At 67.5% G+C, this 83,855-nt stretch carries 57 protein-coding genes and 3 pseudogenes; 30 read left to right on the top strand and 30 right to left on the bottom strand.

Translation table 11 applies throughout. The features are described 5' to 3' along the window. The first annotated feature begins 86 nt into the window (after window positions 1-86). The 4 genes and pseudogenes from OXU32_08395 (at window position 87) to OXU32_08380 (ending at window position 2,143) form a co-directional block, all read left to right on the top strand. Complete coding sequence (locus OXU32_08395) at window positions 87-1,187, top strand: tyrosine-type recombinase/integrase (protein ID MDE0073984.1); 1,101 nt, start codon at window positions 87-89, stop codon at window positions 1,185-1,187. A 72-nt stretch (window positions 1,188-1,259) separates the two neighbouring features. Beyond that, a pseudogene (locus tag OXU32_08390) lies at window positions 1,260-1,754 on the top strand (DUF222 domain-containing protein). Beyond that, window positions 1,730-1,822: pseudogene (locus OXU32_08385) on the top strand (hypothetical protein). The pseudogenes OXU32_08390 and OXU32_08385 overlap by 25 nt, the downstream one beginning before the upstream one ends. Window positions 1,823-1,948: 126 nt before the next feature. Continuing rightward, window positions 1,949-2,143: a hypothetical protein gene (locus OXU32_08380; GenBank protein ID MDE0073983.1), complete on the top strand. Its 195-nt coding sequence runs from the start codon at window positions 1,949-1,951 to the stop codon at window positions 2,141-2,143. Window positions 2,144-2,217: 74 nt separating this feature from the next. On the opposite strand, the gene OXU32_08375 is transcribed toward OXU32_08380, so the two are convergent. Then, window positions 2,218-4,251, bottom strand: coding sequence for a S9 family peptidase (locus OXU32_08375; protein ID MDE0073982.1), 2,034 nt, complete (start codon window positions 4,249-4,251; stop codon window positions 2,218-2,220). Between the two features lie 115 nt (window positions 4,252-4,366). After that, window positions 4,367-5,353 carry an FAD-dependent thymidylate synthase gene (thyX, locus tag OXU32_08370; protein MDE0073981.1) on the bottom strand — a complete coding sequence of 329 codons (987 nt, stop codon included), beginning with the start codon at window positions 5,351-5,353 and terminating at the stop codon, window positions 4,367-4,369. 65 nt (window positions 5,354-5,418) lie between these two features. Between thyX and OXU32_08365 the strand changes: the two genes are divergently transcribed. The 7 genes from OXU32_08365 (at window position 5,419) to OXU32_08335 (ending at window position 14,479) form a co-directional block, all read left to right on the top strand. After that, window positions 5,419-6,786, top strand: a complete 1,368-nt coding sequence (locus OXU32_08365) for an NAD-dependent succinate-semialdehyde dehydrogenase (GenBank protein ID MDE0073980.1) — start codon at window positions 5,419-5,421, stop codon at window positions 6,784-6,786. A gap of 102 nt (window positions 6,787-6,888) precedes the next feature. Further along, window positions 6,889-7,530, top strand: a complete 642-nt coding sequence (locus tag OXU32_08360; GenBank protein ID MDE0073979.1) for a (2Fe-2S)-binding protein — start codon at window positions 6,889-6,891, stop codon at window positions 7,528-7,530. A 28-nt stretch (window positions 7,531-7,558) separates the two neighbouring features. After that, window positions 7,559-9,976: a xanthine dehydrogenase family protein molybdopterin-binding subunit gene (locus OXU32_08355; GenBank protein ID MDE0073978.1), complete on the top strand. Its 2,418-nt coding sequence runs from the start codon at window positions 7,559-7,561 to the stop codon at window positions 9,974-9,976. A 15-nt stretch (window positions 9,977-9,991) separates the two neighbouring features. Further along, window positions 9,992-10,990, top strand: a complete 999-nt coding sequence (locus tag OXU32_08350) for a xanthine dehydrogenase family protein subunit M (protein ID MDE0073977.1) — start codon at window positions 9,992-9,994, stop codon at window positions 10,988-10,990. 2 nt (window positions 10,991-10,992) lie between these two features. Continuing rightward, entirely contained in the window at window positions 10,993-11,829 is an 837-nt protein-coding gene (locus OXU32_08345) for a cytochrome b/b6 domain-containing protein (protein ID MDE0073976.1), read from the top strand. Then, complete coding sequence (locus OXU32_08340; GenBank protein MDE0073975.1) at window positions 11,826-12,245, top strand: hypothetical protein; 420 nt, start codon at window positions 11,826-11,828, stop codon at window positions 12,243-12,245. The genes OXU32_08345 and OXU32_08340 overlap by 4 nt, the downstream gene beginning before the upstream one ends. After that, on the top strand, window positions 12,242-14,479 hold the full coding sequence (locus tag OXU32_08335; GenBank protein ID MDE0073974.1) for a S46 family peptidase: 2,238 nt from the start codon (window positions 12,242-12,244) through the stop codon (window positions 14,477-14,479). Before OXU32_08340 ends, OXU32_08335 begins: the two co-directional genes overlap by 4 nt. 4 nt (window positions 14,480-14,483) lie before the next feature. Here the strand turns inward: OXU32_08335 and OXU32_08330 are convergent, their stop codons facing one another. The 5 genes from OXU32_08330 to OXU32_08310 form a co-directional block, all read right to left on the bottom strand. Further along, complete coding sequence (locus OXU32_08330; protein ID MDE0073973.1) at window positions 14,484-14,870, bottom strand: type II toxin-antitoxin system VapC family toxin; 387 nt, start codon at window positions 14,868-14,870, stop codon at window positions 14,484-14,486. Continuing rightward, the gene (locus OXU32_08325) at window positions 14,871-15,095 is read right to left on the bottom strand and encodes a type II toxin-antitoxin system prevent-host-death family antitoxin (GenBank protein ID MDE0073972.1); all 225 of its coding nucleotides are present in this window, start codon (window positions 15,093-15,095) and stop codon (window positions 14,871-14,873) included. A 90-nt stretch (window positions 15,096-15,185) separates the two neighbouring features. After that, window positions 15,186-16,478 (bottom strand): aminotransferase class V-fold PLP-dependent enzyme, encoded by a 1,293-nt coding sequence (locus OXU32_08320; protein ID MDE0073971.1) that lies wholly within the window; start codon window positions 16,476-16,478, stop codon window positions 15,186-15,188. 154 nt (window positions 16,479-16,632) lie between these two features. Then, the gene (locus OXU32_08315; protein MDE0073970.1) at window positions 16,633-19,401 is read right to left on the bottom strand and encodes a pitrilysin family protein; all 2,769 of its coding nucleotides are present in this window, start codon (window positions 19,399-19,401) and stop codon (window positions 16,633-16,635) included. Window positions 19,402-19,529: 128 nt separating this feature from the next. After that, complete coding sequence (locus OXU32_08310) at window positions 19,530-21,479, bottom strand: von Willebrand factor type A domain-containing protein (protein MDE0073969.1); 1,950 nt, start codon at window positions 21,477-21,479, stop codon at window positions 19,530-19,532. A 142-nt stretch (window positions 21,480-21,621) separates the two neighbouring features. Between OXU32_08310 and OXU32_08305 the strand changes: the two genes are divergently transcribed. The 7 genes from OXU32_08305 (at window position 21,622) to OXU32_08275 (ending at window position 31,286) form a co-directional block, all read left to right on the top strand. Next, entirely contained in the window at window positions 21,622-22,248 is a 627-nt protein-coding gene (locus OXU32_08305) for a DNA-3-methyladenine glycosylase 2 family protein (protein ID MDE0073968.1), read from the top strand. Window positions 22,249-22,339: 91 nt separating this feature from the next. Beyond that, window positions 22,340-23,146 carry a sterol desaturase family protein gene (locus OXU32_08300; GenBank protein MDE0073967.1) on the top strand — a complete coding sequence of 269 codons (807 nt, stop codon included), beginning with the start codon at window positions 22,340-22,342 and terminating at the stop codon, window positions 23,144-23,146. A 26-nt stretch (window positions 23,147-23,172) separates the two neighbouring features. Continuing rightward, window positions 23,173-26,496, top strand: coding sequence for a PD-(D/E)XK nuclease family protein (locus tag OXU32_08295; GenBank protein ID MDE0073966.1), 3,324 nt, complete (start codon window positions 23,173-23,175; stop codon window positions 26,494-26,496). Beyond that, complete coding sequence (locus OXU32_08290) at window positions 26,493-29,936, top strand: UvrD-helicase domain-containing protein (GenBank protein ID MDE0073965.1); 3,444 nt, start codon at window positions 26,493-26,495, stop codon at window positions 29,934-29,936. The genes OXU32_08295 and OXU32_08290 overlap by 4 nt, the downstream gene beginning before the upstream one ends. Next, window positions 29,930-30,688 carry an MBL fold metallo-hydrolase gene (locus OXU32_08285; GenBank protein ID MDE0073964.1) on the top strand — a complete coding sequence of 253 codons (759 nt, stop codon included), beginning with the start codon at window positions 29,930-29,932 and terminating at the stop codon, window positions 30,686-30,688. Before OXU32_08290 ends, OXU32_08285 begins: the two co-directional genes overlap by 7 nt. A gap of 160 nt (window positions 30,689-30,848) precedes the next feature. Further along, window positions 30,849-31,064 carry a hypothetical protein gene (locus OXU32_08280; GenBank protein MDE0073963.1) on the top strand — a complete coding sequence of 72 codons (216 nt, stop codon included), beginning with the start codon at window positions 30,849-30,851 and terminating at the stop codon, window positions 31,062-31,064. 24 nt (window positions 31,065-31,088) lie between these two features. Continuing rightward, complete coding sequence (locus OXU32_08275) at window positions 31,089-31,286, top strand: AbrB family transcriptional regulator (protein MDE0073962.1); 198 nt, start codon at window positions 31,089-31,091, stop codon at window positions 31,284-31,286. Here OXU32_08275 and OXU32_08270 read toward each other — a convergent pair. Further along, window positions 31,283-32,560, bottom strand: a complete 1,278-nt coding sequence (locus tag OXU32_08270) for a cbb3-type cytochrome c oxidase subunit I (GenBank protein MDE0073961.1) — start codon at window positions 32,558-32,560, stop codon at window positions 31,283-31,285. The genes OXU32_08275 and OXU32_08270 overlap by 4 nt on opposite strands. A gap of 524 nt (window positions 32,561-33,084) precedes the next feature. Here OXU32_08270 and OXU32_08265 point away from each other — a divergent pair. Then, entirely contained in the window at window positions 33,085-33,840 is a 756-nt protein-coding gene (locus OXU32_08265) for a DUF222 domain-containing protein (GenBank protein ID MDE0073960.1), read from the top strand. Between the two features lie 18 nt (window positions 33,841-33,858). On the opposite strand, the gene OXU32_08260 is transcribed toward OXU32_08265, so the two are convergent. From OXU32_08260 to OXU32_08250, 3 genes are all read right to left on the bottom strand, one after another. After that, complete coding sequence (locus OXU32_08260) at window positions 33,859-35,022, bottom strand: site-specific integrase (GenBank protein MDE0073959.1); 1,164 nt, start codon at window positions 35,020-35,022, stop codon at window positions 33,859-33,861. A 151-nt stretch (window positions 35,023-35,173) separates the two neighbouring features. Further along, window positions 35,174-35,434, bottom strand: a complete 261-nt coding sequence (locus OXU32_08255) for a hypothetical protein (GenBank protein ID MDE0073958.1) — start codon at window positions 35,432-35,434, stop codon at window positions 35,174-35,176. A 9-nt stretch (window positions 35,435-35,443) separates the two neighbouring features. Next, window positions 35,444-35,944, bottom strand: coding sequence for a hypothetical protein (locus OXU32_08250; GenBank protein ID MDE0073957.1), 501 nt, complete (start codon window positions 35,942-35,944; stop codon window positions 35,444-35,446). A gap of 58 nt (window positions 35,945-36,002) precedes the next feature. On the opposite strand from OXU32_08250, the gene OXU32_08245 reads away from it, so the two are divergent. Further along, window positions 36,003-36,128: a hypothetical protein gene (locus tag OXU32_08245; GenBank protein ID MDE0073956.1), complete on the top strand. Its 126-nt coding sequence runs from the start codon at window positions 36,003-36,005 to the stop codon at window positions 36,126-36,128. A gap of 538 nt (window positions 36,129-36,666) precedes the next feature. Here OXU32_08245 and OXU32_08240 read toward each other — a convergent pair. The 7 genes from OXU32_08240 to OXU32_08210 form a co-directional block, all read right to left on the bottom strand. Further along, a complete protein-coding gene (locus tag OXU32_08240; protein MDE0073955.1) occupies window positions 36,667-37,005 on the bottom strand; it encodes a MobC family plasmid mobilization relaxosome protein in 339 nt (112 codons plus the stop codon). A 1,006-nt stretch (window positions 37,006-38,011) separates the two neighbouring features. Further along, on the bottom strand, window positions 38,012-39,997 hold the full coding sequence (locus OXU32_08235; GenBank protein MDE0073954.1) for a hypothetical protein: 1,986 nt from the start codon (window positions 39,995-39,997) through the stop codon (window positions 38,012-38,014). Next, on the bottom strand, window positions 39,994-40,491 hold the full coding sequence (locus OXU32_08230) for a TerB family tellurite resistance protein (protein ID MDE0073953.1): 498 nt from the start codon (window positions 40,489-40,491) through the stop codon (window positions 39,994-39,996). The genes OXU32_08235 and OXU32_08230 overlap by 4 nt, the downstream gene beginning before the upstream one ends. A 17-nt stretch (window positions 40,492-40,508) precedes the next feature. Next, complete coding sequence (locus OXU32_08225) at window positions 40,509-42,170, bottom strand: AAA family ATPase (protein MDE0073952.1); 1,662 nt, start codon at window positions 42,168-42,170, stop codon at window positions 40,509-40,511. A gap of 122 nt (window positions 42,171-42,292) precedes the next feature. Further along, window positions 42,293-44,839, bottom strand: a complete 2,547-nt coding sequence (locus tag OXU32_08220; GenBank protein ID MDE0073951.1) for an Hsp70 family protein — start codon at window positions 44,837-44,839, stop codon at window positions 42,293-42,295. Between the two features lie 12 nt (window positions 44,840-44,851). Continuing rightward, window positions 44,852-46,042: a hypothetical protein gene (locus OXU32_08215; protein MDE0073950.1), complete on the bottom strand. Its 1,191-nt coding sequence runs from the start codon at window positions 46,040-46,042 to the stop codon at window positions 44,852-44,854. 1,151 nt (window positions 46,043-47,193) lie between these two features. Continuing rightward, window positions 47,194-47,373 carry a hypothetical protein gene (locus tag OXU32_08210; GenBank protein ID MDE0073949.1) on the bottom strand — a complete coding sequence of 60 codons (180 nt, stop codon included), beginning with the start codon at window positions 47,371-47,373 and terminating at the stop codon, window positions 47,194-47,196. A gap of 187 nt (window positions 47,374-47,560) precedes the next feature. Between OXU32_08210 and OXU32_08205 the strand changes: the two genes are divergently transcribed. Beyond that, window positions 47,561-47,740 (top strand): hypothetical protein, encoded by a 180-nt coding sequence (locus OXU32_08205; protein MDE0073948.1) that lies wholly within the window; start codon window positions 47,561-47,563, stop codon window positions 47,738-47,740. Between the two features lie 1,099 nt (window positions 47,741-48,839). Here OXU32_08205 and OXU32_08200 read toward each other — a convergent pair. Together OXU32_08200 and OXU32_08195 are read right to left on the bottom strand one after the other, a co-directional pair. Further along, window positions 48,840-49,016 (bottom strand): annotated as a pseudogene (locus OXU32_08200) (DnaJ domain-containing protein). A gap of 144 nt (window positions 49,017-49,160) precedes the next feature. Beyond that, a complete protein-coding gene (locus tag OXU32_08195; protein MDE0073947.1) occupies window positions 49,161-51,587 on the bottom strand; it encodes a hypothetical protein in 2,427 nt (808 codons plus the stop codon). Between the two features lie 807 nt (window positions 51,588-52,394). Between OXU32_08195 and OXU32_08190 the strand changes: the two genes are divergently transcribed. Then, on the top strand, window positions 52,395-53,231 hold the full coding sequence (locus tag OXU32_08190; GenBank protein ID MDE0073946.1) for a DUF222 domain-containing protein: 837 nt from the start codon (window positions 52,395-52,397) through the stop codon (window positions 53,229-53,231). Between the two features lie 16 nt (window positions 53,232-53,247). On the opposite strand, the gene OXU32_08185 is transcribed toward OXU32_08190, so the two are convergent. Continuing rightward, a complete protein-coding gene (locus tag OXU32_08185) occupies window positions 53,248-56,319 on the bottom strand; it encodes a TonB-dependent receptor (protein MDE0073945.1) in 3,072 nt (1,023 codons plus the stop codon). A 221-nt stretch (window positions 56,320-56,540) separates the two neighbouring features. Between OXU32_08185 and OXU32_08180 the strand changes: the two genes are divergently transcribed. After that, window positions 56,541-57,809 (top strand): hypothetical protein, encoded by a 1,269-nt coding sequence (locus tag OXU32_08180; GenBank protein ID MDE0073944.1) that lies wholly within the window; start codon window positions 56,541-56,543, stop codon window positions 57,807-57,809. A gap of 63 nt (window positions 57,810-57,872) precedes the next feature. Further along, window positions 57,873-59,030, top strand: a complete 1,158-nt coding sequence (locus OXU32_08175) for a hypothetical protein (GenBank protein ID MDE0073943.1) — start codon at window positions 57,873-57,875, stop codon at window positions 59,028-59,030. Here the strand turns inward: OXU32_08175 and OXU32_08170 are convergent. Together OXU32_08170 and OXU32_08165 are read right to left on the bottom strand one after the other, a co-directional pair. Beyond that, a complete protein-coding gene (locus OXU32_08170; GenBank protein ID MDE0073942.1) occupies window positions 58,957-60,261 on the bottom strand; it encodes an MFS transporter in 1,305 nt (434 codons plus the stop codon). The two genes, OXU32_08175 and OXU32_08170, sit on opposite strands and share 74 nt — an antisense overlap. Beyond that, a complete protein-coding gene (locus tag OXU32_08165) occupies window positions 60,258-63,647 on the bottom strand; it encodes a PDZ domain-containing protein (GenBank protein MDE0073941.1) in 3,390 nt (1,129 codons plus the stop codon). Before OXU32_08165 ends, OXU32_08170 begins: the two co-directional genes overlap by 4 nt. A 212-nt stretch (window positions 63,648-63,859) precedes the next feature. On the opposite strand from OXU32_08165, the gene soxC reads away from it, so the two are divergent. Both soxC and OXU32_08155 read left to right on the top strand, forming a co-directional pair. After that, on the top strand, window positions 63,860-65,125 hold the full coding sequence (gene soxC, locus OXU32_08160; GenBank protein ID MDE0073940.1) for a sulfite dehydrogenase: 1,266 nt from the start codon (window positions 63,860-63,862) through the stop codon (window positions 65,123-65,125). Beyond that, entirely contained in the window at window positions 65,122-65,691 is a 570-nt protein-coding gene (locus tag OXU32_08155) for a cytochrome c (GenBank protein ID MDE0073939.1), read from the top strand. The genes soxC and OXU32_08155 overlap by 4 nt, the downstream gene beginning before the upstream one ends. A 39-nt stretch (window positions 65,692-65,730) precedes the next feature. Here the strand turns inward: OXU32_08155 and OXU32_08150 are convergent, their stop codons facing one another. The 7 genes from OXU32_08150 to OXU32_08120 form a co-directional block, all read right to left on the bottom strand. Continuing rightward, entirely contained in the window at window positions 65,731-66,132 is a 402-nt protein-coding gene (locus tag OXU32_08150; protein ID MDE0073938.1) for a hypothetical protein, read from the bottom strand. Between the two features lie 5 nt (window positions 66,133-66,137). Continuing rightward, complete coding sequence (locus OXU32_08145) at window positions 66,138-66,419, bottom strand: hypothetical protein (GenBank protein MDE0073937.1); 282 nt, start codon at window positions 66,417-66,419, stop codon at window positions 66,138-66,140. Between the two features lie 173 nt (window positions 66,420-66,592). Further along, window positions 66,593-71,050, bottom strand: coding sequence for a hypothetical protein (locus OXU32_08140; GenBank protein ID MDE0073936.1), 4,458 nt, complete (start codon window positions 71,048-71,050; stop codon window positions 66,593-66,595). A gap of 46 nt (window positions 71,051-71,096) precedes the next feature. Continuing rightward, complete coding sequence (locus tag OXU32_08135; protein ID MDE0073935.1) at window positions 71,097-71,366, bottom strand: hypothetical protein; 270 nt, start codon at window positions 71,364-71,366, stop codon at window positions 71,097-71,099. An 18-nt stretch (window positions 71,367-71,384) separates the two neighbouring features. After that, entirely contained in the window at window positions 71,385-72,707 is a 1,323-nt protein-coding gene (locus OXU32_08130; GenBank protein ID MDE0073934.1) for a YncE family protein, read from the bottom strand. A 4-nt stretch (window positions 72,708-72,711) separates the two neighbouring features. Beyond that, the gene (locus tag OXU32_08125; protein MDE0073933.1) at window positions 72,712-72,999 is read right to left on the bottom strand and encodes a hypothetical protein; all 288 of its coding nucleotides are present in this window, start codon (window positions 72,997-72,999) and stop codon (window positions 72,712-72,714) included. Window positions 73,000-73,084: 85 nt separating this feature from the next. Next, window positions 73,085-75,319 carry an Ig-like domain-containing protein gene (locus OXU32_08120; GenBank protein MDE0073932.1) on the bottom strand — a complete coding sequence of 745 codons (2,235 nt, stop codon included), beginning with the start codon at window positions 75,317-75,319 and terminating at the stop codon, window positions 73,085-73,087. 242 nt (window positions 75,320-75,561) lie between these two features. Between OXU32_08120 and OXU32_08115 the strand changes: the two genes are divergently transcribed. The 4 genes from OXU32_08115 (at window position 75,562) to OXU32_08100 (ending at window position 83,831) form a co-directional block, all read left to right on the top strand. Next, on the top strand, window positions 75,562-76,713 hold the full coding sequence (locus OXU32_08115) for a tyrosine-type recombinase/integrase (GenBank protein ID MDE0073931.1): 1,152 nt from the start codon (window positions 75,562-75,564) through the stop codon (window positions 76,711-76,713). A gap of 126 nt (window positions 76,714-76,839) precedes the next feature. After that, complete coding sequence (locus OXU32_08110) at window positions 76,840-82,149, top strand: carboxypeptidase regulatory-like domain-containing protein (GenBank protein MDE0073930.1); 5,310 nt, start codon at window positions 76,840-76,842, stop codon at window positions 82,147-82,149. A 429-nt stretch (window positions 82,150-82,578) separates the two neighbouring features. Beyond that, window positions 82,579-82,746 (top strand): hypothetical protein, encoded by a 168-nt coding sequence (locus tag OXU32_08105; GenBank protein MDE0073929.1) that lies wholly within the window; start codon window positions 82,579-82,581, stop codon window positions 82,744-82,746. Between the two features lie 440 nt (window positions 82,747-83,186). Continuing rightward, window positions 83,187-83,831, top strand: coding sequence for an Ig-like domain-containing protein (locus OXU32_08100; protein MDE0073928.1), 645 nt, complete (start codon window positions 83,187-83,189; stop codon window positions 83,829-83,831). Window positions 83,832-83,855 lie beyond the last annotated feature (24 nt).

Genomic DNA, 83,855 nt, shown 5'->3' with positions numbered 1-83,855 from the left:
CAGCACCGGACATTACTGGACGTTACGGCACTCTTGAATGATGTAGTCGGCGCTCCTACGGCGCCGGAGAATGGGGCCGGAACCGGGTGAGGGTCTTCCCGGACCCGAAGACCGGCCTCTACCAGATGGAGTGGCGCGAGAACGGGCGAAGGCTCACCCGGTCGCTGAGACACCGCGACTGGATGAGGGCGAAGAGAGAGGCGGACGAGTTCGCCGCGGACTTCGTCGGCCCGGACCTGAACGGCAAGGCGGACGCCGAACCCGAGCCGCTCACGCTGGGAACGCTGTTTGACATTTACGGTGAAGAGGTGACGCCCGCGAAGGCGGAGCGGGTCCAGCGTCGGGACAGGGTCGCGACGGGGATGTTCCTCGACTTCCTCGGGCGGGACCGAAGGCCCGAGACCCTGTCCCAGCGAGACTGGGACCGATTCATCCGGGAGCGCCGAACGGGCCGCGTCGGACCGAGCGGCAAGCCGGTGGGCAACCGAACCGTCGAATGGGACTTGACGTTCCTGATGGCGGTGCTGAACTGGGCGGCGAGGTCGAAGGACGAGCAGGGCCGCCCGCTGCTCGACAGGAACCCGCTGAAGGGCCTCAAGAAGCCCAAGGAGAAGAACCCCACCCGGGTCGTTCTCACGGAAGAGGAGTACCAGGCGCTTCTCGGCGTCTCGCGGCAGGTCGGCTGGCGATTCCACGTCGCCCTCGTGCTCGCGCACGAGACCGGGCACCGGATCGGCGCGATTCGCAAGCTGCGGTGGTCTGATATCGACCTCGAAGGCGGGATGGTGAGGTGGCGAGCGCAGCACGAGAAGACGGGCTACGAACACGCCACGCCGCTGACCGACGATGCAATTGCGGTGTTGGAAGATGCGTGGAGGATGAGCGGCGGAAGCGGAAACGGTCTGGTGCTGCCCGCGCCGGGTCACTCCTCGCTGTGCCCCGGTCGCGACCTCGCGCTGAGATGGTGGCATAGAGCCGTGACCCTCGCGAGGCTCGAACCGAAGCGTGGCCGGGGCTGGCACTCGCTGCGGCGCAAGTTTGCCAGCGACCTGATGGACCAGCCGCTCAAGGTGCTCTGCGAACTTGGCGGGTGGAAGAATCCGCAGACGGTCCTGATCTGCTACCAGCACGCGAACACGGGACAACTCAGGAAGGCTCTGGACGCCCGCCGGAGGGTTCGCACCTGAGATCCCAATTGGCGGGAATCAATTAGCGGGAATCGAACCGGCGAGACTCCCAAGTCACACGCACACAACAGGATGCGTCTTCAACAGCGCATGTGGAAGAAGCTGTCGCGCGATGAGGAGTTGACCGCCGAGCAGGCCCGGCACCGCAGTCGTGCGTTCTCGGTGTTTGTGGATGGCGACGGGATGTACGTGGTGAAGGGACGGCTCGAGCCGGAGGTCGGTGCGGTGCTGATGCGGGCGATCGAGGCGGCGTCGGATGCGCTGTTCCGGGGCGAGGGTGATGCTCGAGACGGCGCGGGAAGTGGAAGGAGTGCCAGACGCGAGGCCAGCGACGCGCGCCCGGAGCCGAAGCAACGTCGAGCGGATGCCGTGGGGCTGCTGGCGGAGCGGGCGCTGGCGGCGGGGTTCGGGGATAGCGAGCCCGGCGACGATCCGCCGACTCAATCCCGCGAGGAACAGCGCGCTCAATTGGACATCGAGACGCCTGCCTCACCCCGCGTCGAGTCCGGCACCCGCGCCGAGCGCTACCAGGTCATGGTCCATTGCGATGCGGCAACGCTTGCGGCCGAAGGCGAGACGGGACGCTCGGGTGCAGGTTCACGGAGGCGCATCATGTTAAGCATTGGGCCGACGGGGGCGAGACGAGTCTCCGGAATACGCTGCTGCTCTGTCGGCGTCACCATCGCGCCGTTCACGAGGGCCGGATCAAGGTATCCGTAAACGGTGACGGGACGGTACTGTTCTTCACGCCGAAGGGAAGAATGCTGGTGGACGCGCCGAAGCGGGTTGAGCGCGCCGATCCGCTGAAGCGGCGCGGGTGTGCGGATACGCGGAAGCAGCGCGGCGCCCCGTCGACGCGTGAACATACCATGCTGTCAAACGGGGCTGCCCTCTATCGCGACTCCGACATCCCCTGGGAGATCGAAGCCGCAGCGCGGGAAGCCGTGGAGGGGTGATCCGCGGCCGTCGTAGCCCGCGCCTCTTCCTCGTCCCCCGGCGCCTCTTCCCATTCGTACTCGCGGTCGTGCACCTAGCGCTCGAACCACTCGAGGTGCACGTTGGCCTTGAAGAGCTGGTGCCGGAGTTCGGTCCAGCCGTGCCCCGCGCGCGGCGCTACGTATAGATGTGTCGGAACGCCGTTGTGCTTCAGCCCGCGGTACATCTCCACCGACTGCGGCATGGGCACGCGGGCGTCCTCTTCGCCCACGAGGAAGATCGTCGGCGTGCTCACCCGCCACACCTCGCGCAGCGGCGAGTCCTGCCAGTACTGGTCGACGGGCGCGTCCTCCTCCCAGGGGGTGCCGCCGAACCACGGGGTCCGGTATACGCGGATGTCGCTCTGGGCGTACATCGACACCCAGTTGGCGGCGCCCGCTCCGGAGGCGGCGGCTTTGAAGCGGTCGGTGTGGGTGATGATCTTGTTGGTCATGTGCCCGCCCGCGCTCCATCCCATCTTGGCCATGCGCGCGCCGTCCACGAGGCCTAGATCGATCAGGTGGTCCACCCCGGTCATCACGTCCAGGTGGGCCTGGTCGAAATAGTTGCCTACCATGTTGCGCAGGAAGTCGTCGCCGGACCCGGTGCTGCCCCGGTAGTTGGGCTTGAAGACGAAGTAGCCCATCCCGTTCAGGACCTGGACAAAGTTGCCCGCGGTCGAAAACTGGAACTTGTCGGACGCGGCGGGGCCGCCGTGGGTCTGCACCACCAGCGGATAGCGGGTGCCCTCCTCATAGTCCAGCGGATAGAAGAGCAGTCCCTCGACCTCGACGCCGTCCTCACCCTGCCAGCGGATGGCCTCCTGGCGCGGCTGCACGAAGTCCGCGGTGAGGTAGTCGAAGACGCGGGTCACGCGCTCGGGCGAGCCGTCGCCGGACATCACCCAAAGGTCGCCCCGGTTGTCCGCCCGGTTGAGCCCGAAGACGTGCGTGTCGAGCGCGGGCGCGTACTGCCAGTTGATGACCTGATGATCGCCCTGGGTCAACTGCGTCAGGCGCTCGCCTTCGATGTCCACGCGCATCAGCTCTTCGCGCACGCCCGTGTTGGCGCGGAAGAAGATGGCCTCGCCATCGCCCGACCAGGCGATGGCGTCCACCCCATGCGGCATGTCCGGGAGCAGCACGCGCGCCTCCCCGTCTCCGGATGCCGGGACGAGGAAGAGATTGTCGTTGTAATAGAAATCGAAGTCCTCGTTCGAGTCCGCGTGGAAGGCCACCCACTGGTTGTCCGGCGAGAGGCGCGCATTGTATTCCGGCACCGAGTTGCGGGTCAGCTGGCGGGCGTCGCTGCCATCGGAGCGCATCACCCAGACCTCGCGCCGGTCCACGCCCTCGAAGAGCGGCGATTCTCCGCGATGGAAGGCGATGTGGGTGCCGTCGCGCGAGAGCGAGTACCCGGTAACCGAATAGTCGCCTTCCGTGACCCGGCTCACCTCGCCGTCGTCCACGCTCGCGCGCCAGATGTGGAGTTGCTGATAGTTTTCGTCGAAGGCGAAGACGTCGTCCCCGGCGGCCCGCGCGGCCTGCTCCTCGTCCGACAGCTCGTCCGAGGCGACGAAGTAGATGCCGCTCCCGTCGGGGGCCCAGGTGATGCTCGAGACCGCCGTGGGGTGGTCGGTGAGGGCGTTCGCCTCTCCCCCCATGGCGTTCAGCAGGTAGATCCGGGTGTGCTCATCCTCGCCGCGCCGGGCCAGGAAGGCGATGCGGCTTCCGTCGGGCGACCAGCGCGGGCTCGTCTCCCCGTTCTCGCCGTTGGTGACCTGGATCAGGTTGCCGCCGTCCGCGTCCACCCTCCAGATGTGGGCGACGCTCCCGTTCTCCTCCCAGTCGGCGTCACGGCGCACGAAAAGCAGCCGGGTTCCGTCAGGGGAGATGCGCGGGTCGCCGAGCGTCGGCACTTCGATGAGGTCGACGATGGTCATCGGGCGCGGCACGGCGTCCGCATCCTGCGCCGAGAGGCCTGCCACCGGCCCCGTCAGGGCCAGAACCAGGGCCAGCGCCGCAAACGCGGGCCAGCGAGGAACGCGGCCCGGTGCCGGCCTTGTCCGGGAGTTGTCGTGCTCGTGCATTGGTCCTCCTGCGTCGCTCATACTCGTCTTCAAGACACTCATCCCCTCAACGGCTACAGTGCGCGGGATCCGAAGGGTTATGACCGGAATCCGGCTCGAGCCGTCCACTGCTTCCCTACTCGAAGTTCCCGGGCACCGCCTCGTGCATCTCCGCGGCCACGTCCTCGGCACTCCGGAAGCGCGCAAGATCCAGATCGAAATCCGGAGCGGTCCGGCGCCGGATCTTGCCGACCAGCTCGCGGACTTCCCGCGGCGCCATCCCCATTCCGCGCAGTTCCTCGAAGCTGAGCGATCCGCCACCTTGCCTTACCTCCAGCCCGCCATCCTCTCCCGGCGCGAGCAGCGTCGCCAGCGCCTCCAGCTCCATTCGGCTCAGCTTGTCGCCGCACACCTGGTAGTCGATCCAGGCCTCGAAGCTCATCGGGGCCACGCGCTTGAGCATCCCCGCCATCACCCGCCCGAACTCCTGGATCTCCCACTGGGCGTGATCGTCCACGCGAAGCGTGAGGAAGTGCAGCAGGTTGTGCAGGTCGATCTTCCAGTACCACTGCGTGTATGTCGACAGCGGCAAGTCGATTCGGGCCAGCTCGCGCGCGATATCCTGCTCGACCATCCACCCGTACGCCTGGGAAGCGGACTTGCGCACATCCTCCCATTGCCGGATCGCATCCCGATAGAGGCCCTTCGGAGCGGCATCCTCCTCCCTCCCCTGATTGTTGGAGGTGCTCTGGAGCGAGAAGTTCTCTCTATCGGGGCTGTAGAAGAGGAGCGGCATCAGGCTGTAGCGACCCGAATACTCGTTAATTGAGGCCGTCCGGTGCCGCACCCACTGGCGGGCCACGAACATCGGCATGGCGCAGTGGAACTTGAGCTCGACCATCTCGCTGGGCGTGGTGTGCAGATGCCGGCGCAGGTAGCGGATGAGCCCGCGGGTGGCGCTGCGCCTGCGGGTGCCGTAGCCGTAGCTGACCCGCGCGGCGTGCTCGATGCTCTCGTCGCTGCCCATGTAGTCGACCAGCGAGACGAAGCCGTGGTCGAGCACGGGATAGTAGAGTCCGAGGATCTCCTCGGCCTCGGGAGTGGTGGGACGCCTTGTTTCCATGCGCGTTCCGGCTAGGCTTTCTGAGGATGGACGATGACGGACAACTCCTCTGGAGGTTAAACCCGATGCCGTTCACTGCGATAGATCCCGCGACCGGCCAGCGCATCAGGGACTACCCGGAGATGTCGTCCGGCGACTACGCCCGCGCCGTTGCCGGCTGCCAGAACGCCTTCCTGGCCTGGCGCGACACCCCCATGGAGGAGCGGTCACGGCTGGTGGATAGCCTGGCGGCAATCCTGAGAGAGCGGCGCGAAGAGTTCGCCGAACTCATGACCCGCGAAATGGGGAAGCCCGTGCGCGAGGCGAGCGCGGAGATCGAAAAGTGCGCCATGGTGTGCGAGTTCTACGCCGAACAGGCCCCCGGCTACCTGGCTCCGCAACCGGTCGAAACTGAAGCCCGCCAGAGCTTCGTCACCTTCCAGCCGATCGGCATCGTCTTCGCCATCATGCCGTGGAACTACCCCTTCTGGCAGGTCTTCCGCTTCGCCGCGCCCAACCTGATGGCGGGGAACGGGACGCTCCTCAAGCACGCGCCCAACGTGCCGGGGTGCGGGCTGGCCATCGAGGGCATCTTCCGTGAGGCCGGCTTCCCCGACGACCTCTTCCGCGCGCTGCTCATCGACCACGACCGCGCCGCCGAGCTCATCGCCGACCCACGCGTGCGCGCGGTGACCCTAACGGGGAGTACGGTCGCCGGGAAGACGGTGGCCGCGACCGCTGCCGCCCACGTCAAGAAGTCCGTGCTGGAGCTGGGCGGCAACGACCCCTGCATCGTGCTCGAGGACGCCGATCTGGAGCTCGCCACGCGCCTGTGCGTGACCAGCCGCCTGATCAACGCCGGGCAGAGCTGCATCGCCGCCAAGCGCTGCATCGTGGTCGAGCCCGTGCTCGCCGAGCTGCGCGAGCGGGTCGTGGAGGCGATGGGCGCGGCGGCCTTCGGCGATCCCTTCGACGAGGCCAACCGCATCGGCCCGCTCGCGCGAGAGGATCTGCGCGACCGCCTGCACGACCAGGTGCGGGGAAGCGTCGAGGCGGGCGCGTCCCTGCTGGTGGGCGGTGAGGTGCCCGACCGGCCGGGCTGGTTCTATCCGCCCACGGTGCTGGCCGACGTGGGCCCGGGCATGCCCGCCTACGAGGAGGAGCTGTTCGGCCCGGTCGTATCCATCGTGCCGGTGGCGGACGAGCGCGAGGCCATCGCGGTGGCCAACGACACCCGCTACGGGCTGGGCGCCTCGGTCTTCACCCGCGACCTGGAGCGCGGGCGGCGCATCGCGGCCGAGGAGATCGACGCCGGCAACTGCTTCGTGAACGCCTTCGTGCGCTCCGACCCCCAGCTCCCCTTCGGCGGGGTCAAGGAAAGCGGCTACGGACGCGAACTCTCCCTCTTCGGCATCCACGAGTTCGTGAACGTGAAGTCGGTGTGGGTGGGTTGAGATAGCCCCTCAAAGACTCGCATATCCGGGACCGGCTCCGTATCTTGGCAAGTTGTGAAAGCGTGCCGGGCACTCCCGGCCAGCGACACCACGAAGGAGGTGATGACCGTGACCGAAGTCGAGATCATCCGCGACCGCGGTCCCCGCAACTACTCACGCCGCAAGTTCATCAAGGGCGTGATCGCGGCGGGCGCGACCGTCTCCGCGTCCAGCTACCTGTTCCGGGGTCCGGGCGTGTTGACCGCCGGCCAGGCCCGGGGCGGGGTGGAACGCCTCATGACGCTCACCGTCAACGGCCAGCAGCGGCGCGTCGACGTGCTCCCCTACGAGACGCTGGCGATGACGCTGCGTTACAAGCTCGGGCTGACCGGGACCAAGCTGGGGTGCGACCGCGCCGAGTGCGGGGCCTGCACCGTCCACATCGACGGAGTCACGCATTACTCCTGCTCGATGCTCACCCACCAGGTGCGCGGCCGTGAGATTCGCACCATCGAGGGGCTCGAGAGCCCCGACGGCGAGCTCCATCCCGTGCAGCAGGCGGTCATGGACGAGGGCGGGTTCCAGTGCGCCTTCTGCGCCCCCGGCTTCATCATGAGCATGGCGGCATTCGTCGAAGACAACCCGGGCGCCAGCCGCGCTCAATGTGCGCAGGCGCTCTCCGGCAACCTCTGCCGTTGCGGCGACTACAACAAGATCCTCGATTCGGCGGAGCGAGCCGTCGAGTTGATGGGCCAACGCGCCTGACGAACGGCCTTTTACGGAGGAGGATGAAATGGCCGAGAAGGCTATTGGACGAGACATCGCGCCCCCGGATCTGCGAGCCAAGATCACCGGCAGGGCCAGGTACGCCGAGGACTTCCGCGCGGAGGGCATGCTCTTCGCCAAGCTGCTGCTCTCCCCCATGCCCCACTGCCGCGTGCGCCGCATCGACGCGAGTGCGGCGCTGGCGATGGAGGGGGTGGTCGACATCCTGACCGCCGACGATCCGATGATGCCCGAGATCACCGGGGTCGGGGCCGAGGCCGCCCTGACCAACGAGCCGCTCTACGAGGGCGAGCCCGTGCTGGCGGTGGCTGCGGTTGACGAAACCACGGCGGCGGACGCCATCGAGGCGATCCGGGTCGACTTCGAGCCCCTGCCCTTCGTGGTGGACCCGCTCGACAGCCTGCGCCCGGGCGGCCCCAACGCGCGCCTGGACGGCAACATCCAGTGGCGCGAGGGCCAGACCCGCGAGATCCGCGAGTTCAAGTGGACCGACGACGACTACGACGCCGCGGGCCCCGACCGGCTGCCGATGGGCGAGCCGCAGGTGGAATGGAACGTCGGTGAAGTCGAGGACGGCTTCGCGGACGCGGATCTGGTGCTCGAGGAGACGCTGCTGCACCAGTCGCTGTCCCATCATCCGATGGAGCCGCGCAGCGTCATGGCGTACTGGCAGAACGGCAAGCTCTATCTGCACACCTCCACCCAGAGCACGGCGCGCACCCACGCAGGGCTGGCGAACCGCCTGGGTATGGAGCAGTCCGATGTCGTGCTCGTGACGGAGTACTGCGGGGGCGGATTCGGCAGCAAGATCTCCGGGGCGCCCATCAACGACGTGGCCGCGATCATGTCGCGCAAGACCGGGCGTCCGGTGATGCTGCGGATCAACCGCTACGAGGAGACGTACATCGGCCGGGCGCGCCCCGGGTTCCAGTCCTTCGCGAAGATGGGCTTCAGGAACGACGGGCGGGTCACCGCCATCGACCTCTACATCGTTCAGGACGCCGGTTCCTACGGCAGCTCCGGCGACTTCAACACCGCCGGGACGGTGGCGTCGCTCTGCTACCAGCCCGAGCACATGCGCTTCCGCGCGGTATCGGTGTACACCAACACCCCGCCCCGCTCGGCGCAGCGGGCTCCGGGCGGCGCCCAGATCGTGGCCATGCTCGAGCCCATCATCGACAAGGCAGCACGCGAACTCGGCATCGACCGGCTCGACATCCGACGGGTGAACGCCCCCGGACACGACGGCTGGCTCGGTCCCGCCCAGGGTTCGCTCTCGAGTTGCTTCGCGCGCGAGGCGCTGGATCTGGGAGCGGAGGTGTTCGGCTGGGAGGAAAGGACGCAGCTCAGCGCCACCCGCCGCGGCACCAAGTCCATCGGGGTCGGCATCGGCATCAGCCCCTTCGTGGGCGGGAGCCGAGGGATGGATGGCCTGCTGGTGATCCGTCCGGACGGAAGGCTCTACATCCACCAGGGCATCGGCAACCTGGGCACACACTCCATCGCCGACACCGCACGCGCCGCGTGCGACGTGCTGGGGATGGACTGGAACGACTGCGAGGTGGTGTGGGGCGACACCTCGCGCAACTTGCCGTGGAGTTCCAGCCAGTCGGGCAGTCAGACCACGCACGCTCATACCCGCTCCAACCACGCCGCGGCGCTGGACGCCAAGGCGAAGCTGCAGGAGATCGCGGCCGGGGCGCTGGGCGGGTCTCCCGATTCCTACGACTGCGCGGACGGGCGCGTCTTCCAGACCGCCAATCCCGGCCGCGGCATGACCTTCGCCGAGGCCGCCCGGCGCGCGATCGACATGGGCGGCAGGTACAGCGGACACGAACTGCCCGACGACCTCAACCCCATGACGGTGGCGTCCGCGACCAACCTCGCCGGCGAGGGCCTGATGGGCGTGGCCCGCGACAACTACGGCGGCGACGGCAGCATCTGGTCGTGGGTGATGGGCTTCGCCCAGGTGGAGGTCGACGTCGAGACCGGCCAGATCGACCTGACCGAGTACACCGGCGTCACCGACTGCGGCACCGTGCTGCACCCGCGCAGCCTGGCAGCGCAGATCCACGGGGGCGCCGTGCAGGGCTTCGGCCAGGCGCGCAGCCAGAAGTGGGTCTTCGACCCGCAGTGGGGCGTGGCCTTCGCCAAGCGCCTCTACACGGCCCGCCCGCCCGGCATTCTCGACGTTCCGCTGAGGATGAGGTGGGCCGCCGTCGACGAACCCGACCCGCAGACGCCGGTTGGCGCGAAGGGGATCGGGGAACCACCCATCGGGGCCGGGGCGGCAGCGATTGCTTCGGCGGTCGCGGACGCTCTCGGCGGCCAGTGCCTGTGCCGGACGCCGCTCACCACCGACGTGGTGCTCGCGGCGCTCACGGGCACCGAGCAGCCGTATCGTCCTCTCGAAACCCACGTGTAATCGGAGGCTCCGACCATGGCCGTCATTCGCGACATGATCCCGCCGTGCGAGCTCTTCCAGCCGGCGAGCATCGGCGACGCACTCAACCTGCTCGACCAGTACGGGGAAAACTCCTGGGTACTGGCGGGCGGACTCGACAGCTTCGACTGGTTCAAGGACCGCATCAAGCGCCCCGAAGCCATCGTGGACCTCGGGGGCATTGAAGAACTGAGCGGCATCCGCGCCGATGGTGACGGGCTCGTCATCGGGCCGATGACCTCCCTCACCGAGGTGGCAACCCATCCCGACATCGTCGGACGCTTCGGGTTGCTCGCCCAGGCCGCCGAGCACGTGGCCACGCCCCAGATCCGCAACCAGGGCACCCTCGGCGGCAACCTCGCCCAGGACACCCGCTGCTGGTACTACCGCGGCGGATGGCCCTGCTACCGCGCGGGCGGAAACATCTGTTACGCCTCCGCCCCCAAGGCCATGAACGCCGAGCACTGCGTCTTCGGCGCCAGCCGCTGCGTGGCGATCAATCCCTCGGACACCGCGCCCGCCACGATCGCGCTGGACGCGCAGATGGTGGTAACCAATTCGTCCGGCGAGACCGTGTACGACGCCGAGGATTTCTTCATCGGCCCCGGCATCGACATCGAGCGCATGACCGTCATGGAGCCCGGCGACCTGCTCACCGCGATCCGCATTCCGGGTACCTGGGCCGGCGCTGACTTCTACTTCGAGAAGATCCGCGACCGCCAGTCGTGGGACTTCTCGCTGGTCACCGTCGCATCGGCGATGCGCACCTCGGGCGGCACGATCCAGGACGCGCGCATCTCGGTCAACGGGGTCGCGCCCTACCCCATGCGGCTCGACGAGGCCGAGCGCGCGGTCATCGGCCAGGCGCCGACCGACGACATCGGCGTCGCAGCCGGTGACATCGCCATTCGCCGTGCCCAGCCGCTGCGCCACAACGCGTACAAGCTCCCGCTCATGAAGAATCTGGTGCGGCGAGCCGTGCGCGCGGAGGTGTAGAGGTGGAGCTCTGGCGCAGGGCCGCCAATCCATGGAATCAGGAGGTCCTGATCGGGATCTCCTTCGACCTGATGTGGGCCGCGCTGATCGCGGGCATCGTCTTCGTGACCGGGCACGCCCTGTGGGTGCGCAGCCTGGCCACCGCCAACGGTCACGGCGATGACGCGCCGGCCCCCCCGGGCCTGCCCGCGCGCATCCTGCGCCACACCTTTTCCGCGCGGGCGTTCCACTGGCTGATGGCCATCTCCATGTTCGCCCTGCTGGTCACCGCCTTCTTCCCGTGGGCGGGGATCCAGTTTCCGTGGGTGACCATTCACTGGCTGGCCGGCGTGCTGCTGATCCTGACGGTCGTCTACCACATCATCCACTCCACCTTCTGGCAGGACTTCTGGTCCATGTGGGTGGGCAGGGACGATGTGGAGACCGCCAAGCGCGAGGTGAAGCGCTTCTTCGGCAAGGAGCAGCCGGAGGGCCCGAAGGCGGCCAAGTATCCGCTCGACCACAAGATGTACCACCACGCCATCGTGGTCGTTACCTTCGCCGCCGTGGCCACGGGCGTGCTCATGATGTTCCGGGTCGACACCTGGTTCTGGGCGCGCAACCCCTACATCCTCTCGGATGCGATGTGGGGCGTGGTCTACGTGGTGCACGGGCTGAGCGGCGTGGCGCTGATCTCGCTGGTGATCGCGCACATCTACTTCGCGATTCGGCCCGACAAGTGGTGGATCACGATGTCGATGTTCAACGGCTTCGTGAACCGGAAGGACTACCTCGAGCACCACGACCCCGAGCGCTGGGCAGGAGACGGCCCGCAGGGGCAGCTGCCGGAACAGACTTGACCCGGAGCGAGTTGCGCGCCCGCATCGAGGCGATCGAGGAAAGCTACGAGTTCTTCCTGGCCTACGCGGCCCAGGGAGCTGCGGGTACAGGCCCTGGTGCTTCCAGCGGTCAGGTGCGGCAGTTCCTCGCCAGGACCGAAGAAGCCCTCGATGGACTGGGCGAAGGGGTTGCGGCCCTGGCGGAAGCGGCGGGGCTGACGCCGGCTGCGGCGTATCGCGGGATGGCCGAGGTGCTGGGCCGGGATGCGGAAAGCACCCTGGCGGCCGTGCAACTGGTCTCCGCCCAGAAGTGGGTCAGCTCCCAGCTCATCGACAACCTGAACGCCTCCATCCACTTCCGGGCCTTGCTCACCGACCTCTTTCTGATCGACGAGATCCTCGATATCCAGGATGCCGCCCGGGGGACCAACCCGTGAGAACTCGACATACCTATGCCCTTGCGGGCCTGATCGCGCTGGCGTGCGGCGGCGGTGCCGCCCCGATGCCCCAGATGGCCACCGACCCGCCCGCGCCCGAGCGGGCCGACCCTGTAATGGAGGCCGACACCCCCGCGCCGCCGGCCCCTCCCGCTGTCGCTGTTGCCCCGCCCCAGGTCGCCGGCCTCGACACCGTGCGCGCCGGCCGCTTCGACAACGGGCGCATGTGGACCTTCGAGAACCCTCCCGCCGACTACCTGCGCGACGCGTACGGCATCGACGCTGACTCGGTCTGGTTCCGCCGGGCCCGATTGGGGGCGCTGCGCATCCCCGGCTGCTCGGCGTCCTTCGTGTCGGGCGACGGGCTGGTGCTCACCAACCACCATTGCGCGCGCGAGCACATATCCGCGGTGTCCCGGGAGGGAGAGAGCCTGCTGGACGACGGGTTCTACGCGGAGAGCATGGAGGAAGAACGGGCGATCGAGGAATTCGAGGCCGACCGGCTCATCGCGATCCGCGACGTGACGGCGGAGATGGACGCCGCTCTCGAGGGCATCAACGAACCCCAGGCCCGCTCGCAGGCGCGCGCATCGGCCGAGGAGGAGATCGCGGCACGCATCTCGGAGGAATACGGGGGCGAGGACGCCGGCTTCGAGGTGGAGATGGTCTCGCTCTACAACGGCGGACGCACCTCGGCCTACGTCTTCCGGCGCTACACCGACGTGCGCATGGTGATGGCGCCCGAGTTGTCCGTCGGCTACTTCGGCGGGGACCCTGACAATTTCACCTACCCGCGCTACGCCCTCGATTTCACCTTCCTGCGCGTCTACGAGGACGGCGATCCGCTCGACACCAGCGACAACTTCTTCCGCTGGAGCGAGACCGGGGTGGAGAGCGGCGATGCCGTGTTCATGGTCGGCAATCCCGGCTCGACCAGCCGCATCCAGACCGTGGCCGAGCTCGAATTCCGGCGCGATGTCTCCGACAAGGGGCTGCTCGCCTTCGTCAACAACCGCATCGACGCGCTCGAGGCCTTCTACGACATGGACCCGGAGGCCGGCGAGGCGATGGATCTGCGCAACACCATCTTCTCGCTGATCAACACGCAGGAGGCCTATGGGGGGATCCTGCGCGGGCTGCACGACCCGGTGATCCTGGCGAAGCGCCGCGACCAGGAACGGGCGTTCCAGGAAGCGCTCGAGGCCGATCCCGAGCTCGCGGAGGAATACGGCGGGCTGATCGCACAGATCGCGGAGCTGCAGGAGCGGAAGGCCCTGGTGGCCGGCGGTTTCGGGTCGTTCCTGGCCTTCGCCAGCCCGGACTACGAGAGTGCGGTGCTGTCACGCGCGCTCTTCGCCTTCCAGTACGCCAACGGGTCGCGCGCCGGAGCGCCCGCCGAGGCGCTCGAGGGGGTGATGACCTCGCTGAGCGAAGTGCCGGGGCAGCCGGCGGCGCTGCAGGAGCTGCTGCTGGCCGCCCGCCTGCGCGACATCTCGGCGAGTTACGGCCCCGATTCCCCGCTCGCCACCAGCGTCCTCGGCGGGCGGAGCCCGGAGGATGTCGCCGCCTCCATCGTGGCCGAGAGCGTGCTCGCGGACTCGGCGGGCGCGGTCGACGCCGTCCGCAGCGGCACAGCGGGCATGGGCGACCCGGCGATGCTGCTCCTGGGCGCCCTCATCTCGGGCATCGGCCCCTTCCAGCAGGCGCTCGGGCCCATCTCCGCCGAAGAGGAGCAGATCGCGGCGGCGCTGGGGCGGGCGCGTTTCGAGGTCTACGGGACCGATGTCCCTCCCGACGCCACCTTCTCGCTCCGCATCGCCGACGGCGTGGTGTCGGAGTACGAGTACAACGGCACCTTCGCCCCGGTGGTGACCACCTTCTACGGCCTCTACGACCGCCACTACTCCCATATGGCGGGAGGGACCGGGGACGGCGAGTGGGATCTGCCCGGGCGCTGGCTCGATCCGCCCGGCGACCCCGACCTGTCCACGCCGATCAACTTCGTGTCCACCAACGACATCATCGGCGGGAACTCGGGCTCGCCCCTCGTCAACGCGGAGCTGGAGCTGGTGGGGCTGGCCTTCGACAGCAACACCGAGGGGCTCTCCGGCGAGTACATATTCCTGACCGACCGCGCGCGCGCCGTGTCGGTGGACGTGCGCGGCATCCTCGAGGCACTCGAGGAGGTCTACCTGGCAGACCGCATCGTGGAGGAGCTGCGCAGCGGGGGGTGACCGACTACCAGATCACCCGCACGCCGTAGTCGGCCATCAGGCGGTCGCGGGTCACGAGCGCCAGGTCTTCCGAGATCGCTTGCGCGACCAGCATCCGGTCGAACGGATCCCGATGCCACCAGGGCAGCGTGGCCACAATGCCGCAATGGGCGGGCTTGATGGTAAGCCAGCGACCGTGCATGTGTGCCAGCCCGGACTCGATGATCTCGCGCCAGTCGGGGTCCAGATCGAGGCGGTCCAGACTGACCTTGATCGCGATTTCCCAGAGGCTGACGGTGCTCACGAAGATTCGCTGGCCGGGAGCCTTCAGGACCTCCCGCGCTTTCCGACCCAGTTTCTCCGGCGAATCAATCGCCCAGAGCAGCGCGTGCGTGTCGACGAGCAACCGCACTCACCGGTACTCCGCGAAGTCGGTCAGCGGCTCATCGAAATCGTCGCCAATGCGCCGGACCAACCCCCTGCCTGTGCCCAGCGTGGGCCTGTCCCCCACACCGGGGAGGACGACCAGCCGCACCAACGGCTTGCGCCGCTTCGCGATGATGACCTCTTCACCCTCCAGCGCCAGCTTGATGAGCCTGGAAAGTTGGGTCTTGGCCTCGTGGATGTTGAATTGCATGGCGACCCCTCCGTAACTTGGTCATGTAACCTAGTCATGTTGGGCGAAGGGCGCCAGTTTGACTACCGGTGCCGAGCAAGATCCACGGGGCTACAGCCCCGTCCGCAGATAGCCCCGGACAGCCGACACCGCGCGCTCCACGTCCGTGTGCGAGTTGTAGAAGTGGGGCGAGAGGCGCACGCCGGTGCGGTCGCTCCCGCCGCGCGACGCAGCCACGACGCCGTCGTTCTCCAGCGCGCCCACTACATCGCCCGGTGAGAGTTCGCCCGGGCGGAAGGTGACCACGGCCGCGCGCCGCGAGGGCTCCTGCGAGGTCCACATGTGCACGCCGTCGAGAGCGGAAAGCTCCTCGACCAGCGCGGTCGCGAGCTCGCGGCTGCGGGCCTCCACCTCGGCCATCGTGATCTCCTGCAGGAACTCGATCTGGGCACCGAAGGCGCGGATGGCGGGCTCGTCGCGCTGGCCCAGGCCCTCGTGCGTGCGCGCGAGACCCCGTGACCCGGTGTAGGCGCTGTACATGGTGGGCCAGAAGCGGTCGTGGACGCGGGCGTTCACGTACAGCACCCCGGTCTCCTTGGGGCCGCAGGGCCACTTGTGCGCGCTTCCGGTATAGAAGTCGGGCTGCACTTCGGAGAGGTCGATGTCGAAGAGGCCGAAGGACTGGGCGCCGTCGACGACCGAGAACACGCCGTGCTCGCGCGCCAGTGCGCACAGTTCGCGCGCCGGGAAGAGGTCCCCCGCGGTGTTGGTCAGGTGAGTGAACGAGATCACCCGGGTACTCGGCGTGATCGCTTCACGGAACGCCTGCACGTAATAGTCGGCCCCGGGATGCGGGCTCGCCGGCTCGATTTCACGCACGGTGTAGCCGAAGCGCTGTCCCTTGGCCTTCCAGGCGAGGTTGTTGCTGGGGTGGTTGTCGCGCATGATCACGACCTCGTCGCCCAGCCCCAGTTGCAGGCCGGTCGAGACCCAGTTGTTCGCCTCGCTGGTGTTGCGCGTGATGAGGATCTCCTCGGGGGTGACGCCCAGGAATTCGGCCAGACGGTCGCGGGTGGGTTCCTTCACCCGGGCCATCTCGCGGCGGAAGCTCGGCACCGGCTCGCGGTCCATGCGCTCAGTGTAGTCGTGCACCGCCTGCAGCGTGCTCGCCGGCGACGGGCACAGGTTGGCCGCGTTCATCACCGACAGCTCGGGCGGCATCAGGAAGCGGGCGCGCACCTCGTCCCAGTCCACTGCACGGCCGGCGCCGGCGCGGCGGGCGAGCGGCGAGGACGGGGTCCGCCGCGCGAGACCTTCGAGCGCGGGATGGCCGAGGAGGGCGGCAGATCCGCCAGCGGCGAAGAGACGGGCGAAATCGCGGCGATTCATGGATGAAGCAGGCATGCGGCCCTCGCGGTTCCGGGGTTCAGCGGCATCTGAACTGAATAGTACGCCCGGCCCGGCGCGCGCGCGATTCGTCCGCCTGGTCGGTACGCAAACGAACGGGCCGGGGCCTCGAGGCCCCGGCCCGTCGGCGCGCTGTCCCCGCTGATGTCCCCTACGGAATCAGCTTGTTGGCGAAGTCTCCCGCGCGGAAGATGGAGATGTCGTCCAGCGAAACGTAGTCGCGGAGCGCAGAGTTGACCTCCTGCAGCGTCAGCGCTTCGATGGCCGCTTCCCGGGCGGCGGTGAACTCCATCGTCCGGTTGGTGAACAGGTTGTTGCTGAGCTGGCCGGCGAGGGTGCGGTCGTTCGAGCGTCCGTTCTGCTGCGCGTCCAGGAACCCGCGTTTCGCCGCATCCAGTTCCTCCTGGGTGAACCCTTCCTCCAGAGCCTTGCGCAACTCGTCGCGGAACGCGTCCACCACCCTGTCGCCGTTTTCAGGGGCGAAGATGGCGTAGGTAAGGAACAGCCCGCCATCGTCGACCGGGGGCACCGCCAACTGCGAACCCACGCCGTAGGAGAGCCCCTCCTCCTGGCGGATGCGGGTCGGCAGACGCGAATTCAGGAACCCGCCCCCCAGCATGAAGTCGGCCATGCGCAGCGCCGGATAGCGGGGATCGTCGTCGCGCATGCGGAACGTGGTGACGGCCACCATCCACGCGTTCGCCTTGTCGGGGGTCTCGATGTCCATGCTGACGGTTTCGACCTCCAGGTACGGATCCGCGACGCGCTCGTAGGGCTCGGGCGCCTCCCAGCCGCCGAACACCTCCTCCAGCACCCCAAGCGTCTCATCGGGATCGAAGTCTCCGACTACGGCAATGGTGCCGCCCTCGGCTCCGTAGAATTCGGACCAGAACGCCCTGGCCTCATCGACCGTCGCGGCGTTCAGGCGCTCGATGTCCTCCTCGAAGGTGGTCGAGTAGCGCGGATGTTCCTCGGGAAACCGGTTCAGGTGCCGGTTGAAGGCCTGGAAGACCAGCGCCTGGGGCTCCGACTGCTGCTGCTCGATCGCCGCCAGCCGCTCCTCGCGCAGCAGGTCGAACTCGTCGGGATCGAAGGCGGGCTGGCGAAGCACCTCGCCGGCCAGACGGAGGACGGCGGCAAGGTTCTCGCGGACCGTGGTGAACGTTCCGCTGGCGGACAGCGCAGACCCGCCAACGCCGCCCTGCGCTCTCAGGCGATCCAGCTCGTCGCTGATCTCCTGGCGCGAGCGCTGGGTCGTGCCGCGCATCAACATGGATCCCGCCAGCGATCCGGCCGTGGCCCGTCCCATGAGCGCGGCTTCGGTGCCGTGGCGGAAGGAGAACTGCACGTTCACGGCGTCGCCGCGGTTCTCCTTGGGCATTAGCGCGACCTCCACGCCGTTGGACAGCGTCGTGGTCACCGTGCGTTCGTCGATGTTGGCAGGCGTCGGGTCGAACGCCTCGCCCTCGGCCACGGCCTCGCGTCCGGTGTAGTTGGCGACCAGCGCAGCCACGTCGGGCGGCTCCGGGATCTCGGCCCGGGCCGGCGTCCCCTCCGTCGGGTAGAAGTAGCCGATGGTACGGTTGGAGGGTTTCAGGTAGGCCTGCGCCACCTGGTGAACGGCGGTGGGCGTGACCTGCTCCAGCCGGTCGCGGTGCAGGAAGAAGAGGCGCCAGTCGCCCATCGAGGCCCATTCGCTCAGCTGCAGCGCGATCCCCTGCGGGTTGTTGAAGGCCAGCTCAATGCTCGACAGGTAGTCGGTCCGGGCCCGTTCCACCTCCTCGTCGGTGGGCGGCGCCTCGACCATCTCGTCGAGGGTGGTGAGCATTGCGGCCGCGGCGTCCTCCAGCGAGTCCTCCTGGCGCACCTGGGCGGCGGCCATCAGCACGCCCGGCTCGTTGAGCTGGTAGCCGAAGGCGAACGCGTTCGCCGCGAGCCCGGGCTCCACCAGGTTCTGGTAGAGGCGCCCGGCAGGCCGGGTCGCGAGGACGTGGGTGAGCACGTCCACCGCAGCGTACTGCTCGTGGGATCCGGGCGGAACGTGGTAGGCGGCCATGACCAGTTGCACGTCGCCCACGCGCCGCAGGGTCACCGTGCGCTCGCCGTCCTGGGCGGGCTCCGCCGTGTAGGTGTGGAACAGTTCGTTCGCCCCGGTGCGATCCGGACGCGGGATGGCGCCGAATTCCTCGGCCACCAGTTGAATGGCGTACTCCGGTTCGAAGCGTCCTGCGATCACCACCAGCGCGTTGTCGGGCTGATAGTACTTGCGGTAGAAGGCCTGCAGGCGCTCGATCGGCACGTTCTCCAGGTCGGCGCGTGCGCCGATGGTGGAGTTGCCGTAGTTGTGCCAGTCGTAGGCCGCCGACATGACGCGCTTCTGCAGCACCGCCATGGGCTGGTTCTCGCCCGACTCCCACTCGTTGCGCACCACGGTCATCTCGGACTCGAGATCCTCCTGCGCGATGAACGAGTTGACCATTCGGTCCGCCTCCAGGTCGATCGCCCAGGCCAGGTTATCCTCCGAAGCCGGGAAGGTCTCGAAGTAGTTGGTGCGGTCGAACCAGGTGGTGCCGTTGGGGAACGCGCCACGCTCGGTCAGCTCGTCGGGGATGTTGGGATGGTCGGGCGTCCCCTTGAAGACGAGGTGCTCGAGCAGGTGCGCCATCCCGGTCTCGCCGTACCCCTCGTGCCGCGACCCGACCATGTAGGTCACGTTGACCGTGATCTGCTGCTTGCTCTGGTCGGGGAACAGGAGGAAGCGCAGGCCGTTGGCCAGGCGGTACTCGGTGATGCCCTCGACGGACGCCACCTCCGTGACGCCCTCCGGCAGCTGCTGCGCCGCCGCGGCCTGGGCCGTCGCGGCCAGGAATGCGGCGACGGCGGCGGTCCAATGGGGAACATGCCTCACGTTCAGCTTCATCAGTCTCTTCTCCAGAAAAATGCGCCGGGGTGATTTCTCGGACTTGGAAACAGACTTGATACTACGCAGGAGACGGGATGTTCGTTTTCCCGGCGGCGCGCAGGGTGTCGGGCGGCGGACCCTGGCGATCAGCGCTCCAGCAACCCTTGCGCGCGGGTTTCGCGCACCAGCCGGACGAACTCGCGCCTGTAGCCTTCCTCGTCGTTGCCGAGGGCTCGCCGCGCCAGCTCGAGAACGTCGCCGAGCGCAAGGTCTCCGACATGCTCCGACGTTCGCAGCAGCATGCCGAAGGCAGCCACCGACGCGGCGAAGCGCATGTCGCCGGAGCCGTCGCCGCCCCTGTCGAGGAACGCCTGCTGCACGAGAACGCTCCTCGAATCGTCGGGCCGCTTGTAGCGAAGCTGGACGAATCCGAGTTCGCCAGATGCCGCCCGCCCGGTGATGTCCGCGCGGCCGCGATAGCGCAGCGGGGGCGTATCCGCCACATCAGGGCCGTCGATGCCGGACGGTACGATCTCGTAGAGTGCGGTGACGGTATGACCCGCCCCGAGTTCCCCGGCATCCTTGCGATCATCCGCAAAATCCTCCGCGCGCAACGCACGGTTCTCGTAGCCGATGAGCCGGTACGCCTGCACCTCGCGGGGATTGAACTCGACCTGCACCTTCACGTCCTTCGCGATGGTGAAGAGGGTGCCGGCGAACTCGCTCACCAGGACCTTGGCCGCCTCGCGCTCGCCGTCGATGTAGGCGTAGCTGCCGTTCCCGTGGTTGGCCAGCTGCTCCATCTTCGAGTCCTGCAGGTTTCCGGTGCCGAAGCCCAGCACGGAGAGGAAGACGCCTGATTCGCGCTCCTTTTCGATGAGGCGAATCATCTCCGCGTCGCTGGACGGTCCCACGTTGAAGTCGCCGTCGCTGGCGAGGATCACCCGGTTGTTCCCTTCCCCGTTGAAGTTCTCGCGCGCCACCTCGTAGGCGAGCCGCAGTCCGGCGCCACCGGCAGTGGAGCCGCCCGCCTCCAGCCTGTCGATCGCGAACAGAATCTCGCTCCTGTTCTCCCCGGAGGTGGGAGGCAGGGCGAGCCCGGCCTGGCCGGCGTACACCACGATCGCGACCCGGTCGCCGGGCCTCATCTGCGCGACCAGCAGGCGCAGGGACGACTTGAGCAGGGGGAGCTTCGCGGGCGGCTGCATCGACCCGGACACGTCGATCAGGAAGACGAGGTTGCTCGCAGGCAGATCTTCACTGGCGATGTCCCGGCCCTGGATTCCAATGCGCAGCAGCCTGTGCGCCGGCTGCCACGGCGCCGTGCCGACTTCGGTGGTGAGCGAGAAGGGGTGGGCGCCCCTGGGCGACGGGTAGTCGTAGGTGAAGTAGTTGACCAGTTCTTCGATGCGGATGGCGTCGATGGGGGGACGCATTCCCCTCTCGATGAAGCGCCGCATGTTGGCGTACGACGCCCGGTCGACATCGATCGCGAAGGTGGACAGGGGATTGTCTTCAACGCCCAGGAAGTCCGCTTCCTCGATGTGGGTGTAGGATTCGGTGTTGAAGGGCGGCCGGGGAGGCCGGACGGGACCCGCGTCCGCCGCGACGGGTGCGAATCCCGCGCCGGAGACCCGTCTCGCGGCGTCGACGCCAACCGCTTCCCGTACCGCCGGCTGGCCCGAGGGCGGCGGTGGAGCAGGTTGTCCGGACGGTGCGATCCGCATTTCATGCACGAACGTCATGTCGGCGCCCGGAGTCATCGCCAGATCGACGCGGGTGGCCGGGCCCGAGATGCGAACGGTGCGCTCCAGGCTCTGATACCCCGGCATCTCGGCGCGCACCTCCACCTCGCGTCCGTCCCAGCCATCGCCCGGAAGGATGAAGCTGTACTCGCCCCCGTCGCCGGAGAGGACGGAGGTCGTCTGGCCCGAGATGAACACGCGGGCGCCGGTCAGGGACTCGCCGGTGCCGGCATCGGTGATCCGGCCCGACACGGTCGCGCGCGCGAAACTCAGGGGGGCGAGTTCGGTCTCTGCCGGCGCGAAGAACCAAAGGCTTGGGGCGAGAACCCAGGCGAGAGCTGGAACGGGCATGGCATCTCCGAGTCCGGAACGGCTGGCTGCGGGTTCGTTTCCTACTCTGGACGGGCCGATAGTGGTCCCCCGCCGGGCATCCCGCCGCGGCGGCGTTACCTTGGAGCACGCCAGGCCGCTACCTCTTCCCCGACCGCCACCCATGCAACCCACTTCAGAGCAGTTGGCCCGCCTTGCCGAGGCCGATCCTCGCCTGGGGGCCGCGATGGCCCGGATGCCCGAGTTTCCGGACTTCTCCAGGACCGCCCGCCGCTTCTCCGGCTTTCACTACCTGTGCCGGTCGATCATCTACCAGCAGCTCGCGGGAGCCGCCGCGAAGACCATCTACGGACGCGTGCACGCCCTCACGCCCGGACCCAACTTTCCCACTCCCGGGGAGTTGCTGGCCCTGCCGGAAGAGGAGCTCAGGGGCGCGGGGCTGTCGCGCAACAAGATGCTCGCGCTCACCGATCTGGCGCGCCGGGTGGAGTCCCGGTCGCTCCGCCTGCGCGGCGTCTGGCGGCTTTCGGACGACGACATCGTCGAGCGGCTGACCGAGGTGCGCGGCATCGGCGTCTGGACCGCGCAGATGTTCCTCCTCTTCAAGCTGGGACGGCTGGACGTGATGCCGGCGACCGACCTCGGGGTGCGGGAGGGCCTGCGCCGGCTGGACGAGCTCGACGAACGGCCCGCACCGAAGGCCGTTCTGGAGCGCTCGGAGGTGTGGAAACCGCTCCGGTCGGTGGCGAGCTGGGTGCTCTGGCGCCTGACCGACACGCCGGCGCCCTGACCGAGTGATGGGCGCGAGCCTGTTGCCGTGCCGCCGGGTCTTGCCGGAATATGTGTCGTACATCCCCATCATTCCCTGAGGACGGAACCCCATGCCCGTCTACCTTCAGTACTACTTCTGGCTGATCGCCGTCTCGCTGTTCTGCTTCCTGCTCGAGCGGCTCTGGCCCTGGCGCAGGGAACAGCGCGCGCTGCGGCGGGGCATCTGGCAGGACCTGTTCTGGCTCGTGTTCAACGGGCACTACCTCGGGGTGCTGCTGGCGATGGTGACGGGCCGGCTGGTGCAGGCCTTCAACGGAATGCTGTTCGAGATGGGCCTGCCGGTGCCCGAGTCGCTGGCGCTGGTGACGTCGCAGCCGCTCTGGCTCCAGTTCGTGGTGTTCTTCGTGGTGAAGGATTTCGTGGAGTGGAATATCCACCGGCTGCTGCACCTGACGCCGTGGCTGTGGGAGTTCCACAAGCTGCATCACAGCATCGAGGAGCTGGACTGGATCGGGAACTTCCGCTTCCACTGGGGCGAGGTGGTGGTCTACAAGACGCTCTCGTACCTGCCGCTGGTGGTGCTGGGCGTGGATGGGACCGTGATCCTGCTGATGGCCATCGTGAGCACGCTGATGCAGGACCTCAACCACTCCAACCTGCGCATCGACTGGGGGCCGCTCCGGTACCTGTTCAACTCGGCGAAGATGCACGTGTGGCATCACGACGTGGTGCAGCACGGAAGGGGCGGTCAGAACTTCGGCATCGTGCTGAGCGTTTGGGACTGGATCTTCCGCACCGCCTACTGGCCGGCCGACCAGGAGCAGCCCGAGCGGCTCGGCTTCGAGGGAATGGAGGAGACGTATCCGCGCTCGCTGGCGGCGCGGCTGGTGTATCCGTTCGTGAAGTGGCGTCGCTGATGCCCGACGGACGGTAGCGCCCGCCGATGACCACAGCCGGGAAGGAAGGACAGTTCTCGTTCGATCTGGAAGGGGAACTGGCGCGGGCGCCGATCCGCGACGAGGCCGATCTCTCCCCCGGCGGCCGCCCCGGCCTCGACGGCGCCGCCACCCTGGTGCGCTCGCTCGCCCGCATCTCCGCCCGACACCCCCTTGACCGCAAGGTGATCGTGTGTCGGACCGGCGGTGAGGGCCGCGAACTCCTGCGCCAGCTCGCCCTCCGCGCCGGCTCGTGGGTGGGGTTCGAGGCCACCACCACCCGCATGCTCGCGATCACCGTGGCCGGCCCCGCACTGGCCGCGCGCGCAATCCGGCTCACGGACGCATTCGACGAGGAGGGGCTGCTCGACGAAGCCATCGACGAAGTGCTGCTCGGAGGCGAGGAGGACGCACACGCCCGACTGGCCCGGGGGGCGGGGATGCGGCGGGCGCTCGCGCGCGCGGTGACGACCCTGCGACTGGCCGGAGTGCGGGCTCGGAAGCTCGCCGGCGCGCCGCTGGCCGATCCCGCCAAGGCGCGCATCCTGTCCCGCGTCCTGGCCGCGTACGAGGGGCGGTTGCGGCAGCGCAACCTCACGGATACGGCAGGCGTCTACCGGGCGGCGGCATGGGTGCTGCGGTCGGGCGAGGAGGCCGACCGGACTGGCGCTGAAGCCGACCGGGCGGGCGCGCTCGCGGGCGAGCGTGTCTACCTGGTGCCCGGAATCGAACGCCGCGGGCTGGCCGGCCGCTTCCTGTCCAGGCTCCAGCGGCGGGGCGCGGAGGTGCTGGAGGCGGATCCGGTGCAGGGGCTGGCGGTCCCCGGTTCCATGGTGTGGCGCGCGGCCCGGGAGGGAGCCGGTCACCTGTCTCACCTGCACGACGTGGAGGGAGCCCCGGCCACCATCGAAGGGGACGCGCCCCCCGACTCGCCAGACCCGGGCGCCACCCTGGACATCTTCGTGGCCAACAGCGTCGAGGCCGAGCTGCGCGAGGTGATGCGGCGGGCGCGCGAGCGGGGCCTGGGGTGGGACGAGCTCGAGATCGTGGCCACGGATCCGGGCGTGTACGGCTCCGCGCTGCACGCGCTCGCGGAGCGGATGGGCGTCCCGGTGACCTTCGCCGCGGGACTGCCGGTGGAGCGGACCCGCCCGGGCCGGGTCGCGGCGGCGTACTTCCGCTGGATCGAGGGCGGCTTCGATGCCGGGGTGGTGCGCACCCTGCTCTACGCGAGCGACCTCACCGCGCCCCGGCCCAACGAATGGATTCGCGGAGCCACGCTCGCCCGCCGGCTGCGTTCGCTGCGCATCGGGTGGGGACGCGACCGCTACCTCCCGGCCATCGAGCGGGCCCTGGCGGAGGTCGACGGCTACCGGGCCGGAAAGTACGAATCGGACGAGCAGCTGGAACGCCGCAAGCAGCGCACCCGCCGCGAGCTCCGGGGATTGCGCGGCCTGCTGGCTCCCGCGCTCGCCGCCACGCCCCCGGTCTCCATGGACTCCGGGGCGGGAGGCGCCCCGGTGTCGCCGTCGCAGGTGGCCCGCGGACTCCGCCGTTTCCTGGCCCGCACATCCCCGGGGACCTCCGTTGACGACACCGCGCTCGAGCGCATGACCCACACCCTCGAGCGCATCGAGACGGCCCTCGTCCGCCAGACCGACTACCGCGCCGCCGCCGCCATCGTGCGCCGCCACATCGCGTTCCCCGTGCCCGCCCCGCGCGCGGAGGGGAGCGCGCCGTGGAGTTCGGCGGGTGGGGCGCTCTACCTGACCGACATCGGCAACGGTGGCCGGACGGGCCGGCGCGCCACCTTCGTGGTCGGCCTCGACGCCCACCGCCTGGGCGGCTCGGCCACCCAGGACCCCTACCTGCTCGACCGCGACCGCATGCAACTGGCCGCCTCCGACCTGCCGCTCTCCACCGACCGCGTCCGCGAGCGGCGCTTCCGGCTGGCGGCGCTTCTCGCCCGCCTGCGTGGTTCCGTCTGCCTGAGCTACGCCGCCTGGGATCCGGCGGAGGCGCGCGCGGTGTCGCCGTCCGCGGAACTCCTGCAGGCCCTCCGGCTCATGCGGGACGATCCCGCGGCCACGTTCGAGGACCTGGAAGCGCACGTGCGCGAGCGCGCCGGTCTCGTCCCCCGGCGCCCGGTGCGCCTCGACGCCACCGATGTCTGGCTGGGATCGCTCGAAAGGAATGGCCGCCTTCTGGACGGCGAGGCGATGGTTCGGGAGGCTTTCCCTCTCCTCGGGGCCGGATTGCGGGCGCGCGACGCGCTGGCCGGCGACGTGGTCACCGCCTTCCACGGCCAGACCACCCCGCGCCCGGAACTCGACCCGCGCAGGAATCCCGAACTCGCGGTATCCGCCAGCGCGCTGGCCGCGCTGGGAGCCTGCGCGAAGCGCTACTTCTACGGCTACGTGGCGCGCGTCTGGCCTCCGGACGATCCCGCCTACGACCCCGAGGGCTGGCTCGACGCCCTGGGGCGCGGGAGCATCCTGCACCGCGTGTATGAGCGGGCGCTGACCGAGGCCCGCAACGAGGACATCGGCTACCACGAACCGGCGTTCGAGAGCCTGGTCGCGGCGATCCTGGACCAGGAGGTTGGCCTCGCGGTACGCGAGGTGCCGGCTCCAAGCGATGCCGTGCGCGCGCGCGAACTGGAGGCACTGGCGGGCGACGCGGAATCGTTCATCGACATGATCCGGCAGAGTCCGCCCGCCTGGATCGCCACCGAGCGCGCCTTCGGGCTCAGGGGCGAGGACCCGCTTCCCTTCCCGACGCCCTCCGGCGACGTGCTGGTGCGCGGCGCCATCGACCGCATCGACAGGCTGGCGCGCGGGCTGCGGGTGGTGGACTACAAGACCGGCGGCACCTTCAGCTTCGCCAGCAAGAGGGGCATCTGGGACGGCGGGAGGCGGCTGCAGCATGTCATCTACTCGGCGGTCGCGAGCCGGTTGCACGACGCACGGACCCTGGCCATGGAATACCACTTCCCCACGCGCAAGGGCGAGAACCAGACCCGCGCCTACTCCGCCGACGACCTGATCGCCGGGCCCGAACTCGTCGCCCGCCTCCTCGACCTGGTCGCAGGCGGCCATTTCCTCCCCACCGACGACGCCGGCGACTGCCGGTTCTGCAACTACCAGGCGATCTGCCGTGTGCGCGAAACCGACTTCGGCGCTAACTCCCCGCTGGCGGAGTGGGTGAAGGAGCGCATCGGCGACGCCCCCGAACTCGCCGGACTGCGCGCGATCCGCAACTGGGACCACGAGGGGGCCGGGTTCCTGCACGCGCTCGAAGCCCGGGCCAAGCCCGGAAACGCGTCATCGTGAACGCGCCGGAAGCCTCCCGCGCGGACCTGGACCAGCGACCTGCGCCGGTCGACGAAGACCAGCGCCAGCGCGTTCGCGCCGAACTCCGCACCAGCTTCCTGGTCGAAGCCGGCGCCGGCTCCGGCAAGACCACGCTCCTCGTCGACCGGATGGTGGCGCTGGTCGAGAGCGGTGAAGCGGAAGTGGCCCGGATCGCGGCCGTCACCTTCACGCGCAAGGCGGCAGCGGAGCTGCGGGAACGATTCCAGGTGGCGCTTGAGCGTCGCTACCGCGAGGCCCGCCCCGATCCGGCCGAAGGCGAGCGGGCGGCCCGGCTCCGCGACGCAATCGACGGCATCGACCGCGCGTTTCTGGGCACCATCCACGCCTTCTGCGCGCGTCTGCTGCGCGAGCGCCCCATCGAAGCCGGCCTCGACCCGGAGTTCCAGGAAGCGCAGGAGGCCGAGACCCAGCTCCTGCAGGAACGCTTCTGGACGAGCTTCGTCGAGCGCATCATCTCCGACTCGGATCCCCTGGTCGAGGAACTGGCGCGTGTGGGGCTCCGGGTGGACCAGTTGCGCAAGGCCTTCGACCAGATGGTCGAGAACCTCGATCTCGAGTATCCCGCCGACCCTGTTGCCGCGCCGGGACCCGAGGAGGCGCGCGGAGTGCGCCGCGTGCTGGAGAAGCTGCTCGACCGGGCCCTCGCCCTGATTCCGGATGATGAGCCTGAACGCGGATGGGATGCGACCCAGCAGATGGTGCGCTCTCTCCGCTACACGCGCCGTTTCCGCGGATGGGACGACCTCGCGGCGCTCTTCGATGCCGCCGAGAAGATGTCCTCGGGAAAGGGCTTCACGCTCAACCGCTGGCCACAGCCGACCCCGGAAGGCTCGGCCGAGGTCAAGCGGCTGAGGGACGAACTCGCTGTCCTGGGAAGCGAAGACGGCCCGATCCGCAAGCATCTCGACCGCTGGCTGGCGCATCGCTATTCGATGGCGATCAGGCTGGTGCGGCGGGCGGCCCTCGAGTTCGCAGAGGAGCGTCTGCGCATCGGGCTGCTCAGCTTCCACGACCTCCTGATGCTGACGGCGCAGCTGCTTCGCGAGCATCCCGAGGTGCGCCGGGATCTGGGGGAACGCTACCGGTACGTCCTCATCGACGAGTTCCAGGACACCGATCCCATACAGGCGGAGCTGCTTTTCCTGCTCGCATCCGAGCCCGAGCCGCAGGCGGGGGATGCCGGACGCCGGCCGGCGGACTGGCACACCGTGGTTCCGCGCCCCGGCGCGCTCTTCGTCGTCGGGGATCCGAAGCAGAGCATCTATCGCTTCAGGCGCGCCGACATCGCCGTCTACAACCAGGTGCGCACGCGCTTCAGGGAGTTCGGCGCGGTCCTCCGGCTCATCACCAACTTCCGCTCGCGCCAGACCGTTGCCGACCTGGTCAACGACATCTTCGACGATCCCGCCCGCTTCCCCCGGGAGGAAACCGACCGCCAGGCGTGCTTCGCGCCCATGGTGCCCTACCCGAGAGCGCCCAACGGGCCGGAGGGGGTGTTCCACTACCACGTGCCCAAGGCACGGCGCAATGCGGACGCGGCACGGCTCGAAGCGGCGATGCTTGCGAGCTGGATCCGGGCGCGGCTCGACAGCGGCGAACGCACGGCGGGCGACTTCCTGGTGCTGACCCGGAAGAAGGCCCACCTGGACGCGTACGCCCGCGCGCTCGAGGAACGCAACGTGACCATCGAGGTCTCAGGGGCGCAAGCGGGACCGGAGGAGGAGTTGCGCGAGCTCGTCCTCCTGCTCGAGACCCTCATCGACCCGGGAAACCCCGTGAACGTCGTGGCGGTGCTCACCGGGCTCTTCTTCGGCCTCGACCACGAGCAGCTCGCGCAACATGCCCTGGCCGGAGGCAGATTCGACTTCACCTCCAGGTCCCGGGATCGGGATGGGGATGTTTCTCCCCGGGACGAGGACATTTCTCCTCGAGACGCGTCCGCGACGGAGGTGGTGGAGGCGATCGCGACGCTGCACGAATGGTGGAAGGAGAGCCGCCGGGAGCCCGCCGACATCGTCATCGGTCGCCTGGTGGACCGGCTGGGGCTGATGCCCTTCGTCGCGAGCAGCACCCTCGGCACGCTGCGGGCCGGGATCATGGCCTACGCGCTGGATTCGGTGCGGGCGGAGGCCCTGCGGGGCAACGCGTCGCTCGCCGGGGCCGTCGAGGCGCTGCAGGCGGCGCTGGAGTGGGAGGACGCGGAAGCGCCCTTCGATCCTGGCCACGGCGATGCCGTGCGGGTCATGAACCTGCACAAGGCCAAGGGCCTCCAGGCCACCGTCGTCGTGCTCGCCAACCCCGCGCAGACGGTCTCCCACACGCGCCGTCTGCATGCCCACACCCGCCGCGGCGCGAGAGGCGGGGCGGAAGCGTTCGCGGCCGTCACCGCGCCCGCGGGCCCCTTCAGTTCATGGACGCTCGCGCAGCCGCTCGAATGGGCCGCGCTCGCGCAGGAGGAGGTGCGGTTCCTGGAGGCCGAGGAACAGCGCATCCTTTACGTGGCGTGCACACGCGCGCGCGAAGAACTGGTCGTCGCGCGCAAGCACGGGAAGTCCTGCTGGGGCATCTTCGACGGATGGCTGGACCGGCACGCCAAGGTGCTGCAACTGGCGGCGGACGTGCCGCAGTCGCGGGAGCGCATGGCCCGAAGCGCCGAGGACCTGCTGGCCGAGACGGAGGCGGCCGAGACCGGAATGGCCGAGGGGGCCCGGCCGTCTTACGAGTTCGCGTCGATCACCGAGCTGGCGAAGGGCGGCGAAGGGGAAGTGGGCGAAGCCGCGGTGCCGGACACAGCCGAGGCTCGTGGCGAGGACGCCGCCGCGCAGCCGGGGCGGACGGATGGCCCGGGCACTCCGGACGACCCGGCAACTCCGCCCGCCCCGGATCGCACGACCCTCCGCGGCTACGCGTGGGGCAGCGCCGTGCACGGCACCCTGGCGGCCGCAGCCCAGGGAGTCGAAGGCGAGGCGCTCGAGTTCGTGGCACGGGCGCTTCTGGTGGAGCACGAGCGTCCGCTGGACGAACGCGGCGCGCCCGCCGAGTTGGATGAACTCATGTCGCTGGTGGGGCGCGTGCGCGCATCCGAACTCTGGCGCCGTGCCGAGCGCACCGACATGCGCCAGCCCGAAGTGCCCTTCGCGGTGGAGCGACCGGCGGAGAACGGCGGCATCCCCCGACTCGTGGAAGGCGTGATCGACCTGGCCTTCCGCGAGGCCGACGGCTGGGTGATCGTGGACTACAAGACCGACGTGGGCGACGATCCCGACTTCCCCCGCCGCCGCCGCGCCTATCGCCGCCAGGTGGACCTGTACGCGGAGTGCTGGGAGAGGGTCACAGGCGAACCGGTCAAGGAGAAGGCACTCCTGTTCACGACCATGGAGGAGGAGGAACGGTGGTAGCTCCCATTCGCATCCGCTTCATCGGCTGCGGCGACGCCTTCGGCAGCGGCGGACGGCTGCAGACCTGCCTCTGCGTCGAGTCCGACACCGATCGCTTTCTGGTCGACTGCGGCGCTTCGGCGCTGGTGGGGCTCAGAAAGTTCGGCGTGGATCCGAACGCCATCGACACCGTGCTCGTCACCCACATGCACGGCGACCACTACGCCGGCATCCCCTGGCTGGCGCTCCAGCGGGCGGCCGCCGGGGTGAAGCGACCCCTTGGAGTCCTCGGCCCCGAGGGCACCGCCGGACGCCTGCCACGGCTGGCCAGCCACCTCTTCCCGAGCGCGTCGCCTCGCCCGGACCGCTTCAACCTCGTAGTTCGCGAATACGCATCCTTCCGTCCCACGACCCTGCCACTCGCCTGGCCCAGCGGGCTGACCGTGACCGGCTATCCCATGACCCACGTCCCCGCGACCAACCCGCACGCACTCCGCATCGAGGTGGAGGGCAAAGTCATCGTCTTCTCGGGCGACACGGCGTGGGATGACAACCTCATCGATGCTGCCGCCGGGGCCGATATCTTCATTTGCGAGGCCTGGAGCCTGCGGCCGCGCGCCCCTGTCCACCTGGACATCGAGACGCTGCGGGCCCAGCGCTCGGACATCGACTGCGAACGCATCATCCTCACGCACATGGGCGACGACGTGCTCGCCGCGCTGCCCATCGAGGGCTTCGAGGCTGCGGAAGACGGGATGGTGGTCGAGGTTTGAGGGGGGCGGCGCCGTTAGACCGAATCGGCGCAAATCCACTACGGAATCGGCGCAAAACACCATTTGAATCACCTCGGGAGCACTCTATGTTTGATGTTGAAGCGCCTCACCACGCCGCAACGAGGCTCGCCTGCCCATCCCGATCAAGTGAGCACCGACGATGAGTCTTGATTCCATTCTCGGGGTTGCCACGATCATCCTCGCCATCATCACGGCCGCCGTCGCGCTGGCTGCCGCTCTCGTACCGGGCCTGCGCGCGATGCGGCAGGAAATGGGCAAACTCGGCGAGCGCATGACTCGGCTGGAAGAGGGAATGGCCCGACTCGAAGGCTGGTTCGGGGGATTCCTGCAGGGGAAACGGGAAGCGGACGTCTAGCCGTCTTGCGCTCTCCCCAACGACGTGCGCGAGCATCTCGATCTCGAACCGGGCCAGAAGCTTCAGGCCATCGGCTACAAGGGGCGGATCGAACTGATCCCCGTCGAGCCCATCGAAGCGTCGCGCGGGTTTCTGCGCGGGATCGACACGTCCGTGCCGCGCGAATCGGACCGGCTGTGGAGTTCAGGAAGCGGGGCGGAACCGGCTCCGCGGATTGACTAGAACGGCTGGAACCCCGGCGAGCCGAAGCGCTCCATCGACAGGTGCTCGGCGATGGGCCATGCGTAGGCCGCGGCGACGAGGATGGCGGCGACGATGAACCACAGGCCGAAGCGGTCGAGGATGGGGGCCTTGCCGTTTTCGCCCTGGAGCGGTTCGGCGAACTCGATGGGCTCGGGGTCGATTCTTCTTCCCGCCAAGCCCGTGCCGAGCATCACGGCTACGTAGCAGGCGGCGCTGATGAACAGCAGGATGCCGCCCACCGCCGAGATGCCCGTGCCCGCAACCCACTGCTGCGCGATCTCGCTGCCTCCGTAGCTGGCGTCGTAGACGCGCCGCGGCATGCCGGCGAGCCCCGTCAGATGGTTGGCGATGGAGAAGAGCAGCATCCCGCCGAACCACAGATAGGGCTGGATGCGCGCCAGCAGCGACAGCTCGAGCTCGCGGCCCGTCAGCCGGGGCAGGAGGTAGTACGATGTCCCCATGAACGTCAGCGCGACCGCGGTCCCCACCGTCAGGTGGAAGTGCCCCTGGATCCACGCGGTGTTGTGCACCATGGCGTTCATGCCGTAGGCCGCGTTGATGGCCCCGCCGAATCCGCCGACGGCGAACATGAGCATGGCCAGCGCGACGCTCGAAAACGCCGGATCGCCCCAGGGCAGCTCCTCGAGCCAGTTCAGCAGGCCCCTGGCGCCCTTCATGCGGCCCGCGACCTCGAACGACGCGATGACGGTGAAGGCGGTGACGAAGCTGGGGAAGAGGATCAGCTGCGTGTTGAATGTGTGGAAGAGCTTCCAGCCGGCCGACACACCGGGGTCGACGAGCTGATGGTGGAAGCCCACCGGCGTGGACAGCAGGATGAACAGCACGAACGCCAGCCGGGCCAGCGGATCGCTGAACAGCTTCCCGCCCGCGATCCTCGGCGTGATGGTGTACCAGATGACGTAGGCCGGCAGCAGCCAGAAGTAGACCAGCGGGTGGCCGAACCACCAGAAGAGGATGCGCGCCAGCAGGGGGTCGATGGTGTCGACGATGCCCAGCGACCACGGAATCAGCAGGATCAGCACTTCGGCCGCCACGCCGATGGTGGCCAGCACCCAGACGATGATCGTCGCGAGCATGCCGTGCACGGGGAGCGGCGTGCGCACCCCCGGATTCTCCCTCTTCCAGATCATCCAGGTGCGCGCCATCACCCAGCACCAGCCCCACGAGCCCACGACCACGAGCGCGGCCCCGATGTAGAACAGGGGATGGGCCATCAGCGGAGGATAGCCCATTGGGCCGTCGTCGGGTCAATGGATCGGGGACGTCCGCGCGCCGCGTCCCGAATTCACATGCGCGTGTCCCGTTCTGCCATTGACGGGCGGTCGCACGCCATTGGCGGTGTTGTTCGCCAGGGGTCGGAGGCCGGCCCGCGCCGTGTCCCGAATTGGGCGTCAAGGGTCGGCGATGCCCGCCCGCGCCGCGTCCCGAAATCACATGCGCGTGTCTCGTTCTGCCATTGACACGCCCGGATATCGCAACTCCCCGCTGGCCGAAGCCAGGAAGGCCCGAAGTCACATTCAGCTGTCCCGTTTTGCCATTGACGAATCTGGGTTCCGCGATGTGGCGAACTCCGAGACGCCATCCGCCTTGGCCCGCCAGAGGCGCTGCAGGACTCGCTGACGGCATTCGCAGGCGGCTTCCTCCTTCGAAGGTCTCCCAACCCCGCTTCGGCCACTACAGGGCATCCTGAAAGGCCGATTTCGGCAGCGTTATATTTGTACGTAAGTCACTGTCCAATTTCACGTTGGGAGGACCGATGATCGCATCGGCGAACTCCTTCTGCGACGCTCGCCGAAGGTCTTTTCCGGGGCCCGCGATGGTGCGGGAACCGACGGGTGTCCGGCTCGACGCCAACCCTGCGCCGTCCGGTCCCGAGCCCTCGGGAGACGACGACGAACTCCGCAAGCTGGGCGAGCGCATCGCCGAATTGGCGGCCCGCATCAACTCCGCCGAGGCGCGCATGATGACCCTCATCGCCGAGTTCGACCGGCGGGGCGGGTGGAAGGACGGCGGCTACTCCTCCTGCGCCGAATGGCTGGCCTGGAGGACCGGCACGAAGATCGGGACGGCCCGCGAACGGGTGCGGACCGCCCGCGCGCTCGAGCGCCTGCCTCAAACCGCGGACGCTCTGAAACACGGCACCATCTCGTACGCCAAGGTGCGGGCGCTCACCCGGGTTGCGACCCCCGAGCGCGAGGCGGAGCTGCTCGAGTTCGCGCGCGCGGGCTCGGCGGCGAAGCTGGAGCGGACGGTGCGCATGTGGAAGAAGTTGTCGCGCGATGCCGAGCTGACGGCCGAGCAGGCCCGGCGCCGCGGTCGCACCTTTTCGGTCTTCGTGGACGGCGACGGGATGTACGTGGTGAAGGGCCGGCTCGAGCCGGAGGTCGGGGCGATGCTGATGCGGGCGGTGGAGGCGGCGTCGGATGCGCTGTTCCGGCGGGTGCAGGCAGGTTGGGATCTTGTTGTAACAGTTGAACTTGGAAGTTCGGTCGACCGGATTCCCGCTGTTTGACTCCCGCTAGAGGGATTCTCAGGCCTGAACCCTCCGGCGGCTTTCCAAAGCCTCCCTGAGTTGTCCCTCGTCGGCCTGCTGATAGCAGCGCAGAACCGTGCTCGCGTTCTTCCAGCCGCCAAGCTGGCACAGGACCTTGAGGGGGAGGTCCATGAGGTCGGACGCGAACTTGCGGCGCAGCGAGTGCCAGCCTCTGCCCCGCTTGAACTCCAGACCGGCGAGCCTCTCGGCCTGCTGCCATCTGTAGCCGAGCATCCAGCGCGTGACGAACACCGAGGGATCCTGCGTTGAGGGCAGCACCGGAGCGTTGCCTCTGGCGGAGTTCCGCTCCCGCGCCTCCTCGATGACGGCGATCGCCTCGTCGGTCAGCGGCGTGGTGTGCTCGTACCCGGTCTTCTCGTGCTCCGCACGCCACCGGATGGTTCTGCCCCCGACGTCGATGTCTGACCACCTCAGCTTGCGGATCGCGCCGATCCTGTGTCCGGTCTCGTGCGCGACCACGAGCGCGACGTGGAACCGCCAGTCCACCTCGCGGGACACCTCCAGAAGCGCCCGGTACTCCTCGTCGGAAAGCACGACCCGGAGCGGGTTCTTCTCGACGGGCGTCTTCAGGCCCCTCAGCGGGTTCGACTCAAGAAGCAGGCGGCCCCGCTCGTCCCGGGATCTGGCAGCCCAGTTGAGGACCGCGATCAGAAACCTCAGGTCGCATTCGATCATCCGGTTCGACACGGGCTTCCCGCTCGGGCCGACCCTGCCCGCTCGCCGTTCGCGGATGAAGCGGTCCCAGTCGCGCCGGGAGAGTGTCTCAGGCCTTCGCTGCGATCCAAAGAAGTCGAGGAACATCCGCGTGGCGACCCTGTCGTGCTCCCGCGTCCGCTTCGCCTTGGTGGGCGTCACCTCCTCACCGTAGATTTCAAAAAGCGCTCCCAGCGTGAGCGGCTCGGGCTCGGCGTCCTTCCGACCATTCAGCCCCAGCCCCGCAAGGCCAGCGGCGGCCTCGTCGGCCTGGCGCTTGGCCCGCGCCCAGTCACGGTGCTTGAGGGACCGGGTGAGCCTGCGCCCGTTCTCTCGCCACTCTATCTGGAAGAAGCCGGTCTTCGGGTCAGGGAAGACCCTCACCCGGTTCCGGCCCCATTCGCCGGCGCTGTATGCGCGCCGGTCACGTTTCGTGCGTGCCATCATTCGATTCCTCTCGCGATGGACTGCACGATCTGCGCGTCCGAAACCTCGCGGAGCGGCATCGGCCGCGCCAGATCCAGCCCTGCGGGTAGCCATCAGCGGCTCGGACCAAGATCGCGGTCCCGAGCGCGCCGACTCAGCGCCGCCACCATCCTCACAAGGTCGCGGCGAGCGTTCGATAGCACTCGGCCAAGCGTTCCACTTGCCCGTCCAGCCACTCGATCCGCGTCCGCAAGGCTTCGCTCTCCCCGCTCTGCCGCTCGGCGTGCTGCCTCAAGGCTTCGACGTATTCTCGCAAGACTTCGGCGTACTCGTGCAAGGCTTCGATCTGCCCGGAGTGCCGCCGCTGTTCCCGCTCGTACTGCTCGGACAACCTCTTCAAGGCCTCCGTCAACTGCCGTTCCAACTCGCTCATAAAGCTCCTTTACCTGTTCGACAGCTTCACGGCCGGACGGTCGCGCACCTCCCAGCCCGGGTCCGCCCGTGTCCCGAATGGCAGCACCACGTATCGTTCCCCCTCGATCTCCCGGAGCGCGATCCCCCAGGTGTCCGCCTCCAGTTCCGCCAGTGTCTCGTGCGCCTCCTCGATTCGCGCGTTCGCCGTCGCCAACGTCTCGATCCGGTTCTGGATGCTCCCCGCCAACCAGCGCATCGTCGCCCAGCTTCCGCCGAAGAAACCGAGCCAAAGGCTCAGGCCGACGATCACGGGCCGAAGCCACGCCTTGACCAGCGATTCGCGCATCCTCCCGGTCGCCTCCTCCGTATCGCGCTCGATTGTACGCAGCGCGTTCCTCGCGGCGCGCCGCGAGTTCTCGCCGAGCCGCTTCAGCTCGCTCGCGGTCAGCTCCTCGATCTCCCTGCGTTCGTTCTCCAGCCTCCTCCGCAGCCGGTCGGTCAAATCGTTCGCGGTCGAAGTTCTCTCCATACAGTCCTCCTTTCAGCCGCCAACGGTCCCCGGTCTCGGGATCGAGCGCGGTGAGGTAGTGTTCGCCCTGGCGCGGCACTTCGAGACCCGCCTCCCGCAGCGCGGAGACGACATCGGCACGATTGCGCACGACGCCGTGCTCGACGCGCTGGAGCAGGTAGTCCCGGATCAGGTCGCGCGGTGAGGCTTCGAGCCGGAGCCCGGCCCGCAGCCGCGCCGCCTCGATGTAGGCGCGGTGGCCGGGTTGCTCCACCCTGGCCCGCGCCGGGTCGTCCGGACGAGCCCAGCCGTGTTCGTGGTTGAAGGCATCCCGGAGCGGGCCGAAGGTCTTCTCCCAGCCCGGCGGCGCAATGTTGAGGCTGCGGCCGGTCTCCAGGTCGCACCGCGCGGCGAGCACATGGACGTGAGCGCCTCTGCCCTTCTCGCGGTGCAGCACGGCCGCCCAAGCGTAGCGGTCGGGTTCGAGCCCGGCCCAGGCCGTGTGCTCGAAAGCGTCCAGCACCGCGCCGATCTGCTCGTCGGTGGGTTGGTCCTCCGGCGCCCACGCAATCAGGCCGGAGGTGTACCTGTGCTCGAACTCCAGCGTGTCGGCCAAGGCGGCCACTTCGTTCGGATCTCCCCTCAGAACCTCGACGCCTTCGCGCGGCTTCCCAGCCGCGTCCCGCTCCCCGAGGAGGTAGTTGGCCGCGCCCCGCGCCGATCCGGTCCCGTGGGCGAGGAACCTAACCAGCATCCGCGTCCGTGCGCTCCGTGAGAGTCAGCGACGCGACCTCCCGCTTGATGGCGATGAGGTGGCCGATCACCTCGACGGCCTCGACCGCCCCCTTATGGGTGTTCGCCCAGCGGGCGATCTGGTTGAGGTTGTTCCCGATGCGGGAGACCTGCCGCGTGCGCTCGCGCTCGACCTCGGCGGCGGGGACCGTCCAAGTCCGCGTGCGCGCCATCGCCCGGCGTATCAGCGCCGAGAGCGGCACGCCGGCGGCCTTCGCCTTGGCCCGCCAGTCGGCGGACTCGTCCGGCGTGAGGCGGACGGCGACGAGGACCGGGCGGCGCCTAGCCATCGGGCTGCGCCGTCACGGGGGGAAGGGGGGCGACGCCCCCGCCCGCGCAATCCACCGGAGCGCGGGTCTGTTGGGGATCGAAGGGGCGGAGTCCCTCGCCAGCCCCCGGGTTATACCCGGGGTATGCTGGCTTCCCGGCCTTAGCCGCGCCAAACACCCCCGTGGGCGCCGGGTCTGGAACCCGGTGACCGCGGTCGCCGACGCGGTGCCGGAGCACCTCCGCGAGGGCTTCGGGAAACCCGTTCAGACGCACCTCGCGAGGCGCGGCTGGCGGTCGGACGAAGGCCGACGGTGCCGAGCCGTCCATGCACTCCGGAATCCGGAGCGGCGAACGATCTCGCCAGCGCCCATGGCGCTGGGCACCGGCACCGGTTCCGCCTTGGGGTGGATCAACCTGACTACTTGCGACTCCTCCGGTTCTTCGCCTCGATGCTTGGTCGTGCCGCCCTTCACCCTCCAGTGACCCGAAGGGCGGCATCTTACGAGTCTCATCCGCCGTGGGTTTCAATCCAGCCCCGGAGCCGAAGGCAGCGGAGGCCGATCCTTGCCCATGTCGAGAGCCTCCGGGGGCCGAACCGTCCACACGGTTCGGATCGGGAGCTTCACCGCGAATGCCGTGGAAGACGGTGCGGAGGTGTCCCCGCGTGTCGAACTGGTGCTTCGGCGTCTCCATGCCCGAACGCTGGAGAACCGCTCGCCAGCAAGTCAACCCGCCGGAAATTACCTACTGTTCCAGAACGTTCCAGGTTGTGCCAAGAGGTCTCAACCCCTGCGGACACCGCCGCCAGCGGCACGGAAAAACACCCCCGCAAGTTCTCGGGAATCCGCCTCGCTAGTCATTCCGTCACTCCGAATGCGAGCCGGAATGCCGTGTCTGTCAGTCCACGGTCCTCAGCGGCTGCGCACATCGACTTCACCGAACAGCCCGTGGAACTCCTCGATGATTGCCGACGGCCAATCGTTCTCGATCAGAGGGAGAGGTCCCCTTCGTACCATCACATCGGTTCTACCGGCTACCGGCTCCGACTTCCCGTCTCGCCCGTTCCAGGTCCCCCGGGCGATAGCGAAAGTTGCTACAGCGCGAATTGTAGTTGTCCACGCGGCTGTTGAAACGGTCGACATCCGCCTGAGAGGTCGCGGGCACGAGACGCTCGCGCTCGATTCGCCGATCCTCCCGTACGCACCACCGTAGTTCGGGCATGGAAAGCACGCGTCCTTCCGCGACCGGTGGGACCCGGAAGTCCAAAGGACTGGTCCCGGCCGCAGCACCTGGGCTACTAGCTGAGGGTCCGCTGCCCGCATCGACGGCCAGAGAAAGGACAACCAAGGTGACTATCCCGCCGAGCGCTGTCAGGGCACACCCGCGTCCCGATCCGCTCGCAGTACTCGCAGTGGAGGTGGCAATGGCAGTCGTCCTGCTGAGTTGGACGTTTTCCATCAGGCGCCGGAAGCACTCGTCACTTACGAGGAACTGGGATGGGTGGACGGCACCATCACTGTCGGCAACGTAGTGGCGGACACGGGCATTGGCTGATCGGTTCGAGGGTCCGGAAACGGCTTGGAAGTGTGTCGGGAGGCCCTGAAGGATCCGTGCTGCGCTGATTCTCTCCGATTGCTGGGAAGAGTCGTTGTGGGCTGATATCACACAACCCATCAGGACCTGACAAACCAGCGAACCTAGACCGACCATCTCTTCGCTTCGTGGGAAGCTCGGTCCAAACGCCTTGATGCCCTGAAGCCGCACCGCCTCCATCAAGTCGAGCGCGGACGTTGGCACTCCAGCGGATCTCTTGAGGGCAATTTCCGCAAATGCTATTCGGTGGCGGGGGATGGGCTTCTTCCGCGCCATCTCGTTGGCACGCTCAAGCCACCTTCCCATCCCTTCTCGGACGCCCGACATCGCCTCCACCTGCTCGCGCTCAGTGACGAAGCGCCTAGTAGTTTCGACGTTTTCCCGCGCCCGTTGTCGAAGCGCAGCTCCGCAGGCGATTTCGGCGGCGTACTCAGCCAATAGCAGCGACGCCTTGAGCGCATCCTGCGACATTTCCCCAGTCTTGGAGCGCCAGTTGAAGTAAGTGACATCCGCGTCCAGAATCGCCGCCGCAGTCTGGTCGGCGATCGACGTATACCTGATGTCGGTCTTGGAAACCAGCGCAGCGAACTCCGGGAGCTTATCGTGAGTCACGGCCATCAGTTGCTCAGCGGCTGCCGCAGCCTGTGACGGGTCGTGTTCGTACGCCGTGGCACAGGTATTGATCGCACGTTGGACGGCCTCCCGGCCTTCCAACACCAGCTTTTCCGTCAACTCGGCCGTTCGAGGACCACCGGACTCCAGGATCTGAACGATCGCCGCCGCGCCAACCTCAATCCCATACTTCTCGGCCTCGGCAATCGTCTCGAAAAAGGACCGCCCGAAAGCCGTGACAATCGCTTGCGAGTCACGGACTACAAGGCCGTCGCTGAAGGTGCGGCAGAAATCCGCCAACTCCGGTTCGCCGAGCATTCCAACCAGGCGCGCCTTTAGCCGCATCCCGCGTTCAAGATACGCGACACGTTCCTTCGAGGCGTGCGGCCAGCGCTCGCCGGACCCAGGTCCGCTCAGGGCCATCAGGAGGTACAGTGTCCCGAGGTTGTTCAGGCAGGAAGCGTAATTGCGGGTCGGGAGACGGTCTTCAATGCGTTGCCATGCGGCGAGCGCGCCTTGCAGATTGCCCTGCCTGAGTTTCGGCAATGCATGGCCGTCGAGGACACCGCCTTCGGTAAACCAAAACAGACCGTACCCGATGCGGTCTCGCGCATCATTCAACTGCGACAGCGCCCGCTCGACGGTGGCCTGATTACGTCGGCAACCCTGAAAATAGAGGTCGTCCTGAAAGACTAGCGGCTGCCCAATCGTCAGATACGCCTTGGTCCGGGCTTCCCGCCGTGCCTTCTCGCGGGCGCCACAGTCGGCCAACAGGCCGAGGACGTGAAACGGGTTGTCGAGGATCACTTGGACGGCTTCTCCAAAGTGATCTCGGGCAATTCGCCGAAGTCATCGGCCAGGGCCTTTGCCCAGCTCGGATCGGGGCCGGGGCGAAGTACTTCGGCGAGATAGGGACGCCACTCAGGATGCTCCTGACGGAGCTTCGCCAGGTCGAGCGCGAGCGCGTGTACCAAGTCGCGGACGAACTGGGTCTCGTTGGGACGAATCTCTCCGTCGGCTTCGACCAACTGGACCAGCATGTCGAGAAGCAGGAGGGCGTCGCCGTGCTGCAGCCCTGTGGCCTGGAGTCGGTTCCACGCCTGTTCCACCATGCCACGAGGGTCTTTGGAGAACTCCTCGCGGATAGATGCGAGCGTCGCGTCCACTTCGGCGACAGGTTGGCCCATTTGAACCGCGATGGAACGCAGGCAGGAGACCTCGGACGGATCGATGTCGCCGTCGCAGGCCATGCAGCCGTAGGCGACTCGCAGGTAGTAGGCAAGCAAGGGGTGGGCGCTCATCGCTGTAGAACCTCCAGTCAAAACCCGATTCGTTTTGGCTTCTCCCCCGCTCGCCCCCTCTCGAACTTGCGGTGCATCCGCTCGTACCGAGCCAAGTCTTCCTCCCCGACAGATGGCCCGTTTCGCCGAATCGCGCTCCGGAGGTGCTCCATGTGGATCTCGTCGTCTCCGGTCCTCAACACTTCGCGAGCGGCCTCGTCCGCCAGGAACTTGATGTCGCTCCCGACCCGCCCTTTGGTGAGACGGGCGAGTTCGTCGTAATCGACGGCCGGGTCCAAGGGACGTCCATTCAGGTGGATCGCGAAGATCGCCGCGCGCGCGTCTTGGTCCGGGGGGCCGACATAGGCAATCTTGTCGAACCGTCCAGAGCGCCGGATGGCGGCGTCAATGCGGTCGGGCTGGTTGCTGGCCGCGAGTACGAAAACCCCGGTTCTGCCGCACTCGTCCATCTGCGCCAACCACTCGTTGACCTCGCTAGCGTATCCATGGTGGATCGATTGCTCACGAGACGGGATCATCGCGTCGACCTCGTCAAGGAAAAGTACGCAGGGCGCGTCCTTCCGGGCCCGGTCGAACAGACTGGCGATCCTCTCCTGCGTGCCATGGATGTAGATGCTTGCCACGTCGGCGGGCGTGACCTTGCGGAACGCGTACCCGAGTTCCTCTCCGAATCGCTCCGCAAGGAATGTCTTGCCGCACCCGGGGGGGCCATAGAGCAGGAGTCCGTTAGGGATGCCAAGGCCGAGCTTGGTGTACCGAGCAGGGTCGCGGAGCGGGCCGATGACTTCTTCCGTCAGTGTGCGCTTCATCTCGGCCATTCCGCCGACCGCAGCGAAACCGAGGTGTAGCGGAGCGACAGGTCTCAGGGGTTCCAGCTGAAGGGAGCGGGCTGGACCAGTGGTATCTGTTCGACCGGTGGGTTGACCACCAACGGCGGGGCGATCTGACGCCGACTCGCGGGTAAGCTCGGCGAGGAATGCCCCCGCATCGCGGAACCGGTCTTCGGGGCGAAGACTCAACGCCTTCTTGATTGCGGCCAAGGTGTGGGGGTCGATCTCGCCGCCGAGTGTGCGCGCTGGAACCGCCAAGGGCTTCGACCGTGCATTCTGGAGTGCTTCGCGAAGGTCGCCTCGGACGGGTTCGGTCGTGCGCAGGTCCCAAGGAGGCATCCCGAAGAGGGTGCGGAAGTAGATGGCCCCGAGGGCGAAGACATCGCTCGCGGGTGTGGATACGCCACCCTCATAGCACTCGTTGGGGAGGTAATACGGATCGATGGCCGACGGGTGCGGAGGATTGCCGTCGCTAATCCGTCTGGCGTGACCGAAGTCGATGACGAAGGGTCGTTCGTCGCGGCCGTCCAGTACAACGTTCGAGGGGACTAACTCGTTGTGGACTACTGGATCGTCAAGTCCGTGCAGGTAGGCGACAACGCGCAGTAGGGCCTCCAGGAGAAGTTTGGCTGGAGCCGTGCGGAGTGCGAATTCGCGCTGGAGTCGATGGTCCAAAGTCTCGCCCGGAATGAGTTCGGTCAGCAGATACGGGCGCTTGTCCCCTTCCAGCACGCCCGACTCGATGACCGACGGTACGCGGGCGTGGTGCAGAGATTCCAAGATCATGACTTCGAGGAGCTTGCCTCCAGTGCCGATACGGTGTTCCGGGATGCGATCCGGATGGAACACCTTCAGGAAGGCTCGGTTGCCCCGGTCGTCCGCAACCCGGTAGGTGTCGGCATTTGCCGCCTGCTTGACGGAACCGACGACGCGCCATCCGGGGATGGGATGAGTCCGTGTTCGGATGGTCATCAGAGGCTCAAGACCGGGGGTTGCGGGCCTTGCGGCGAGCTGCCATCGCCCGGTCCTCGTTCCTGTAGGTCCAGAATGCGCCTCCCAGATTCGAGCAGTTCGTGGCAGGGCTCCCCACCCATAATCGCACGAAGGCCCCCGTCTAGAGCCATCCGCGCCGACGCAGTGTCTTTCCACTGGATTTGGTGAAAGTTCACGCGCGCCCAGCTTATGATCTGCTTGGACCACTCGCAGCGCATCAGGTAGACGAAAGCGTGTTCCATGTCTTGGGCAAGCTGGCGAGCGAGGGACACATCGTGCGCCTGCTTCACCTGACGGAGCTTCTGTTCCAGCTCGCTCATCTGCGCATCGGAAAGGACGGACCCGCACTTGGGGCATCCGCCCGCCGACTTGGCCCCTGTGAGGTTCGTCCACGCCTCGTCCAAATGGGCATCTGCCTCCGACCATTCGTCGACGAGACCGTACAGCCCGCGAAGGGCCTCCTTGAGCAGCGCGACCGCCTGATCCCGATCACCTCGGTCGCTACCTGCCTGACGAACACCGGCCGCGGCATCGACAATCTTCGCTTCAAGCGAGTCGATTGTCTCTTCGTCCACCTCGCCGCGCACCCGCATCCGTCCGATTCGCTTCTGCGCCTCAGCAAGCTCGATGTCGATCCAGCCGGTCTGTTCAGCCGAACCCTTGCTGGGAATGACGAGTCCGTATTCCTCGTCATCGAGTCCCGGGAACAGGACGCGCACTGTCTCCGGTACGTTGCTGGTTGCTCCAGTGACAACCGTCAAGTCGAACGTGCTTCCCTTCGGGATTACCCGGTTCACCTGATCTCCCGTGAGTTCGAAGTCCTCCACATGATGACAGAGCGCAACCGGTACTCCCACCGCATCAACACCACCCTCGTAGACCAGAATCAGCAAGCCATCTGATGAAACGCCGGGCCTGATCTGTTCCTTGGTCGCCAGCCCTGTTCGCTTTCCGGTGACCGGTAGCGGCATGCCCTTTTCCGCACCCTTCATGGGGTGGAAGAACAGATACTCCTCACCCTCCACCGCGACGCCCAAGCTGTTGGTCAGCGGCGAGCCGCCCACCTTCGTACCCTGCAAGATGGTGATTTCACTCGGGTGGGTCTCAACGCGATCCCCGCGAGGCGTGGTCACGACGATATCGAAGACGTTTGGCCGCCCCTCCTCTAGCTTGACTTCGAATAGAGCACCATCCTCGCCGAGTGCCCGCCTGCCGCTGCTCCACCCGGTCTCCTTTCTCTCGAATTCGACTTCGAGCTGCCCGAATCGACGGAGGTCGGCCAGATCCCGGCACTTGACAGTGACGAATTCGTCGTGTGAGACGGTGGTGGCTTCATAGCCCAGGTCGAGACGGACGGCCACCGAAGGCTTGTCGGCTCCGTGGTCCTTGATCGGGCGGGTGCTCGCAAAGAGTGCAGCTCCGCGCGCTACAACCGTCATGGGGTCCACCGACGTATTCGGTGCGCGGATCTGATGGGCGAGCATTTCGCGGAGGATCGGCGAATAGGTTGGTCCGCCCACGAGGATCAGTTCGTCAAGATCGGGACCTTGAAGCCCATGACGATTCAGGAGCGTCTTCGCCTTGTCGATGGCGCGCTGGAACAGAGGCTCGACCACCGGGCGAAGGCGTTCCTGCGTGAGTTCGAACCAGAGTTCGATTTGGTCTCCGTTCGCCAGGGTGATGTCATTGAGATCGGACTCTACCCAATGCGACTCTTGAGAGCTGAGGGCGTTCTTGGCTTGCTCGGCCCACGTCATGAGTGCGTCCCGGAGCAACTCCTTGCGAGCCGGGACCTCCGCGATGTAGCTGTGGATGTCGTGCTCTTGGGCCACCTCTTCCAGAAGGATCCGTTCGACGATCGCCCGGTCCAGATCTTTGCCTCCGAGGTAGTTGTCCCCTTCAGTGTCGCTTACGGTGATCACGCCATCCTCGACGAGGACCAGCGCTGCGTCGAACGTGCCGCCGCCGAAGTCGAAGACGAGCCATTTCTCGTCCGCCTCGCCCGTCTGCAACCCAAACGCCATCGCAGCCGCAACGGGTTCCTGGAGAAGATGGCATTGGCGGAGACCCGCAAGCTCGGCCGCCCGCTGCGTGGCCTGCTGCTGTCGCACCGTGAATGCTGCCGGAATGGTCACAACGGCCGCATCAACCGATGCGTCCACAACGGAACGCCTGAGTTCCTTGAGAATCTCGGCGGAATGCTCTTCAGAGGTGAAGGGGATCGATGGGTCCACGCTCGGGGAGTCCACGTGGTCGGTGCCCATCGTTCTCTTGAACTCGATGAAGACGTTCCGGAAGTCCGGGTCGTCTTGTTTCAGCGCGTGAAGACGGTCCCTGTTCAACTGGGTGTACGCCAACTTTCCCACGCGGATTCTCCCCCTGCGTCCAAAGGCCACCGCGCTGGGAGTCGTGTCGCTGGCGTACCGGTTGCTCCTGACAACGGTAGGCTCACCGCGCACCATTCGCGCGATGACCGAGTTCGTGGTGCCGAGGTCGATGCCGTAGTCGATTCGATCCGATGCCATTTGTCCTTGGGGTTAGAATCCTACCGAGACCTTTACCGATGCGTTCTGAATGATCTTGTCCGCGTAGCGCACCTCCGGCCTATTGATGCGCGTTATCACCTGACGGCCCGGTGTCAGGTCCTCGTCTTCCACGAAGTCCGCCTCGACGTGCATCCCGCCGTCGTAGTCCCTGCCAAGCAGTTCCGTGATGTCGTAGCGGTGGACCCGCAGGTTCTCCTTCACTCGCCGGACGCAACCGGAAAGCTGCCGGTGGCCCCTCACGGACGCGTCCATCGCTGCCAGATTCTTCTCGATTCGGTTCACTTCGTTGCAGACGCCCAGAGCCAAGTCGTGATCCGGTGCGGCACCCCCGCTCGCGTCGCTGATCTTCGCCAACATTCGGCTGATTCCTTCCAACGGCTTCAACTGCTCTTCCAGAAGCCGCTGACCTTCGCGCCCGACCTCCACCCCCAACTCTCGCCGGACCTCCTCAATTCGCTCATCCACCGTTGTGGGGCTCGCCACCCGTTGTTGGACCGCAGCAATCCGCCTCCGCCCACTCCACCACACCACCGCAATCCCGACCACCAGGAGTCCGGTCGCAATCGCCAGAAGGAACCGACTCCGGCCGTCCGCAGCTTGCCTCTCTTGCCGCTCCAACTGGATCCTGCCCGCCGTTGCAGTCAGGCTGTCTCGCACCTCGGGCTCCCACGAGCCGAGCCGCGCTTCGAGCGCGTCCAGCGACCGCTCAGTTCCCTCGACTTGGGCCATCAGCGCTTCGCGTCCGCGCACATACTCGGAACGAATAGAGCGAAGCCCGTTTGCCAATTCGACCCGAACCGCGTCCGCGGTGTATGCCGCCACCGAATCCATCAGCGGGATCAGGCTCTGCCGCAACGCCGCCAGCTCCTCGACGAAGAGACGGCGTTCTTGCGTGAGAGTGCTGTCCAGCGCCGCGTAGCGGACCTGCGCAGAGTCACTGGCGGCGCGCAAGGCGTCGACTTCGGTCTCAAGCGACCGAACCCGCTCCAGCAGAACATCGAGCGTGTCACGTGGTTGGGCTGGCATCGGTACCGAGTGCGACGCCACGTCGGACCGAGCCAGAGGACCTACTACCGGCTGACCGACCAGCCCGAACGGATCCATCGCAAACGTGCACACCACTAGGAGCGTAGCCGCGAGCAGCCATCGGAATGGCGCCGCTCGCCGACCTGAATCACTCATCTGGTGTCTCCACAAATCGAATCTCCCAAGTACCGGTTCTGGAACGGTCCGTCCACCTCCGGCCGGATGATCGGATGATCGGTACGCCCAATAGAGCATTCCACACTGGGTGGCTTGACCATCGCTGTCAACGCCGTCGTGGCCGTGCCGGGCGACGAGGCCGTGTCGGACGGGTCCTACGGTCGGAGGAAACGCTCGTCGGGGCGTCCACCAGTTCGAACTCCCGCCTACGTAGCCCACGCAGTTCCGGCAGCACCAGCCGGAACTGCGCGTCGATTTGCTCGTACAGGACTTCCAGTTCACGCTCCTTCGCCCTACGGCTCCGGAAGATGACCGTGCGAATGTCGTCCCCCTGACGCCGAAGTTCGGCAGCCTCCCGTCGTACGCGTCCGGCTACGGTGCGAGCACGGCACACGGCGGGAACGCGCCGATTGCGGTTGGAGGCAGAGCACGCGCCCGACCGCGCATATCCCTCGGCCCAATCGGAGATGGCGTAGAACTCGTTTCCGAACCGGGTATAGGTCCGGGGCCTCGGAGGTTGCAGGCTGTAGATTCCCGTAAGAAGCCGGGCAGTCTTGGGAAAGGGCTTCGGCCCGTTCACCCGCTCGTTCCACATTGCTTCGTCCAGCGCGACAACCGCCGCGTTGCCGAGGTGCCCGGTCCAACCCCGCACGATGGTTTGGACATGCAGCGGGGAGACGTTGAGCGCCGCACCCACGCCGCCATACGGCAGGGGAGTGGACCGGTCGAAGTACCGGCGTTCCGCTGGCCAGTTGGCCATGTAGGGGGAATGATCTCGTCGCCGAAGGAGTTGCGGTTGGTCCGGATCTCGAAGATCGGCTGGGCGACGGCCGGGATCCAGCCGACGGCGAGGTTCCCGTGGACCAGCGACCAGACGAACTTCAGCCCCGCCAACGTTCCCTTCCGGCGACGAGGTCCAACGCGACCGCGGGGAGCTTGATGAACGCGGCCCCGATCTGAAACGGGACGGAGATCCGAAGGTCCGCGTCTCCAGCGACATCGTAGAGCGTAACCCCAGACGCCCTCTCGTAGTCAGTCTCCCCTCGATAAGCCAGTTCGCGCGCGCGAGTGGAGTCCGTTGAACGTCCAGGTGACGCACGGCAGGGCGGCCAGGTACGCCCCCGACCAACTCACCTTGCGGATGTGGGCACGCTGCTCGGCGGTATCGCCGGGTCGCTTCGCCGCGGCCTGCGGAAGATCTGATAGAGCGGGTCGAGCCCCTGGATCGCCGCGTTCGGGAACGGAACGGTGCGGACGTACATCCGCCAGCCCCGCGACGAACCGATGTTCGCGAAATCGGAGGAGACCATTCGCGCCGCCTAGGGTCACCATTCTGGTGCTCGGGGTGCCCGTCCTGCTGTTCTGGGATCGCATCGAACGGCGGCGGATGGACCGGGGCGGGTAGACCCTTGTCCCTGCCCCTTGCGCGAGGTAGGGAAACGTTACGATGTTCGTGTGTAGTGTACGGTAAACACCCCCTGCGCTTGGGGCCGTGGCATGAGCAACGAACAGGTGGATCGGTTGGCGGAGGCCATCACGAAGCGGCTTATGAACGGGCCGTTGCGGGAGATTCAGGATTCCCTCGGCTCGCTTCATCGCAAGTTCGACGGGCTGAACGACAAGGTCGACCTCCACTATCAGGAATTCAGAGACTTCCGCGAGCACTTGGATCCCTGAGCGAGCGCAAGCGACCGAGCCCGAAGCCGGAGTTGTACCCGCAGATCGAACCACCTCAGGAATCGTTCGGCGAATCGCTCAACCCTGCCGACCAATCTTCAGGGTCGCTCCAAAACTCTTACCACCTGCGACCTTCAGCACAAGAGTTCCGACTGCTTCTGGGCTTTCGGGTAGGCGCTCGGGTCGATGTCTCGGGCCAAGAGCTTGCGGGCAACGTCCCGTCGCTGACGGGCTACCGTCCCCCTACTTCGCGCCTTGCGCGCTCCAGATCCCCTTGCCGGTATCGGAAACTGCCGCAGCGATTATTGTAGCGGTCCAGTACTCGGTTGAAGGCATCATGATCCCATTCGCTCGATACGTTGGGACGGTAGCTCTCGATCATTCGATCCTCGCGTAGGCACCACCTCAGTTGCGGAAGGGACAGGATCAGGTCGGTGCCGGGCGGAGGCATTTCGAAGTGGAGTTCCTCCGTGGCTGGCTGGGACGCAAGCTCCTCACCATACGCGCGTCCGTACACTCCCCCTGCGGGGGTTTGGCCGAACTCTCCGCTCACAGGCTCCGCGGCCCGGGGCCAAGGGGTCGCGTCCGTCACCTGATCGCGTGCACGCGCGCGATCGCCGCGTTGGATCCCCTCCTCGATCTCGACGGGGGAGAAACCCCGCGCTTCCATGAAGCGGCGGATTCGCGCTGTGTCGAGCGGCTCATCGCGTTGGGTGCTTTGCCTTGGCGCAGCGGAAGAACCACGGTCGTGCACAACAGCAGGCTCGGCGTTGTTCGTTCCATCGCGGAATCCTTCTCTTGCTGCCAATACCGTTGCGGCCACAACCAATCCAGCCGGAATTGCTAAGAACCATTCTCTATGTCGCCGGCCAGCGGCCCGCCCGTTACCTCCGATGCCGCTGTGGGAAGTCCTCGGTGAGCGCTGTGAGTCTTGCTGGTCGCGCGAAGTTCGCGCCCGCTCTTTGTCCCGCTGCTCACGCGCTCGGCGATCATGTTCCGCGCGTTGTTGCGGCTCGCGTTGTTGTTGTCGGGGGCCTTGCGGTCCTCGATGCTTGTGATCTTCCCGCCGCCGGGATCGCGTCCCTTCGATGGACCTAAGAAGGCGCTCGTAAGCTTCGCCGACCTGTTTGAAGATCCACTCAGAGGCCTTGTCTCCTGGATTCTTGTCGGGGTGGTGCTTCTTGGCCAGGCGTCGATATGCCGTCCGGACCTCTTCCCAGGTTGCCCCTTCTTCGAGGCCGAGGACTTCGTACGGATCCAAGTCGCGACTTCTCATTTCCCGTCTCCGCAGGCGGTCTTTCGTCCTTCGATCACTGGCGGGCGAAACGCCTTCGGCCCGACCGCTCCCGGATCATGAGGGCGTGTGCGAGCATCTTAGGGATCGAGAACCATGCCGGGCAAGCCTTCGGTTTTCCTGAACCTATCGCGCGGACTCCCAAGCTCGTTGCATCGTCGGAAGCGCTTCGCGCAGGACCGCATCGATGCGGGTGTACAGGTCTTGAATCCGCCGCTCCTTTTGCCCGGCCGTAAGGCTTCTGTCGATGCGGGCCTCATCCCCTCGACGGCGAAGGCGTGACGCTTGCCGCTGGGCTCGCTCGCTCCGATTGTCCGCACGGCGGATGGCTACCGGGATTCGAGCACGATTCCGGGACGCCCCGGCGATCTGTCGGTCCAGCCAATCGGCCAGTTCGTAGAATTCGTTGCTGGTGCGCGTGAACGTCCTCGGTCTTGTTGGTTGCAGGCTGTGGACTCCGGTCAGGAGACGCGCGGTCTTCGGAAAAGGCTTGGGGCCGTTGCGCCTCGTATCCCACATCACCTCCTCGTCGAATACCGCCACCACCGCGTTGCCAAGATGGCCCGTCCATCCTCGCACGAAAGTCTGGACGTGCAACGGCGACACGCCCAGCCCTGATCCGATGGCCCGGTACGGCAGCGGAGTGCTGCGGTGGAAATACCGTTCCTCGGCGGGCCAGTACATCATGTAGGCGGGGATGATCTCCTCCCCGAAGAAGTTGCGGTTGGTGCGGACCTCGACGAAGGGCTGCGCGACGGCCGGAATCCAACCCACCGCAAGGTTGCCGTGAATCAACGACCAGACGAACTTCGGTCCCGCTTGCGTGCCGCTTCCGAACGCGAGGTCCAACGCGACCTCGGGCAGCTTGACGAACACGGCACCGATCTGAAAGGGAACCGGAATTCGGAGGTCCGTGTCGCCCCACGCATCGTATAGCGTCACCCAGGACGCCTTCTCGTAATCGGTCTGATTCTGGTATTCGGCGCGCCGCGCGTTCCAGAGATCGTTGTGCGACCAGCCCGCTGCGGCCAGCAGCGACAGGCAGAGTCCCGATGCGAACGTCTTGACGACATGGCGTCTCCGTTCATGTCCCCACCGCGGGGCGCTCTTCGCGGCACGCTGGCGAAACCGGACGATCTGGTAGAGCTGATCGAAGCCCTGGATCGCGGCGTTCAGGAATGGGACGGTGTGGACGTACATTCGCCATCCCCGGGACGACCCGATGTTGGCGAAGTCGGCGGAGACCATGCGTGCGGCCCGGGCGGCCATGTAGTTCGTGGCGCCCGCCCTCCGAGCTCTCTCGAACTGATCGACCCGGGTGCCCGCTTCAGCGATCCACGCGGGCCGTGTCAACACATAGACGAAACGGGTCCATCGTCGCCGAGCCGCCCCACCTTGGATCGTGTCCCGGTTCTCGCCCCGCACGTCCCCCAGATGGACTTCCGATTCGACCAAGCCCGAGTAGAAGCCCCCTTGCAGCAGGTACTCGCGCAGGCGGCGCGATCTCGCAGTGGCCAGGTCGTGCATTGCATGCAGGCCGCCAAGAAGCGTTCCGAGGAAGGGAAGCTGCCAGTACCGGCCCGCCACGAAGCCTGCAAGGGTATCGCGGAAGAAGTTCTTGACGATGAACACTGGCATCGCGGTGATCATCGTCGAGACAGCCGTTTTGAAGGCGGCCAAGAATCGGATGAGTCCCGGCATCGGCGCTTCGGAGATGCTGCTCAGCATGGAGGCCAGCGCGTCGTCGCGGACCACGAAGCGTCTTCGTCTGCCCCGTACCACTGCCACCGTGGGGCCGACGCCATGTGTCTGGGTAGGATCGAGCGTCTCCGACGCGATACGGTTCCCATCGGGATGGCGTGTGACGGTGTCGAACAGTTCGCTCCGGGCGCGACACGCGAGTGCATTGTAGATGTTCCGGGCAAAGACGTTCCTGAGCGCGATGACCAGATCCCCATCGAGCGCTTCCAACGCCTCGCCATGTTCCGGCCGGTCCCTTCGCGAGCCGTCAGCGTTGCCGAAGGGTGCCAACACCGGGATGCCTTCCCTCCTGTAGCGCTCGGCCTCAGCCGCCGTCAGGTAGCGCATTTGGGTGTAGTAGAGGAGCATCGCACGGTGAAGTCCGACGAGCCGGACCGCGAACTCAGCTACATCGGGGTTCTCCGAGGCGTACCGGAGCAGACGGTGTTGCGAGGGCGAGAGCGGCCGCGCAGTGGCACGGTGGTGATCGCCTCCGAACAATGCGGCGCAGCGGACGGCCTTCTCGAAATGGCTGTGGCCATTCTTGGCGACCGGTCTAAGGATACTCCTCAGGCTATGCGTGTCCTCGACAGGCACTCGCCCAGTGCCATCCGGCGACTCAGCGAACGCTCCGTAGCGCCAGATGTACTCCGTGAGAGAACGTGCGTGGTTGATGTCCTCGAAGCGGTAGCCCACGTCGTCGTTCCCGAACCACTCGCCAATCGTCTGTGCCGCGTGCCAGCGATGAACGAAACGCGTGCGGATGGCGCGGAGGCGGCTGTCCGCAAGTTGCCCGATGCGCCGTGTACTCATGCCGTCCCGTGCGTCAAGTGACCGTCACCCATCAGCCAAGGACCGGTTGATCCATGGGTCATGCACCCAGAAGGGAAACTCGACTTCCGGTTCAACCACCGCAGCAGCTCGAACATCTTCGGGGATAAGCTCGCTCCGATGCGAGAAACCGAGGCTCCGACTTGGCTGATGACCCCTCGCCATCATGGTAGTCGGGAAGGGTTCTTATGTCGAGATTGAACAGATGAAGGACGAATCGGATGAGGGGGTTGCTCGTTGCCGGTTGCACGCTCGCCGAGCGGCAGTGGTTGAAGGTTGAGCCGACCATCACGCGTACGAGGAACCCCAGAACTCGGCGAGGATAGGGAAAGGTGAGGTTTGGGACTCAAGACGCCCCAAGGGAACCGGGACGGAGGCACACATTTGTTGGACAGGCTGATTGAGAGGAACCTCGGACATCCCGTGGATTCGCCCACAAAGGGCAATCCGCACTGCTTTGGGTCCCGCCATTCGTATCCGGTTTTCCCGCTTTCGCGGCACGGTCCAGCAGGGTCCAGTCCAACGGCAGGAAACGCAGATCGTGCAGCCCCGTAAGACTTTACACGACTTCCTGCCGGGGTTCTGGCTACCTCCAGTCCGCTGTTCCGGCGCGAGGGCGATGCCCGAGAAGGGGCGCGAAGTGGAAGGGGTGCCAGTGGCGAGGCCGCCGATGCGCGCCCGGAGCCCAAGCAGCGCCGGGCGGATGCGGTGGGGCTGCTGGCGGACCGAGCGCTGGCCGCCGGGTTCGGAGGTGGCGAGCGCCGTGAATCGGATGGCGATGGGAATACGATGGGTCGCGACCTCGATGAACTCGATGGTGCTCAGACCACCGAGTCCAATGCAGCCCTGCGGGGAGCGCCCGTGGGAACGCCGGGACCCAAAGCGGAGAATGCGGCGAACACGTCAGCCCGCGTCGGGTCCGGCACTCGGGTCGAGCGCTACCAGGTCATGGTTCATTGCGACGCCGCGACGCTCGCGGCCGAAGGCGAGCCGGGGCGCTCGGACCTGGACGGGATTCGCGTTTCCGCGGAGACGTCGCGGCGCATGGCGTGCGATGCCGCGGTGGTCGCGATGGTCCACGCGAAGGACGGGTCGATGCTGAGCGTGGGGCGTCGCACGCGCACCATTCCGCCGCACATTCGGCGGGCGCTGGACGAGCGCGACCGGGGATGCCGATTCCCCGGGTGTGCTTGCCAGTTCACCGAGGCCCATCACGTGAAGCACTGGGCCGACGGGGGCGAGACGAGCCTCCGGAACACGCTGCTGCTCTGCCGGCGGCATCATCGAGCCGTTCACGAGGGGCGGGTCAAGGTCTCCGTGAACGGTGACGGGACGGTGCTGTTCTTCACGCCCAAGGGGAGGATGCTGGTGGACGCGCCGAGCAGACCCAAAGCGGCTCGGGATGGCGAGAGACCGGGCTTGCCGCCGGTCCCAGCGGTTCATCCCGGCGCCCCGGCCGAGACTTCGCTCGCGAGCGTGCCGGTCCCAACGGCTCATCCCCAAGCCCCGGCGAAAGGCAAGGATCCCATCCTGTCGAACGGGGCTGCCCTCTATCGCGACTCAGCTATCCCATGGGAGATCGAGGCCGCGGCGCGGGAGGCCATGGAGGAGTCCTCGGAGCACTGATCCAACCTCGCACTGATCAGAACCTCATCCGCATCCCCACCTGCGCTATCCTCGTATCCCCCAGGCCGCTCCTGATGGAGCCGTCGAAGTTGAAGAGGAGGGAGCCCTGGGCTGCATCGAGGAAGTTGTCCTGGTTGGTGGCGTTGAAGACCTCGAACACGGGCTCGAGCACCATTCCGTTGCTCAGGGCGAATTCGCGGGAGACGCGGAAGTCCCAGGTGAAGAACTCGTTGTCGCGGCGCAGGGTGTTGCGCTGGAGGACGGAGCCGTCGGGGCAGATGCGGTCGGCGGGCTCGGCGGCGCGCTCGCTCGGGCTGGCGCACTTCGCGGACACCGGGGACGCGCTCAGCAGGCGGAACATGTGCGACGCGCGGACGCCGCCCGGAAGCGAGAAAACGAAGTAGCCGTTGAGCTGATGGCGCCGGTCGCGGTCGGACCAGCCGTACTCGGCGTCCAGATGGCGCGGGTCCGCGTAGCGGTAGGTGAAGGGGTCGCGCTCGTTGTCGTCGTCGGAGCGGTCGAAGCCCAGGGTGTAGTTGACGTCGTAGGCGAAGCCGCTGGCGCCGTCCTGGCCGCGCAGCCCCAGCGTCAGCCCGTGGTAGCGAGAGCGGGCGCTCGATTCGCCTACCGTCAGGGCGTTGATGCCGCCGCCAGAGGGATGCGTGCCGATCCCGAAGGGCGAGCCCAGCGCCGCGGCGTTTCGATCCACGAAGCGGAAGAGGCCGTCGGCGCGCGCGTGCTGCCACGAGACGCTCGCGGTCACGACGGAGCTCAGCGCGCGGGTGGCCTCCGCCCCGAACGACCAGGTGCGCGGCAATTCCAGGTTCCGGTCGGCGACCTGGATGTCGGGCAGGAAGGGCGTGGCCGCGGACCCGTCGATCTGCTCGTCGATGGCGGGCACGGGCCCCAGCACCGCCGCGTCGGCGCTGCTCCGGAAGAGGATCTGCTGGAAGGCGCCGTTGGTGGTGCGGTACTGGGCGAAGACCAGCCCGGGGATGCGCGCGTTGTACGCCCCGGCGTTGAGCCGCACCACGGTTCGCCCGCCGTCCACGTCCCACGCGAGCCCGAAACGGGGCTGGACGTTGTCGAGGTCGTCCGGAATGGTGCCGTCCGACGGGAACCCGGGGTCGCTCAGGTACGGCGCGAAGAAGGCCTCCCCGGGCCGGATGAAGACGTCCGGATGCCACGCCCCCTCCCAGCGCACGCCCAGATTGAGCGTCAGGCGGTCGGTCGGCTTCCAGGTGTCCTGGAGGAAGAAGGCCAGCTCGTGGGTGGTCATGGACTGGAGGCCGAGCTGGTCGGCGGGCACGCCGGGAACGGTCGCCGACTGGAGGTACAGGAGCACCGGGCCCGTGACCGAGCTCCCGCCCGGGCACGCGCCGCTCATGCTCGCCGAGCCGTCCGAGCAGGTCACGTAGCTGCTGCCGTGGGTCGCGAAGCCGATGAAGCCGTCTACGGAATCGAAGATGTAGCGGCTGTTGGCGAAGCCGATGAACTGCTGTTCCACCGTGGTGCGGTTGTATTCGACGCCGCCCTTGAACAGGTGGGCGCCCGACAGCCAGGAGACGTTGTCGACCAGCTGCAGCCGCGCGTCGTATCCCGGATCGATGGGCAGGAAGAAGGGCAGGCCGATGCGGAAGCCATCGGCGAAGTCCATGCCGATGTCGGGGAAGGGACGCCCGCCCAGCCGCGCGAACTGGGGCGGCCCGGGCAGCCGCGCCCCGGGGATGAGCGGTCCCCCGTACCATCGCGGCCGATCCTCGCCGGCCCACTGGAAGCGAAACTCGTTGGATACCGTGTTGCCCAGCAGCGACCGCAGGCTCGCGTTGACCGCATGCGAGTAGTCGCCCTCGATGCCGTTCGACGAGAGCCCCCACGAATCTACATCGAAAGTGCCGTTCACCTGTTCCGACCAGGTGTAGTTGTACTTGAAGGATGCCTGATGGCGCTCGCTCGCGCTGATATCCAGCTTGGCGATGAGCGCGCGGGCGTCGTCGGTGCGCTCGATAGGGCCGAATTCTTCATCGAAGAGCCCGGGCCAGCGCGACTTCAGGAAGCTGTCCAGCTTGCGCAGATTGGCCTCGCTGGCGACCACGCGCCGCTGCTGCTTGGTCTCCGTGGCGTCCTGCTGATCGTAGGCGACGAAAAAGAACGCCCGGTCGCGCACGATGGGTCCGCCCAAAGTGAACCCGAACTGCCCCCGGCCGAACTCCGGCTTGCCGCCCCCGCGGGCCTCCGGATACGCGGCCGAGATCGCGTCCCACTGGCCGTAGTAGTGGGCCGTCCCGGTGAAGTCGTTGGTGCCCGAGCGGGTGACGACGTTCACGAATCCGCCCGCCGAGCGCCCGAACTCGGCGGTGGCGCCCTGGTTCACCACCACCATCTCCTCGATGGCATCCTGGTTGAAGGTGAAGGCGGGACGCTGGCCGCCCCTCTGCTCGCCGAAGAAGGCGTTGTTGAAGTCGGCCCCGTCTACGATGAAGTTGTTGAAGATGCCGCGCTGGCCGCTGACGTTGAGCTCGTCGCCGTCGGGCCCCTGGGAGATGGACACGCCCGGCGTAAGCAGGGTGAAGTCGAGGTAGTTGCGGCCGTTCGAGGGCAGGCCGTCCACGACCTCCTCCGAGAAGCGTTGCGAGCTGGTGACGTCTTCGGTGTCGAGGAGGATGTCGCGCTCGCGGGTCACGGTGATGCCCTCGAGCTCCACCGGCGCGAACCCCAGCGAGAGCAGGAGCGTCTCGCCGACCCGAAGGACCAGCCCCTCCCGGCGGTCGGTCCCGAACCCGTCGGGCGCGGTCGCGATCACGTCGTAGGTGCCGAGCGGGAGCAGGGTGCGGGCGAACGTGCCCTCGCCGGTCGTTTCCACCGTGGTGCGAAACCCGGTCTCCCGGTGTTCGATGACGACCACGGCCCCCGCGACAGGGGCGCCGCCGGGATCGCGGACCGTGCCGCGCACGACTCCCGTGGTGGCCTCGGCCTGGGCGGAGGCGGCAGCGGGGTAGAGGGCGACCGCGAGCGGGAGCGAGGCGGCGGCGAGGACGAGCGGGGTGGCGAGGACGAGCGTGGCGAGAAACGTGACCGGGGCTGTCATGAGCGCGGACGCACCAGGGGCGGCGCGGGGGAGCGAGCAGTTGCGCATGGGCTTGGGAGGCCTCGGCTGGTTCCGGGTTTCGCGGGATGCGCGGGAGATTGTGCGCCTGATGGCCGCAAGATACAAGCTCGCGGGGTAGGGCAGAGGCTCGCTAGCTTCGTTGTTCGCGGCTGTCGAGCCTGATTGGGCGCCAGCCGGCATCGACCTCGACCGGAGACAGCGTGCGTCCATCGATTCTTGCGACTGCCCTGTTCCTCTGCACGCCGGGGGCACTCCACGCGCAGACCGCCTGCCCCACGCCATGGCAGTTGGAAGAAGTCCTGCGCATCGGATCCGTGGAAAGCGAGGACCTTGTCACCGGCGTTCTGGATCTTGCGATCGGGCCCGACAGCGCGCTATATGTCGCTCAGGCCCTGGTTCCCGCAATTACGGTCTTCTCTCTCGATGGCCAGGTCCTTCGCCGGATCGGTCGCGCGGGCCAGGGGCCCGGTGATTTCGAGCTTGCGGCCACAAATGTGGGCTGGCTCGGCGACACTCTCTGGATAGCCGACGCCTACCGGCTCCAACTCTTTACCACGGACGAGGTCGTACCCGAGGAGGTCATCCGGTTCAACCTGACCGTGCCGGAGGAAGGAGCGTTCCTGACCCCGCGTCGTGTGCTTGCGGACGGTACTCTGATCGGCAGCCGCATCTGGACTGCCGGCTGGGGACCCTGGCTGGCCCGGGGAGCCGACCCCGGGCTCGCGCTCCGCAGGCTGTCGCGGTCCGGAGAGGTCCTCGACACGATCGCCACCATCCATTGGCCGGACAACGCAGTCGAGTTCGAGGATGGCCGTGGCCGGCGGAGGTTTCAGATTCACCCGCTCAGGGACCTCCCGTCGCCCGGACTCGGCGAATACCTCACAGCGCTCACGCCCGACGGCTCGGCAGTCTTAAAGATCGGCAACGTTCGAGAAGACGATAGTCCGCCGACCTTCGACATTCTCGTCATCTCGATCCACGGGGACACGCTTCTGCATCGAGCGGTCGAGTACGAACCGCGTGAGGTAACGTCTGCGATGGAACGCCGCCTCGCGGACGAACTGGCCGGATGGGAAGCCGGGGACTACAACCCGACCGGGCCCGGGTGGCTTGTGCTCAGTGAAGCAACGCTTGAACGGAGGCGCCGCGCCGTTCGCAGTGCGTTCCGGGTTCCGGAGCATCATCCCCCGGTCAGGCAGGTGGTGGCCGGGACGGACGGGACAATCTGGCTGCTTCGGGAGCTACGTGAGGACCGCGTCGATGTCTGGGAGATACGCGATGCGGATGGCAGGCTCGATGGCACGGTCGAGATCGGGCACGGTCGCGGCTCCTTCAAACCCTGGAGCCCTCGTCTCGCGATCGTCCTCGCGAGCCGCGACGAGATATGGGGCACCACGTACGATGAGTATGACGTGCCGTATATTCACCGATACCGCGTCGACCGGACGTGCGAACGCCAGGAGATGTAGTCCATCGGGTTCTGACCCCGGAAGGTCGGGCCAAGAGATGATCTGGCCAGGAGGGAGCATTAAATGAAGACATTCAACATCCAACTGGTGATCGCTCTGTTCGTGTTCCCGGCCCTCGGCTGGACGTCCGGGGCACAGGCCCAGGTCGCCGAACTGACCCCGGTCGCGTCCGCCCGAGCCCCCTTGTCGCTCGGTGGAGATATCGCGCTGCCGACCGAGGGCACCGTGTGCGTGATCGAGAGCTACGACAATCGTGTTCATTGCATTGCGCGGGACGGCGGACGAACCGCGGTTTTCGGCCGGCGCGGCCAGGGCCCGGGGGAATTCCCGAGCGAACCATCGAGCATTGTGCGAGGACCCGACGGGACGATCGGCGTGGTAGCGATCGTGAGGCGTCACATGTTGGTGTTCGAACCGTCGGGGGACTGGATATTCGATGTTCGCCTGCCGAGCCGTCTCCAGCCATCCGGGCCGTTCGACTCCGTGCTGCCGAGCGAAGACTTCAACTGGACAGGGGAAACATGGGAGAACCGGCACCTGGACGTCGATGTGCAGACCGGAGACATCGTCTGGGAGAGGATATTCCCCAATGACATGGCCGCAGGGACCGGATGCCGGATGCCGGAGGTCGCGGAGGGCTTCGCCTATCCGGAGGGGCTGGAAGGCGCGGTCAGACTGTCGTCCGGCGGCATGTATTTCCGCCTGTGCGATGGGCAGATGTTCTATCTGGCCGACCGGGACGACGACTTTGGCACTGTGATGCGGTCCTCCTTGTACACGATCGAATATCCCTCGGAGAGCGATATCGAACGCTACCTGGAGAACTGCGGACCGCCGTCGAGCCTGGTCGTCCGGGGACCGTGCCGACTGGAGGAGTATCGCAGCACGCCCAAGCGCTACTCCGAACACCACTGGGTCGACGACCAGGACCGTCTCTGGGTGCTGACCAACCGCGACCGTGAGGAGTTCTCGCACTTCGACGTCTTCGTCGGCACCGAGTTCGCGGGTTCCGTGCGCGTGCGGCATCGCGCCGTCGGCTTCGATGTGCTCGGGTCGACGCTGGCCGTGCTCGTGGACCGGCCGGTCGGTCCGGGTGACGCGGACGGCTATCCGGACCGCGGCATCGACTGGTACGACATCGGCGGGCTCAGCTTTGGCCCGCCACCCGGGAATCCGGCACCCGCTGCAGCAGTAGAAGCCCGGTCAGCATCAGGGCGGTAAGCACGAGGAAGCCGGGGCGCTGGTTGCCTGCCGCGAGGAAGGTGGCCCAGCCGAAGAGCACGGGTCCCAGCACCGACGAGGTCCGCCCGCAGAAGGCGTAGAAGCCGAATATCTCCGCCTCCCTGCCCCTCGGAATCATGAGGGAAAGATAGGCGCGGCTCGCCGACTGCACCGAACCCAGGCCGAGTCCGGCCACGATGGCCAGCCCATAGAAGACCGCGGTCGATTGAACGAAATAAGCGGCGATCCCGGCTATCACCCACATGACCAGGACTCCGGTGAGGACCTTCTTCGGGCCAAGCCGGTCAGTGGGCTTCGCGAGCGTCAGCGCTCCCGCCATCGCGGAGAACTGTACGACGAGGAAGAGGATGATGGTGTCGGTCTGGTCGAACCCGAAGGTTGCGGTGGCAATGACCCCGGCCATGACGATGACCGTCAGGATCCCGTCAATGTAGAAGAAATACGAGGTGAGAAAGCGACGAATGTCGCGCAGGGCCCAGACCTCGCGCACGGTCACCAGGAAGCGTCGCGTTCCCCAGACCGCCGCCTCGCGTACTCGCATGTCGCCGCCCTGGTCTAACGGCAGATTCCGGAAGGCGGGGATGGAGAAAAGAAGGAAGAAGCCCGCAACCAGGAACCAGACGGCTTCGATGCGGCCCGGGAAGAGGACCTGAATAAAGATCAGGGCCAGAATCAGCCCCAGCGCGGACCCCAGGTATCCCCAGCCGAAGCCGTAGCCGGACACGGAACCGCGCTCCTCGGGCGGGGTGATGTCCGGAAGGTAGGCGTTGTAGAAGACGAGCCCCCCTTCGAAACCGATGTTGGCGATCACGAACAGAATGAAGCCCGCGAGCACCATCCCCGGACCGACTGTGGCAAGCAGGGACACGCTGACGAGACAGACCGCCACATAGACGGCGAGGAAGCGCTTGCGAAGCCCGCAGCGGTCTGCGATCCCCCCGAGGAGCGGGGCCGAGAAGGCTACGACCAGCGCGGAAAGCGAGACCGCCGAACCCCACCACAGCTCTCCCTCACCGCCTTCACCCCCCACCACAGTGCCGACATAAAAGATCGGGAAGACGGCCGTGGTCATGACCGCCGGGTAGATGGAGTTGGCGAAATCGAACAGCACCCACGAGCGGACCTGGCGGCGGCGCGTCGACTCTGCCTCATCCCGCTCGGCGCGGCTGATCGCGGAGGGCTGGGATCCTGAGCCTCCTCGCCGGCTCACTGGCCGCCCCCCGGTCGCCGATAGCGCACCGGGGGCGGGGGCTCGTCCGCGAAGGTGACCTTTCCGGTCTCGAGCAGGCGGAGGGCTTCATGCACGGCGGCCTCAAGCTGCGGGTCGCCGCCGGCGATCACGGGCGCGGGGTCGTTGCGCACCTCGATGTCGGGCGCCACGCCTTCCGCCTCCACGGCCCACTCGCCGTTCACGTCGAAGAAGCCGCCCCGGGGGGCCACGAAACCGCCTCCGTCGATGAGGGGCGGGGTGTCCCAGGTTCCCACAAGGCCGCCCCACGTCTTGGTGCCAACCAGGGGGCCGACGTCCTTGAAACGGAACAGGTAGGGCAACAGGTCGCCGCCGGAGCCGGCGCGCTCGTTGATCACCATGACCTTGGGGCCGAACAGCCCGGCCATCGGCTGCGTCCACGGCTTGCGGTCGCCCGCGCGCGAGTTGAAGTAACCGGTCAGCTCGCGGTCCAGCATGTCCACGATGTAGTCGGCCGCCGAGCCGCCGCCGTTGTTGCGCTCGTCGATGACCGCCCCTTCGCGATCCTGCTGGGCGTAGTACATGCGATTGAAATACTGGTATCCGCCCTGTCCGGTGTTGGGGAGCCATACGTACGCCAGCCGGCCGCCGCTCATCTCGTCGACTCGGGCCTGGTTCGCCTCCACCCAGGTCCAGCGGCGCAGGATGCCCTCGTTGCCGATGGGCTCCACGATGATGTCGCGGGTCTCATCCATGGCAGGCGAGGGTCCAACCGTCAGGGTGATGGTGCGTCCGGCGGTGCCCTCAAGCAGCGCGTAGGGGTTGGTGGGCGCGCGCAGCTCCGCCCCGTCCACCGCAAGCAGGTAGTCGCCCTCCGACACGTCCATGCCAGGGATGGAGAGCGGCCCGGCGGTTCCGGGGGTCCAGTCACCGCCGTCGTATATGCGGGTGATGCGGTAGAAGCCGCCGTCCTCCTCCAGGTCCGCGCCCAAGAGGCCGGTGCGGGGGTTGTCGAGATCGGGATAGTCGCCCCCGCGCACATACGAGTGCCCCACGGCGATCTCGCCCGAGAGCATGTCCAACAACTGGTTGAAGTCCGAACGGTGGCGTACGTCCGGGAGCCACGCCGAATACCAGTCCCAAACATCATCCCACGGCGCCCCGTGCTGGTTGTCGACGTAGAGGAAATCGCGCATGAAGCGCCAGCCGTCGCGAAGCATCTGCGCGTACTCGGCGGTGGGCTCGACGCGCACCCGCATTCCGTCGAAGTCGAGGCGGCCGTCGTTTCCGCCGGGAGCGCGGGCAGTCCCCACCACCCGCCAACCAGGGCCGGACCGGAAGAGGAGGTGCTCGCGGTCGTGGGAGACCGTGACCGCAGTCGCCTGCTCGACGAAGTCCTCGGCCTCGCGGTCCTCGACAGAGTACTTGAGCAGCTCCCCGCCTCCGAAGCCTCCGCCTTGCATTACGAACACGGTGCCCTCGGGCCCGGGCGCGAGTCCCGCGTAGTCCTCCAGGGGCAGTCCGGGCGCGTCGATGATGCGGCGGGCGATGCCGTCGAAGTCGATCGAGACGGCCGCGGGCGCGTCCTGGCCGGAACGGGACGCACCGCCCCCGGAGCCACTTCCGCCGTCACCCGACCCCTGGCCGCCGGCCCCCGAACCGCCCTCTTCGCCCTCCTCGTCATCCTCCGCCTCCTCGTCGCTCCGGGGCAGGAAGGGCGAGGGCTCGTCCTCGTCCAGGAGCGCCAGGTAGAGAGCGCGCGTGACCGGCCGGTCGTAGGAGGTCATGTCGAGCCAGCCGGTGTTCAGGCCGTAGTCGGTGGAGGCCAGGAAGTAGAGGTACTTCCCGGACTCATCCCACACCGGGGTGATGGCGTCGGACATGCCGTCGGTGAGCTGGTGCGTCTCGCCCGACTCGGAGTCGTGCACGAAGATCGCGCGCAACTGGTTGTCGAGCCGGCGCGCGTAGGCGATCCACCGCGAATCGGGCGACCACACCGGGTTCATGGTGCGCTGCGGGTGGGCGAAGCGGTCGGTGTCGACGTGGTCCACCTCGCCCGACTCCACATCCAGCACCAGCACGCGGTAGTGGGTGTCGGTGAAGGCCAGCTTGCTCCCGTCGGGCGACCACTCGGGCCGGAAGTAGAAGGAGGGCTCGGCGATCCGGATGCGGCGCGGGTTCGCCCCGTCCTGCTCGGCGACCACGAGCGCGTACTCGTCGGCCGCGTCGTTGAACCAGGCGATGCGCGACCCGTCGGGAGACCACACCGGATGGCGGTCGGCCACTCCGGGGGTGCGGGTGAGGTTGCGCCACGAGCCCTCCTCCACGGGCACGCTGAAGATCTCGCCCCGCCACTCGAAAAGCGCCCGCTTGCCGGTCGGGGAAAGGCGGGCGTCGCGCATCTGGGCGGATGGAACCGACTCCCAGCGCGCCCGTGACCAGTTCATGTCGCCGGCCACGTGAATTTCGAGCGCGCGCGTGCGCCCGGACGCGGGATCCAGCTCGTGCAGATACCCCGCCTGTTCGTAGACCACCACGCCTTCGCCGGCCCCGAGCGACTTCACGTCGAAGTCGGCGTGCCGTGTCAGTTGGCGCTCCGTCCCCGTGCGCGGATCGTACGACCACACGTTGCTGGCCCAGTCCCGCTCGGACATGTAGTACACCACGCCGTCCATCCACACCGGATCCATGTGCCGCTCGCCTTCCCACGAGGGCGTGGCGCGCTCCCAGTCGGCGGTCGAGACGATGCCGATCGGCTGCGCCTGCCCGCCCCGGTAGTTGCGCCATTCCGGGTCCCAGTAACCGATCTCCTGGTAGGCGATGTACTCCCCGTCCGCCGACATTCCGCCCAGGTAGGCCTGCGGAAGCGCGAGCGGCGCCGGCAGCCCGCCCGCCGGCGGCACCGTGTAGAACTTCCAAAGCTTTGTGGGAACCGCGTCCCGGCCCGACTGGAAGAGGATCTCGCCATCCGGTGTCCACCCCTGCACCAAGTCCTCCGCGGGATGCCAGGTGAGCCTCCGCGGCTGGCCGCCCGTGGCGGGCATCAGGTAGACGTCAGTGTTGCCCCCGTACTGTCCCGAAAAGGCGATCCACTGCCCGTCGGCGCTGAAGGCCGGGTCGGTCTCCGCGCCCTCGGAGCTGGTGAGCCGCATCGCATCGCCCCCGTCGCGGCCCGTCAGCCACAGGTCGTTGGCGTGCACAAAGACGATGTGCGTCGCGCTCACGTCCGGCTGGCGCAGGAAGCGGGTGCCCTGGGCGGCGGCATGCTGCGGCGGGACGGCGGCGACCGCAGCTCCCAGCAGGGCGCAGGACATCAGGATGCGAAAACGGGAAGAAAGCGCGCGCGGGCTAACGCGCGCGGCGTTCCGCGTCGTGGGATCGGCGGTGACGGCAGGGGTACGAAACATGGAACCGGCTCCGGGTGCGCGATGAATCAGGGCGACACCTGGCAAGCTCGCACGTGGCGGGCGGGGCGCAAGGTGGGAGCGGCGAGCGGGCGCCACCGTCGCCTACCCCCGCGGAGCTACCCCCCCGGTTCCTTGCCTGCCCGTCCGTCCCGCCGTAGGCTGGCTTACGAGGTTCTGTCGCATCGCAAACCACCGTTCGGAGGGAACCTGAGATGGCATCGAACAGCCGCTCCCCCATCTCTCGCCGCACCTGGATCGCCGCCACTTCCGGGGCCGTGGCCGCGGGCCTGATCAAGACGAAGGCCGACGCCGTCAAGCTGGTGGCGCAGGAGGCCCCGACACCGCCCGACGACCCCACCAAGGTCCCGGGCCGCTTCACTTCCGAGGTGGGCGTGCGCGCGCCCGAGGAGCGGCCTCGGCGTCTCACCCGCTCGCAGACGCTCTCCAGTTCGTCGCGCAGCCCGCTGCAGGAGCTGCAGGGCACCATCACGCCGGCGGACCTGCACTTCGAGCGCCATCACGCCGGCATCCCCGACATCCGCGCGGGCCGTCACGAGCTGCTGGTGCACGGGATGGTCGAGCGCCCGATGGTCTTCTCGATGGCCGACCTGAAGCGCTACCCATCGGTGGCGCGCACCTACTTCCTCGAGTGCTCCGGGAACGGGGGCGGGGCCTACAATCGCGAGCGCATGCCGGTCGAGATCACCCCCCAGGCCCTCGACGGGCTGCTCAGCACCAGCGAGTGGGTGGGCGTTCCGGTCAAGACCATCCTGAACGAGGTGGGCGCCGACCCGGCCGCGACCTGGATCCTGGCCGAGGGCGCCGACGCCGCGGTCATGTCGCGCAGCGTGCCCATGGAGAAGATCATGGACGACGCCCTTCTCGCCTACGGGCAGAACGGCGAGGCCATCCGACCCGAGCAGGGCTACCCGCTGCGTCTGCTCCTGCCCGGATGGGAGGGCAACGCCAGCGTCAAGTGGCTGCGGCGCATCGAGGTAACCGACCGCCCGACCATGACCCGGGACGAGACCTCCCGCTACACCGACCCGCTCAAGGGCGGACTTTCCCGCCAGTTCAGCTTCTTCATGGACGCCAAGTCCACCATCACCTTCCCCGCGTATCCCTACACGCTGCCCGAGCCGGGATGGTGGGAGATCCAGGGGCTCGCGTGGACGGGACGCGGGCGCATCACACGCGTCGACATCAGCACCGACGGCGGCGAAAGCTGGACCGAGGCCGAGCTTCAGGAGCCCATCCTGCCCAAGTCGACGGTCCGATTCCGCCATCTCTGGAACTGGGACGGCAGCGAGAGCCTGCTGATTAGCCGCGCGGTCGACGAGACCGGCTACGTGCAGCCCACGGTGCAGCAGCTCTGGGAGGCGCGCGGCGAGCGCACGTCGTACCACCACAATCACCAGAGGGTTTGGAAGGTCGGGTCCAACGGCACCGTCACCTTCGGCCTGGGAGACCTGGTATGAGGCGGCTCGCGCTGGCGACCATGGTTCTGGCCGTCGGCTGCGCGCCCGCCGGGTCTTCGTCGGCCGGGGCTTCCGCTGACGGCGCCGAGCCCCCGGAGCGTTTCGGCTTCGGCAGCCCGGCGTCGGCCGAGCGCGTCGCCATGTGGGACATCGACGTGAAGCCCGACGGGGAGGGGCTGCCGCCCGGAAGCGGCACAGTCGCCGAGGGCGAACAGATCTACCTCATGCAGTGCATCGCCTGCCACGGCCCCACCGGCACCGAGGGGCCCAACGATGTGCTGGTGACGCAGGAGCCGTGGGAGGAGTGGCCCGCCGGCCGCACCGTCGGCGGCTACTGGCCCTACGCCACCACTCTCTACGACTACACCGTAAAGGCGATGCCCCAGCTCACCCCCGGCACCATGACCGCGGACGAGACCTACGCCGTGATCGCGTACATCCTCTACCTGAACGACCTCGTGCCCGAGGACGCGGTGATGAACGCCGAGACGCTGCCGGCGGTGGAGATGCCGTATCGGGACCGCTTCGTGCCCGATGATCGGACGGGGGGCACCGTCATCCGCTAGCGGGAACGCTCGCCGGGCAGCGGGGCGCAGGAGGCGCCATCACCCGCCCGTCGCGGGCACCAGCAGCGCGTCGCGCAGTTGGCGGACGTCCCCGCGGATCTCCTGGATGTCGATCCTGAGGGCGTCGATGTCGTGGCGGACGTCCTCGCGCAGGATGTTGATTTCGCCGCGCAGGCGCGTTTCCATCCTCGCCATGTCTCCGCGCAGGCGCGTTTCCATCCTCGCCATGTCTCCGCGCAGGCCCGCCTCCATCCTCGCCATGTCTCCGCGCAGGCCCGCCTCCATCCTCACCATGTCTCCGCGCAGGCCCGCCTCCATCGTCCCCATCTCGCCGCGCAATTCACCCATCTCGCCGCGCAGGCTGACGAACTGGGTCACCTGCAAGCCCGTCAGCGTCACGCCGACGGCGAGGATGGCGATCAGCTCCTGGCTCAGCTTCATGCGCTTCATACGCCCCCCGCGGGCACCAGCAGCTTGTCGCGCAACTGGCGGACGTCCTCGCGGATGTCCTGGATGTCGATCCTGAGGGCGTCGATGTCGTGGCGGACGTCCTCGCGGAGGACGTTCATCTCGCCGCGCATCTCGTCGCGCAAGTCGTTCATCTCCCCGCGCAGGCGGGTCTCCATGCTCGCCATGTCACCGCGCAGGCTGACGAACAGGATGAACTGCAAGCCCATCAGGGCAGCGCCGACGGCGAGAATGGCGATCAGTTCCTGGCTCAGCTTCATGCGTCCTCCCGTTCAAGGTTCAAGTGACGGATGGAGTCACGCAGGTGCTAGAGCCTTGATCGCCGATCGAGAGAGCCAACTCGATCCAATGCCTTGTGTGCGGCACCTCGCAGTCCAAGGTGACACCGGGGCGCGGGCGGCGCCATGGGAGCATGGGATGATCGGGGCGGGTCTCAGGGCGAGATGAGGGCGGAATAGCCCGCAAGGTCCTTGAGGGCATAGTCTTCTCCCGCTATTTGCAACAGTTGTACGCGGTACTGGGCGACGAGGGGACGGTGGGGCACCCAGAACTCGAGAACCGGACCCGAGGAGAGGGGCCCGGCGATGATGACCTGGGTCGGAGCGGTGGCGCGGGAGCGGTACAGTTCATAGTCCGCGGCGCGTACGGAGTCGATGGCCGGGCCTTCGATGCCGGGGATGTCGATGGGCGCTTCGATGCTGAGATGGGCGCCGATGTCGCGAGCGTTCGGTGGCAGGGTCAGTGCGACTTCGAGAAAACCGGGGTCGAGTTCCACGGAGTAGTCCTGCGCGGCGACGAAGCCGCCGACGTCGACCTCGATGCGGACCTGTCCCGGCCCGACGGTGCGCACCCATCCGTCGGGGTCGATGGTCGCGACCGCGGGGTCGCTGGTGGTCCAGGCGATGCGGGCCGGGGCGACGCGATGTCCGTTCGGGTCGTTCGCCACCGGGAGGGTCGCTTGCACCGACTCGCCGAGGAGGAGGCGGGGGCCACCCCAGTCGACCTCGACCACCGCGCCGCGCTGCGCGACGACGACGGAGGCGGATGCCATGGCGTTCCCGCTTGCGGCGGCGATCTGGGCGCGCCCGTTGCCGACCGAGACGGCCGTGCCGGCAGCGTCCACCGTGACGACCGACGGGTCGCTGGTCGACCAGGTGACTGGGGCGCCCGGCATGACCTGTCCGTTCTGGTCGTGGATGGTCGTCTGGAAGCCGGCCCGTTCCTGCAGCGCGACCAGGTTCACCGCGGCGGGGACCACCACGGCGCTGGTCGCGACGGGCGGCTCCACCACGTCGTCCCCGCCACACCCCAGGGCGATGGCGGCGGCGAGCAGGAGCGTAAGACGGTATTGGGTTCGATACCGAAAACGTAAGTGTTTTGGTGATCGATATAGTTGTTGTAAACGTTTTGGTGATCGATACAGTTGTTGTAAGCGATTTGCTGATCGATACCTGTTTCGTCTCGCGTCCGTCGACCGGCGATGCATGTGCGAGAGCGGAAAACGGTGGCTCGGCGGCAGCGTCGTGGGCGGGGCGGCGGCCGTCCCCCCCACCCCACACCCCGCCCCGCCGCGGCCGCAGCGGGCGACCCAGGAGAGCGCATCACCCAGGTCGTAGGTTCGGTCACGGTTTCCGAGGCGGTCGAGCGCTCGGGCCTGCACCTCGTCCAGGTCGTGTTCGCCGAACACGGCCGTTATGGCCGCCTCGACCGTGAGGTCCTCCCCGACCAGCAGGCTGTCGACCACCACGACCGACCGGGCGGTGGTGCCACCTTCCACCCGGATGCGGATCGTGTCGACGTATGTGCCCGGGCCGAGGTCGCCGGGGGTGCGGCGCACCACCACCCCGCCCCCCGCCACCCCGCGCGCCACGACCAGCTCGAGCCACGGCGACCCTCCGTGCACGGCCGTCCAGGTGGCGGTGCGCGACCCGTACCCCCCCACCTCCACGACCAGAGTGTCCACCAGGGGCTGGGCGACCCCCGCCAGCGTGGCCGCCGCCCCGCCCCGCCCCGCGACCGTCACGGTGGTCGCGGCCGCCACCCGGAGCGAGTCCACGAGGGTGGCGGGAGTCACGTACGGACCGTCTCCCGCGACCCGGATGGTGTCCAGGTACAGGCCGGCCGCGAGGCCCTCCACCCGCCGTGTCCACCGGACGCGACCCGGGCCCGTGCCGGCCGAGTCGATCAGCTCAAGCCACGCGGACGCCCCATGGGTCGCGCGCCACGCCACCTGCGCGGGCGCGGGCCCGGCGACCGCCACCTCGGCGGAATCGGCCACCTCCCCGGTCGCGCCCACCGGAACCTCGGTGTAGCGCCCCGCCGAAGAGAACGCGAGCGTGTTCACCGCCCGCACGACCAGCCGAACCGGCAGCACGGCCGCCCCCGCAGCCCCACCGGCTCGAGCCCCTGCGCCACCTGCGCCATCGCCCCGGAACTCCACTGCCGCCGCCGCCCCCGCCCCGGCCACCACCACCGTCACCGTATCGACGTACTCCCCGGGTGGGAGGTCGCCGGGGTCGATGCGCCATCCGACCGAGTCGAGCGCGCCGCCCTGCGCCCGCGTCAGCTCGAGCCACCCGCCGTCCGCGGCGCGCGCTTCCCAGCGGGCCGCCGGCCACCCGGTGCCGTAGATGCGCACCGGCGCGCCGCCTTCCACCGGGTCGCCGCCCCGGGCGACCACGATGCGCCGCTCGCCCCGGGTCTCCGCCACCAGCGGCGCGGCCACCGGCAGGGCGAACGCGCCCCGGCCGTGGGTCGCGGCCACCATGACGCCCGCGGCCGGCTCCACCGCCAGGTCGAACACCGCGACCATCGGCAATCCCTCGCCCAGGCGGACCCAGCCCCCGCCGCCCATCGAAGAAAACACGCCCAGGTCCGTCCCGATGTAGATCCGGGACAGCTCCGCGGGATCGAGCAGCACCGCGTTGACGGGATGATCGGGCAGGTCGCCGGTGATATCGGCCCAGGACGCGCCGTAGTCGCGGGTGACGAAGACGTGGCCCGTGCCGAAGCCCGAGAACACCGCGTAGGCGGTCGCGGGGTCGTGCGGGTGCACCGCGATGTCGCTCACGTAGCGCATGGGCAGCGACGCCGAGACCGGCCGCCACGTCGCGCCCCCGTCCCGGGTCACCACGATGTCCGATTCGGACGTCCCGAAATACAGCACGCGCGCATCGGAGCGGCTGGGCGCGATGGCCGAGATGTTCCCCGCGGGGGCTTCCGCGATCGGTTCCCATAGTCCGCCGCCGTCGACCGTCCGGTACAGCAGCTCGGTCCCGAAGTAGAGGAGGTCCGGGTCGAAGGGATCCATGACCAGCGGAGGGATGAAGAGCGCATCGTCGCCGAGATCGATGCCGCGGCCGCGGTAGCGGAAGGAGCCGCCGTTGTCGGAGCGCCTCGGCCCTCCGGTCCCGCCCCGCCACTGGGTCTCGGCCCACCTGCGGTCGAAGCGCGGGTCGAGCGCGGTGAAGCCGCCGTCGCCGCCCATCACCTGCGGCCAGGAGAGGTCGCCGTCGCCCTCGATGGTCCCGTTGTCCTGCGTGCCCCCGAGTACCGAGACCGCCTCCGCGCGCGGATGAATGGAGACCCCGGCGTAGAACTGGGTCAGGGAGAGGTTGGTGTTGAGGCTCTCCCAGGTGTCGCCCCGGTCCAGGCTCCGGTAGACGCCGCCGTCGTTGCCCACCAGCAGCATGTCGGGCGCGCGCGCATCGACGGTGAGGACGTGCTGATCGACGTGGATGTCCGTGCGGCCGAGGGTCGAGAAGGTCGCGCCGCCGCTGTCCGATCGGTACAGCATCACGCCCCCGAAGTACACCACGTCGGGGTCGGTGGGATGCACCTCCAGCGACTGGTTGTACCAGCACTGCCCGCAGCGCAGGCCCACGGCCGGCATCCGGCTCCAGGATTCGCCGCCATCGGTGCTGCGCGCGATGATCGCGGCCTCGCTCTCCCCGGCCGACAGGTAGACGACGTCCGGATTCGAGCGCGACTGCGCCAACTGCGCCCGCCAGGGCAGCATGCCGAGCCCCGGATCGACCTCGCGCCACGTCCAACCGGCGTCGTCGGACCAGTGGAGGGTGGCGTGGCCCCGCTTTTCCTCCCCTTCGGCCACCGCCGCGAACATCGTCTCGCGGGCGCCGGCATGCACCAGCACGTCGGTGACCACGCCGTCGAGCGCCAGCGTCCAGCCCACCCCCGAATCGGTCGAAATGAACAGCCCGCCCTCGGTGGCAGCGTAGACCGTGGTGGCGTCCAGCGTGCCCGCAGTCGCCGAGTCGACCACGACGCGCGAGATGGTAGTCCCGCCCATGGGGCCGGTGAACACGCCCTCGCCCAGCCGGGTCCAGCTCTCGCCCCCGTCCGCGGAGCGCAGAATCCCGCAGCCGTAGTAGCTGTCGGCGGAGAAGTGCTGCTCCCCGGTGCCCGCGTAGACGATGTCCGGGTCGACCGGGTCGAGCGCGAGGGCGCCCATCGCCAGCGAGCACTCCCGGTCGGTGAGGGGCCGCCAGGCGGCGCCGGCGTTCTCCGTGCGCCACACCCCGCCCTGCGCCCCGCCCGCGAGGATCACGTCCATGTTCGCGGGATGGAGGACTACCGCCGATACGCGTCCCGTGGAGATGGCGTAGGACTCGATGATCTCGGGGCCGAGCGGCTCCCAGCCGTCCGAAGCCCCCAGGCGCGCGGCGGCCGCGCCCGGCGGGAGACGAAGCACGGCCCGCCGGAGGACGCTCTCACGGGCCACCTGGAGACGGGCGCCCCACCCGGGGAAGCCGGGGGAACGGCGCTGTTCGAGGAAGAACTCCCAGCGTCCGCCGGGATCGTCCTGCTGGCCCGAGGCCGCCGACGCCCAGGCCAGGAGCGCGAGAACGGGAAGGGCGCGAAGCCGCCTCACCCGTGTCGGAAAGGCGCCCGCCCCCGCGGTGCGCTCGCGAGCCCCGTTACGGCGAGCATGTCATCCGCGCCGGCGGGCGCGCCCGGCACCGCTCGGCGAGGATCATGCCCATTTCGTTGCCCCCGCAGACGCTTTCCTGCGCGACCCTGGCCGCGGCCCCGGCATCGGGGCCGGCGCCCATGCGGCACACCTCCTCGCCGTCGAAGACCAGGCAGACCTCGCAGGTGACGTCGGCCGGGGCCATGGACGAATACATCACGTATCCGAGGAAGATGAGGATGGCCGCTGCGATGCCCATCGGTATCAGACGCTTCATCCGGCCAGCTCCTTCGCTTCAGGGGACCGCCGTGGCCCGCCAGAAGTCGATCCCGCCGGGCTGGTAGCGCAGTTCGGCGCTCGCCACCCGCTCGAGCGCCGACAGATCGAAGACATCGAGCGTGCCCGGCGTCGCGCCGATGGCTTCGTTGGAGACGAAGGCGTAGCGTCCGTCCGGGCTCGTCACCACGCCATGGGTGATGGGCCGGGTGGTCGCAATCCGGGCAAGCTCCTCCCCCGATTCCAGCGAGATCACGGCGACGGCCTGCTCGCCCTTCAGGGTGGCCACCAGCAGCGAACCGTCCGGGGTTACGTCCAGATTGTACGGGGCCGTCCCCGTGGAGAACCGCCGGCGCACGGTCCAGTCCCCGGCATCGATCTCAAGGATCTCGTCGTTGCGGTTGCAGGCCACGTAGACCACCCGGTCCGCGAGCGCGCCCGCGCCCGGCTCGGCCCAAGTGGGCGAACACACGGCGTCGGCCATCCCCGCCATGCGCCCCATGCTGGTGTCGTCGCGCATGGACGACGCCTGTCCCGGCTCCGTTCCCGCAGCCCCGGGACCCGCAGCGCCCGCCGGGCCGGCGGCCTCCGCACCGCTCATGACCATTACGTGGCGGCCCATCCCCTGGTCGCGGGCATCCAGCGGACCCTCGCGGCCCGGCGCCAGCGAGAAGCGCCGGCTCACCTCCAGGGTGGTCAGGTCGAACTCGACCAACTGGTCGGAGTGCATGCACGCCGAATACTGGAGCCCGCCCGAGGCGCTCACCCGGCTGCCGTGGGGCATGAGACAGGTGGTGACGCGCGAGAGCTGGGTCATGGTGGGGGTGTAGACCACCGACAGGTCCGAGGGCACCATGTCGCCATGCAGGTTGAAGTTGGCCACCACCAGGAACTGGCCGTTGGGGGTGACGCCCATGGTGGCCGGGAAGAGCCCCAGCTCCGCCCGCGCGACCAGGGTGTCGGCCCCGGTCGCGAACTTCCACACGTACCCGTAGGGCGTGCCGTGGGCGATGGTGAGGTACCAGAAGGCCCCGTCCGGCGAGACTGTGAGCCCGTGCGCCCCGTCGTTGTCGGCCGGCATGATCCCGACCGGGATCTCCTTCTCCACCTCCGCGCCGGCGCCGGGCCGGAACACCACCCGGCTCACGATGTCGGACGACTCGTTGGCCACGTAGAGGCGGTACTCCATCGGCTCCGGGGAGGCCTCCTGGGCGGCGGCACGCGCGCCGGGATGCACGAAAACCGCGGCCAGCACCGCACACGCGAACGCTGCCCGACGACCGCCGAAGCCACGCCCCGCCATCAGCCTCCCATGCCGCAGCGATCGGCGGAAAACGTCCATGCCCCTAGCCTGGCTCGTCACCGAGCCGACCACGGACGTATCCCTCCAAGTGAGCGACATCCTCACGAACCTGTGCGAGGCCCTCACGAACCTCAGCGAGGCCCTCACGAAGCTGAGCGACTTCCCCACGAAGCTGACCGACCTCCCCACGAACCTGGGCGAGGCCCTCCCGGAGGTCGGATCGGATGAACCCGTAGAAGCCTCCCAGCGCCAGCAGCAGCATGACGAACTGTCCCCAGTCCTTCATCCATGCGGATGTGGTGGCTGCTCTGGCTGTATCGGAATCGATCACGTTTCATGCCTCCGGTGCGTTCCCCAATCTGGCCTGCAACGCCCGAAACCGCCACAGAATGGGGCTGGCAGTAACGCAGTAGTTCTCACCTTCCGCCGGCGATTCGCGCATAGGATTCGTAGGCTTCCTCAAGCTCATTGACCGTGTTCCCGGTCAGTTCGAGGAGTGCGGCGATCAACTGGTCGTTGGAGGCAATCTGGCCAGCGTTGATGCGCTGGATGAGCGCGTACAGAACGCCCGGCTCATGGCGCTCCAGGTAGTCGAACAGCATGCACGACTGCGAGTAGGTGCGCCAGTTGTCCGCAAGGAAGGCATCGCCACTGAGACGAAGGAGCTGTCCGAGGGACATGAGACGGTCTTCCCGGTCAAACCGCTGGAAGAGAACGTTGCACCAGGAGTATGGCGCCGGGACCCGGAGCGAACCGCCGTCGGTGAACACACCGCCCTCGAAGTACATGGCCGTCCCTTCGACAAACCATTTGGAGGTGTCCCACGCCTGTGGCCATGTCGCGTAGACGAAGTCGTGGCCCACCTCATGTAGCTGAGTGCCCAGGTCCGGGATCTGGTACGGCATGATGAACCAGCGCGGGTAGTCCAGATAGCAGGCCGTGACGTTTCTGGCGCCGGGGATGAAGATCGTCGGACAGTGCGGCACAACCTTCTTGAAGACGGTCGAATCCGCTGTGTAGTAGGCATCAATGTAGCGGCCGCGGTTCTCGGCGTAGAGGGCGTCGAAGAAGTCCCACACCCGGCCCAGATGCTCCGCATGCTCCTCGCTGAAGGTAGGGCTTATGTCGGAGAATACGCGCACGTTGGCGACGTGATGCACGTGCGGATAGTCGGAGGACAGTGTCTGGAGCCATTCGGGATCCGTGTCGGGGAACGGGGCCGGGGGCCTCCGGGGCGATAGCTCACGCGAGATGGCGAACGCCAAAGCCGTGTCCGAAACCATGTCCAGGGTTCGGTCGACCGACGCAAACCCCTCCGCCGCCGCGCGAACGGTGAACTGCGCCTCCTCCAGGGATTCCAGCACGTAGCGACCGTGATCGTCGGTGGTCGCCTGTCGTCCGGCATCGGGCCCGTCGACGGCTTCAACGACGGCACCGACGATTCGGCCGCCGGGGTTCGCCACCGAGGGCCCCGACTCGGGGTCGGCCCATCCGTGACTGACGGTGCCTGACAGCGTCCACCGCGCCCGCGCCCCGCACGCGCCTCCGGTGACAACGGGGCAGAGGTTGAGGTCCAGGCTGTCGAAGTAGACCAGCCGGTGGGGGATCGCCGCCGCAATTGTGTCGGCCATGCCCGCGGTGATGCGGTCGCCGCGGTGCCTGACGGCCAACCAGGCGCTGAAGCTCTCGGCCAGATCCTCGCGGCCCGGGTAGTCCCGCGCATAGGTCGAGATGGACGTGGGGTCCGCTGCTTGCGCCGCCAGCCAGCCGGGCGCGGCCGCATGCGTCGAATCGAGCGACGTATGGACACCTTCGTGTATGAACACCTCCGGGAGGAATCCCTGCTGCCGGTATTGTTCACCGCGATCCGTATGCACGAGCAGGGAGCGGTTTCCTCCTCCGAACGCCTCATCGCCCCGATGTATCCAGACGGCGTCCACGTCGTCCCGCAGTGCGGCCGGCATCTGGCCGATCGCGGAGGCGTATTCGCGGGCTGCGGCTTCGGCCTCCGCCCTTGTGCCGAACTCCGGATTGACTTGAAACTCGGCGGAGAGGCCATTGGCGAACGTGGCGTCGAACAGGTAGGCCTGGATCGTGATCCACGCCGCGGGCCGTCGGTCATAGACAAGCCGTTCGCCGCGGCCAGCCGCCTCGAGACCCACGAAATCCGTCGGATCCGATGGAACAATGATATCCGGGTCCAGGAAGACGGTCCCGTGATAAGGCGGAACGTTGGGTGGGGCGTCGACGGTGATTCGGGCGGTGCCCCGGGCGCTCCCCGATGCCGCGGTCATCGTGGCCGTGCCGTTGGCCACGGCCGTCACCAGCCCGGAGGCGTCTACCGCCGCAACCGAAGCGTCGCTGCTCGCCCACGCGACCGCGGTGCCCGCCATCACCTGCCCGTTCTGGTCGCGTACCTCGGCGGTGAATCGGGCCGTCTCCTCCAGAGCGGTCAGCGTGGCGGAGGCCGGGTTGATCGTCACCGTGGTGGCCACGGGAGCCGGCGGTGGCGGAGGGGGCTCGAGGGCACCATCGCCGCAAGACAGGACCAGCATGGCGATCCCCGCGACGGCCATCCCCGGGATGGCGAAGCCCGCGCTCAGCCGTTCCCGTCCTCTCGCGCCCCACCGAAGGAGAATGTGTCCACTCATGTCACGAAACGCTGATAATTGCGAGCAAAACGCGAGTTAATCGATCACGGGAGCGAGATGTTAGCGATTCGTCTCACCAACCTGCAAGGACGACCGAAGCCGGGAGATCCGCTTGTCGACCCCTCGCCGAGGGCGACGGCTCGATGGCGACGGCATGCCTGACATCCTGGCGCCGATTGACACGGGGCGTTTGTGCCCGAATGGTGCAAACCCCAAAACGTGATAACGGACAGGATACCAAGATGGAACGACCCAGGAAGCTCAACGCAGGTTTCGTAAAGACCGTCCGGCGACCGGGCCGGTACGGGGACGGACGCGGAGGCTACGGGCTGTCGCTGCTGGTCAAGCCCACATCGACGGGACGGATCAGCAGGACGTGGGCGCAGCGTCTCTACATCAACGGCAGGGCCGTGAACATGGGTCTGGGGGCGTACCCGGTGGTGACGTTGAAGGAGGCGAGAGCCAAGGCGCTGGGGAATCGGCAGGCGCTGGCGCGGGGGATGGACCCCAGGAGCGACGGCATACCGACCTTCGCGCGAGCCGCCGAGAAGGTGATCGCGATCCACAGGGCGAACTGGAAGCCGGGTGGCGACACCGAGGAGCAGTGGAGGACCAGCCTGCGCGACTACGCCTACCCGAAGATCGGGCACAAGCCCGTGAACAAGATCACGACGACGGACGTGATGGCCGTCCTGCTGCCGATCTGGAACGAGAAGCGGGTGACGGCGACGCGGGTGCGCAACCGGATTTCGGCGGTGATGAGGTGGGCCGTCGCGAAGGAGTACCGGGAGGGGAATCCGGCCGGAGACACCATCGCGGCGGCACTTCCGAAGAACGGGGTGCCGGTCGTCCACCATCCTGCACTGCCCCACGCGCAGGTTGCCCGGGCGCTGGCCAGAGTGCGTGCGAGTACGTCACAACCCCTGACGAAACTGGCATTCGAGTTTCTCGTTCTGACCGCGTCCAGATCAGGCGAGGTTCGGAATGCGAGGTGGGCGGACATCGACGCCGGGGCCGCTACCTGGACCGTGCCGGGCAACCGCATGAAGATGGGACGCAAGCATCGGGTGCCGCTGTCTTCACGTGCTCTCGAAGTGCTCACCCAGGCGCGCCGCCGCTGCAACGGATCCGACCTGGTATTCCCCTCCCCGGCCCGCCGCGTGCTGACCGCTAACACGCTCTCTCTGCTCTGCCGACGCCTTGAAATCGGAGCCGTTCCGCACGGCTTCCGTTCCTCGTTCCGCGACTGGTGCGCCGAGCACGGCGTACCCCGCGAGGTCGCCGAATCCGCGCTTGCGCATGCGGTCAAGGGTGTCGAAGGCGCATACCTCCGATCCGACCTCTTCGAGCGGCGCCGAAAGGTAATGGAGGCATGGGCAGACTACCTGCGGTGACCGCGGGTGTGCGCATAACCATAGTGATAATCGCCCCAGGAGTATAGTCGTATAACGTTGTGATATCGTGATTTACCAATAGTCGGTGTCGGCCATTATATCCGTACCTCTGCAGTCGAGGGTCAGGTGGTCATCGAGGGCGAGGGCCTTGCCGGCGTTACAGTGACGCTGATCGGCGGTCCCTCGGACGAGAACTTCACCATGATGACCGACGCCGACGGCATGTACAGGTTCGAGGACCTGCGCCCCGGCGACTACACGGTCTCGATTTCGGACTTCGACACCCGCGACTACGAGTTCGCCGCCACGTCCCAGGATGTGAGCGTGGATCTCGACGAGACGGGCACGGTGTCGTTCACGGGCGTCCTCCTCCGCACTTCCGGCATCAGCGGCCGGGTGAGCGTCGAGGGCATGGGCCTCGACGGCATCGCGGTCACGCTGTCGGGCGCGGCCGATGGCACCAAGACGACCGACGCGGGCGGCCAGTACTCCTTCTCGGGCCTAGCGGCGGGCGACTACACGGTCACGATCGCGGTCGACGACCCCGCCTATGTGTTCGACTCGATGAGCCAGGACAGGACGGTCGGCGACGACGATTCACAGATTGTGAACTTCGAGGGCCAGCACGCGCGCACCGCGAGCGTTTCCGGTCAGGCGTTCCTGGACGAGCTGGACAAGAACGACATGATGGACGCGGGCGAGCACCCGTTGCCGGCAGCCAATATTCCGGTGGCGCTGGTGGGCCCGGGTGTCAATGACCAGCGGCTGAGCGCGACCGGCCCGGATGGCTCCTTCTCATTCCCGGGTCTGCGCGCCGGCTCCTACCAGTTGGTCGTGCCGATCGACGCCACGGCTGCAGCCGCGCTCGCGGCCAACGACGTTGCGTACGGCGGACCGGGGACGGGCTACGCCTTCGCCCTCGGAGTTGGCGAGCGCAAGTCGCAGGCCGTTCCGTTCGACATCACGCACACGACGGTCAACTTCTCGGTGTCGCTGAGGAGCGGTGACGAGATGGGTGACGCGCTTCCCGGCGCCATGGTCACGCTCTACGGCACGGGCGGCGCCAACGTCGGCAGCGGCACGACCGACGACGACGGCTCTGCGGTGATCAAGGTCGCGCGCGCCATGACCAGCGGGAACATGGTCAACGCGGGCGTCTCCGCTGAGGGCTACGATGTGGCCGACGGCATGACGGCCGTATCGTGGGATCCGCAGATGTTCGCGACCGCGGGTGCGAACTCCAACGACATCGTCAACCTGAACGTCGACGTGAGCATCAGCGGCGCGACGGTCGATCGTGGCGACTACGGCGGCGGCGAACCGCTCGCCGGCTGGGCCTTGATGGGCGATGGCCCGGACGAGTTGGGCGACGACGGCACCGTGACGTTCACGACCACCGTTGATGCGGTCCCGGCAAGCTTCTCGTTCGCGGTCGCCGACGACCAGGACGACGCCTTGGACGGCGGCGAAATGTACGAGTCGTCCGGCGGCGGGTACGTGCACACCGGCCTCTCGCTGGCGGGCAACATGGACGCCGACCCGATCGTGGTGACCTACACGACGCAGACGCTGAAGGTCTACGTGCACCACGAGCGCGACCAGGTCCGCGGCTACACGGGCAACGTCCTGGGCGGCGACGCCAGGGCGGCAGGGCTGGTCGATCTCGAGGTCCGGCACGCGACCGGGAGCGGCGGCAGGTTCACCAGTCCGATCTCCAGCGATGATTGGGACGCCAGGGCGAACTCGGGCGGCAGCAGGGGCGCGTACACCTTCTCGCACCTGCCGGCGAACATGGACATCGTCGTTCGGGCGGACGCCCGGGACGGCTACATGCTGCTGGATCTCGACCGGATCGACACCTATCGCAACATGGAAGAGAACGGCGTGATGGGCGGTGCGTTCGGCGCGATGGGCGGCTCGGGGCACACGGTGACGCTCTGTCCGCTGACGGAGGTCGAGCCCACGGGCCAGGACTTCGGCAAGTGCGGCTCGTTCGCAGTGGTCACCACGCACGGTGTGACCGCGAACGTGTCGAAGAACGGTGTCAGGAAGTCGGGCGTCGGGTTCCGTGAGAACCACCCCAGCGACGTGCGTCAATCGGGGATCACCGTCAGCCTCGACCCGGTCGACGGCAAGAACCTCGCGGGTGTCGGACGGGAGTTCACCACCGCGTCGAGCAACGACCCGACGACAGAAATCGACGAGCGCACGGACCACAACTTCGGCACCATGGCGGCCGGCGCCTACGCGCTCGGTCTTCCGGATGGATGGGCGGGCATGGTGGGTGACGCGCGCGCCAGCGCCAGCGGCGACAGCGGCCCACTCAGCCCGCTTGGGGCGGGAGGCCACGGCACGGACGTCCACATCGACGTCAGGCCCACGACCGCCACCCTTTACGGCTTCGTCCGCAACATCGACAACGCCGGGCTGGAGGGCGTGACCGTAACCGTGAACGGCATGACGGCCACCACCGACCACCTGGGCCGCTACATCGTGTCCGGCATCTCCCACGTGCGGAGGCAGCTCTTCGTGAACACCGCGAGGGCGGGATACCCGGAGACCAAGGCGGATTCCACGAACAACCCGGACACGGAAGTCCCCGGGTTCGCGGCCAACTCGGTCAGTCGATGGGACTTCGCTCTCAGCGGCGCGAACAACACCGTCGCGATCACCGGCACGGTCACGGAATCCGGGACCAACGCACCAATCAAGGGCGTGCGGATCAAGGTGGACGGCAAGAATCCGCTCAACGGCTTGCCGAGCGGTTCCAGGAAGGGGCAGCTCCTGACGGGAGACGACGGCACCTACACGGCGCTTGTCCCAATCCAGCCGAACAACGACCCGCTCGTGACGGTGAGTGCGAGCAAGTCCGGTTATCACTTCATCCCGCCATCGACGCCCGTAGCGGCTCTGGCTAGCACAAACCCGACCGCCAATTTCACAGGCTACGCGGCCACCGAGATTACCGGCAGGGTGACTGCTCCGGGCGGCAACGTGTCCATGAGCGACGTTACGGTCACGGCGTACGACGACCCGGCCATGGAGAAGGAGGATTCCCTGTATGCCGTGACGACCACGGAGACCGGGACGTTCAGCGTCTTCGTGCCGACGCTTAGCGGCACGGTCTACCTCGAGGCCGAGCCTCGGGCACTCAAGCAGGCGGACTACTCCACTACGAACTACCAGAATCTGCTGGACGCGATGAACTACGTCTGGTTCGATGCGCCGGCAACCAGACCCGGCGGTGCGATCGCCGTCATCCCCGGACAGGTGTTGCAGTTCGGCACCTTCAGCGGGCACAGCGTCCAGCCGAGGATCAACAGCGTGACGCGGAAGAAGGTGACGGACCCCTATGTTGGCTCCCTCGTCAACGGCGAGCCGACGAATGTCGTCGAGGTGAAGTGGGAGCACGACACCAGAAGTGCTTCCGGAGCGTACTCCGCCGCAGGTGGTGCTGGTGCGGCGCCCACCCTGACAACCAGCGCTGATGCCAGCGGCGAAGCCTCCACACCGGCCGCCACAACGACGGCGACCGACGGCGTGAGCGTAACGCACAAACGGACGACCACGTACACCATCCCCGCTACTCGCGCCAAGGACTATGGCAAGATCGGGGTCAAGGTCGGAATCTCCGTGAATGGGGCGGACGGAACCTCCGCCACCGCCACCAGCGCCAAGGTGGACCTCGCCGCCGTGCCGTCGGGTGTCACGGGCCTCAAGGCGGCTATCAACGTCACCGAAACCTCAGGCTCAAGCGCCCCCAATGCCCATACCATCACGGCTTCCTGGTCCGGACCGGGTAGCCCGGCGTTGGAGCACCGGATCGCCCTGGAAGTCCAAGTCCCTGCCACAACGGGAACATGGGAATGGGTCGTCTTCGATGGCAGCCCCCATGCTCAGCCTGGCATAACGAGAAACACTACCCCAGGAAAAACCGATTTCGGCCAGTGGAAGATGGGGGGATACAACCTCAGCAGCGGCGGTGGCAGATGGCCTGACGACGACTCGGGTGATACCTACCAGCTCAGCGTGGAGCAGCTGAGGAACGTGCGCGCCCTCCGCGTCGACACCAGAGTCGACGGCGGCGAGTGGATGAAGCATGCCGCGACGTCAAGCATCGATAGGACGAGCAAGCCGTACAAACCCTCAAGTGACGCCTCGCTGGGCAGCTTGACGCTGAGTCAAGGAACGCTGACCCCGGCGTTCAGCAGCACTGTGGGGACGTACACGGCTAACGTCGGCAACGATGTCGCCAGCATCATGATGGGGCTGGGGACGCCTACTGGGGCCACTATCGAAGTCACCAGGATCACCGCCGACGGACGCCTCTCCTTGACGGGCGCCAACGGCGTGTATGTGGTCGATTTGGTTGTCGGCTCCAACGTAATCGAGATTAAGCTGACCTCCGAGGACAGATCCGCCACCAAGACCTACACGGTGACGGTGACGCGGGGCACGGTACGGCTGAGCGTCCCGCGAAGTCTGTATGCGACGTCGTCCGGATCGGGACAGCTGACGGTTGGCTGGAGCCCTTCGGCGACCATAGAGGCCGGCCTGCAGGCCCTCGGCTACCAGATCCGCGCCGACGACACGGAAACTTGGACGGACGTCACAACAGGTTACATGCACGAAGTGCACGCAGCGACTGTCGGGACGGACGGAACGGAGTACACGTACTGGGTGCGCGCCAAGGCAACGGACCCGACCGACGGAAGCGATGTGTTTAGCGAAGCGGTAAGCGTCAGCGGAACGCCGTGGCCGACGGTTACGGGTACATGGAGCGCCGGCACGATTGACGAAGATGGCGGCGAGTCTACCCTGACCATCACGGCATCCGGTACGACAACAAGCGGCTTCACGGTGAGAGTCTCGGTCTCGGTGGACGGCGACGGCGAAGAGGGTAACGCCGACGCGGTGATGTTCCAGAGTGAAGTCGAAATACCGGCGGGCCCCACCACCGCCCCCAGCGCAACGATCGAGTTTACGGCAGTAGACGATGTGGCCGATGGCGATAAGACGATCGTGGTGGACATGATGCTGGCTGAGTCAGAAGCCGCCGGTCGGGACCCGGTCGCTGCCCCCGACCTGACCATCACGGATGACGACGAGGTGCCCGGTGCGGTGAGGAATCTCACGCTGGATGCGGGTGACGCATCAATCACTGCGCACTGGATCATCCCGGAGAGTCCCGGAACATCAACTATTACCGGCTACCAGTACCGCACCTACGTGACCTCGGACGGGGCTCCTGCAGCAGACGCGGCGACCCAAGGCTGGAAGTCGGCGACCTCGCCCCAGGCCATCACGACGGTCACGACGGCTACTGGCACACCCTCTCTGGTGAACGCCACGGAGTACACCGTGGAGGTTCGGGCAGTGAGTGCCGCCGGTGAGGGTACTGTGGCGTCCGCCACGGCAACCCCCGCAAGCTCCTAACCCCAACCCCCCGGCCTGATCGGATCACGCTTCCGATCAGGCCGGGGGAACCACCCCCGTCAGAGTCTCCCGTTGCCGCGAGGCGCGGGCCGAGATCCACGAATCTGGATCCACGAGCCCGAGGGAAAGGACTCTGGCGGGGGCGCATTTACCGAGAGCACCGTGGAGTCCAGCCATGCAACGCTCCGATTCCGCCCCGTGGCCCTTCCCCTAAGTGGTTCGGCCCGGGCGGCCCGGCGCTGGAGCACCGAATCGCCCTGTCAACGTCCCGGTGGACGCCACCGAGAAGGAAGTGGGAATGACTCGTGTTCCCGGGCAATGCCAATGATTCCACACGGCCAGCCCACCATGGCAGGGAGCGTTGCCGAGGGACGGCGGGCTTCGGCCGGTGGAGCTCGGCGGCGTTCGACATCAACCTCCCGGCCAGCGTTGACGGTTCCAGCGAGGACCCTGAAGGTCACCGGCGCATGGGAGGACGATGACGGTGTTGCCGCATACACGATCACCCTGGCCATGCTGAAGGCCGTGGCCGAGCTTCGCGTCGACACCAAAGTGGACGGGTGGCGATTGGGTGAAGCACACCGCGGCACCCATTGATTGATGGCGAACCAACCCTCCAACCCATCGGCCCGACCGATGGTGGCGGCAACCCCCCGTCCGGTTCGCCGGGCGGGGGTTCGCTCCGTGATGACCGGGAGGAAATGGGCCGGTGTTCCTCCCGTACGCCATGGTCGTCGAAGTCAACACGACGGTCGGTGTCAACGCGGAACGTGACACCCAAACGGCGCCTACCCACTCGATGCTGCGTGGACGGCAACGGCGAACGGCGGAAGAAATCGCGGCGAGTCGTCCCGCGGTCGTCGAGGCGGGCAGGCAGACACCAGCAATGGCGACAACAACCCAATCCCGGTCGGGGAGGACCGCGGTTCGTCGAACGACGCCCGGGCCCCGCCGCGGAGCCGGGGCCGACTCATCCCGCAGGCACGGAACGAGAGAGCGATGGCGCTTCGAACGACCACACGCGGACTCGCATCCCGTTGTTGGCGATCTGCGCGGCCGCGTCGTGGGCGTCGGGGTGCGGCGACGACGCCACGCGCCTTCCGTCCGAGACGCTTCGCGTGGCCAGCGTGACGGTCACGCCCGAGGCCGCGTCGCTCACAGCGCCGGACGCGACCGCGCAACTGAACGCGCGCGTGCTCGACGGCAACGGGCGGACGATGTCCGGGGCGGTGGTGATCTGGACGAGCGTGCGCCCCAAGGTCGCAACGGTCGGCGCGTCGGGGCTGGTGGCGGCGGCCGGCAACGGGACGACCACGGTCGCGGCGACGGTCGGCGCGGTGGCGGGCACGGCGACGGTGACGGTCGCGGTGGAGCATGGGGACCGGGCGGTGCTGACCGCGCTCCACGCGGCGACGGACGGGCCGAACTGGGCCGACGACGAAAACTGGCTGGGCGACGGGCCGCTGGAGGAGTGGCGTGGGGTGGAGACAGACGCCTTCGGCCGGGTCGCCCGCCTGGACCTCGGCGGCCGCCGGGAGGGGGAAACCGGCGAGTGGCTGCGGCACGGCCTGCGGGGCCCGGTCCCGCCGGAACTGGGGAGCCTCTCGGGCCTGACGTCGCTGAACCTGCGCGCCAACGCGCTGGCGGGTCCGATCCCGCCGGAACCATATATTCTCTTGTAAAGCACTCTATGCCAATGGTTTACA

Source organism: Gammaproteobacteria bacterium (genome assembly GCA_028819075.1).
In the GTDB taxonomy this organism is placed as follows: Bacteria; Gemmatimonadota; Gemmatimonadetes; order Longimicrobiales; family Gaopeijiaceae; genus BD2-11.
The sequence above is the reverse complement of the archived record's forward strand: the minus strand, read 5'-3'. Positions and strand labels throughout refer to the sequence as shown.

Coding starts and splice junctions, on each gene's coding strand:
- OXU32_08380 (MDE0073983.1), top strand. CDS start 1,949: ATGCTGGTGGACGCGCCGAAGCGGGTTGAGCGCGCCGATCCGCTGAAG.
- OXU32_08375 (MDE0073982.1), bottom strand. CDS start 4,251: ATGCACGAGCACGACAACTCCCGGACAAGGCCGGCACCGGGCCGCGTT.
- thyX (MDE0073981.1), bottom strand. CDS start 5,353: ATGGAAACAAGGCGTCCCACCACTCCCGAGGCCGAGGAGATCCTCGGA.
- OXU32_08365 (MDE0073980.1), top strand. CDS start 5,419: ATGCCGTTCACTGCGATAGATCCCGCGACCGGCCAGCGCATCAGGGAC.
- OXU32_08360 (MDE0073979.1), top strand. CDS start 6,889: ATGACCGTGACCGAAGTCGAGATCATCCGCGACCGCGGTCCCCGCAAC.
- OXU32_08355 (MDE0073978.1), top strand. CDS start 7,559: ATGGCCGAGAAGGCTATTGGACGAGACATCGCGCCCCCGGATCTGCGA.
- OXU32_08350 (MDE0073977.1), top strand. CDS start 9,992: ATGGCCGTCATTCGCGACATGATCCCGCCGTGCGAGCTCTTCCAGCCG.
- OXU32_08325 (MDE0073972.1), bottom strand. CDS start 15,095: ATGCAATTCAACATCCACGAGGCCAAGACCCAACTTTCCAGGCTCATC.
- OXU32_08320 (MDE0073971.1), bottom strand. CDS start 16,478: ATGCCTGCTTCATCCATGAATCGCCGCGATTTCGCCCGTCTCTTCGCC.
- OXU32_08315 (MDE0073970.1), bottom strand. CDS start 19,401: ATGAAGCTGAACGTGAGGCATGTTCCCCATTGGACCGCCGCCGTCGCC.
- OXU32_08310 (MDE0073969.1), bottom strand. CDS start 21,479: ATGCCCGTTCCAGCTCTCGCCTGGGTTCTCGCCCCAAGCCTTTGGTTC.
- OXU32_08305 (MDE0073968.1), top strand. CDS start 21,622: ATGCAACCCACTTCAGAGCAGTTGGCCCGCCTTGCCGAGGCCGATCCT.
- OXU32_08300 (MDE0073967.1), top strand. CDS start 22,340: ATGCCCGTCTACCTTCAGTACTACTTCTGGCTGATCGCCGTCTCGCTG.
- OXU32_08295 (MDE0073966.1), top strand. CDS start 23,173: ATGACCACAGCCGGGAAGGAAGGACAGTTCTCGTTCGATCTGGAAGGG.
- OXU32_08280 (MDE0073963.1), top strand. CDS start 30,849: ATGAGTCTTGATTCCATTCTCGGGGTTGCCACGATCATCCTCGCCATC.
- OXU32_08270 (MDE0073961.1), bottom strand. CDS start 32,560: ATGGGCTATCCTCCGCTGATGGCCCATCCCCTGTTCTACATCGGGGCC.
- OXU32_08265 (MDE0073960.1), top strand. CDS start 33,085: ATGATCGCATCGGCGAACTCCTTCTGCGACGCTCGCCGAAGGTCTTTT.
- OXU32_08260 (MDE0073959.1), bottom strand. CDS start 35,022: ATGATGGCACGCACGAAACGTGACCGGCGCGCATACAGCGCCGGCGAA.
- OXU32_08255 (MDE0073958.1), bottom strand. CDS start 35,434: ATGAGCGAGTTGGAACGGCAGTTGACGGAGGCCTTGAAGAGGTTGTCC.
- OXU32_08250 (MDE0073957.1), bottom strand. CDS start 35,944: ATGGAGAGAACTTCGACCGCGAACGATTTGACCGACCGGCTGCGGAGG.
- OXU32_08240 (MDE0073955.1), bottom strand. CDS start 37,005: ATGGCTAGGCGCCGCCCGGTCCTCGTCGCCGTCCGCCTCACGCCGGAC.
- OXU32_08230 (MDE0073953.1), bottom strand. CDS start 40,491: ATGAGCGCCCACCCCTTGCTTGCCTACTACCTGCGAGTCGCCTACGGC.
- OXU32_08220 (MDE0073951.1), bottom strand. CDS start 44,839: ATGGCATCGGATCGAATCGACTACGGCATCGACCTCGGCACCACGAAC.
- OXU32_08215 (MDE0073950.1), bottom strand. CDS start 46,042: ATGAGTGATTCAGGTCGGCGAGCGGCGCCATTCCGATGGCTGCTCGCG.
- OXU32_08210 (MDE0073949.1), bottom strand. CDS start 47,373: ATGGTCTCCTCCGATTTCGCGAACATCGGTTCGTCGCGGGGCTGGCGG.
- OXU32_08205 (MDE0073948.1), top strand. CDS start 47,561: ATGAGCAACGAACAGGTGGATCGGTTGGCGGAGGCCATCACGAAGCGG.
- OXU32_08195 (MDE0073947.1), bottom strand. CDS start 51,587: ATGAGTACACGGCGCATCGGGCAACTTGCGGACAGCCGCCTCCGCGCC.
- OXU32_08190 (MDE0073946.1), top strand. CDS start 52,395: ATGGGTCGCGACCTCGATGAACTCGATGGTGCTCAGACCACCGAGTCC.
- OXU32_08185 (MDE0073945.1), bottom strand. CDS start 56,319: ATGACAGCCCCGGTCACGTTTCTCGCCACGCTCGTCCTCGCCACCCCG.
- OXU32_08175 (MDE0073943.1), top strand. CDS start 57,873: ATGAAGACATTCAACATCCAACTGGTGATCGCTCTGTTCGTGTTCCCG.
- OXU32_08165 (MDE0073941.1), bottom strand. CDS start 63,647: ATGTTTCGTACCCCTGCCGTCACCGCCGATCCCACGACGCGGAACGCC.
- soxC (MDE0073940.1), top strand. CDS start 63,860: ATGGCATCGAACAGCCGCTCCCCCATCTCTCGCCGCACCTGGATCGCC.
- OXU32_08155 (MDE0073939.1), top strand. CDS start 65,122: ATGAGGCGGCTCGCGCTGGCGACCATGGTTCTGGCCGTCGGCTGCGCG.
- OXU32_08150 (MDE0073938.1), bottom strand. CDS start 66,132: ATGAAGCTGAGCCAGGAGCTGATCGCCATCCTCGCCGTCGGCGTGACG.
- OXU32_08145 (MDE0073937.1), bottom strand. CDS start 66,419: ATGAAGCTGAGCCAGGAACTGATCGCCATTCTCGCCGTCGGCGCTGCC.
- OXU32_08135 (MDE0073935.1), bottom strand. CDS start 71,366: ATGAAGCGTCTGATACCGATGGGCATCGCAGCGGCCATCCTCATCTTC.
- OXU32_08130 (MDE0073934.1), bottom strand. CDS start 72,707: ATGGACGTTTTCCGCCGATCGCTGCGGCATGGGAGGCTGATGGCGGGG.
- OXU32_08120 (MDE0073932.1), bottom strand. CDS start 75,319: ATGAGTGGACACATTCTCCTTCGGTGGGGCGCGAGAGGACGGGAACGG.
- OXU32_08115 (MDE0073931.1), top strand. CDS start 75,562: ATGGAACGACCCAGGAAGCTCAACGCAGGTTTCGTAAAGACCGTCCGG.